This is a genomic window from Lacibacter sp. H375 (assembly GCF_037892425.1).
Lineage (GTDB): Bacteria > Bacteroidota > Bacteroidia > Chitinophagales > Chitinophagaceae > Lacibacter.
Map to the genome: position 1 here is coordinate 1,499,461 of NZ_JBBKTT010000001.1, position 115,343 is coordinate 1,614,803.

Below are 115,343 nucleotides of genomic sequence, written 5' to 3' on the forward strand. Positions count from 1 at the left end.
TAGCAGAAGATAAAAGAGAGTTGCAACAGAATGAAAGTACTGTTGTCTCATCAACCAAAAACACACCTTCACTTCAGGCGATTTTTTGTATTGATGAACGTGAAGATTCCATTCGCCGACACATTGAAGCGGTTGATAAAAAAGCAGAAACTTTTGGTGCACCCGGTTTTTTTGGCGTTGAATTTTATTTTCAACAACAGGGCAGTAAGTTTTATGATAAGCTATGTCCTGCGCCTGTCACTCCAAAATATTTAATTAAAGAATCAGATGCAAAAGCTGTAAGACAAGAAGAACTGATCTATACCAAACATACTCATGGAATTGTATCAGGATTTTTCCTGAGCATTGGTTTTGGTTTTTGGGCTTTTGTGAAGAAAATCGAAATGCTGTTTCGACCAAAAATGAGTCCGGCCATTTCAAATGCGTATGGGCACATGGACAAACAATCAACGCTCAGCATTGAGAATAAAACTCCCTCTGATAGCGAGAACGGATTACAGATCGGTTACACGATTGATGAAATGACAGCACGGGCAGAAGGTTTCTTGCGTGGCATTGGTATGATAAAAAGTTTTGCTCCCATCGTTTACATTATTGCACATGGCAGCAGCAGTGCAAACAATCCACATCATGGCGCACATGATTGTGGTGCCTGTAGCGGAAGACCCGGTGCAACAAACGCAAGAGTGCAGGCCTTTATTTTAAATCATAAAACTGTAAGAGAAATACTCGCATCGAAAGGAATTACTATCCCGGCTTCAACGCAGTTTATAGGCTGCATGCATGATACTGCTGCAGATGTAATGGCATATTATGATGAAAATATTTTGAGTGAAGAGAATGCAAAAGCACATTTCATAAACATCCAGAATTTTGAAACTGCATTAAATCTGAATGCAAAAGAAAGAAGCAGAAGATTTGCATCGATTAATACCAAACAGGAATTAGAGCAGGTGCGTAAAGCCATTCACAGCCGCTCGGTTTCTTTGTTTGAACCAAGACCTGAGTTGGGTCATGGTACGAATACGTTAGCGATCATTGGTCGCAGACAAGTAACCAAAGGATTATTTCTTGATCGCCGTGCATTTCTGAATAGTTATGATCATACAACAGATGCCGATGGTACCATTCTTTCTGCAGTAATGCGTCCTATTGGTTTGGTGTGTGGTGGTATCAATCTGGAGTATTATTTTTCAAGAGTTGATAATATCAAGATGGGAGCAGGTACAAAGCTTCCTCATAACGTAATGGGTTTGTTTGGCGTGGCAAACAGCAGCGATGGTGATCTTCGCCCAGGCTTGCCCTGGCAAATGATCGAAGTGCACGATCCAGTACGTTTAATGGTGATTGTTGAACACAAGCCGGAGATCGTTTTAAAAGCGATTCAATCTTCACCTGAAGTATTCGAATGGTATAAAAACGAATGGGTGCATATAGTTGCACTACACCCCGAAGAAAAACAGTTTTACTATTTTAAGAATGGTGCGTTTAGTAAGTATGAACCTGTTACGTCTTCCGGTGAAATTAAGACCATTCATAATATGGTAGAGTTTATTGAAGGAGCGAAAGAAATGGAAACGAATCACATTGTGCATGCTACAGAAGAAAACCTGCCGGTTTATTTGCTGGATTAGCATAACTTACTGATTACAGCAATTGTGAGTGAACGAAACCATCATTGATCACAATCGTGTAATCGACAGAATAATAAATGAACCAACTACTCGTCTTATTTATTGCGATACCATTCCTGGCGTTTCTCATAAGCCTGTTCTGGCAGAACAAGAGTGAAAAAGCTATTGGTAAACTTGTGCGGTTCACCAAAGTATTATACATTTTGGTTTCTGTGTCATTTGCTGTGTGGTGGATCGTGAATGGGGTTAAGCCGGTTAGTTATCACCTCGCCACAGTTTATCAAACCAATCATTTTGTATTTGCCTTTGAATTGTTTTATGACGAAGTAACAGCGGTGTTCAGTGTTATTGGTGCATTGTTGTTTTTCTTAGTAGCAACGTTCAGCAAGTATTACATGCACCGTGACCAGGGCTACAAACGTTTTTTTAATACCATCCTGTTATTTGCTGCCGGTTATAACTTTATTATTCTGTCGGGAAATTTTGAAACGTTGTTTATTGGTTGGGAGATAAAAGGCGTTTGCTCGTTTTTACTTATTGCTTTTTACCGTAACCGTTATTTGCCGGTGAAGAACGCATTCAAAGCTATTTCTTATTACCGCATCAGTGATGTATCGCTCATGCTTGCCATGTGGATGATGCATCATCTTACCCAACAAAACATTTTGTTTTCTGAATTAAGCAATGCAAAAAGTTTAGCTCTTCAAACAGGCAATACGGCCATGGCAGCATTTATTGTTTGTATGTTGATATTGCCTGCTGCCATTAAATCGGCGCAGTTTCCTTTCACTGCCTGGTTACCAAGAGCTATGGAAGGGCCTACATCTTCTTCTGCTATTTTCTATGGTTCATTGAGTGTGCATATTGGAGTTTTCTTATTGCTTCGTACGCATCCTTTCTGGGAAGATATGTTGTGGGCAAAAATTGCTATCATAGTTATTGGTGCTGCAACAGCTATTGTAGCAACATTAATAGCAAGAGTACAACCGACAGTTAAAACTCAGATTGCTTATTCATCTGCAGCGCAAATTGGGTTGATGTTTATTGAAATAGCATTAGGGTTTCACTGGCTGGTATTGATCCATTTTGCAGGCAATGCATTTTTACGAACCTATCAGTTACTTGTTTCTCCTTCGGTATTAAACTACCTGGTACATCATCAGTATTTTCATTACAAAGCACCACAACAGAAGCCCGTTTCGAAACTGGCGGCTACTTTATACATGCTGGGCATCAAAGAATGGCATTTAGACAGTATGATGTTTACCTATTTATGGAGCCCTTTTAAGTGGCTTGGTAAGCAGGTTCGATTTTTACAATCGAAAGTGATGCTTGCGGTTGTTGCAGTTGCAGGTGTTGCTTTCTTCATTTTCGGACAGCTCCGAAATTTAGAACTTTCGCTCTTAGCTACTTCTCTGCCTCTAATTTTGATGAGTATTGCATTGGCTGTAATTCTTTTTGCATTTGCTTATAGAGGCTCAGCAATAAAAGCGTGGATTTATTTATTTATATCACATCTGTTTCTTATAGCTGCTGTTTTATTTAATGCTGATCATATCAACACAATTGAAATTGTCTTTTATATCAGTGGAATTATACCGGCGTTTTTGCTCGGCTATTATTGCTTAAATAAAATAAGGTTAATCGACAAGGATATTTTGCTCAACCGTTTTCATGGGTATGTATATGAACAGGAAAATACAGGGCTGTTGTTTTTATTTTCTGCTATTGGCTTATTAGGTTTTCCTGTAACCGCAGCATTTATAGGACTTGACGTATTCTTTACCTATGTACACAGCGACCAGTTTGTATTGATTGTGTTGATGGCACTTTGTTTACTCTTTATTGAACTGTCGGCATTTCGCATTTTGCTGCGCATCTTCATGGGACCGCATAAAAAGTTAGACCATCCTGTAGCGTTTCGTTCATCATAGATCCACACCTTGTTAAAAGCAAAAACCTCCCGATCGGGAGGTTTTTTATTACAATGAATTTTAGCATTAGATATTCAAACCACCACAAGCGCTGATGGTTTGTCCGGTAACATAACTGCTGAGATCACTTGCTAAAAACAAAGTAACATTTGCAATGTCTTCTGAACTTGCAAAACGGCCTAACGGAATGCCAGCTTTATATTTATCAGCCGCTTCACCATCTTTTAAATAAGAGGTCATATCCGTTTCAACAAAACCCGGAGCAATGGCATTGCAACGGATGTTGCGACTGCCTAATTCTTTTGCCACACTTTTTGTAAAACCAATTACGCCTGCTTTACTTGCAGCATAACTGCTTTGTCCTGCATTGCCAATTTCACCAATAATACTGCTCATGTTAATGATAGAACCGCTTCTAGCTTTCATCATCGGTTTTATGATCTGCTTGGTCATGTAAAAAACAGAGTTGAGATTTACTTTGATCACATCATCCCACTGCTCAACACTCATGCGCAGGAGCAGATTATCTTTTGAAATACCTGCATTGTTCACACAGATATCTACGGTGCCGAATTCTTTCAGTACATCTGTAACAAATGCTTCGCATGCAGCAAAGTCGCCGGCATTGCTTTGATAAGCTTTTGCTTTTACACCCATGCCAACAAGTTTTGCTTCCAGTGCTGTTGCTTTTTCTTTGCTGCTGTCGCTCACATATGTGAATGCAATGTTTGCACCATGCTCGGCAAACTTAATGGCAATCGCTTCGCCAATACCACGGGCGGCACCGGTAACTATGGCAACTTTTCCTTCTAGTAGTTTCATAAAATTGATTTTATAATGATGCAAAGTAAAGAGTTTTACTCTTCTTCCATCAAAGATGGTCGTTCTGTTATTTCGTGGTACTTGATCACATCTTTAGCGTAGTAATGGACCACCATACTCTTTCGTGTGAGCGACGGATTTACAACGGGCATTCCGCCATGAATAAGATTGGCATGCCAGATGAGCACATCGCCTTTCTTAGGAAGAAACACTTCTTTTGGAAAATGATTCTGCGACAGGATTTCCTGCGTCATGTCTTCATAATCGCTGTACTGTTTGTTGCCCAGCTTTAGCCTCGTACTATAATTTTCAAAATCATCATTCAACAAGTAAGGAAGTTTATGACTGCCGGGATAGTAAAACAATGGTCCGCTATCAGGATGAATATCTTCTAATGCGATCCAGGCTGCAATTAAATAACCCAATGGATAGGTGGTCATGTGGATGCTATCGCTATGAGCACGCTGACCGCTTCCTTTTACAAAATTGAGCGTTTGAAACGGCAGCACTTCTTTATCCAACACAAACGAAAGTAATTTCTTCAGCCCCTCATCCTGCATCATCTGTTTAATAACGGGTGAATGCTTATAGCCATGCATCACTTTGTTATCATGTGTAATGGGCAGATGTTTTTGATTGATGAGTTCATCAACAGCTGTGTTCACATCATCAACCTGTTCACTGCTGAAATATTGTTTGAGGTGTAAAAAGCCTTTACTGCTCCAATCAATCAACTGTTGCTGCACTTCAGGTGTAAAGTGTTGAAAGCTTTTTTTGGTTGATACAACAGTTGCCGATTCATTTACATCTAACCAGGCTCTTGATGTTTTATCAGGAAAATCTTTACTGCTGATGGAATCGAATAAGGGTTTATGTACATCGTACTTCTTGTACGCATCCTTGTTGTGCTGTAGTTGTTTTGAATGTAGCAGGTTATAGATCCAGTGAAGTGGTTTGTAATCTTTCAGCTTGTCTTTCAGGTTCATAGTCACTGGTTGAAACGGATAATGTCTTCTACATATGTTCGATCGTTGCTGAGCCTTGGCACTTTGTGCTGCCCACCCATTTTTCCTTTGCTTTGCAGCCAACGATGGAAGGTTCCTTTTGGAACAGGTTGTACAAATGGTAAACGGAGAGCAATATTTTTATGTCGCTTTGCCTCGTAATCGCTGTTGAGATTTTTCAACGCCGTATCAAGCTCATAAACAAAATCATTTAAGCCAACCGGATCTTTTTCAAACTCGATCAACCATTCATGTGCACCATTATTTCCCTGGCTGAAATAAATAGGTGCAGCTGTGTATTCATTTACAATAGCACCTGTTTGCTCGCAGGCAATAGCAATGGCTTTATCAGTATTATCAACCATCAGCTCTTCACCAAAAGCATTGATGAAGTGCTTAATTCGTCCGCTTACTTTAATACGGAAGGGTTGTAATGATGTGAACTGAATCGTATCTCCAACAATATAACGCCACAAGCCACCATTGGTGCTAATGATCAACGCATAGTTTTTACCTAACTCCACTTTGCTTAACCCAATTGTGTTAGGGAACTGTTTGCCATATTCTTCAAGCGGCATGAACTCATAAAAAATTCCATGATCAGCAAATAACAACATGCCTTCTTCACCCGGATGATCCTGTGCTGCAAAGAAACCTTCACTGGCGTTGTACATTTCAAGATAATTGATCTGCTTGCCAATAAGCTGTTGAAACTGCTCACGGTAGGGAACAAAAGACACACCGCCATGCATGAACAATTCTAACTCGGGCCATACTTCTGCAATGGTTTGTTTGCCCGTTAATTCTAAAATTCTGCGGAATAACACCATGTTCCAGGTGGGCACGCCGGAAATAGAAGTGACGTTTTCTTTAATGGTTGTTTCAGCAAGTTTTTCAATTTTGCTTTCCCATTCATCCATCAACAAAACACTCAAATCAGGCGTGCGTATCCAGTTGGTCCAGAAAGGAGCATTCTGCATCAGCACAGCACTTAAGTCGCCAAACTGTATCTCTTCATTAAGTGGATAAATATTATGGCTGCCGCCAATCACCAGGCTTTTGCCGGTTAAGAGATCAGATGAAGGGAAATTATTGTAGTAAAGTGTAAGCACATCTTTGCTAGCCTTGAAATGGCCATCTTTCATACTCTCATCACTAACGGGAATAAACTTGCTCTTATCACTGGTGGTGCCGCTGCTTTTTGCAAACCAGGTAACAGGTGTTGGCCAAAGCACATTTTCTTCGCCTTTCATCATTCGTTCGATGTAAGCTTTTATATCATCGTACTCATGAACAGGAACTGTATTCTTGAATTCACGCAGGTTGAACAGTTTTGGAAAATTATACTGGTGACCAAACTGTGTGTATTGAGCGGTGGTAACCAGGTCTTGCAATACTTCACGCTGAGCTGCCACCGGATTATTCATCCAGCTTTCTATCCTCCACATACGGAGGCGTGCAAGTCTTGATATTGCAGGGCTAAGCAGTCTCATGTTTCGGCAAGATAAAAAAAGTTAATCGACTTCCGCCACCTGAAATGGTTAATCAGCTTGTGAACTGTTAGCGGCTTCTTCATGCAAATAATCTTTCCGCTTCAGTTCAAAATTGCGACCCAGGTATAAACGACGCACCTGTTCATCTTCGGCCAGCTCTTCAGCAGTACCGTGTTTAAATATTTTTCCTTCAATCAACAGGTAGGCACGGTCGCAGATCGATAAGGTTTCGGTTACGTTATGATCGGTGATAAGGATACCGATATTGCGGAATTTCAGTTTAGCAACAATAGCCTGAATGTCTTCAACAGCAATCGGGTCAACACCGGCAAACGGTTCATCCAATAAAATAAACTTGGGATCAACGGCTAAAGCACGGGCAATTTCAGTACGCCTGCGTTCGCCACCGCTCAATGAATCGCCTTTGTTCTTACGAACATGATGCAAACGAAACTCGCTCAACAGATCTTCCAGTTTTTCACGTTGTTCCTCTTTACTCAGCTTTGTCATCTCCAACACAGCCGCAATATTCTCTTCCACCGACAGCTTACGAAACACACTTGCTTCCTGTGGCAGGTAACCAATGCCCAATTGTGCCCGTTTATACATGGCCATATTGGTAATGTTTTCATCGTTGAGAAACACTTCACCTTCATCCGGCTTCACAAATCCAACCACCATGTAAAATGTGGTGGTTTTACCGGCACCATTTGGCCCCAGCAAACCAACAATTTCGCCCTGCTTTACTTCAATACTCACCTTATTGGCAACAGTGCGGGTGCGGTAACGCTTAACAAGCTCAGATGTATGTATGGTTAAACTCAAAACAAAAAAATTGTAGTTGCGAAAATACCGCATTCCCGTTAATAGCCACCCTTTCATTCCCTTTTAAAATGTGAAAGTAACAGTGAAACATTGTTTGATTAAGAACCGCCCCTGTTATATGTTTGCAGGAAGTTTTTTTGATACCGGCTTTTGTTCTTTGTTGCATCGTTCCTTGCGTCGCAATCCCTGCCCGTCCGGTCAGGCGGGCTTTAATCGTCAATGCAGACATTGAGCATAAAACAGCAGTAGCCAAAACAAACAGAACAAGCAAATGAAAGTAACCGAGCATATTGCACAGGCAAAAGATACATTAGTGTCGTTTGAAATTCTTCCGCCACTGAAAGGAAAGACCATCAATTCCATCTTCGATCATCTTGATCCGTTGATGGAGTTTAAACCATCTTGGATCAATGTTACCTATCACCGTGCTGAGCAGGTGTTTAAAAAGAAACCCGATGGTACGTTTGAAAAAGTGGAAGTACGCAAACGTCCCGGAACTGTTGGTATTTGTGCAGCATTGCAGAATCACTATAACATTGATGCGGTGCCGCATCTTATTTGCGGCGGTTTCTCCAAACGTGAAACTGAAGATGCATTGATCGATCTCAACTTTATTGGTGTACAGAATGTATTGGTGCTTCGTGGTGATGCAGCGAAGAACGAAACCTTTTTTGAACCTCATCCCGAGGGCAACCGTTTAGCAATTGATCTGTTGAAACAAGCCATTAATCTCAATCATGGTATTTATCTTGAAGAAGATATCCGTGACGGTTTCCGCACAGATTTTTGTGCAGGCGTAGCCGGCTATCCTGAAAAGCATTTTGAAACACCTAACCAGGAAATTGAAATGCAACGGCTAAAAGATAAAGTGGATGCAGGCGCCGAATATATCATGACGCAGATGTTCTTCGACAACAGCAAATTCTTTGCATTTGTAAAACAATGCCGTGAAATTGGAATTGAAGTGCCCATCATTCCCGGATTAAAACCATTAACAAGTAAAAAACAACTTTCAGTTATACCTCGCACGTTCCATGTTGATATACCAACAGAACTCAGTAATGAAATAATGCGTGCTAAAACCGATGAAGATTGTAAGAAAGTTGGAACGGAATGGCTTATTCAACAATCAAAAGAACTGAAAGAGTTTGGTGTACCGGTATTACACTATTATACACTCGGCAGCCCTAAAGTGATTTATAATGTGGTGAAGAATGTGATGTAAACAATGAATAGAAATAATAAAAAAGAGGCGGTTGATTTCAACCGCCTCTTTTTTATTGACCACTAAACTTATTTCACCATACTCTTCACCAGTGCTTCATTCACCTTCACCGGGTATTTCTTTTTGAGTTGATTGATCCATTTCTCTTCCATGTCCAATTGGTAATCGTTAATCACCAAACCCTTTGCTTCTTCATAACTACGTTGGTCTTTGCTGTCATATACTTTGAGAATATAGCAGAAAGAAGAAGAACCATCATTAGGATTTGTAACAACAGGTGTGTATTGTCCAACAGTAAATTTCGTTCCTTCTGCAACAGGTAATTGATTCAATTCAAAACGACTGCTGTCTGCTAATGCAGTTCCACCTAATGCATCCATGTGTTCTTTCCATTTCAATGGTTCTTTCTTCATCATTTCCAGTGCACGGTTGGCAACAGCGGTATCAGCACAATTGAATACAATAGCATTTACACTTGGTTGCCAGATATATTTTTGTTTGTTACGGTTGTAAAATGCAAGAAGACCAGTACTGTCGGCAGGTGCCACACTCCATATTTTACGTTCCATAATTTCAAACAACATACTTCCTTCACGAAACTCTTTAATCTGGAAACCAACTTCTTCATTTGTTGTTTCAAGACGATCCTTGTAATACTGTTCTGCAGTAGAATACACGAATTGCTTCATCAACTCTTTGTAATCGGTTTGCTTAGGTGTATAGTTAGCCGTTTGCAGACTTCTTACATACTTTAACCAATCAGTAGCCGAAGTTACCTTTGTGCCTAATTGAAACAGAGGTTTTTGCTGGTTTGCTTTATAGATTGCTGCATAGTTCTTTGCTTTCAACACGGTATCGGTAATGATCCACAACTCTTTTTCATTGTAAGGAAGAGTTTTATAGTTACTGCTTTTGAGTATTTGTTCTTTTTGTTTGGCAATGGCAACATTAATGCGGGCATCTGTATTTACTTTCTCATTAAACTCCTGCATAATCGCAGGATCATTTTTATCTGTAACCAGTGGTTTTAATTCCAAACGTTTGATGATGTGGAAACCGGAAGCGGTTTGTACTGGCATGCTGATATCACCATTGCTTTTCAAACCAAAAGCAGCATTGCTGAAGGCTACATCATACTTCGTAAATCCGAACTCGGGTAGCTCACCTCCATTTTGAAAGGTTAGTTTATCATCGCTATAAGTTTGCGCCAGTTTATCAAAAGCATCACCCTTTTTGGCTAAACCATAAACCATTTCTGCTTTCGTACGTGCAGCAGCAATTTCTTCCTGCGATGCATTGGCAGGAATAGCAATAAGAATTTGTGCAGCTTTCATTTTACCGGGCGATGGACGTTTTGCCATTACCTTAAAAATATGGTAACCACTTTTTCCTGCTACAGGTTTTGAATAACTGCCCGGAGCTGTTGCATAGATTGCATTCTCCAGATCATAAGGCAGTGAGAACACGCTTACATAACCAATATAACCATCGGTTGACTTTACGTAATCGTTAGTTGAGTATGTTTTTGAAGTGGCTGAAAAATCTGCACCTGTTTGCAATTGAGCATACGCTTTATCGATAGCAGCTTTTGCTTTTACAGTATCGTTATCATATCCAACAAACACATGTGCTACTTCAAGTTCTGAAGCACTCCGTTCAATGGCTTCATTCACCAATTCTTTATTACTGCCCTGGTTGCGCATGTATTGATCAATGATCTGTGCACGAAAAGCAGCAATATCATTCTGGATGTTTGGCAGGGTGTCAAGCTTCGCATCTTTTGCTGACTGTACTTTCAGTTTAAAACGAACAAAGAGGTCAAGATACTCACGAATAGATTTTTCATCGGTAGCGCCATTGTTGTTTTTAGAAAATGCACGCCAGAATTCTTTCTTGTCAACTTTGTTAGCGCCGTAGGTAAAAAGAGTTTGAGCCTGGCTGCCGGTAGATGCAACCATCAAAAGAAAAAATAGAATGTTACGCATAAGCTTTGGTTATGGATGTTTGGACGTTTGGTTGTTTTTTTTAAACTGCAGGAGTTCATCAACCTGCTCAGGATTTATTTTTTTAGCAACGATCCGTTTCTGTTCGTCAAGCAAATATATTGTGGGCGTTTGAAAAACATCATATGCTTGTCGAAAACCGGGCTTTTGAGCCGCTTGTTCTGATTTGCGCATTTGGGTCGACTGGTACAAATGCACCCAATCACTCAACTTTTGTGTACGTATGTATTCGGTCCAGCGTTGCTGCATTTCTTTTGCTTTTACTTCATCATCACCAGAGCCATCACTTAACACGCCAACTATTTTCACGCCTTGCTTTTTCCAACTGGCCCTGTAAAGACTATCAACTTTTGGCACCTGTTCTTTACAATGACCACAATCTGGATCCCAAAAAATAACTACCGTGTAAGGAGATTTGATGGAATACAAATTCACCTTCCGGTTAAGTGTATCTAACAAATTCAATTCAGCAGCAGGCTCGCCAACAATATTTCCGTAAAGATTATAAGCCCGGTTGAAAACAAGATCACGGTCTTTTTTATCAAGCCAATCGACCTGGTTTGTGATATAGTACTTTTCAAATAGATGAAGGAACACCACATCAAGCCCCATATACTTCGGGTTCATATACTCGTTGGTAAAACGATTAATGAAATAACGGAACATGGTTTTGTTAGTACGGCTGTATAAAATGAATTTATCAAGCTCAAGTTTTAAGCTATCCGGATCACGGATGACTGCCGTTTCCATGTAGCGGTTAAGACGTTGCTCAAACATGGGCGTACGTAGCAGGCGCTCATCAGCAAAAGAAATGTTTGGCCAGAATTGTTGTTTGTAGTGATAGAAAGCATTGATGCTGTCTTGCCTGTTTTTCCCTTTCGGTGCAGTATAAACCGGTTCTTTCAATAAGCGAAACAACAGCGCCAGGTAAGCATCTGGCTGAGCATTTACAAAACTATCCCGCCATTGCTGTGCTTTTATATTGGCTTCGTTCATGCTTTGCTGAATGGAAGCGCTGTCCTGTTTTGTTTTTGCTGTTGCAAGCTTGCTTTGCAGTTGCGGGAAATTGCTGTAATAAAAAGCGCATGCTTCTTTATACGCTTTGAGATGATTGTTTTCATGAGAACCAGTAATAGATGTAAGCGTGAAGTTTGCACTATCGATTCCAACTGTAAACTCCTGCTCTTTATCAACAATGATATCGATGAATGTTTTTTTCTGCGGGTCAACAATAATGTACAAGCCGCCTTTTAGCTTTTCAGCACCTGTAAAAACGGCTTTCCCGTTTGGTTGAAGAATGGCTGAATCCTGTACATACTTCTGGTTACCGAAATAATAACCGAGGTAGAGGTGACCATTGGCAACCGGTTTATAATCGACAGTTATGCGAAAGCCTTGAGCCTTTGCAAATCCGCAACAGATAAGAATAGTCAGAAATAAGCTCGTCTTCTTCATAGTGGAATAGGCGTAAAGTTAATTCAAAAGCTTTCTGTAGCTGTTAACGATTTGCAAAGTGGTTGATTGTTACCTTTGCGCCGTGAGAAAAAAACATAAAATAAGGATACTTGAACAGGTAAAGGTGGACGATTATGCTGCCGAGGGGAAATCAATTGCCCGTGTTGACGGCAAAGTGGTATTTATTGAAGGGGCTGTACCCGGCGATGTGGTAAACGTTCAGCTCGGGAAAAGCAAAAAAGACTGGGCGGAAGGGAAAGCAGTTCACTTTCATGAATATTCTCCCGAACGCACCACACCGTTTTGTGATCATTTCGGTTTGTGTGGTGGTTGTAAATGGCAGATGTTGCCTTATGAAAAGCAGCTGGAGTACAAGCAAAGAGAAGTAGAACAAAATCTAAAACGCATCGGCCGTATTGAGTTGCCTGAACTGTTGCCCATTGTTGGTGCAAAGCAGACAAAATACTACCGCAACAAACTCGAATATACGTTCAGCAACAAACGCTATCTCACACGTGAGGAATTATTGAAAAGAGATGAGGTAAGAGCTAAGGAAGCACAAACAAACCCAGCATCTGATGAAACCGAAGCGGCGCCGCCACCTGCAGATGTTGCTTTGGGCTTTCACGTTCCCAAAATTTTCGATAAGGTTATTGATATACATACCTGCTACCTGCAGCAGGAACCCAACAATGCCATCCGCAATTTTGTAAGAGAATTTGCAAAGAAACATGGCTTTTCGTTTTATGATATCAAAGCACATGAAGGCTGGTTGCGTACCATGATCTTTCGGATGACAACCACAGGTGAAGTGATGGTGAACATCACCTTTGGTTACGACGATGTACCTAACCGTGAGTTATTGTTCAATGCAATGCTGGCAGAGTTCCCGGAGATCACAACCCTGCTTTATACCATCAATCCTAAATGGAACGATAGTATTTACGATCTGCAGCCCGAAACCTTTTTTGGCAGCGGTTATGTAAGTGAAAAGCTGGAAGAATTTGTGTTCAAGATCGGTCCTAAATCATTCTTTCAAACAAATACCAAGCAAGGCGAAGAGTTATACAAAATAACAAGAGAGTTTGCCAAGCTAACAGGCAACGAAACCCTGTATGATCTGTATTGCGGTACCGGTAGCATTGGTATCTTTTGCAGCCAAGGTGCTAAGAAGATCATTGGTGTAGAAGCAGTTGCCGAAGCCATTGAAGATGCAAAGTTGAATGCACAGGCGAATGGCTTAACCAACACATCGTTTTATGCAGGCGATGTAATTGATATTTGTAACGATGAGTTTTTCGCAGCACATGGCCGGCCGGATGTGATCATTACCGATCCGCCACGTGTGGGTATGCACGAGAAACTCGTGAAGAAGCTTCTGGAAATTGAAGCGCCACGTATTGTATATGTAAGCTGCAATCCTGCAACACAGGCAAGAGATCTGCAATTGCTGAATGAGAAATATGTGGTAGAGCAGCTGCAGCCGGTAGATATGTTTCCGCATACGCACCATATTGAAAATGTGGCAGCATTGGTGTTGAGAAAGTAAACAGGGGTTTAACGTTTTAAAGAAAGATGTTTATCTCGGGATTGCCCCACAATCCCGAAATTTGTGCTTCATCATTCAAATTAAGTTGTAGTGAGTTATCAGCAAATACGCCCCGGTGGTTTTAATGTGTTACCACCGGTAATCAAAAATCTTATTATCATAAACGGGTTAGTACTGCTGGCGCAATATACAAGTGGCGCATGGGGCAGTGAAAAAGCGCTCACAGATTTCTTTGCTTTGCATAGTGTGCAATCCGATCTGTTTAAGCCTCACCAGCTCATCACCCACGTTTTCATGCACGGTGATTTCTTCCACTTCCTGTTTAACATGTTTGCGTTGTGGATGTTTGGTAATATGCTGGAGAATTTATGGGGCTCTAAACGTTTTCTCATTTTTTATATTCTGTGTGGCTTAGGTGCAGCGGTTATTCATCTTGGTTGGTTGTTTTATGAAATGCAGCCATTGATGCGTGATCTTGCCTCTTTTCAATCCTCACCATCGCCATCAGGCTTTATGAGTTTCTTTGATCAAAATGGCCTTACAAGAGTTTTCGACCGGCAACAATTGCAGGCGTTTGCAGATATCTGGTCTAATGATCTTACCAACCAGGCATATGTTGATCAAAGTATTGTATATGCACAGCAGGGAGCTGATGTAATGTTGAACACGCCAACTGTTGGTGCTTCAGGGGCAGTATTCGGTTGCTTAGCTGCTTTTGGTTACCTCTTCCCAAACACTCTCATTTATATTTATTTTTTCTTCCCCATAAAAGCAAAATGGTTTGTGATTTTGTATGCTGCTGCCGAACTTTGGATGGGCGTTCGTAACAGTGGCGGAAGCGTGGCGCACTTTGCACATCTTGGCGGTGCATTAATTGGCTTTCTATTAGTGTGGTACTGGAACAAAAATAATCGCCGTACGTTTTATTGATAAATGATTGAAGTATGAGTTACCTGCAGGCAGAAAAGAAGAAAAGAATGTTGTTTGGTGAAGATGGTGATGCTGTGATGCGCCTCATTGCCATTAATGTAATCATATTTGTGATCCTCAAATTTATTGAGATCGTATTCCAACTCACGCCTAATGCTGATGTGAGTTTATTTAAAACGCAAGTACTTGATTGGATAAACTTACCTGCAAATCTAAACACGTTTATCACCCGGCCATGGGTATTGCTTTCGCACATGATTGCGCAATACAGTTTGTGGCAATTGCTTGGAAATATGTTGTTTCTCTGGGCGTTTGGATTTCTGTTGCAAGACCTTGTTGGAAATAAGCATATAGTTCCGCTTTATATTTATGGCGGTCTGGCCGGTGCTGTGTTGTTTATTGCCAGTGCCAATTTGTTACCACGATTTGCTGCTGAGATCAACAGCTTTAGTTATCTCGGTGCAAGTGCATGTGTAATGGCCATTGCCATTGCCGCAACCGTTACCGCTCCCGACTATCGTGTGTTTCCCATGATAAACGGAGGTATTCCGCTGTGGGTGATCACGTTAATTTATGTCATCATAGATTTTGCAGGTCTTGCCAGTTCTGCTTTCCCACATCACCTTGCTCATCTTGGTGGCGCTGCCTTGGGTTATGTTTACATCAAACAAATACAAAATGGGAAAGATCCCGGCGAATGGATGCACCGGCTTTATAACTGGTTCACCCATTTATTCGACCCAAAAGAAAAACCGGCAAAAAAAACTATAAAGAAAGAAGTATTTTACAACACAAAAGGTCAACAACCCTTTTCAAAAAAGCCCAACGTAACACAACAACGTGTTGATGACATCCTCGATAAAATCAGCCAGCAAGGATATCAATCATTAACACAGGAAGAGAAAGATATTCTGAAAAAAGCGGCTGATAACGAAACCTAAACCCTGTTATGGCCGGATTCTTTCGCAGCTTTACAAAGAAGTTTTTCATTTTCTGCAATATTGTGTTGAGTGTTTGTATGCTGCTCTTGTATTTTCTCACTATGCTTCCGGCATCTGTTTCCTGGATCGTTAATCTGTTTGCGCTTCTTTTTCCTTTCCTTCTTATTGCGCAATTTGCATTTCTTGTTTTCTGGCTGATAGCAAAACCTAAAATTGCTTTCATCCCTGTCGTTACCTTATTACTTTCTATTGAATTGATCGGTTCTTTCTTTGGCTTTCATCCAAACTCAAACAATAAATTTTCAGATACTACAACATTTCGGGTAGCTACCTGGAATGCGCATCTCTTTAATTTTTTTGAGAACAAAGGTCATCTTGATCTTGGTATGCTACAGGAAGCAAAAAATTTTCAAGCAGATGTGTTGGCCGTGCAGGAACTTGTTTTTTCACTCGACACATTATCGCCTATTACACTCGAAAAAGTGAAGAAGAAGCTTGGTTATAAATATGTAGCTGCGGCCAATGACAGGGCTTTTGGCGTACATACCAACATCAGGCAACGAAATGAACGCTATCATCCCTTTTGTGTAGCCGTATTTTCTAACTACCCCATTTTGCGTTGGGAAAAAGTACAGGATATAAAAGAATACAATCACACATTTTTATGGGTTGATCTTTTAATTAAAAATGATACCATACGGCTGTTCAACATTCACCTGCAGAGTATGCACTTTGCCAAAAAGGATTATGAATTTGTCGAGAACATCGATCAACAGGGGATGGATGTAGATGCAGTGCAAACGGCTGGTAAAAGTATTCTCCGGAAAATGAAAACAGCGAATTTGCTGCGCTCAAGCCAGGCAAGAAATGTAAGGGAAGCAATTGATAAAAGCCCATACCCGGTAATTGTTTGTGGCGATATGAATGATGTGCCCAACTCCAATGCTTACCAGATTATCAGCGATAATTTGCACGATGCGTTTACCGAAAAAGGCTGGGGTATTGGACGAACCTTCAAATTCCTGTCGCCTACTTTACGAATCGACTATGTGCTGCACAGCCAATCATTATCAGTGGAGCGGGTGCAAGTGTTAAGATCAATGCAAAGTGACCACAGCCCTGTAATTGCCGATTTTAATTTACAGAACAAATAATTGGAAATACTATCTTTGTTTCAATGAAGAAATTCTTCTATACCTGTTGTTGTAGCTGTTGTTGCTGATTTTTTTGGCAACCCATCCCTCTTGTACAACATTCTTCATTACAACCATTTCATGTTTATGTCGCAGCTAAAAGTTTACAACTCACTTACACGTCAGAAAGAAGTATTTGAATCTATCACACCCGGTCATGTGGGCATGTATGTGTGCGGACCAACCGTTAGTGGTGAAAGTCATCTCGGTCATGCAAGACCTTACATTACGTTTGATTTATTGTATCGTTACCTCACACATCTTGGTTACAAAGTGCGTTATGTGCGCAACATTACAGACGCAGGTCATTTTGAAGAAGAAGGTCGTGAAGCAGAAGATAAAATTTCAACCAAAGCAATATTAGAAAAACTGGAGCCGATGGAACTGGTGCAGAAATACACCAACCTTTTTCATTGGGCCATGGATCAGTTCAATACAATAAAGCCTTCTATTGAACCAACTGCAACGGGGCATATTGTGGAGCAGATCGGAATGATACAGCAGATCATTGCTGCCGGTTATGCCTATGAAGTAAACGGTTCGGTTTATTTTGATGTAAAGAAATATGCAGCCAGTCATGATTACGGAAAGTTGAGCGGCCGTGTTATTGATGATCTCTTAGAAACAACACGTGAACTTGACGGACAGGAAGAAAAACGTGACCGTGCTGATTTTGCTCTTTGGAAAAATGCAGCACCTGAACATATCATGCGTTGGCAAAGTCCGTGGGGTGTTGGTTTTCCCGGCTGGCATATTGAGTGCTCGGCCATGGCAACAAAATATTTAGGTGCACAATTCGATATACATGGTGGAGGTATGGATTTGCAATTCCCACATCACGAAAGTGAAATTGCACAAAGCACTATCTGCAATCATACAGCACCGGTTCGTTACTGGATGCATAATAACATGATCACCATTAACGGTAAGAAGATGGGAAAGAGTTATAACAATGTGATCAAGTTAACGGAACTGTTCAGCGGCGACCATCCGATTTTGGAGAAAGCTTATCATCCGATGACAGTGCGTTTCTTTATTCTGCAAACGCAATACAGAAGCACACTTGATTTTGGTAATGAAGCATTGCAGGCTGCAGAAAAAGGATTGAAGCGTTTACTGGAAGCACATGAATGGTTACAGAAGTATGATGTTGGAAGTGTGAAGTACGAAGCGAAAGATGCAGCACTTGAAGCAAGCAGCCTAAAGCTCATTGCAGAGTTTGAAGAATTCATGAATGACGATTTGAACACAGCAAAAGCATTGGCGAGTATGTTTGAACTGGTGCCTGTGATCAACGGATTAAAAGACAAGCATGTTGCAGCAGATGCATTGAGCGTTGATACCATTGTGTTGATGCAAAAGCAAATGAAACTGTACATCGAAGATATTTTTGGATTGAAAAGTATCAGTGCCGAAGACAGTGGCCGTTTTGATTCGGTGATGCAGATTTTAATTGAGTTGCGGAAAGATGCAAAATCGAAAAAGGATTTTGTTACGAGTGATAAGATCCGCAATCAACTGGCTGAACTTGGTATTCAGTTGAAAGATGAGAAAGATGGTGGGATGAGTTACAGTTTGTAAAGCATCTCGTAATCAAGATAAATATTAAAAGAGGAGCATTTGCTCCTCTTTTCTTTTAAAACGTCTAACTGTGCCCGAGTAAATGATTGCCTGAAAGAATAGAATGGAATTGAAAAAAAGGAGCTGCCTTTTCTTCCATGATTTCTTCTTCCATTGGTTGATGCAACACATCAGAAAAACATTGCAGCATTATTTGCTTTGTTTGTTTACTCCACACATGAAACGTTTCACTTACATCTGTATGCTGTGGTAAATAATCCAGCAATACATCAAGGTTAAACGAATCGGCATGAGTGCCGGCACCGGCTTTTGCGCCATCTCTTGCATTGCACCATTGTTCAAAATGTCCTTTCACAGGAACCATTAACACGGGTTTGCCGAAATACATGGCTTCACACACACTTTCAAAACCAGCTGTTGTAACGAGTGCTTTTGCACTTGCCATGTATTGTAAAAACTTTTGGTCATCTAACGAATGAAAACAAAGTGATTCATCGAAATGCCATTTGCCTTTTACCGTAGCACTATCGGTAAAGCAATGCAATGCAATTTCAGGATGTTCTTTGTGCCAGCTGATAATATCCTGCATGTATCCGGAATTGAGCAGGTACACAAGTATATGATCTCCTTCAAATACTTCCTGCTGAAAGACTTCTTTGCGAAGCAATGGCGGCGAGATCAACACATTTTTATAGGATGACAGGTTTAATGGATAAAAAGAGAGTGCCAATAATTTATCGGAACCTTGGGCTATGAGTTTTGTGTATTGCCTGATCGCAAATGCATCGCTTTTGTTTCCTTCTACCGGAAATTGAAATTCCGGGTGCATATAAATAAACTGGTGAGCAATGGAAATAATTTTTGTGTCGAGTTTTTTAAATACGGATGATAAGCCGATCAGCGGCTCGTAAAAATTCAGCAACAGATCAGGTTTGTATTGTGCAATGGCTTCACGGATAAGCCGCATACTTTTCCGGTATGTTCTCCACAGCAACATGTTTTTTGCGATCGTTCTTCCAATACGGATCGATTTGTTTTCTTTATCCGTAACAAAATTCGGACTGCGGTAAGTAATGATGGGCACTTTAATACGTTCACGTACAAACGCAGGAATTTCTCTGCGACTACTGCTACCGATCAATACTGCACAAACAGTATGACCACGTGCAATGAGCATTTCGTAAGTGGCAATGGCCTGGGTTAAATGACCACGCCCTTCGCCCTGTACTGCAAATACAAAACGGTTGTTCATAGTAATTCAGGTGTTAAGCTTGGAAAATAAGGAGCAGCGTTTTGCACAGTGGTTGTATAAGTTGTTTCTGCAGGTGATTGTTGCTGCAGCCATTCGTTATAATAAACAATGCTCCATTCACCGTTTTCTGTTTCAACCAATGCACTCATGGTTTCCACCCAATCGCCACTGTTGAGGTAGTGGATATTGTTGACGGTTTTATCGGCCGCCTGGTGAATATGTCCGCATATAACACCATTGCAATGATTGGCAGCAGCTACTTCGCATAACTGTTCTTCGTAATCAGAAATAAAAGAGACTGCTGATTTTACTTTTGCTTTTACAACCTGGGATAGGGAATAATAAGACAATCCTCTTTTGGTGCGATAGTGATTGTAATGCCTGTTGAGCCAGAGTAAGAATGTATAGCCGATATCGCCCAGCTTGGCGAGCCATTTTAATTTGGTTGTAACAGTATCAAAAATATCGCCATGTACGACGTAGTATTTCTTATCTGCACTTTGCAGAATGTGGTGGCGTTTAATTATGAATTGCCCGAATGAGAAGGGTAATATCTCATCAAGAAAATCATCATGATTACCCCGCAGGTAAATCACCTTTGTATTGTATTTATGCATGTACTTCATAATGATGCGGAAAAAGGAAGTGTGTTTCTTTTTCCATTCACCTGATTTACGCAGTTGCCAGCCATCAATGATGTCACCATTCAGAATAAGTGTATCACACTTGTGGTGCGTCAGAAAGTCCACTACTTCTTTTACCCGTGAGTTACGGATGCCGAGGTGGATGTCGGAGAGGATAATTGTTTTGTAATAGGTCTTCACAAAGAAGGGTTTTACAAAGGTTGAAACCCATTGTTATCAAACTATTGATGAATGATTAAAAGAGAATGAATAAATTGTAATGAAATTGTTAAGCTGAAAGGCCGTCAACCTTACATCCGAATGATCATGCATTATATTCCACATCTCTCAAAAGATAAAAAGCTAAAGAAAGTACTTGATGCACAGGAGCCGCATACGTTAGTGAAGCGAAAGAAGATCTACCTGTATTTGTGTGCATCCATCATGAGTCAGCAATTGAGTACGAAGGTGGCTGATGTCATTTACAAACGTTTTCTTGCCTTGTATGGAAAGAAAGAACCGACTGCTCAACAAATACTCGACACGCCGTTTGAAACATTACGGGGAATCGGGTTGAGTAATGCCAAGACAAATTATGTACACAACGTTTGCCGGTTTTTTATTGAAGAAAAGATCACTGATGCCCAGTTATATAAAATGAGTGATGAAGCGGTAATTGAAAAACTGACGCAGATAAAAGGTGTGGGAAGATGGACCACCGAAATGATCCTGATGTTTGCTTTGCAGCATGAAGATGTATTACCGGTTGATGACCTTGGTATACAGCAGGCGATGATCAAACTGTATAAGATCGAGTACGAAAACAAAAAAGAACTCTACGAGAAAATGCAAAAGCATGCAACCAAATGGCAGCCTTACCGCACCTATGCTTGTGTACACTTGTGGAAATGGAAGGATAATAAGCCACCGGTTGATAAAACGAAGTAGCAATTACCTGTTGAACGTAGTGTTATGAAAAAACTACTTGCCATAGTTCTGTTGTTGTGGGCTACACAACTCAGTGCCCAGGATGGACCCACTGCTGGATCAGCCTTGCTTTCACTTTCCGGTGTGGATATGATCTCAGGTAAGATCATCAATGTAATATTCAGGGAATCGAAAGACTATACTTTGTTTCATTTCTGGAAAAGCGAAAGCGATAGCTGCATCAAAGAGTTTCCCGCACTTGTTGCACTCATTAACCAATACGACGCAAAGATCACCGTGTATGGTTTTCCTTATGAATATAAACAACAGATACCTGCTGCAAAAACTATGACAGCAAAGTATAAACTCAACTGGGCACATTTGCTGCAATACCGGCAAACAAATCCTGAAGGTGCCAATGTAATTGATGTGTTGAAGATTGATGAATTTCCAACTTACATGCTACTGGATAAAGAAGGAATGATTCTGGTACGATCACGTTCATTGGAAGATGTACAGGTGGTGTTAAAGAGGTTGGATTAATATCACTTTGTCCAGAATAATTACTCTGTTTTTGTTTCTCGGCGCTATAGCTAAATAATAACTTTATCACATTTCTTCAAATACTCATCATCAACAGTTGCCCCAATACCAACTGCCTCATCAATCTCTACAATACCATTTTCTTTAAATACCATTCCGCCAACAACAGGATCTTCTTTTAACATCAATGGTGTGTCAAGATCGTAATGAATAATCAGATCGCTGCTGTAAGCAAAATGCACTAATGTTGTAATGGCTAAACGACTTTCCATAAAACAGCCAACCTGTAGTTTTAAGTTATTTGCTTTTGCAACCTCTACGATTTTCAAAGCATGCCAAATGCCGCCACTCTTTCCCAGCTTTACATTAAAATAATCACAGGCGTTCAGTTTGGCTAAACGTTCTGCGTCGTGTTCATCAAAACAACTTTCATCACTCATGATCTTGATGGGGCTGTTCTTTCTTACTTCAGGTAAAGCCATATAATTCCAACGGGCAATCGGTTCTTCGCAGTGTTCAATGTCATACGGTGCTAGTGCTTGTAAAGTAGCAATAGCTGTTTCAACATTCCATCCCTGGTTGGCATCAATCCGCAAAGGCAATTCATTACCAATAGCATCTCGTATTGCTTTTATGCGGGCAACATCTTCTTCAGTTGTTGTGCCAAGTTTCACTTTAATAGAAGGGAAGCCTGCTGACTTATACTCAGTTGCTTCAGTCGCCATCTTTTCAGGAGAGCCGAGGCCAACAGTCATATCAGTTGAAATGATTTTATTCTTTTCTCCACCAAGAAATTTATACAAAGGCAAATCCGCATGTTGTGCAGCAATATCATACAAAGCCATATCAAACGCACTCTTGATATTTTCATTACGAGTAATAAGCCTGTCCATTGCAAACACACATTCTTCAATCCGCAACGGGTCTTTTCCTATCAGTAATCCAGCAAGGTATTGCCCAACAATAAAACAAGTGTCTATGCTTTCGCCGTTAATACTCATATATGGACTGCATTCACCATAACCGCTAATTCCTTTATTGGTGCGTATGATCACAAGCACATTATCTGCATCGTGTTGTGTGCCCAACGAAATGACAAAGGGCTGTTTAAGAGGAATACGCAGTTTGTATAACTCAACAGAAGTGATTTGTAATTGCATAAGTTGAAGGTAGTAAATGGAGAAAATCCAGATCAAACTTAATAATTAAAAATATATATCATAGTACTTGCAGTTGGTTGAAACCTTAGCTAACTTAACTATCTCTTACAACAAAACTTCACTGGCCATTAAATTCTCCGGGCGATGATGTTTAGCCGGGAATAACCAACTCTTACCCCGCTTTTACATCTCAGCTCATCCTCCTCCTGAAAGCAGTAACTGATTAATTAACCTTTAAAACAAACAAGCATGAAAAAACAAATTTTTCAATTGTTGATGTTATTGTTTTTGATCAACATCCTCTTTTCTTCCTGCAAGAAATCATTTGATGATTCTGATTCAAAACTTGATGAGAAGTTTCCTGAAAATGATGCCAGTCTTGTGGTAATGCCGGGCAACGGTTCATTTTCTTCGAATGTTATCGGCAGGAACGATGAGAAATATAATACGTTCTATGGTTCGCAGGTGCAAATTGGGAACGGGCATGTGCGTTCATGGGTTAATATTACGCACAGTGGCCGGCCTTTGGCAATCGGACTTGAAATGACGGGCGGTGCATTAACTAATCTTCCCGAAGATCCCAACGATCATGCGGCAGGAACATGGCACTTAAAACTTCATCAAAAAGCCCATGCGGTTACTCCTTTTGATCACATAATGCTCAACTGGAACGTGATGGGACATGAACCGCCGCCCATTTACGGGTTACCACATTTCGATATGCATTTTTATAAAGTAGCGATGAGTGAAGTGATGAATATGACTGATCCTGCTAAATTCAATCTTCTTCCTCCTCCGGGTTATATGCCTGCTGCCTATTTGTTTACAGGGGGCGTGCCGATGATGGGTGCGCATTGGGTTGATCTGATGTCGCCTGAATTATTACCTCCGGCAGATCCAAACTATGCAGCATTTACTCATACAATGATCTATGGTTCGTACGATGGAGAAGTAATATTCGTTGAACCAATGATCACACGTGCATTTCTGCAATCAGGTACAACCTTACAGAAATGGTACAGGCAGCCGATGCATTTCGATCCTGTAAATACTTATTATCCTCAACGTTATAATATCTGGAAAAATGAAAAGAACGGACGGCATTATGTGGCACTTGATGAAATGATCATGCGGCAATGAACATGAAACTAATAATAAAAGCCCGCTGTATTACAGCGGGCTTTTAAATACTAAAACTCTTTCCGGGTTTCTTTTCCTGCTCATGAGTATTGTAAGAAACACTAGGCTTATTAAGCGATTCGATAAAGTATTGATTGGTATGACAGTTATCACCATCGCAGCAAGGCAATGCATTGGTAAAACAAACAGGACATTGATAATGACCATGAACATGTACCAGCTCAACCGTATGACCACAAAATAAACATTGCTGCATACATGAAATTAAGCCGTGCTCATGAAAAAACAAAATGAAGAAGATTAACGATAACCAACCCAGGTTCTGTTTCTGGCATCGTATAAAAAGTAAGTATTGTTGCTGAAACTGAAGTTGAGTTTATCTTTTACAATAGCATCGGCCGGTAACTTTAGTTTTTGATACATCAGCCCATCAGTTTTGCTGTATAACTCAATTTCTTTTGTTTCCACATTCAATAAACCAAATTCAGCATTGCTGATGCCGGTGTAAACAACAGTAGTAGTATTATATTTTGTAAGCACAGCATTTGAATCAATTACAAGATCAGCAGGTGGTGGAGTTTTTTTGGAATAACCTGTTTTCAATAAAAACGTTTTCTCTTTTACTTCTGCACCGGTAGCAGCATTGTACGAAACAACAGTTGTGCCTTTCAGAAAATGTACCAGGTTTTCACGCAGGTTGTATTGTGCAACTGAATTAGGGTGAGGCTGCAACTGACCAGGTAAAAATGATTTTACATCATAGGGCACACCGGCATCGTCCATGACATAAGTTACCCAACCACCGCTGCCAAACACATTTCCCTGGAACGTTTTTAGTGCATTGTTATACCACAGGCCACGCACATCAGCTAATATAGAAAGATCAGGAGGCGACATCATTTCACCAACCTGGTTGAAATAAGCAAAGCTGTATGTTTTATTACCGGCGATGGTAGCATAGAAGTATCGGTTCTTTCCGTTTTGTGCAACTGTGCCACCATTCTCGCCACCCCTAGGCATTTTCAGTTCAATAGTTTTGCGGAGTTGGCGCACAGATTGTGCGTTTATGGTATCAACAACACAAATGCTGCAAATGAGGAGTAATAAAAAGGAGTTAACCGGTTTCATGTAAAACGGATGGATGAGGAATAAAATTAACGAAAGCTGCCGCACCTTACTTGTTAAAAAATAAAGCCGAAGAGCTCCATGAGCAATGCAATACTGATGTGCACCAGCAAGCCGCCCCAGATGCTTTTGCTGTGGTAAGAAATGCTGCCGAGAATCAATCCACCAAAAAAACTGCTTACTGCCTCCATCATAGGTTTACCGAGGTGAATGGAAAAGTAAAACAATGCCACGGGCAAAAGACATTGTTTGCCGATGAGTTTTGAAAGGGCTACAATAAGAAATCCACGAAAGAAAAATTCGATGGTAAAAAAATCGGCGGCGTAAGCCGTTTCAAATAATAAATAATGAAAAGGATTTGCGTCATCACCTAACTGCCGACCAACAATTGCTGCTTTAGGATAAACCAACGAAAAATCATGTTGCAACGATGCCCATACAAGCAACGGCAGCATAAAAGCGATCAGCAGAACATAGGTCTTCAGCGATTGCGTTTGCTTGATACCGTACAAAGTCCATTTTTTTTCTAACAACCAATGGAAGAGCATCAGCAGTGGTAATAGCACCAACAGTGCTCCGAACCAATTCATTGGCTGCTGAAACGCTTTCTGGTAATTAGTGCCAATGCTATCCGGTAACAACTTATGAAAAGGCAGCGCAACTTTTAATGCAAAGAGAATTGACCCGGCAATGAGGATGAATTGCACTTGTTTCTTTTGAAAAAGCCCCGTTCCGTTCTGAATAAGAAACCCGGCTGTAAAAAAGAAAAAGAATAATAAACTGTACCAAACAAGTGCATGGGTAAACGCTACATTACGCAGCCAAAGAGAAACAGAAGTGTAATAGTTTAGAAAGCAGGTTGCAGCTATCAGCAAAAAGCTGATAGCATATTTTTTAAACATTGCAGGTTGCAACAGGTCGGCAACAGTATTGGCGATGAGTTTTCTCAAAACAATAAGTTAGTCTTGGCGAAAGAAACTTTTTCTGCTACGCATTCAACTTCTGCCACAGCACATCTTTCAGCTCAGTAAGTCCTTTGCCGGTAACAGATGAAATAAATACATGTGGAATATTTTTCGGCAATTCCTTTTCAATCGCTTCTTTCAATTCATCATCCAGCATATCGCTTTTACTCACAGCAATGATGAATTCTTTCTGCAGCATTTCTGGATTGTATTCTTCCAGTTCCTTGTGCAGAATTTCAAATTCCTTTTTATGATCGTCACAATCGGCCGGAATTAAAAACAATAACACCGCATTGCGTTCAATATGCCTAAGGAAACGATGACCAAGACCTTTGCCTTCAGCAGCACCTTCAATAATACCCGGCAGATCGGCAATGCAAAAACTTTTTCCATCACGGTATTCAACCATACCAAGCTGTGGTACCAATGTTGTAAACGCATAATCAGCAATTTTGGGTTTAGCCGCTGTGATCGATGAAAGCAAGGTTGATTTTCCTGCATTCGGAAATCCAACCAAACCAACATCGGCCAATACTTTCAATTCCAATTGCATCCAGCCTTCCACACCTGGTTCACCGGGTTGTGCATGTTCGGGTGCCTGGTTCGTAGGTGTTGCAAAATTGGCATTACCCAGACCGCCACGTCCTCCTTTCATTAATATTACCTGCTGACCGTGTTCCAGGATCTCGGCTTTTACTTCACCTGTTACCTCGTCACGTGCAATAGTGCCAAGCGGCACTTCAATAATAATATCCTTACCATCCTTACCGGTCATATTGTTCTTGCCGCCGGGATCGCCATCATCGGCCAATACATTTTTGTAATAACGTAAATGGAGCAAGGTCCAGAGTTGTGAATTGCCTCTTAAAATAATATGCGCACCACGGCCACCATCACCACCATCGGGTCCGCCAAAGGCTGTGAGTTTATTCCGCATAAAATGTTTAATGCCTGCACCGCCATGTCCGCTGCGGCAAAATACCCGTATGTAATCAATAAAGTTCTTTTCCATGCTGGCGGCAAAGATAGTTTTTATGGGCCGAGCAGCCGTATTTCTGTTCAGCTGCATTGGCGTCGCACTCTTGTACTAAATCACACTACTGAGAAAGTTAAGTAAATTTAATTTTCAGAAAATATTGAAAATTCGGAAAATATGGTTTAAGTTTGTTCTGTCATTCAATCAAACGGATTTTATGAACACAATTGCCTACATCGTTTACTTACTGCTCACTTATCTCATTACAGTGCATGTAGGATTGAGGTTTTACAAAAACGGAAGGCTATACATTCTCAATTTGCTGAACGGAGACGAAGAGCTGACGAATTTCATCAACAGGTTATTACTTGTAGGCTATTATCTTCTCAATCTTGGTTATGCAGCAATGATGATCAGCTTTTGGGAAGCAATTACAAACTGGATTGATCTGTTCACCAGTATCTGCATCATGACCGGCCGCATTATGCTGACACTTGGAGTGATTCACTTCATGAACATGACAGTTATTTATTTTCTCAGCAAGCAAAAACAATCTCCTCTAACATCTAAAAAGAAATTATCATGAACACTTCTTTCACCTTCACAGCCTATCTCATTTATCTCCCAGTTGTTATTTTTCTTACCTGGTATGTAGCTTATGTGCTGTTTAAAAACAGCAGAACATTCATGCTCGATATTTTTCATGGGAAAGAAGAAATAGCCACATCAACCAATACATTGCTTAAGACAGGCTTTTACTTATTAAATCTTGGCGTTGCATTGGTGATTATGGAAACAGCATCAGAGATTCTTGATGGACAAACAATGCTTGAAATACTGAGTTATAAAATAGGCGGGTTCAGTATTTACTTGGGCCTTATGCTTTTCTTTAATCTCTATCTTTTCTTCAGGGGAAGAAGAGTTTCGAAAGAGAAAAGTCGTATTGCCGAAATCGTGAGAAATGCCGAACAACGTAATAATCCTCTTTAATAAAATAAAAAGCCCCCGAACAGTCGGGGGCTTTTTATTTATTCGATTTTTAATTTCTTCCAGTTCTCATATAACTTCTCCTGCGCCGGTCTGTCAGCAGGAATTTCCCGTAGCGGTTCGCAAGCTTCCCATTCATTCATCATTTCATTTGGCAACGATTGGTAGAGTTGTGTCCCCTTAGTTTTCCAACTAATCATTTCATCACTCACTTCTTTTATCTTTTTGGCGGGATTGCCAACAATTAAACTTCGTGGCTCAAACACTTCACCCTCTTTAATAAAACTTAATGCGCCAACAATACACTCATCACCCAACTGCACATTATCCATGATCACACTGTTCATTCCAACCAAACAATTTCTTCCGATAGTTGCGCCGTGTATCACTGCACCATGACCAATATGTGCTCCTTCTTTCAATAAAACTGTAACGCCGGGAAACATATGAATGGTGCAGTTCTCCTGCACATTGCAACCATCGTCTAAAATAATTCCACCCCAATCGCCACGCAAGGCGGCACCTGGTCCAATGTAGCAATGCTTACCAATGATCACATTGCCGGTTACTGTTGCTTGCGGATGAACAAATGATGTTTCATGAACAACCGGAATGAAGCCTTTGAATTTGTAAATCATAATTTCTAACTATTGATTATTTAACCGCAATCAATTCTTTCCCTGTCCTATAACAAGTTCCTTTAAACTGTGCCACCAAATGATCTTTCTGGTTAAAGATCTGAATATGGTACAATCCGGTCGATCGGCCATTGTGCAATTCTTTTGCTTCGGCCGTTAGTACATCACCAACATGCACAGGTTTAATAAAGTTGATAGATGTATCTAATGCCACCGATAAATTGTTCCGGTTGTTACATGCAAATGCAAAAGCACTATCTCCTAAAGAGAAAGCAACGCCTCCATGTACAATGCCAAAACCATTGATCATTTCAGCCCGAACGGTCATGCTGATCTTGCTGTATCCTTCTTTAATATCGATCACCTGTATGCCCAGCCATTGGCTGAACAGATCATGTTGCATCATGTGATCGACCACTTCTTTTGCTGATGGCATATATATTTTTTTAAGCTTCAATTAAATTGGTTGTTTTCTTAATAGCAGCAATAGCATTGAATAATGTATCCATATCCTGCTGTGAGTTGATGGCATGCAATGAATAACGAAGGTAAATATCCTCACCCTGCCGCATAACAGGTATCTCAATTTTGTATTCATTGAACAAATGCTTTTGCAGTTTTTCAGGTTCGGTTGTTTTTATTTTAGCGCTGAAAAGCTGTGCAATAAAATCATCTGTTACCGGCGCCAATGGTTCGGTTTGCAGCAGCCTGCAAAATTCAGCTGCATTATCCTGCGTTAATTTCCGGTAATGTGCTGCAACATTCACCCAATCATGTTTTTCCATAAATGCAATGGCATCGGGTATTGTTAAGAAAGCCGAGAAGTCACGTGTGCCTTGCATCTGGTGATAATCGAGGAACTGCGAATGTGAAGGATGAATAGCATTATATCCCCAACTCACTGTCAACGGATCGAGCCATGATTGAAACTCTTTCTTTACATATAGAAATGAACTTCCTTTTGGCGTCATCATCCATTTATGACAGGCGCCGGTGTACATATCGGCTTTCATTGCCTGCACATCAACAGCAACCTGGCCGGGTCCATGTGCCCCATCAACAAATGTGATCAATCCTTTTTCTTTTGCAATGGCACAGATCTCTTCAACAGGAAAACGAAGACCTGTAGCACTTGTAAGCTGACTAATAAAGATCATTTTTGTTTTTGCCGTTAATCCCTGGAAAAACTGTTCAATAAAATCTTCTTTGCTCGTTAAAGGCAAACGTATGGGTTGACGTTTATAAACAGCGCCTGCTTTATTGCAATAATAATTCCATGTTCTGTCGCAGGCACCGTATTCTAAGTTAGTGCTGAGTATTTCATCGCCGGGTTTCAGATCAAAACTTTTAGCGACAATATTTACTGCGTAAGAAGGGTTGGGCACAAACACCACATCATCCTGGTGGCAATTAATATAAGTGCCTAATGCCTTTCGTGAACGTTCAAGATATTGAGGACCATTTACAGTAATAAATTGTACGGCTTCCTGTTCCAGCTCCAGTTGGTATTGTTGATAGCGTTCGAATACGGGTTTGGCACAAGCGCCAAATGATCCATAATTTAAGTAAGTGATGTCTTTTCGAACCAGAAACTGAGAAGATAGATCTTGCATAACTGATAAATATTCGTTGAGATGATGATATGATCCACGCTTGCAGCTAACTCAAATGCAATTAAGCTTTACGAAGCATGCAAACGAAATTCAGCAAATTCTATGGCTTTATCAAAAGCACAATTTAAAAGGAACCAGCTGAAATTGTAAAATCAGCTAAGCTCGCAGCTGCAAGAAGCATTTGAGAAGAAATCTAAAAAACACCCAAAGCAGTCAATATTCATTATCTCAAATAAGTATAAACTGGTAATGCTTATAAGTAGTTCATTAAAACATGTAGTAGACAAACTGATTATACAACTGGTGCTTGCTCTATAAGTGAAACTGATTAGTTCGGCTACTTTTACCCCTTAATTGAACACAAAAGTTCACTTTAGTCATCAACCAATTTACGTATCCAATGAAAAATCTTTTCACTGTAATCCTATGCGCATTTGCAATAAGTGCAGGTGCTCAAATTGGCATAGGAACTACTTCTCCAACTTCTACTTTAGATGTGCGAGGATCGATATCACTAAATTACAGAGCGTTCACCAGTTCAACCACAGCTGCATCAACTGATAATACTCTTTTGTTTACAGGTACTTCAGCCGCATCGCTTACTTTGCCAGATGCAACTGGTTGTGCCGGGAGAGTATATTCAATTAAGAATGCAAGCTTAGCAAGTCCTTTACCTGTTTTAACTATTGCTACTACATCTTCGCAAACTATTGATGGGGCTTCATCATGGTTACTCAACGATTCAAAGGAAATACTTACAGTAATAAGTGACGGTGCTAACTGGAACATCACCAGTTCAGGTGTAGCCAAAACAAGAAACAACTATGTTCTTGTTCAATCAGCAGCAGATTTTCCCGCTCCTGTGTCGGGCGTTATAACATTGGCAGCAGGCACTACTTATGAAGTAAACGGAACTATTTATTTAACCAGCAAGATCAACCTGAATGGATGTTATCTCGTTGGTATGGATGCGAATAATGACAAACTGATCTATACACCCGGAAGCGGTGAATTATTTACCGGCACAAAAGGTGGATCAATTAAAACGCTTACACTCGCAGCAATTACAACAGGCTCCAAACTGTTTAATCTTGATATGGGCGCAACTGAAACTCTTTTATTCAGAGATAATATTGTAGGTAACTGTAAAGATGTTGGCTTGGTGAAGGGAGGCTATATTGTTTTCTTTAGTGTGGTTAACTATTCAGCAAACACAAATGGAATTACTTACCAGGATGTGAGCCATCTGTTACTTGATAACACTGCGTGGTTTTCTACCAACTCAAATACCTATGAAAAATTAGTGGGCAGTTTTACCATGGTCGAAAAGCTTGGAGGTTTTAGTAATGCTGTAAGTACAAATTCAGCTGTTGGTTTTGATGTAAGTGGTGTAACATCTATCAGTGATGCGGCTACGTTTAGGAATACTGCTTTGATGGGAACCGGCACAAGAGTGTATGGAAGTTTCTCTGGCAAGTGGGAAGTAGAGTGCCCGGGTATTACAACGGAAAAGGATGATGTTGCTTCGGGCAACCTTTATTTAACTTCAACAAATACAACAAGTTTTTCCGGCACCAATGTGCCAACAAAAGTATTGGGTTCAACTTCGGCTACCGGGTTGTTCAGAGTAAGTTCATCCGCAAACAACCGATTAGTATATGATGGTATTAAAACAAGACGATTTTCAGTAGTTGCTTCAGTAAGTGTAACATCGCAGTCGGCAAATAAATATTTCTCCTTCTACATTTATAAAAATGGTGTAAAGCTTCCTGAATCGGAACAGGCCATGCGTTTATCAACCGGTGTAGATAAGGGCTCACTTACTATTACCTGTACCGTACAACTTTCCACAAACGATTATATTGAAGTGTGGGCTGCAAATACATCTGACAATAGTAGCATGACAGTGGAAACCATGAACATGGCAATTAAATAACCCGGCACCATTATTCAAATGCTATGAAGAAAATAGTCTGCTCCCTTTTATTTTATTGCACGGTGCTTTTTGCAACGGCACAAGTTGATATCACAAACAACGGTATACTTTACATTACCGGTAACACAGATACTGTTTCTGTTATCGGAAATTTTACGAACGCTACTTCTGCATCACTCACCAACAATGGCAGATTTTACGCAAAACAAAACTATACCAATAACCAGGCTTCAACACCTGTTGGTACAGGTGAGTTAACGATGAACGGAACCGGTACACAATATATCAATACTACGAGTACCTCGCCTTTTTATAAACTTACGATCAATAAATTGTCAGGACTCGCAACGCTTTCTTCTGCAGTGACGATCAACAATACGTTGACATTCACCGCCGGTAAATTATCACTCGATAATTATGATATGACCATAGCAAACAGTGCAACTATCAGCGGTGCTGGTGCAACCACTTACCTCGTTTCAGTTGGTAACGGCGTATTAAAACAGCAGATTGCAGCTCTGGGGTCTAAAACGTTTCCTGTCGGCACATCTTCAGCATATACTCCAATAAGTATTTCATTGGCTTTGTTTTCAACAACCGATGTATTTAATGTACGCATGTTACCTGCTGTATATACCAACGGAACAACAGGAAACACAATGAATTCAAACGCAGTTGATGCTACGTGGATGGTTTCTGAATCAGTGAATGGAGGTTCTAATGCATCGCTTACCTGTCAATGGCCTGCTTCATTAGAGCTTACAGGTTTCAACAGGGTATTCAGCCGGCTTGCCCATTACACATCATCAGCATGGGATTATGGGATGGTGAATATTATGGCATCGGGCTCAGATCCATACACTGTAACACGTGCCGGGTTTACAAGCTTCTCACCATTTTCAGTAACCATGCTCATGGGTATTTTGCCAGCAGGCTCACTTGAACTTTCAGGCAAGAATAATGGAAACGAAAACATGATCAATTGGTCAACCACATCAGAGCAGAACACAGATCATTATGTTGTGGAAGCTTCATTAAATGGAAGTGATTTTACAGAAGCAGGCAGAGTAGTGGCTGCTGGAAACAGTACCAGTTTAAGTACTTATAATTTTGTTCATCGCCAGATAAATCATCAATCGTATTACTATCGTTTAAAGCAAGTGGATGCTGATGGGAAGATTACCTATTCAAAAATCATCCGCATAAATGTTACAGCGTTCAAAGCAGCGACACTTTATCCAAACCCGGTAAAAAATAAAACAACCATCAGTTTTTCTTTGCAACAGAGCTCATTGATTACAGCGAACATTACCAACGCTTCAGGCTTACTGATACAAACATTCAATCAACATTATACAAAAGGAGAACATAAAATGAATCTTGATTTGGGTATGTTACCGACAGGCTCATATATACTGCAATTAAAAGACGATATAGGAAATGTGCAAACTTTCCAATTCATTAAAACCAACTAAGACTACTTGCTTACCACTGATGACAGGCCTGTTGCATTTTTGTGACGGGCCTTTTTATTTTCCTTTGAAGTTTGCCTGTCTCTTTTCCAGAAATGCATTGATGCCTTCCTGGTAATCTTCTGTTAATGCAGCTTTTTGCTGAAACTGATCTTCCAATTGTAATTGCTCTTCCCAGGAATTGTTGAATGAATAATTCAATACATGCTTTGTGTAGGCTAAGCCTTTGGTTGGCATGTTGGCTAATGTATGAGCGATCTTCTTACTCTCTGCTTCAAACAGATCAGCAGGAAATACTTTGTAGATCATACCAAAACGTTCTGCATCGCTGGCTGAAACTTTATCTCCGGTCATCATCAACGCACTTGCCTTTTGCCAACCGATTAATCGTGGCAAAGTGAATGTGCCACCACTGTCGGGGATCAAACCAATTTTTGAAAATGCTTGTATGAACGATGCTGATTCTGCAGCCACAACAATATCGCAACACAAAGCAAGATTAGCACCTGCACCTGCGGCCACGCCGTTCACCGCAGCAATTACTGGCTTGGGTAAGTTGCGGATGCGTTTAACGATGGGATTATAATGCTCTGATAAAATTTGTGCTAACTCAATTTTGTCTTCACCTACCAGTTCGCCAATATCCTGACCTGCACAAAAGGCTTTTCCTGCGCCAGTGATGTAAACGCAACGTATTTCGTGGAGCGATGCACATTCATCGAGCCTGTTTTGCAACAGCAGCGCCATTTCCCGATTGAACGAATTGAATTTATCAGCACGGTTTAGTGTGATGTAGGCAATGGAGTTTTTTATTTCAAACAGAATGGATGACATATGCAATTGTTATAGCGTAAATAGAAATTAAATATCGAAACTGATGACACTTTTATGTCTCAACAGAAATTCATTCACAATATCATAATCGTGTTTTGGTGCGCCAATGCGATAAAGATAAACAGCTTCGTTATTTTCTTTGTTCATTTTCATACAGCGGAAATTAATATCATGCTTTTCAAAGAATGCTTCCATTTCCTTTTTCAATGCATCTGTAGTATCGTCTGTTTTGATCTTGTAATCTTTTACTTTATGCAAACGGTTAATAAAACGTTGCACAGGTTCCAGCACAAACAAGGCAATTACCACCATGCTGCTTACAACAATGGCCAATGGATAATTGTGATAGCCGATGGCCATGCCTAAAGCAGCAGTGATCCAGATCAATGCAGCAGTGGTTAATCCATTCACCGAAATGCCTTCTTTAAAAATGACGCCTGCACCAATAAAACCAATACCCGTTACAATGTTACTGGCAATACGATCGGGGCTAATCGTGTTACTTTCTTTTGAAAGAATGGTGTACAAACAGGAGCCAACACAAATAAAGATCATGGTGCGAAAACCTGCCGGTTTACTTCTAAACTCACGTTCAAGCCCAATGACTGCACCAATGATAAATGCAATCGAAACCTGTGCGGCTTCTTCTAAGTAGATGGTAATATCCATAAGATGTATCCTTTAAACGAAAGACAAGGTAGTGAAATGTAATAACAACGAAAAAGGCCATCAACTGATGGCCTCTGTATATGCAATTAGAAATGATTAAACATATTTTGTTACACCCGGCACAGCTACCGGATAATAACCATCATCATTTGGAAGAATAGGAGGTGCTGCATCCCAATCATATTTCTTTGGTTGAAGATTGAGGTTGGATGCTAAGATTTTATCCCACTCCAGCATTTGGCCTGAATATGTTGCCATACGACCCATGATAGCAGTCAATGTACTCTTTGCACCAATTTCTGCATCAGCAAATTTGTATTCACCTTTAGCAATGGCTGCAAACAGTTCATCATGCTCGTTTTGGTAAGGATTGTTTTCTCCTTTCTTATCGAACTGGAAAATTGGTTTTCCTTTTGCATCAAGAATGGTTGCTGCATCACCTTTAATACTTCCTTTGGTACCAATGATCAGTTCATCCACACGACTCATCGTACCAGGGATATGTCGACACTGACTGTTCAACACTGAACCATCTGCATAGGTAAACTCAACATAGTGATGATCAAAAATTTCACCATGATCTTTTCCTTTACGCACTTGTCTTCCACCCATACCTTGAGCTTTTACAGGATAAGCATCTTTGAACCAGTTCACCACATCAATATTATGAATGTGCTGTTCTACGATATGATCGCCGCAAAGCCAGTTGAAATAATACCAGTTACGCATTTGGTATTCCATTTCTGTTTGACCGTATTTGCGTTTGTTCACCCATACACCATCGTTGTTCCACCATGCTTGTGCTGATGTGATATCGCCAATAAGGTTTTTGCGTTTAAATAACTCACGGTAGGAGTTTTGATAACGGCGTTGCAAACCAACCACCACATTCAGCTTCTGCTGTTTTGCTTTTTCAGCAGCTTCCAGCACCCTGCGGATACCAACAGGATCAGTTGCTACCGGTTTTTCCATGAACACATGCTTGCCTTTGTTCACGGCTTCTTCAAAATGAATGGGACGGAAACCAGGAGGTGTGGTTAAGATCACCACATCGGCTAGTGCAATTGCTTTTGCATATGCATCAAAGCCAACAAACTTCCGTTCTTCAGGCACATCTACTCTTCCTTTTACAGAACCACCTGAGCCGTCATCTCTTGTTAATGTTTTATAACAGTTGTCGATACGATCACGGAACGCATCGGCCATTGCAACGAGTTTTACATTTTGTTTCGTTAGCAACGCCTGCATGGCAGCGCCGGTACCACGACCGCCACAACCAACCAATGCAACTTTGATCGTTTCATCGGCACCTGAAAAGAAATTGGCATTTGAAAAGAGCGGACTCATGATGAGACCACCGGCAAGCAGCGAAGAATTTTTTACAAAATCCCTGCGTGAATTGTTATCGTTGTTCATGAAGATGGTTTAGATATTTACAGTTTATATTTTCTTTTACTCATTATTCATCAATCTTCTCCCAAATACTTTTGAAAGAACACTTCTGCTTCTTCAGCAGTTGGTTGTTTCACCGGACGGATAATGCGGAAACCGATAAACGGTGCATCAGCATTCCACCATTTACTTCTTGGTATCTGTGGATCACGACGGTTCCATACAGGATCTGATTTAATCCGATTGGCACTACGTAATTCTTTTGCTTCATCCTGGTATGTTCCGCCTTTCACCGTTCTTGGATAACGTGCTGTTGGTTCGATCAATGGATTATTTGCATTCTCACCAATCGTTGTAAAATATGTTTCACTGTATTGATCTAACACCCATTCACCAACATTGCCCAGCATATCATACAAACCCCAGGCGTTTGGTTGCTTCTCTCCAACTTTATGATAACGGTTATCGCTGTTGGTTTTGAACCAGGCAAATTTTTCTAATTGTTTTACTTCTGTTCCAAAAGGATAAGCAGTAGTTGTTCCTGCACGACAGGCATATTCCCATTCAGCTTCCGTGGGCAAACGAAAAAAGATTCCTGTTTTTTTATACAACCATTTGCAATACATGAGTGCACCATATTGCTGCATACTGTTGGCAGGAAAGCCGCCTTCCTTGCCCATGCCCAATGTCATATCAATATAAGGAGAGCTTGGTCTTGTAACTGCATCAACAGCTGTATTCTGACTGATTGATTCATCGAGAAAAAATGCATTGAACTCATCATACGTAACTTCATAAGCACCCATCCAGAATGCATCTACTTTCACCTGCCGTTGCGGGGTTTCATCTGCTTCTTTCAGTTTGTCGGCATCACTGCTTCCCATCATGAAAGATCCAGCAGGGATGGCAACCATTTTACTTTGAAAACTGCTTGATGGGATGGCTTGCATGTAGGTACGGAAAGCTGTATCACCCGTCTGAGCACTGCTAAATAAAACCGTTGCAAGAAACGGCATTGTAAATAATAACTTCTTCATGATTGAAATAGGAACATGGAAATTACTGAAACTAATGGTTACACTTGTTAGCGAAATGTGAATGGTAGGCTTTTGTACCTGTGAAACCGTTTGCGCAATAGAAGAAAAGGAGTTCGTAATTCTTAAACATAGTCGTTAAATTGAGAGCCCAAACAAATAACTATGCAACGCAGACAATTTCTTCAACAATCGGTATTGGCAGGCGCAGCTGCTGTAACAGGTACAAGTGCTATGGCTGAATCAACCAAACTCCAGGCAGCAGAAAAACCTTTTCAATTAGATTATGCTTTTCATGCAGGCATGTTTAAAAATCATGGCGGTGATAGTTTTCTCGATCAGATACGCTGGGCATACGATCAGGGTTTTCGCAGCATTGAAGACAATGGCATGATGGGCCGCTCTGCAGATGAGCAAAAGAAAATTGGTGATTTGCTGGCGAAGTTGGGTATGCGTATGGGCGTGTTTGTGATCACTTCCGATAACTGGCATTGGATCACATCACTCACCAGTGGCAAACAGGAGTGGATTGATAAGATGGTGAAGGATTGTAAAACAGCAGTAGAAGTAGCTAAGCGTTGCAATGCAAAATGGTTAACGGTTGTGCCGGGGAATTATGAACGTCGTTTATCACTTGATCTGCAAACGGCCAATGTTATTACTGCTTTGCGTAAAGGTGCTGAAATATTAGAGCCACATGGTTTGATCATGGTGTTGGAAGCATTGAGCGATAATAATGATCTGTTTTTACGTGGTACCGATCAAACGTATATGATCTGTAAAGCGGTGAACAGTCCGTCGTGCAAGTTTTTGTTTGATATGTACCATATGCAGCGGAACGAAGGCAATATCATTGCATCAATTGATCGTGTGTGGGAAGAAACAGGTTATTTCCAGATCGGTGACAATCCCGGCCGTAAAGAACCAGGCACCGGTGAAATGAATTACAAGAACATTTTCAAGCATATTCACAAGAAGGGCTTCAAAGGAATTATGGGAATGGAACACGGTAATGCAGCTCCGGGAAAAGAAGGTGAACTGGCGTTGATTAAAGCCTACCGTGAAGCAGACAGCTTCTGATAGTAGATTTTAGATTTATGATTTCGGATTCTTTTCAAATCAAACATTATAAATCATATATCAGACATCCTCAATGGCATTTGAAATAATCAAACGGCTCTTTGCAATCATCGCATTGATACAATGCTTTGCAGGCCGTTGAGCCAAACTCGCTGATGCGATGTGTGTGATGTGAGTTGCAGTGCGGACATTGAATCGCTTCATTTGCCGCAAACAATTTATCGTTACAAACCTGTTGCTTCGGATTGGGCGGAGCGATTCCGTATTGCTTCAGTTTTTCTTTTCCAGCTTCCGTCATCCAATCAGTTGTCCATGCAGGAGAAAGTATAGAAGTAATTTTTACCTGTTTATATCCCTGCTCGGCTAATGCAAGACGGATGTTCATCGCAATCATATCCATGGCAGGGCAACCGGTGTAAGTGGGGGTGATGATCACTTCCACCTCGCTTCCATTTATTTCTACTTCACGAACAATTCCCAAATCAAGTACCGTTAACACAGGAACTTCCGGATCAACTACTGTTGCAAGTATTGACCAGATTTTTTGTTCTGCAGTTGATGCGTTGATATGAAGTTGTTCATTATTCATGATTTCCGACAATAACTCCCCTTCAGGGGATGGGGGCTTTACCACTTCGCTCCCGGATAAGTGCGTTGCAGGTATTGTAATTCTGTTAAGATATAACCGAGTTGTTCTGTATGAATTCCTTTCTTACCGCCGCTCTGCATAAATACATTTTCAGGAACAGGAAGTTTTGCTTCATCAAATACAGCCGTTACTTTTTCTGTCCATGTTTGTTTGATGGAAGCAAGATCAATACCAATGGCTGTTTCATAATCTGCAGCTTCAAATAGTTCACCGGTGTAACGCCATAGTTCATCAATGGCATGCAACATGCGTTTGTGACTTTCTTCTGTACCATCGCCCAAACGAATCACCCATTCACTGCTCCAACGAAGATGATAGGTTGTTTCTTTATTAGCTTTTGCTGCAATAGCTGCTAACTGTTCATCTGTACTTTGCTGCAGTTGTTGAAACAATAAATGTTGAAACTGACTGAACAGGAATTGACGTAAAATGGTTTGTCCCCAATCGCCGCTCTCCAGTTCAACAAGCAATACATTTTTAAACTCACGTTCGGTTCGTAAGTAAGCTAATGAATCTTCCGTTGAACCATCGTTCCTCAACGTTGCTGCGTATTGATAAAAATTTCTTGCTTGCCCAAGTAAGTCTAATGAAATATTGGTGATGGCAATATCCTGTTCCAGTATTGGTCCGTGTCCACACCATTCACTATTCCTTTGCGAAAGGATCAGTGTTGTATCTGCTAAGTGTAATGTATAATCTATTAGTGAAGCACTCATCAATAAAATCGTTTATTCAGTTTTCATCAGCGGTTACATATGCTTTACCTCATCGGGCAAATCATAAAAAGTAGGATGACGGTATACTTTATCATTCGCAGGATCGTATAAACTTTCTGCTTCATCAGGATTGCTGGCATGAATGTATTTGCTTTCAACTACCCAAATACTTACCCCTTCCATACGTCTTGTATAAACATCACGTGCATTTTCGATGGCCATTTGCGCATCAGCAGCTTTTAAACTACCAACATGCTTATGATCGAGACCTTGCTTGCTGCGGATGAACACTTCCCACAGAGGCCAGCCGGCCGCATCAGCTTGTGTTTGATAATTACTGGCTCCTCCTTTTTCTTCAGGGATATCGCCGTAATAAAATTTTCTTATCTGAAAATTCATAATTGCTGTTGTTGAGTTTACTTAAGCTGCTGCTAAAGCCCCTTTAGGGGTTTGGGGTTGTTGTTTTCTTTTCTCCGCATGTGCCGCTGCTGCTTCTCGCACCCATCTTCCTTCTTCGTGTGCTTTGCGGCGTGCATTCAATCGTTCTTTATTACAAGGGCCATTTCCTTTCACCACATTCCAGAATTCGTTCCAGTCAATTTCACCAAAGTCATAGTGACCACGTTCCTCGTTCCATTTCAAATGCGGATCGGGCAAGGTCATGCCTAATAATTTCACCTGCTCTACACACATATCTACAAACTGCTGACGCAACTCATCATTTGTTTTGCGTTTGATCTTCCACTTCATGCTTTGATCGCTGTTGGTGCTTTCGCTATCCTTCGGTCCAAACATCATTAAGCTTGGCCACCACCATCTGTTGATGGCATCCTGGCACATGGCTTTTTGTTCATCGGTTCCTTTCGATAACACTAGCAACGATTCAAAACCCTGGCGTTGATGAAAACTTTCTTCTTTACAAATTCGCACCATTGCTCTTGCATATGGTCCGTAACTGGTGCGGCACAACATTACCTGGTTAAGAATGGCGGCGCCATCCACTAACCAGCCAATGGCACCCATATCAGCCCATGTTAAGGTGGGATAATTAAAGATGGAAGAGTATTTGGCTTTGCCGCTGTGTAGGTCGTCGATCATTTGTTCACGGCTCATGCCTAATGTTTCAGCAGCACAATAGAGGTACAAACCATGGCCGGCTTCGTCCTGCACCTTCGCCATCAAAATAGCTTTGCGTTTGAGCGATGGAGCACGGCTGATCCAATTACCTTCTGGCAGCATCCCTACAATTTCGCTGTGTGCATGCTGACTGATCTGCCGGATATTCGTTTTCCGGTAGGCATCGGGCATCCATTCCTTGGGCTCGATCTTAATTTCCTGATCGATCTTGCTCTGAAATACCTGTTCAAAATCATGTAATGACATAACAATGCTGTTGATTAGCAAATTTAATCAAAACTAACACCTGTTTGGCGAGTTTGTTTAGCCTTTATTTGTACAGATAATTCTCATGCAGGATGTGAGTGCTTACTTCACATCGAAATCAACCGTTACGTTTTCGGTTGTGGGATGACTTTGGCAGGTTAATATAAAACCCTGTTCAATTTCTTCCTGCTCCAAACCCCAATGAACATCCATTTTTACTTCACCAACTAGCAGTTTGGCTTTGCAGGTGCAGCACACACCGCCTTTGCAGGCATAAGGAACATCAGCGCCTTGCTGCATAGCTGCATCAAGAATGGTTGTTTCACTGTTGAACGGAATAGCAAAATTAAAACTCCTTCCATCTAACTTAACTGTGATATTACTTTTTGGGCCTTCTTCGCTTGTAGCATGTGCCTTGTGCCTTGAGGCTTTATTCTGTCCCGGTGTAGTAAACAGTTCGAAATGAATTTTCTTTTCAGTTACGCCGTTGCTTTCTAAAAAGTCTTTCACTGAAAAAATCATGTCTTCCGGTCCGCAGATAAAAAACTCATCGACCGTTTTTACATTCAGCAGTTTGCTGAAGAGGTCGCTGCATTTTTCTTTCGTGATTCTGCCGAAATTCAGATCAGCATCTGTTTTTTCCCTGCTTAAAATATGAATGAGGTTAAACCGGTTGATGTATTTATTCTTCAAACCTTCCAGTTCTTCAAAGAAGATAATGGATGAACGGGTTTTATTTCCGTACACCAAGGTGAACGTACTATCAGGTTCAATTGCCAGCGTTGTTTTAATAATGGAAAGAAGCGGAGTGATGCCGCTACCGGCAGCAAAGGCCACATAATTTTTTCTATTGGATGCGTCAAGTGTTGTGTAGAAACGACCTATTGGAGTCATTACTTCTAACACATCATTTTGTTTCAAATCTTCGTTTGCAAAAATTGAGAAGGCACCAGCTTCCACTTTCTTGATGGCAACTTTCAGTTGACGTTCTAATGGACTGCTGCAAATAGAATACGTACGTCTTACCTCTTCACCATTTATAATAGCACGCATGGTAAGGCTTTGTCCTTGTGTGAAGTTGAATTCTTCCTTTAAGTTTTCAGGAACATCAAACAACACAGAAACACAATCACTTGTTTCTTTTTTTACTTCTTTAACTCGTAAAGGATGAAAATGGATAGACATGCGGCAATCTAAAAAATGTTTCCTGATATTCTGACAGAGCTTTTAAAAGCAACACGAACGATTCAGTAGCTTCATTCAAACAAAAGACTGTCCGTTTGCGCCTTTGGTTGTAAACTTAAAAGGCACAGCGCAAATAAAAAAAGGTATTTCATTGGAAAAGCAAGCTGTTTGATGTGAAGTAAATGGAGAGCAGCAATCTTATTTTCTTAACCCATCAATCATGATCAACACCATATTGTCTTCCAGCTCATTGCCACTGATCTTGGCAGTGGAACGGTGCCAGCTTTCAATACCGCTTACAGAATGAAGCAGAATTACAACTGCCGTCGGTGCATCGATCTTTTTGATCTCACCTTTTTTCATACCGTCTTCAATGATCAAAGCAAGTCGTTTCCTGTAGTTACGACGCTGCGTGTGGAAGTTAGAACGGTAAGGCTCATCCAGGTGTTTCCACTCTCTGTCGCTCACCATTACTTCTTCGTAGTTGTCGATCATCTGCTGAATATGAAAGCGAAGCAAGGTTTCGATCTTTTTGATCGGCGTAAGACTGCCACTTTCAATTTCATCTAAATGCAGGTTAAAGCGATTGGCTACATTAAAACATACCGATTCCAATATCTCATTTTTGGAACGTATGTGATTGTACAAGCTTGCGGCTTCAATACCAAGGTTCTCAGCCAGGTCTCTCATACTGGCTGCACCAAAACCTTTTTCCCTGAAGAGGGCGGCGCCGGCTTTTACAATGAGGTCTTTGCGGTTGCCATTCTTTGGCACTTTCAGTTTTCCCATGCCCAAATGTACTTTGTTTTAGGTAAAATACCGTGTTGCGGGTATTGAAATGAAATAGCCCGTATGATACTTTTGAAATGTAAAGTTTACAACTTGTGATATCTGCATAATGTTGCAAAAAAAAAGATTATCCTGCATTGTTAGTTGCATGTATTGCGGTTACCCAAAACAATTAAACATCATTCAATGAAACAGAAACTCCTTTTCCTCGCCCTTATTTGTGGAGCATTCTTAACACTGGCTCCAACAAATGCAAAAGCTCAAAGTGATTATTATTATGAGAGCATTTCAAACCCAAGTAAAACCATCAACTTCCTTATTGGTGTGTATGTAACCAAAAACGAATTTATTACACGTGATGATGGAACAGGTTACACCAAGATCCGCATGGCCGTTATTAACCAGGAAGGCGCCGAACCATTCAAATGGAGTGATTACAAGATTTACATTAAGCTCAAGAACAACGATATGTTCTATAACTATACCACCCAGGCAAAAGAGGGTGATCTGTCTTGTAACTGGACAGTTCAACCAGGCCAAAACCACATTCAATATGTATGTTTCGATAAAGCCTTCGACATTAACCAGATCGATATGATCTGGCTGGGTATGAGCGACAACAAGTTTTTTGACCTCGTACGGAGCGATAAAAAGTAAAACGGGTTTCGTTTCTGTGAAGCACTGCCGGCAACGGTGGTGCTTTTTTTATATCCTTTTTCGGCAATAGGTCTTCAGCCATTACCTTTGTCCGCATCCGTAAATGCGGTAAACAAAAAACAAACTCCCTTATGTCTTTAGTAGTTGTGGGCTCTATGGCCTTTGATGCAATTGAAACTCCCTTTGGTAAAAGCGATCGAATTATTGGTGGGGCTGCCACGTATATTGCCTGGAGCGCTTCAAATTTTACCCAACCCATTAAACAGGTGAGCGTGGTTGGCGGCGATTTTCCGAAAGAAGAACTGCAAATGCTTGAGGCCCGTGGTGTGGTAACAGAGGGGGTTGAGATCAAAGAAAATGAGAAATCATTTTTCTGGAGCGGCCGCTATCATTTAGACATGAATACACGTGACACACTTGATACGCAGTTGAACGTGCTGGCCAACTTTAACCCAGTTGTGCCCGACAGCTACCAGGATTGTGAATTCCTGATGCTGGGTAACCTGGTGCCTGCCGTACAGAATGCAGTGATCGATCAAATGAAGAACAAACCCAAACTGGTGGTGCTCGATACAATGAATTTCTGGATGGAAATTGCAATGCCTGACCTGGAAAACGTTTTGAAGAAAGTAGATGTGTTGATGGTGAATGATAGTGAAGCACGCCAGTTGAGTGGACAATATTCGCTGGTAAAAGCAGCCAAGGTGATCATGAACATGGGCCCGAAATACCTGATCATTAAAAAAGGCGAACACGGTGCATTACTCTTCCACGACGACCAGGTGTTTTTTGCTCCTGCTTTACCGCTAGAAGATGTGTTTGACCCAACCGGTGCAGGTGATACATTTGCAGGTGGCTTTATTGGTCATATTGCCAAAACAAAAGACATCAGCTTTGAAAATATGAAGACAGCCATTATTGTGGGTAGTGCAATGGCAAGCTTCTGTGTTGAAAAATTTGGAACAACCCGTTTGAAAGAAATTTCGAAAGAAGATATTGAAGCACGCATTCAGCAGTTTGTACAATTGGTGAATTTTGATATTGAGTTGGTGTGAGGAGATGTTAAATAAAACTTTTAAAGCAGCAGTAATGCTGCTTTTTTTTGTTTTTAGTAATAGTTTGTACTTGTAATGTTGAAGCTCCTTACTATACAATTTATTCTGTTCATATTATTGAACGTCTCTTGCAGTGATGTTGACAAAGTTGCAAAAGAACCATATTCGGGAGATAAAACAACAGGTAATTATATCTCTTCAGTAATTTTTTTAAACGGAGGCGATTTAGAATTTAAACAATATTCCAAGGGTTGTGTCAGCGAAGAAACTCAACGAATAGAAATTTCTCAAAAGAACAATAAGCAGATTGTCATTTCCTATTTTAGAAACGAAACAAAGGTTCTGGATAAAAAAGTATTTGATTCTTCATTTCAGATTTACATAAAGTCGTTTATTTATGAATGTGAAAGACTTTTAAAAGACACTGCATCAAGAAGGTTTGAATTTGCGACAATTGAAACCATTCAGATAAGCGATGGTTTGGATATTATTGAAGTTGGAACAGGGGTATCAAATCAAAGGAACCCATTTGATGATTTAGTCTATACTATATGTTCAAAAGCTGAAAATAGAATGATTTTGGATCGATGACAGCAAATCGTTCCTCGTTCTGATTGATTGAAGGAAATCCATCCTTACCCAATCTTCACCCCTTTCGTATGCGTCCTGATCAACACCCGTTTTAAACTCCGGTCGATAATTTCGCCCATACTTTTACAACGTGCAAAAACTGGATCATCGTAATGCAATGCAAGCTCATGACCAAGTTGCTGAATTTTTTCAGGCGTAGAAATCTTGTCTTTCACCAACACATCACGCAGGTCCCGTAAACGGTAACGTTCCTCCCGAATGCGCCTTGCGATCACAGCCCTTTCTTCCTGTTGATATTGCTGCACCACTTCAGGGTTCAGATGTTTTTGCACCAATTCAACAAAAGGGTAGTTCTCTTTAAAGAACTGTGGCAAATAAATATTCTTACTGCCTTCGTAAAACTGCTGATCGAAATCAATGGCACGGATGAAGAATTTATAATCATCAAAATCCGGCGTAATGATGAACACAAAATTGTAAGCACGCATATCGCCCAGCAAACGCAGGAAACAACGTTCATTAAACTTCACAAACTCTTTTGCAATACGCTTTAAATTGTATTCAGGTCGGCGTGGGATGAGTTTTAAAAACTGATCACCTGGGATGCCTGCGATATGTTCTTCCACCAATGTATTTCCATCACACAAATAATGCACAGGATTGGGCGATAGCAATTGCTCCAGCTCCAATCCATAAACACGTGATGCATCGGCTGTTTTTATATAGAAATAGTCGTACACATCGTTATACTTGTTTACGATCTTGATACGGTAAGGATGCGAGTTGCCAAACGTACAGTAATCGATGCGCTCAATATAGAGATGGTTCAACGCCTTGAGATCACCGGCTGCTTTTAATTTTGCATAGATCACTTTTATATGATCGTGTACTCTTGTTATTTCCGATTGCGGATAGATAACCGTTTCCCAAAGTGTGTCTTTCCCAAACTTATCAAGCAATGGAATTGATTCTGCATAATACTTCAAATCGTCGTAAGATACAGGCAACGTCAACTCCTGGTGATACAACCGCAGGTACTGGTGCAAGGGTTCGCTGACGGGATAAAATATTTTTTTGCGGCTGATCATGGTACTTCTGTTCAGGCTTCAAGTTAACCAAAGTTTTGTTGTTGATAATTGCTGCTGTATCTGATTTCGGTCATTAAAACCTTCTTGCTAATACCACCTGGTTTTTGAAACGTTTAACTTTGCCTTGCAGGTTAAATACTTCTGTAAAGATCACGTAAGGACCAAGTGGTAATTGTTGCAGTTTATCATTCAAGCCATCCCAGCGGAAATTTCCCTGCTGGCTGCAAATTGCATTTCGTTGCAATGCTTTTACAGGACGGCCACCAGCATCAAACACAGTAATATTCATCAAATAGCCTGTTTCAGGAAAACGATAACTGATGGTAAGAAAATCATCCGTGCCATCATTGTCAGGTGAAAATACTTCAGGTGTTACAGTTACATCACCCTGCACCTGCAGATCTAAACGAAACTGCGAGTTTTGATAAGTGGGTGTGCCATAGCCCACATCTTTTGCAGCACTATGCCAGTTGTCTTTGTTTTGTGTGGAAGCATTCGGGTCAATACGTTCTAAAGCCACGCCTTCACTGTTATTGATCAACGCAAAATGCCATTTGTCATCATAAGTAACTTCATCGATAATAGTTCCGCCGTTATCACTCAATACCACATTGCCTTTATCATCTGAATAAGAAGGCATCGAAGAGATGTTTAGAAACGCTGAAATATTTTTTGCAGTGAATTGTCGTTTTACAGTTGCTTCGTCGTCGCTCAGCACAAGATATTCACCGGGAAACATCGCTCTGTCTGTTGCAGTTAAAGCTCGCATATTTGCAATAACTCCTGCGCTGCTTCTGTTTGCAATCAATAATGATTTTAGATTGATGATCTTATTGCTGCGGTTGTAGATCTCCACGTAATCGGTGCCGTCACTTGAGGGGTTAAACAGAACTTCGTTGATAATAATATCATTTGCAACAGCAGCCGAACTAATGCCAACCTTTGTATTATTAAAAGCAGCAATGCTGTTGCCGCTGCAATCTTTCACATTAACAGCAGTAACGGTATAAACAGTTCCCGATTGTAATTGATTACTTACTGTAAGTTGTACGGTATTGAAAAGCGGCGCAAGACAAACTGCCGAAGCAGCTGTACCAATGCCATTACTCAACTGGTAATTGGCAGCAGCAGCGGCCGATAAGCTATCTAATGATTCATCAAAAGTTAACAGTAAAGTTGTATTGTCAACTGCAAATGCTCTAAGTAATGCAGGAGCCGTTTGGTCGCTGTTGGTTCCATCAACAGAATTTTTTATTCCGGGTGTGCCTCCTCTTGTGTCAACACTTGCACGCCAGTTGCTTGCACCACTGCACGGATTTTTAACATCAACCATTTCCAATGTCCAGCCACCATCGCCTTTAACTGCATTGTTGAACCAGCTGAGATTGTATTCTACTGCATGAACAATGGCTCCGGTGTTGCTGCGGATGAAAATCATTTCGCCACTATTATCTAAGGAAGGAAAACTTGTAACGCCAAATGTGCGGCCATACTGCTGCATTGTCGCTGCTGCTGTAGTGCCGCAAATAACAGCACTGCTATCAGGTTGTAATAAAAAATTAGGTAATGCACCACTCACACCATTTGCATCGCCCACCCGCCAGTTTTGTAAGTTGATAGCTGATGTAGTTGTATTGCGTATCTCTATCCATTCAACATTGGGTAAACTTATTTGCGGCGTGGGATCGCTCATGATTTCACTAATGACTACGCTGTATCTGTTTTGAGTGAAAGCGTTTGCTTGCAGTATCAGCAAACAAACAATTGTTATAAGGAGTTTAGGTTGCAGCATGTACTTAAAAATAACATTAATCAAACGATTGCGTAAATAGCTTCATGAAAATTCTAAAAACAATTTGGTGAAACGCTCATTCAGCTTTACTTTTGAGCCTCATGAATACAATGAAACATACAAAACGCACAAAGAAACAGTTCCGCAAGGGAAGGTAACATTGTACGTTGTGTTGTAAACATAATAACAGGCCTTCCCGAAACGGAAGGCCTTATTTTTTAACCCCCATCTGATGCCCTCGTCTGATGGATTTATAAATCAAACAAAAAATTCTGTCAGACGAGGGCGTCGGACAGAAATAAAAACAAAAAACAAAATGAAAGTTGCAGTAGTTGGCGCTACAGGTCTTGTAGGTACCAAAATGTTACAGGTATTAGCAGAAAGAAATTTCCCCGTTACCGAATTAGTTCCGGTTGCAAGTGAACGTTCCGTTGGTAAAGAAGTTGAGTTTAAGGGAAAGAAATACAAAGTGGTAAGCATGACCGATGCAATAGCTGCCAAACCTGCTGTGGCTTTATTTAGTGCCGGTGGTGGTACTTCAACAGAATGGGCACCAAAATTTGCAGAAGCCGGTATTACTGTTATCGATAACTCCAGTGCATGGCGCATGGACCCAACAAAAAAATTAGTAGTGCCCGAAGTAAATGCTGATGTGTTAACAGCAGCAGATAAAGTAATTGCCAACCCTAACTGTTCAACTATTCAAATGGTTGTGGCGTTGCAACCGCTACATAAAAAATACCAGATCAAGCGTGTGGTTGTATCAACTTACCAAAGCGTAACAGGTACAGGCGTAAAAGCAGTTGATCAATTGCTGAATGAACGTAAAGGAATTGTTGGCGAGATGGCTTATAAATATCCGATTGATCTGAATGTGATCCCGCAGATCGATGTTTTTTTGGAGAATGGTTACACCAAAGAAGAAATGAAAATGGTAAAAGAAACCTGCAAGATCATGGGTGATGATTCCATTCGTGTAACGGCAACTACTGTACGTATTCCGGTAATGGGTGGTCATAGTGAAAGTGTAAACGTTGAGTTTGCAAATGATTTTGATTTGAACGAAGTAAAAGCATTGCTCAGCTCAGCACCTGGTATTGTGGTAGTAGATGATCCTGCTACACAGCAATACCCAATGCCGATGGATGCGCATGAAAAAGATGATGTGTTTGTTGGTCGTTTACGCAGAGATGAAACGCAAGCCAATACATTAAACATGTGGATCGTTAGTGATAACCTTCGCAAAGGTGCAGCAACCAATGCAGTGCAGATCGCTGAATACCTGCAAGGCAAAGGTTTATTGTAATGGTAGGTGCGGCCAAGTTCCGTCAGACCTGGAAAAAACGTAACGAAAAAAGAGAGCGTTTCAATTGAAGCGCTCTCTTAATTAATAGAGTTATGATTTTATTCACCGGCATGTAATCCTTCATTCAAAAACAACAGCAGTGGTTGCAGTGTTTCAAAATTGGTACATACTTTTTTAACCAGGTCTTTCGATGTAAGATCGGCATCGGAAAATTTTTGCATAGCAATCCAGCTTTTTAATTTCAAATATTCAATGGCTGGATTGTCGGCTTCATAACCTTTTGGTGGTCTAGCCAATTTCATATCACCTTCTGTAGACAGATCGCCAAAGACAGCTTTGAATTTTTTATTGTTGATGATCTTCTGAAATTCTTTCCAGTTATAATCTATTTCCTGCCGCACATTTTTTAAGAATTCAGGTGGCGGCACATATAAACCGCCGCCTCCAAATGCAGCACCTGGTTCAAAATGAAAATAGTAACCGGCAGTCATTCCTTTTTTCCCGTCCTTATTCATGTATGCACCCATGTTTGTTTTGTACGGGCTTTTGTCCTTACTGAAACGTACATCACGGTTTATCCGGAAAATGCAATCTTTTGCAGCGAGGTGTGCAATGGAAGGATCTTTCTTACCATGTTTTTCAATTACGGTATCAATAAATGCAATGAAGTCGGCTTTAGCTGCATCGTAAGCTTTACGATTTGCATCGAACCAGGGTTTGTTGTTATTCTTCTTTAAATCTTTTAGAAATTTGAGCGTGGAAAGTTGCAGCATAAAAAGCGTTTTGAAAAAACAAATTGACAAAATCTTTATTGCTTTTCAAAACGCTTTGCTGTAAGAATAGTTTAAACGGCTATGCACATATTTTACCGGGCGGTACGCCATAGACTTTTTTGAATGACTTTATGAGGCAATTCGGGTCTTCATACCCGAGCTCATAAGCCACTTGTGCAACTGAACGCCGTGAGTCTTGAATAATATTCCTTGCCAGCATCATTTTTTGTTCCAGGTAATATTCATAAATCGGTTTGCCATGTACATTTTTAAAATGTCTTTTGAGTGAACTGAGACTCATATTGTATTCCCTGGCAAAAATGATAAGGTCAGGGAGGTTACTTTTCAGAAACATTGACAGGCGTGCTCCGAGATCATGCATTTCCTTGGTATAAGAGTATTTTTTGGGTGTAGCTGCATTAAATGCTGAGAAGTCGGCTGATGAGAAAAATTTTTCGATCAGTGATAATACATTAACACGCAGTCGGAGGATGTTTACGTGCTCATTTTGTTGTGTGATCTCCTTAATTGCTTTCAGGTAGTATAACATATCAATTTTCATTAAGGTTGGATTGTCTGCAATATTGAATAGAATCGGAAGCATATCAATATATGCAGCAAATGCGTCTGCAGAACAGTTGTAGTTGGATTTGATCCAGTTACTGTTGATGATAAAAACAAAAATCTCTTTTTGTGATACTGGTGTTTCTTTATGAGCAAACTCGCTATAAAAGAAACGCTTAACAGGCCCTTCATAATTAGTATTGTAATAGGCAGACAGTTGCTTACCTGTTTCATCGTTTGGGCAATAAGCAAAAAAGTAATCGTTGTCTTTAATGTTGGCGCTCAGCAGGAATCCGAAAGATTCAGCATCGGGATCATTCAGAAGCATGTGTCTTAAAATGAGGCCTTCTTCAAGTTGGTAGTCTTTTAAGCAATAGGCAGGTTGGGACAAAATAGCTTTTAATGCTGTTTTTTGTACTGAAAGGTTGGTGAAAGATTGTGGCATTTTCTTCAGGTTTGGTTAGGTAATCAATCTTCAAAGGATATTTACGAAACATAATATTAAAGAGATTTCCAATTAAAAAAAAAAGGAGAAATACTCTTTTTGAGCTTGCTAAATTCTTATATCAATGACGCATAGGTAGTTACACTTAGTTGATTTTTTATGAAAACCTGAAGGCCAAATACAGTTTTCTAAAGCTTGGACTTTTAGGTGTATTACTTGAACTTTTAGTGTATAGCAATCCTTAAAAAAGCGAGCAAACTTTGTATGGTCAGTTATTATTATTCGATTCTGCAGTTTCTCTTTTTAATCTGTATACCTATCAAATTCCGCTAATGTAAAATCGTACTCTATCCTGTGAGGCCATAATTATAACCTCTAAAAAAATAATTATGTCTCAATTTTTACATCTCGCAAAGAGAGGGCTGCTCTTTATGCTCATTTCTTTGTGGATCCTCCCTGCTTTCGCTCAAAATGGCAGTGAATGTTATAAACCAATTACCGGTTTTGGTACCCAGGTTAATCCAATCAGGAACTCACTCATCTGTCTTGATTGCGACCGCACAGGTATCAACAATGTAACAGATGCTGACAAAAACAATTTCGCAAACCTATCGCAATTTGCTTCGCTTGTTAACGGTAACGGTATTACTGTAAAGCAAACATCGGCTGATTATCCTGCAGGTTATTATGCCGGATTTGTTGTTGCATTAGGAAACGATCTCAATGTAAACGTGTTGAATGCAATCAGCATCTCAACATATAAGGATGATGTGTTACAGCAAACCGCAACAGGCGTAACATTGAAAGCAACACCCGTTTTGGGTGGCAGCACCGGACGTGCCTATCTCTATTTTGAAACAAGCCAGTCATTTGATGAAGTGCGTTTTATATTTTCTTCAACTGCCTCAGTACTTAGCGAAGTAAGAGTGTATTACGCTATGGCATTTGATCCCAATTGCGGCACACTTGAAAACAATGCAATTTGTGATGATGCCATTCAAGGCAATGGCACTACTGTTACTTACAATGGTGGTCTTGTTTGTGCATTATGTGCTTTGATCAACAGTAACAACCTTGTTGATGCAGATAAAAATAACTACGCCACATTAACCATGCCTGCTGCTGCACTCAGTACAGTATCTGTGGGTGTGTTAGATGAAAAAAATATTTATCCTGCAGGTAATAAAGCAGGTTTTGTAATTGCGCCTGACCAGGCAAATACTATTCTTGATGCTAACCTCTTAAATACGATCACTATTGAAACTTATTTATTCGGCACTTTGCAGGAGTCGCAAACCTTCAGCAGCGGAAGTGGATTGTTGAGTGTATCGGCTCTTGGCTTCAATTCAAATCAAAAAATTAAGCTTGGCTTTACTACAACAAAAAACTTCAATGAAGTTAAGCTGCGTGTGAACCAGCCTGTTGGCGTTACATTAGGTGCGCTTCGTATTTTCTACGCATTTGAAGAACCTAATGGTTGCGGCGATTGCACACAGGCTTTAACAACAGACAAGCCTTCACCTTATACAGGCGAAATCGTTGGCTCTGCCACAGGTTTCTATGGAAGTTTATTGTCTCTTGGTTCCATTTCAAATACAAGCAACATTGTAACTCCTTCTTTAACCGATTATGCAAGCTATAATCCATTGCTGAATCTGTTAGGCGGCGGCGCAAGATTTACTGTGCAGAACGATGGTCCGCTGTTTCCTGCAAACAGTTTTGCTGGGTTCGTAATCGCTAAAGAAGGAGCTCTTGTTGATGTAAGCTTACTTGGCGGTGTAAAGATCCGTGTATTTAACGGCAGTACGTTTGTTGAAGAAAAAACAGGAGCTGCATTACTCACTGCGGGCGTGTTAAGTGGTTCTGCAGGGTTAACTACATTGGGCTTTACGCCATCTGCACAATTTAACCGCATCCAGATCCAGTTTGATCAAGGGTTGCTTGGTGCAAGTCTCGGTGGTAATTACCGCATCTATTATGCTTTCGTTATTACTGATGTTGATGGCGATGGTACACCTGATTGTTTTGATGCCTGCCCAAGTGGCGACAACAGTATCGATACAGATGGTGATGGAATTCCTGATGCTTGTGATAACTGCAATGGCAACAGTTTCAAATCTCCAATAAAAGATACAGATGCTGATGGTGTTGCTGATGCTTGCGATGCAGACAGCGATAACGATGGTATTGCAGATGTGGTGGAAGATGCTAATAACGATGGCGATCCAACCAACGATGATTTTGATGGTGATGGTGTTCCGAACTACCAGGATCTTGATAGTGATAACGATGGCATTAATGATATTAACGAATCAGGTATTGATGCGGCCACCGTCGCAACTTTGGATGCAGATAATGACGGTGTAATCGATGCATCTGTGCCAAAAGGCAACAACGGTATGGCCAACGCTGTTGAAACAAATGATAACAGCAATGCATCTGTCAACTACACATTAAAGAATACAGATGGCGATGCCAAACCAGATTACCTCGATCTTGATAGTGATAATGATGGCATTAATGATATTATTGAAAGTGGTCATCCTGGATTGATCGATGCAAACAATGATGGTGTTGTTGATGGACCTGATGCTGATGGTGACGGAATCCAGGATAGTGCTGATGGAAATGATGCAGTGTTTGGCGATGCAAACAACCCTGCAGTAAAAGATACCGACGGTGATAGCGTTCCTGATTTCCGTGATCTTGATAGTGATAACGATGGCATCAATGATATTATCGAAAGCGGTCATCCCGGATTAATCGATGCAAACGATGATGGTATTGTTGATGGGCCAGATGCAGATGGCGATGGCATTCAAGATAGTGCTGATGGCAATGATGCTGTATTTGGTGATGCAAATGAAACAGCACCAAAAGATACAGATGGCGATAATGTTCCTGACTTCCGTGATCTTGATAGTGACAACGATGGTATTAACGATATTATCGAAAGCGGTCACCCAGGCTTGATCGATGCAAATAACGATGGTGTTGTTGACGGACCTGATGCGGACGGTGATGGTATTCAGGATAGTGCCGATGGAAATGATGCAGTATTTGGCGATGCCGGTGAAATTGCACCAAGAGATACAGATGGCGATAATGTTCCTGACTTCCGTGATCTTGATAGCGATAACGATGGTATTGGGGACTTAGTTGAAAGTGGTCACCCCGGATTAATTGATGCGGATAATGATGGTGTGGTCGATGGACCTGATGCGGATGGCGATGGTATTCAGGATAGCGCAGATGGTAATGATAACCTGTTTGGTGATGCTGCTACACCTGCACCAAAAGATACAGATGCTGATGGTACACCAGACTACCGAGATCTTGACAGTGACAATGATGGTACTAAAGATATTGTTGAGGGCGGTCATGGTTTCCTTGATCAGGACGGCGACGGAAGAGTTGATAATCCAACAGATCCTGATGGTGACGGTATCGCTAACAATGGCGGATTAGATACCAAGCCGAACGAATTTGGTGGTATTGCCTCTCCTGCAGTGCCGGATTTAACACCTTCTACTCGTGTTTCATCAACGGGCTTTAGCATTGCCAGTCAAACAGAACGAGTGATTGTAATAGACGTAAGTGAAATTGCAGGCAATCCAACAAATAACGCAGCCGTTCCTGTACGTGTACGTGTTTTAAAATCAGACAATTTTGTTTATACGTTTGATGATGCAGCTTCATCAGCCAATGTGCCGGGATTAATAACTGTAAATAATGCCGATTGGGATTTAACTACCAATTCAAGTACACAAATGCTTTTTACACTAAAACCTGGTAAAAACATCAGTGCATCAGGCTTAAGTTCAATTGCAGTGAAGTTGAAAGTAGTGACCGGTGCATCACGTGGTACAGATAATTTCAACGTATCGATCATAGCCGGTTCTGGTACAGAAACCAATTTCAATAATAACCTTGTTGACCGTATTCTTAATATTTTCTAATTCTAACAACCTCTAAATTCTTTTATATGAAAACGATTTTATCATATAGCATAGCACTTGTATTAAGTACAATACTTTTCATTAACTCATCCGTTGCCCAATTAACGGCAACAGATGCAGATCCTGCGGTGATTACAATAACTCAACAATCGCCAACAGACCCTTCGCCTATTGGTACAAACATCGCCGGAAACACAGTGTTTAAATTCAGAGTGGCAAATAACAGTGCCGTGCCCGGTGTAACTGGTACAATACCTGCCGGTGCATTAACTTATACTGTACAGTTCAACCCCTTTTACAACTTTATAAGCTTGGTTGCTACTTCACAGTTTTCGGTAACCTACAGTGATGCTTCGAACTATGTAATGCAGTTGACTAACAGTGTACCGCTTGAAGCTGGCGATGTGTTCGATTTTTATCTTAACGTTAAGCCAACGTCAAATACAACTACACCTGCTGGCGAAATTGTAACCCTGAATGTAGACCGTACAGTGCCTATTACTACAGCTAACGCATCAACAGGTAACGATAATGTAAGTAAAAGTTTTACTGTTGCAGCTGGGGCTTCGTTGCCGGTACGTTCAGTTCATTTAGGAAGCACAAGTAATGCCTCAACTGTGAAACTGAAATGGGTAACTGAAAGTGAATACAATACCGAAAAATTTGTGATTGAACGTAGCGTTGATGGCCGTAGCTTTTCTGCAATTGGCGAATCAAAAGCTGCTGGTAACACTTCATCATCTACATCTTACACTTCATCTGATGATATAAGAACAATTGCAACAAAGCCGGTTTTGTTTTATCGTATTAAAGTGGTTGACACAGATGGTAAATACAGTTATTCTAATACGATTGCTATCCGGCTTGTAAAACAAGCAAAAGCGCAGGTTTGGCCAAGCCCATTCAGCAGCCAGTTAAATGTTCAGGTTGAGCAAGAAGAAGGCGCTACATTGGAAGTGAAGATCTACAACATGACAGGTGTAATGGTCTATAATAAACGCCAGGTAACAACCGCAGGTACTAACACCATTCAGTTGGTTGACCAGGTAAGCAAATTATCAGGCGGTATTTATGTGATTGAACTTGTATCAAACAACAGCAAGATTTATTCAGAAACAATCATCAAACAGTAATGTATAAATGTTTAGTCCGTTTTTAGAGGTTCCAAAAAAAGGCCATACAGAAATGTGTGGCCTTATTGTTTGCTATTTGTTATTAATAAAATTAAACTGCTCCCCAGTTTTCGCCGCTTCTTATCCTGTACAAGGTCATTTCACTTACGCTGTACTTTTTTGCCAACTGCTTGTAAGTAACACTACGGTTAGGGTCCTGAATAATTTTTTTGATGGTCTTAACCTGTACCGGAGAAAGCTTCAATCCTTTTTGTGTGCTGCTGCGTTCTTTCTGTAATTTTTTATAAGCGATCTTTTGCGGGCTTTTTTGTTGATGAGCAGACATTTGCTCAAGCGTTGCCCATTTCAGATTGGCTGCACGATTATCTTTTTTGTTATGATTGAGGTGAATCACAAACTTATTTTTTGCTGATTGTTTCGCACAAAAAAGTTTTGCTACTTCACGGTGCAGATAGATCGTTCCTTTATTGTCTGCCCGGTGCAGGTTTAACGTACGGTAACCGGTTGTAATGGAACCATTGAGTAATTTTCCATCTTCTGAAACATCAGAAGTAAAACTGGCACAACGGCCGAGATTTGAAACAGCATATTTGCGTCGTAATTGTTTCCAACCGGCAAATTGCAATTGTTTCCATTTTTCTCCGGGAAGTTTCTTAATCATACAAAAAGATTGGAGATATTAAATATACAACAGCAAACCCTGTACCTGCAAGTGAAATCCTATATTAATTTTTTAACAGTGCCAGGAATTCTTCTTCTGTTATAATTTTTACTGTGCTGATCTTCTTTGCTTTTTCCAGCTTGCTGCCTGCATCTTCACCCACAACAAGATAATTTAATTTCGCACTCACACCACTCAGTATACTTCCACCATGTTCTTCTGCCATTTGCTCTGCAACACTTCTCTTCAAGGTAGGCAATGTTCCTGTAAATAAAAAAGTAACGCCTGTTAAATTGCCTTCATGTTTACTTTCTTTCTGCTCGTTCTTTAATTGCAAACCAAGTTCTTCCAGTTCTTTCAATAATTGCAGGTTCTGTTGGTTGCTGAAAAAATCATGAATACTTCCTGCAACTCTCGGACCAATATCTTCCAACTGTTGTAATTCTTCCAAAGTTTTTCCGGCAATATCTAAAAGATGTTTGGTTGAATTAGCTAATGTCTTTGCAGTTGCTTCGCCCACAAAACGAATACCCAGTGCATAGATCAAACGGAATAACGGTTGCTTCTTTGAGTTTTCAATTGCCGTTTGCAGATTATCAACACTCTTTGCGCCGTAACCCTCTAATGCTTTTATCTTATCATATGGCAAACGATATAACGATGGAATGTCTTTCAAAAAACCGAGTTCATAAAACTTCCGAACATTCGCATCGCCCATACCACGAATATCCATGGCATCTTTACTGTTGAAATGAATAATGCGTTCAACTACCTGCGCTTCACATTGATAATTATTGCAACGCCACACAGCTTCTTCTTCCGGCTTTACCAACACACTGTTACAAACAGGGCAATGTGTGGGGAAGATGATCTTTTCTTCCTTACCTGTACGCAGCTCAGCCATTGATTTAACGATGTAAGGAATTACATCACCTGCACGTTCTACCAAAACAGTATCGCCCAGCATCAGGTCTTTCTCGGCAATAAAATCCTGGTTATGTAATGAGATACTCGTTACCGTTACACCACCAATTGCAACCGGATCGATTTTGGCAACCGGGGTAACTGCACCTGTGCGACCAACCTGATATTCAACTGCACGGAGCTTACTGGTTCCCTGTCTTGCTTTGAATTTATAAGCAATTGCCCAGCGTGGGTGATGGCTCGTCATCCCCATTTGATCCTGCAACTGCAGATCATTGACTTTAATTACCATGCCATCAATTTCATACGGCAACGTATCACGTTTCTGTTCAAACTCGTTGCAGTAGTCAATTACTTCCTGTATGCCTTTGCAGATCTTTTTTTCTTTTTCAGGACTACGGAAGCCAAGCTCCCACATCATTTTCAATGCGCCACTATGCGTGTGTAATACATCGTATGTCGATTGTTTTCGGTCAACCATTGCCACATATCCAACATGATATAAAAAAGCTTCAAGATTTCTGCGGGCAACTTCTTTTGCATCTTTTATACGTAAGCTACCGCTGGCTGCATTACGTGGATTTGCAAGTGGAGGTAGATTATCTTCAGCCAGTTGATCGTTATAGGCTTTAAAATTTTTCTTACTCATCAATATCTCTCCACGTATTTCAATTTGTTTGATGGCGAACTTCGAAAAATCAGCGGATAATGGAATGGACCGTATCTGCCGTACATTGGTGGTGATCTCTTCGCCTTCAGTTCCATCGCCACGGGTGGCAGCACGAACCAATTTATCATCTTCATAAATAAGAGAAATACTGGCACCATCAAATTTGGGCTCTACACAATATTCAATATTATCGAGGCCGCTTGCTTCTTTTGCTTTACGATCCCAATCAATAAGATCATCTGCATCGTATGAGTTTTCAAGGCTGAGCATCGGGACAAGATGCTGTACTTTCTTAAAGTCATTTCCCAAGCCTTTTGCTACACGTTGAGTAGGTGAGTCGCTTGTAATGAGCGAAGGGTTGGCAGCTTCGATCTTTTCCAACGCTTTGTATAACTGGTCATATTCAAAATCGCTGATGAGCGGATCGTTCTGAATATAATAACGATATTCATGAAAGCGAAGAGCGCTTCTCAATTCTTCGAGTTGTTCTTCTTTGATAGATGAACTTTTCAGTTGATGCAGTAGGCTTGTCGTGCTTTGCTGCAATTGCTTGGTATTATCGGCTGAATACATAAGAAATAAAATCAGGCAGTAAAAATACAAGGATGATGGACAAAACAAATTAAATTAACATGCTCATTTTATTGTTTCCATTTGTCCGAAAGAAAAACCATAAAAAATATTCATTCAGGCTGGTATAAACAATCTTTGTTCTTTTGGGTTATACCATCACAACCATTTATTATGATCAGATTGTTTCTTCTTATTGCCGTAACGATTGTGTTCTCACAGTGTAATTCCAAAACTGAAGTTGATACTTTGCTTATCAACGGAACGGTTTACACTATTGATTCTGCTTTTTCCAAAACCCAAGCAGTGGCTGTAAAGGACGGAAAGATCATTGCCACAGGTACATCTGCCGATCTGCAAAAAACGTTCGATGCCAAAGAGGTCATTGATCTGCAAGAAAAATATTTATATCCTGGCTTTATTGATGCACATGCACATTTCTATCGCTATGGGTTGGGCTTACGCACAGCCGATCTTACGGGCACTACAAGTTGGAGAGACTGTTTGAACAGGTTAAAAAAGCATGCTGCTGAACACAGTTTGCAAAAAGGTGAATGGATCATTGGCAGAGGTTGGGACCAGAACGATTGGGAGGTAAAAGAATTCCCTGTGAATGATTCGTTGAATCAATTGTTTCCCGATAATCCTGTTTTATTAACGAGAGTCGATGGTCATGCTGCAGTAGTAAATGATCTTGCGTTACAGCAAGCCGGTATCAATGCTAACACAAAACTTACCGGCGGCGATGTGTTTGTGGCAAACGGAAAACCAACGGGTGTGTTGATCGATAATGCTATCGATCTTGTATCAGCGAAAATTCCGGCAGCAACAGCCGAACAAATTACAGAAGGTTTATTAGCAGCACAGAAAAATTGTTTTGCTGCAGGCTTAACTTCTGTTGTTGATTGTGGGTTGGATTATACAGATGTATTGAATATTGAAAAAGCAAACCAGAGCGGAGCATTAAAGATGCGCATGTATGTGATGTTGAGTGATGCAAAGAAAAATTATGACGCCATTTTTGAGCGTGGTAAAATAAAAACAGATCGGTTAAATGTAAGAAGCTTTAAAGTTTATGGTGATGGTGCACTTGGTTCAAGAGGAGCATGTTTGCTGGAGCCATATGCAGATAAACCCGGGCATACCGGTTTCTTGTTAAGTAATCCTGAACATTTTGATTCGGTCGCAGCATTATTGTATGCAAAAGGTTTCCAGATGTGTACACATGCAATTGGTGATAGTGGCAACAGAACTATTTTAAATATCTATGGTAAATATTTAAAAGAAACCAACGATCTGCGCTGGCGCATTGAGCATGCACAGGTGGTAAATGAAAATGATTTCAACTTGTTTGGCAAATACAGCATTGTGCCCAGTGTGCAACCAACACATGCAACAAGTGATATGTATTGGGCCGAACAACGTCTCGGCTCCAAACGAGTGAAAGGTGCTTATGCATTTAATGATCTGTTGAAACAAAATGGATGGATACCACTTGGAACAGATTTTCCCGTGGAAGATATTGATCCACTCAAAACATTTTACGCAGCCGTGTTCCGCAGAGATGCAAGGGGATGGCCTGAGCAAGGTTATCAAACAGAAAATGCATTAACAAGAGAGGCAACATTGCGTGGTATGACCATTTGGGCAGCACGTTCAAATTTTGAAGAAGCGGAAAAAGGAAGTATTGAAAAAGGAAAGTTTGCTGATTTTGTTTTGCTCGATACTGATCTAATGACTGCAACATTCGAGCAGGTGTTGAAAACAACTGTGCTCAAAACTATTTGTGGCGGCGAAACGGTTTTTTCAAAATAGATTGCTTGATCAAGGTTAAAGCCAACTGATTTTATTTAATTAACCCGTGCTTAAAGAAAGGGTTAATTAAATAATTCAAAATGAACTTTAGCCCCGGAGTAAATAATGGGGAAATTAATACACAGCTTCGTTCCTGAATTCTCTTGGCGTGCTGTGTTTCTTTCGTGAAAACACACGATTGAAATAAGTGAGCGATTCAAAACCTGCACTGCGTGCAATGGTGGAGATCTGCTTATCCGTTTCAAGTAATTGATAACAGGCATATCCCACACGCAGATCATTTACATAATCGGAAAATGTTTTACCAGTTGCACGTTTAAAAAACTTACAAAACGCACTTGGTGAAATATTGATAATGGAAGCTGCATCATTAATGGTGATGGGCTTCGCAAAATTCTGTTCAACATAAGTACATACCTTATTAATACGTGGCTCGCTGTTTTTGGCCTGGGAGATATCATACTCCGCCGATGCAAGTTTTCTTCCTTTTTGTTGTGACAATTGATTCAGGAGATCGATCAACCCTGTTATTTTTTCAACACCTGTTTTGCCGGGTAGCGACAGGATCAATTCTTTAAACGGCTTGCTGTTTTTAAAATGTAGTCCGTGACGGCAACTTTGCAACAGCCGCTTAATATTCTCGAATTCCGGTAAGCCGGTAAAGCTGTTGAACAGTGAACCGGAAAACTGGATCACCACAAAATCGCAGGATTTATCCCTTACTTTTTTGTCTGATACCCAGGTGTGTGGGAGATCAGGCCCAATCAGCACCAGGTCGCCGGGTTCAAATTCTTCATAACTATCACCAACAATGCGTTTGCCCGACACATTGATCTTAAAAGTGAGCTCGTATTCGGGATGATGATGCCAGTAAAACTCAAGATAGGGCAGGCTCATGGGGTAAGCAACCAACACGGGTTTGTCGTTACCGGGAACAATTTTTTCGAGTTCGGCCTTCATAATTGTCAATCAGGTTACAAAGTAAAAATAGGATAAGTTGGCAATATAGTGCCATAAATTGGAATTTTAGTTCAATTTGAGGCCACAACCATAGTCTAGTTTTGTACAAGTTTTGATTGCGGAACTGAAGAGGGTGTTGATTTAGCGAAAGGCTGTTATATAAAAGACTAAGAATCTTTCTTACTGATTGCAATCACAACGATAATCCAACAAATTTCATTGATCATTGGTTTTACTGGTTTGATGTAAAAGGATTGCGTTATGAGAAAAATTTTGCTTGCATTTGTTCTATTCTGCTTTGCAGTTCATGCGGGCTATGCGCAATTATTATCCACGGATGTCGCTTTTCCTGCCGATGTAAGCACCATTGTTATAACAATGGATGCCACGAAAGGCAATAAAGGGTTACAAGGTTTTACAGGGGCTGTTTATCTCCATACTGGTGTTATAACATCTGCCAGCACTTCTGCTACCGACTGGAAATACACAAAAGGTTCATGGGGTACCTCAAACGCTCCGGTTGCTACACGCCCCGATCCTGTTAACAAACCTAATACCTGGCAATTTACCATCAATAACATCCGTAGCTATTATGGAGTACAGGCCGGCGAAGCAATTCATTACATTACTATTTTATTCCGCAACGAAGCCGGAACATTGGTACAACGTAATATCGATGGCAGCGACATGTATATTAAAGTTCATCCGGCCAATGAATTTGCTGTAAAGTTTACTTCGCCTGCAATGCAGCCAACGTATGTTCCCACTGCAGAACCGCTTACTGCAGGAACGCCACCATTTACTGTTCCCGTAACAGCAGTATCATCTAAAAATGCAAATCTTACATTGCGCTTTAATGGTGTTCAAATTGCAACAGCAACTGCAGCGCAAATCATAAATGGTTCGGCTAACGTAACCACAACCTGTGAGCAGCAGATTACATTAGAGGCTAACGATAACGGCAACATCAAACGTGATACATTCAACTTTTTTGTACCACAGGCAAGTAACCCAACAGGTGCAAGACCTGCAGGTCGCAAAGACGGAATTACGTTTGAAGACAATAATACAAAAGCAGTTTTCATTTTATATGCTCCGTTAAAAACTAAAGTTTCCCTTATTGGTGATTTTAATAACTGGACACAAACATGTTCCGGACAAATGAAAAAAGACGGTGATTATTTCTGGACAGAAGTAACAGGCCTTACAGCAGGAGCACAATACCGGTTCCAATATATTGTTGATGATGCCATACGCATTGCAGATCCGTATAGCGAACTGGTGCTCGATCCGAATAATGATCAGTACATCCAATCATCTACCTATCCAAACATGCCTGCTTATCCAACAGGAAAAACAACAGGCGGCATGGTGGGTGTAATCATTCCTGGTGAAGCAACCTACAACTGGACCAGCAGCGGAAGTTATGTTCGTCCAGATAAGAAAGATCTGATGGTTTACGAATTGCTGGTTCGTGATTTCGTTTCTACACATAATTGGCAAACATTAAAAGACACACTCAACTATATAAAAAATCTTGGCTTCAATGCTGTTGAGTTGATGCCTATCAATGAGTTTGATGGAAATGAAAGCTGGGGTTACAACCCGATGTATTTCTTTGCACCTGACAAATATTATGGCAGCAAGAATGCATTGAAAGCGTTCATTGATCAGGCACATAATTTAGGTATTGCTGTGATACAGGATATAGCGTTCAATCATGCAACAGGCGCATCGCCTTTAGCTTCGATGTGGTGGAATTCATCGGCAAATCAAACAGCAGCAAACAACCCTTACTTCTACGAAACAGCACAACATCCTTTTAATGTATTTCACGATTTCAACCATAACGTTGAGCCAACGAAATATCATGTAGCACGTTTCATCCGTCATTGGTTAACCGAATATCGTATTGATGGTTTCCGTTGGGATCTGAGCAAAGGATTCACCAATAATTTTACAACTGATGTAAATGTGTGGGGTCAATACAATCAAGATCGTGTGAACATCTGGCAACGTTATTACGACAGTATGCAGGTGGTGAGTCCGGGTTCTTATTGCATTCTTGAACATTTGGGTAATGATGATGAAGAAGCAGAGCTGGCCAAACGTGGTATGATGTTATGGGGAATCATGAATTACAATTTTGCACGAAACACAAAAGGACTTTCAACCGAAACAGACATCAACAGGGCATTCTGGAAAAACAGAAGTTTTTGGAGTGATGTTTCATTTAACGATAAGCCACATCTTATTACGTATGCTGAAAGCCATGATGAACAACGCATCATGTATGAAAATATCAATTCAGGAAACATATCGAACGGCGCACACAACGTAAGAGATACCACAGTTGGTCTTTATCGCACTGAAGCAATGGCCGCAGTGTTGATGGGTTTGCCTGGTCCGAAAATGATCTGGCAGTTTGGAGAATTAGGTTATGATTATGATATCAATTTTGGTGGCCGTTTAGGCAATAAACCGCTCAGGTGGGATTACTATCAACAGGTTCGTCGCAAGCGCTTGTTTGAAACATATAGCGCAATGGCTAAACTGCGTAATCTCTACAAGAATACATTCCGCACACCAAATCTTGCTTTAGGAACAAACCTCGGAACAAATCTGGTTAAGACAATTGTTGTTGATCATGCCGATTTAAAATATGTGGTGGTTGCAAACTTTGATGTTGTTCAACAAACACCTACTGTTACATTCCCGGCAAACGGAACATTCTACGATTATACGAATGGAGGTACAATTACTGTTTCGGGCAACCAACAGGTGGTAACACTTGCACCCGGGCAATTCAAAATTTATCTCAATCAAAATGTATCAGGTGGTGTGGTGACAAACGTCAGAGATATTATCGCTACAAATACAGATTTTAGTTTAAGCATTTATCCTAACCCCGTACAGCAATCGGCAATTGTAAAATATGAATTGCCGAAGAGTGGAAAGGTAAGTGTGCAGTTGATCAATATACAAGGACAGGTGATAGTTTCAAAGAATATGGGTTTCCAGTTAAAAGGTTACCAGGTGTTTGAAATGGATCGCAACAGTTTTGCCGGCATGCCTTTAACGGCAGGCCAATACGTGTTGCAGGTGCGGGTTGATAATCTTGTGCGTTACGAAAAGGTATTGGTGCAGCAGTAAGGCTACAGGGTTTGTCTTACTATGCTGCCTTAATTTTTTGGATTAGAAAACAGGGCTGAATTTTTTTTGTTGAAAGTTGTGTTACTGATAACTGATAATCGTCAACAGAAATTATAAGGTTGCTGTGATAGATATAAATTGTAAATCTCAAAACCCCAACTATTGATTATGACCCTTCATCGTCTGCTTGCCAGAGCAGGGGCCTTGGCTCTAATGCTGATGGTTTTAGCAATGAACGTGTTTGCGCAAGGTAAAACTGTAACAGGGAAAGTGACCGACAGTAAAGACGGCACCCCGGTTGCAAACGCCTCCGTAACAATTAGAGGTACCAACATTGGTACCACCACTGATGCCGGTGGTAATTTCAGAATTGCTGTTGATAACAACAACGCTGTACTTGTAATTTCATCTGTTGGTTTTACAACTTATGAATTAACAGTGGGTGCGCAAACTGATTTTGCCATTTCACTTGCTGCGGCTCAAGGCACACTTAACGAAGTTGTTGTTGTAGGTTATGGTACACAACGTAAGCGAGATCTCTCTGGCTCTGTGGCAACTGTATCTTCAAAAGACTTTGTAAAAGGTGCAATTCAAACACCTGAACAATTGATTGCAGGTAAAGTAGCAGGTGTGCAGATCACACCAAACAGCGGTGCACCAGGTAGTGGTAGCCGTATCCGTATTCGTGGCGGCGCTTCATTAAATGCAAGTAATGATCCGTTAATTGTAATTGATGGTGTGCCTGTTGATAACGGCGGCATTTCAGGTGCAGCCAATCCGTTGAACCTGATCAACCCAAATGACATCGAAACCTTTACTATTTTAAAAGACCCATCTGCTGCTGCCATTTATGGTTCACGTGCATCAAATGGAGTTATCCTTATCACCACTAAGAAAGGTAAGAAAGGAAAAACACGTTTTAATTTCAGTGCACAGGGTTTTGTACAAACGCCTTCCGGTAAAGTAGATGTATTGAGTGCAGATGATGTGCGTTCAATTGTTACGTCAAAAGGCACTCCTTCTCAAGCAGCACTGCTAGGGAAAGAAAGTACTGATTGGCAAGATCAGGTTTTCAGAAATGCATTTGCACAGGATTTTAATTTAAGTGCAACAGGTGCTTTTGCAAATGGTAAATGGCCATTCCGTATTTCAGGAGGTTATCTTAACCAGGATGGAATTTTAAAAACCGGAAACTTCCAACGGATGACCGGTGCATTAAATCTGAATCCAAGCTTTTTCAACAACAAGCTGAAAGTTGATTTGAACCTGAAAGGTTCACGCACTACTAATTTCTTTGCAAATGAAGGTGCAATTGGAAATGCTATAACATTCGATCCAACAAAACCAATTAACTCAAACAGCAAACGTTATGGTGGTTATTGGGAATGGACAGACCCTGATGGTTTACCAACACAGCTTTCAAACCGCAATCCCTTAGGCTTATTATACAACAGGGAAAATACAAGTGAAGTTTACCGCAGCATTGGTAATATTCAGTTTGATTACCAGCTGCCTTTCGTTAAAGGACTTCGTGCAAATCTCAATCTTGGTTATGATGTATCGCAGGGCGATGGCATCAATATCGTATCAGATAGTACCGCCGACAATTATCGTCGCAAAGGCACTAATAATCGTTATTACCAACAGCGTAATAACAAACTCTTGGATTTCTATTTCAACTACGCTTCCAATATCAAAGCTATTAACAGCCGGGTAGATGTTACTGCGGGTACAGGTTACCAGGACTTTGAATTTTATGGTTATAACTTTCCCGACAAGCGTTACAACGGAGATATTGTTCCAGGATCAATTCCCAACTTTATTTCTCAAGCACCCGGATATACTTTGATCTCCTATTATGGCCGTTTAGTTTATACGTTGGCTAACAGATATACTGTTACTTTAAATGCACGTACTGATGGCACTTCGAAATTTAATAAAGACAATCGCTGGGGCTTCTTCCCTTCTGCGGCTGTGGCTTGGCAGATCAATGAAGAAAATTTCCTGAAAAATTCAAAAGTAGTTTCAAACCTTAAGTTAAGAGCTGGTTACGGTGTTACGGGTCAGCAGGATGGTATTCCGTTCTATGGATTTATTCCGGTTTATAACTTAAGTAACAACCAGGCGCAGTATCAATTAGGAAATTCCTTTGTAAACATGTTGCGTCCGTCAGCATATGATGCTGAGTTGCGTTGGGAAACAACAACCAATACGAACGCTGCCATTGACTTTGGATTTATTGACAATCGTATCAATGGTACTGTTGAAGGTTTTATACGCAAAACCGAAGATCTGTTAAGTACTGTCCCTATCCCTGCGGGGTCGAATTTCACGAACCAGTTATTTACGAACGTAGGGAATATTGAAAGCAAAGGGTTAGAATTAACGTTGAATGTGGTACCTGTGCGCCGAAAAGATATTGAATGGGAAATTGGTGCCAACTTCACCTATGTGGTTCCAAAGATCACGAACCTGTTAGTGAACCCCGATCCGAACTTTACCGGCGTTGCTGTAGGCGGCATCAGCGGAGGAACTGGTAATACGATTCAACGCCATATCGTTGGCGAACGCCCTTCATCATTTTACGTATACAAGCAGATATATGATGCAAACGATAAACCCATTGAAGGTTTATATGAAGATTTGAACCGTGATGGTATCATTAACGAAAAAGATCTTTACATTAATCAGTCGCCTGAAGCAAAATTCTTTTTAGGTATTACTTCAAATGTAACAATCGATCGCTTTACTGCCGGTTTTGTAATGCGTGGAAGTATTGGCAATTACATGTATGATAACGTTAACTCAAACATGGGTGTTTATCGCCAAATCGTTAACCCGCTTGGTTTTCTTGCCAACGGTACAAAAGATTACCTGCATACCGGTTTCGTGAACAATCAATATTTCTCTGATTATTATCTGAAGAATGCTTCATTCCTGCGTATGGATAACATCAACGTTGGTTATGATGCCGGGGAAATTGCGAAGAACGTTCGGTTACGCATTACTGCAAACATTCAGAACGTATTTGTGATCACTAAGTATGGAGGTCTTGATCCTGAAATTTCAGGCGGCATTGATAATACTATTTATCCACGCCCACGCACATACGTTCTGGGATTAAACTTTGATTTCTAAAAAATAAATATCTGCAATATGAAACGTATTTCAGTTTATATAAGTTCTCTACTGTTGGGGGTAGCTCTTTTAATAAGCTGCCACAAACAACTCGACAGAAACCCACCCAACTCATTGCCTTCGGGAAATACCTATAGTTCAGAAGCAGGTTATCTGCAGGTACTTGCCAAAGTGTATGGAAGTATGGCACTTACAGGTAACCAGGGACCGGCCGGTAATGGTGATGTAGCCGGTATCGATGAAGGTACTTCTGATTTTCTGCGCTTATTCTGGAAAGCACAGGAGTTAAGTACCGATGAAGCTGTTGTTGCATGGAACGATCCTGGTATCCAGGATTTTCATAACATGAATTGGAGCTCCAGTAACCCTATGACAAAAGGGTTGTATTACCGTTGCACATACATCATTACACTTTGTAACGAGTTTATACGTGAAAGCGATCCTTCAAAGTTGGGAGGCCGTGGAATCACGGGCGCATCGGCTGAAAACATTAAACGTATGCGTGCCGAAACAAGATTTGTGCGTGCCTTTTCTTATTGGGTACTGCTTGATTTATATGGTAAACCAGGCTTTACAACAGAAAACGATCCAATTGGTAAGTTTAATCCAGAGCAAACAGACAGGACGAAATTATTTACATATATCGAAGGCGAATTGAAAGCGATAGAGGCTGATTTATCAAATGCCCGTACCGCTGATTATGGCCGAGTAGATAAAGCTGCTGCCTGGTCTTTGCTTGCACGAATGTATCTCAATGCAAAAGTTTATATTAATACAGAAAAGTATACTGAGGCAATCACCTATTCAAAACGTGTTATTGATGCAGGATATGGTTTATTAAGTGATTACCGTTGGCTAGGTCTTGCCGACAATAATTTGAGTAATCCTGAATTTATCTGGACGCTTAACTACGATGGGATAAGATCAAAAAACTATGGTGGCACTACTTTCCTCGTGAACGCATCTGTAGGTGGCGATATGGATAAAAATGTTTCGGGCCTGGGAGCTTGGGGCGGCATTCGCACAACCCGCAATATTCCCGACCTGTTTCCTGATGTAAATGGTAATGGCGATAAACGTGCACAGTTTTCAACAGGCTCACAAAAAATCGATATCAATAACATTTCAGAGTTTAAAGATGGACTAGCCATTATTAAGTATCGCAACAAAACCCGTAGTGGAGCGTTCGGCCAGGATCCGGAGAAAACTTTTTCTGATATTGATTTTCCCATTTTCCGCTTAGCTGAAATGTATCTGATATATGCAGAAGCGGTAAAACGTGGAGGCACCGGTGGTACTGATGCGCAGGCATTGATCTATCTGAATGCTTTGCGTTCACGTGCACAGGTTACAGCAGCTCCTTTAGGGTTTTATACTCTTGACTATATCATAGATGAACGTGCAAGAGAATTGCATTGGGAAGGTTTCCGGAGAACTGACCTTATCCGGTTCAACCGTTTTGTTGAAGGTACTTACCTGTGGCCATGGAAAGGGGGCGTAAAAAGTGGTACCGGCGTTTCAGATATTAGAAAACTTTATCCCATTCCTGATTCTGAAATCGCAGCAAACCCTAACCTGACACAGAATACAGGTTATTAATCACATTAAAAGAACGAAACATGAAATCATACATCAACCGTTTTTCGCTCTTTGCAGTCATCCTGTTTTTGTTTGCCTGCGAGAAAGCTGAAAACAAGATCAATTTCAAAGACGGAACAAACCCTGTATTAACAGCAAGTACAAATGCTGTTATACTGCAGCCGGGGAGTGAAGCAAATACAGCTCTTCGTTTAAACTGGACAAATCCTAATTACAGTTTTACAACAGGTATCAGTTCACACGATGTGAAATACACATTGGAACTGGATACACTTGGTGCCAATTTCGGTAGCGCAAGAAAATTTGTAACAGTGTTTTCAAAAGAATTATCAAAAACTTACACTGTAACAGAGTTGAACGGCATTATGGGTAATGATATGCGTCTTCCCCTCGAACCACGCCGCACATTTACTTTCCAGGCAAGAATAACATCAAGCCTTGGTGTGGGTTCTGACGCAGTTCCTCGTCAATCAAACATTATCACTTTTACAGCCAGCCCCTTTATTCCACCACCCAAAGTGGAACCTCCGGGCACTGTTGCCAATAATTACAATGACGGCGAACTTTACATTGTTGGTGATGCTTCACCAAATGGATGGGCAAATCCTTTGCAGGCATTGTACAAAGCTTCGCAAACATTTACAAAAAAATCAAAAACATTATATGAACTCACCCTCGCATTACCCGGTGGTGGAGGATATAAACTGATACAAACAGACGGTGTTTGGGATACACAATATCATATGACTGTTGGTACGTGGGCAGGCGGGCAATTCGAAAAGAAAAATGCAGATCCAACATTCCCTGGTCCTCCAACTGCCGGTACCTACAAAATCACTGTCGATTTTCAGTTAGGCGAATACACGGTTGTAAAACTATAAACCACATTACAATGAAACTATTTAATCATACACGCTTTTCTCACCTGGTGTTGTTGTTTTTGCTGGCAGGGTGTGCAAAAGCTCCGGAACTGAAGTATCACAACAACGGTACCGCCGTTAACTTAACTTCTTCAGCAGCTTCCATTGCACCAACTGCAGCAGATTCAAATAAAGTGATACTTACTTTGAACTGGACAAGCCCTGCATATGCGACTGACAGCAATACCTACAAGTATATTCTTGAATTGGATTCCAGTACCAAGAATTTTACCAAGCCAAACACAATCATTCAAACAGGAGCACGTGTTAAAACATTTACCGGCAAAGAGATCAATAATATGCTCTTGAACTATGGTTTTGCTTTAGGTGTACCGGTTGATCTTGATTTTCGTATTACGTCCTCTTATAGTAATAATAACGAACAATATAAATCAAATATCCTGAAGGTTCGTGTTACGCCTTATAGCGACCCTTCAGTATTGCAAACGGAAAAAACAACGGTAACCGGTACTTTAAATACATCCGGAGATCCATCTAACAAGTTTACCTGGACACGTTCGTTTACCGGTTACAGCGGTGTAGTTACTTATACATTGCAATACGATTCTACAGGTAAAAATTTTGCATCACTTAAGGAAATTGCAGTAGGCAATGATGCTTATCTGAAACAACTGAATGTAGGTGAGATGAATGATGCCGCTTTGAATGAAGGTGTGGCTGGTGGTACAACTGGTAAAATTGATTTTCGTGTTAAGGCGGTAACGGCGCAAGGTGCAATATCTTATTCAAACACGGTTTCTGTAACAATCAATACGTACATTCCTTTGCTTCGTTTTTACTTGCCGGGAAGTTACCAGGCATCAACCGGGCAAGGAACTGACTGGAGCCCATCGAATGCCCCTGAGTTGATCCGAGACCTTCGTCCGGCAGCATTAAACAAGTTATACTATATCTACATTTGGTTACCCGCCAATACCGAGTTTAAAGTAACGCAGGGACGTAGTTGGGATGTGAATTATGGTGGAACAGGCGGCAATCTGGTACAGGGAGCAAATGATAATCTGAAAGTGACAAATGCAGGTTTTTATCGTATCTCTATCGACCGCACTTCACTGAAGTATGATATTCGTGAAGGTCGCATGGGATTTGTTGGTGATGCAAGCGGCGCAGGTTGGAGTCCGAGCGGTGCATTCCCGAACTATGCAATGGGTCTTGCTTCAACAAACCTGTTTGTAGGGGTTACAAACTTTAATACCGGTGCCTGGAAAATGATCGATCATAACGATTGGAACAGTGGTGACATTAATGTAACCAATGCACGTAGTTATGGTGCAGCTGGTGCAAGTGGCAGCACAATGGAGGTGAACGGTGGCAACTTCCCCAACATTGCGACTGCTGGTCGTTACCGTGTAATGTGGGATGGCCGTAATCGTGACAATATTAAATACGAGTTGTCGCCGGCTACCGAAATGCGGGTAGTAGGTAATGGTATTCAAGGTGTACCGGATTGGAACCCGGGAGCCAGCCCTCAAATGACATACATCGGATCTGGTAAATGGCAAATAACTGTAACACTTGTTGCCGGTAAGGACATTAAATTCCTTGCAGGTAACGATTGGGGTGCATTTGATTATGAAGACAACAGCGGCGGTGTTACTGCCACTGGTGTAGCCCGTAAGATCAAATGGGAAGGCGGTGATAATTTTAAAACGCCCGCAGCAACTGGTTCTTATACGATTACCTTAGATGAGCATGCTCAAACTGTAACTATACAATAGTTAGAATTTCTATCAGAGTAAAGCCGACAGTAACCACTGTCGGCTTTTTCTTTTATTTCCCTTTGCCAAAACCTCTGGTAGCCCTTATTTTCATTACCTTCGTGCCCTTAATTTTCAAAGGTTATGTCATCCTTGCGTGATCAATTGAACATGGAGCGGTTACCGCAGCACATTGCCATCATTATGGATGGGAATGGCCGTTGGGCCAAGGAGCAGGGGCAAGATCGTCTCTTTGGTCATTTTCATGGTGTTGAAAGTGTACGGGATATTGTGGAAGGATGTGCAGAATTGGGAGTGAAATATCTTACGCTTTATGCATTCAGTACTGAAAACTGGGATCGTCCAATTGAAGAAGTAACAGGGTTGATGGAGTTGTTGGTTGATACGATTCGTAAAGAAACGGCCACGCTTAATAAGAACAAGATCAAATTGCATGTTATTGGAGATACGAATATGTTACCCGATTATGCAAGAAAAGAATTGCAGGAAAGTGTAGATGAACTGAAAGATAACACGGGTTTGAATCTTGTTATGGCACTCAGTTACAGCAGTCGCTGGGAAATTGTAAATGCCATTAAGAATATTGCAGCCGATGTAAAGGCCGGAAAATTGGAGCCTTTTGAAATTGACCAGGATACCATCAAGGATTATTTAACTACACGTGAGTTTCCTGATCCGGAATTGATGATTCGTACCAGTGGTGAATACCGCATCAGTAACTTTCTTTTATATCAATTGGCCTACGCAGAATTGTATTTTACCAATGTACGCTGGCCCGATTTCAGAAAAGAGAATTTATATGAAGCTATTCTCGATTTCCAGGGCAGGGAGAGGCGTTTTGGGAAAACAGGTGAGCAGGTAAAAACAAGCGAACCTATAACACAATCCTAAGAAGCTGTGAAGATGGCCATTTTAACAAAGAGTTTCAGCAAAACCAACTATTTTGCCGCCCGGCCGATGACGTTATAAGTCACGGTCAGACTTGCAATGCAACGTCCGACTGTAAAGGCATGAGGGGCATTTTTATAACCGATATACAACATAACCGTAACTGAATTTTGATGCGCTTGAATAGAAAATTATTACTGCTTATTCTGATTTGCTCCTGCGTTTACCTGCCTGCAATGGCACAGCAAACCGACACCACCAAACCAGTTTCAGTTGATCCTGAACTGGAAGCGATCATGAATTCAAAAGTGCCGAAAGAATATATTATTGCCGGCATTACTGTTAGTGGCTCCAAAACATTTGATTCAGCATTACTGGTTTCTGTAACCGGTATCTCTGTTGGCGATAAAGTTTACCTGCCCGGTGGAGATCTCTTTAGTAAAGCAATTGCTGCAATCTGGCGTCAGCAATATTTTGACGATGCAACCATTTACATTACAAAAGTTGATGGGAAAGATATTTACATTGAAATAAATGTAACAGAGCGTGCAAGGTTAGGCAACTTCTTTTTCAAAGGCATCAAGAAAGGTGAAGAAGATGAGTTGAAGGAAAAAGTAGGGCTTACTCCAAACAAAGTAATTACAGAAAATCTTCGCCGAACTAGTATTGAAAAAATTGAAAAATTTTATTCAGAGAAAGGGTTCAGACAAATTGATGTAAATATCACAGAAACAAAAAATGCTGTAAACCCTAACTTTATTGATCTAACGTTTAACGTTAACAAAGGCAAGAAAGTTAAGATCGATGAGATATTTATATCAGGTAACGAGGTTGTATCTGATCTTAAGATCAAGAAGCAGTTAAAGGGAACAAAGGAGCGTATGCGTTTTACATTGTATCCTGAAAAAAATGCTTCAGCTTACGGCGGTAAAGATTCGGTTACGTTCAAAGAGTTTATGAAAGACCGGGGATTTCTATCGCTTTCTAAAGTGAGAGATTTTCTTGATCCATGGTTCCGCATTAAATTCTCAGCTGCAAAATTCAACCAGAATAAATACATCGAAGACAAAGAGAAAATTCTTGCTTACTACAATTCACTCGGCTATCGTGATGCGGTTATTGAAAAAGATACCAACTATTATAACAGTAAAGGGAACCTGATAATTGATGTAAAGGTTGATGAAGGTCGGCAGTATTACTTCGGTAACATTACATGGAGAGGAAATACAAAGTACAGCGATTCGGTACTAAACAATATTCTTGGCATCCAACGTGGCGATATTTACAATCTCGAAACACTGAATTCTAAATTAGGCAAGCAACTTTCAGCTGAAGGTGGTGATATCAGCGGCCTTTATATGGATGATGGTTACTTGTTCTTCCGTGTTGAACCAATTGAAACAAAAGTTTACAATGACACGATTGATTACGAGATTCGTTTATCTGAAGGTCCACAAGCAACCATTCGTGCAATAAATATTTACGGTAACGATAAAACCAAGGAATATGTGATCCGTCGTGAGTTACGTACGATCCCTGGTGAAAAGTTCAGTCGCAGTGATATGATCCGTTCTATCCGTGAGTTATCTGCATTGAACTATTTCAATCCTGAAAAGATCAATCCAAACCCGGTTCCAAATCCTGATGATGGTACTGTTGATATTAACTATACACTTGAAGAAAAATCAAGCGATCAGTTGGAGTTGAGCGCAGGTTGGGGTGGGTTGATCGGTTTAACAGGTACACTTGGTGTTACGTTCAACAACTTTTCTACCAAAAATATTTTCAAGAAATCTGCATGGCAGCCTTTGCCTAGTGGCGATGGTCAGCGTTTATCCATTCGTGTGCAATCAAACGGTCCGTCTTTCAGTTCACAAAACTTCTCGTTTACTGAACCATGGTTGGGCGGTAAGAAAAGAAATAATCTTACGTTGAGTTTGTTCCGTACAAAATTGGCTAATGCATTCGATCCTGTTACAGGACTGCCGTTACGTCGCAAATCGGAAGATGCTCAATACCTCCGTACGTTTGGTGCAAGCGTATCATTGGGTAAACAATTGAAATGGCCGGATGACTTTTTCAACCTCATCACTTCAGTTAACTACACACAGTATAAACTGAAAGATTACCCGATCTTCCCTGAACTTGATAGTGGTGTATCGAATAACATTAACCTTCGTTTCCAAATCATCCGTTCAAGTGTTGATCAGCCAACGTTCCCACGTTCGGGTTCAACATTCTCTTTAACGGCAACATTTACACCACCATGGAGTTTGTTCCGTGATGCAAGTAAGTATAATGATCCTGCAGAGAAATATCGTTTAGTAGAATACCACAAATGGCGTTTGAACTATGAATGGTTTATCCCGATCGGAAAACCGGCAGGTGCTGAAAAGAACCGTCAGTTTGTGTTGAAAGCAGCAGCGAAATTTGGTTTCCTTGGCCGTTACAATAAAGATTTGCCGATATCGCCATTTGAACGTTTCCAGGTGGGTGATGCCGGTTTACAAAATAACTTTGGTATCATTGGTTTCGACATCATTGCACACAGAGGTTATCCCGTGTATGATAATTCAAACCCTCGGATCAATAACGCCAACCAAACATCAGCAACGCAGTTCTTTACCATCTTCAATAAGTATAGTATGGAATTACGTTACCCATTAAGTACCAACCCAAGCAGTACTATTTTTGGTTTAGCGTTTTTTGAAGCTGCCAATGGTTGGTATGATGTGAAGGATTATAATCCATTCAAACTGCGCCGTAGTGCGGGTTTGGGTATGCGTTTCTTCCTGCCAATGTTTGGTTTGCTCGGGTTTGATTATGGTGTTGGTTTGGATAGAACATTTCCCGGCGCAAGATTCAGAGATATTTCCAAGTTTACATTTATGCTTGGCTTTGAACCGGAATAAACAACTTTTTTGTTGCATCATCCATCATGTATAAAACAAATTGTATGAAGACATTCCTGATTGCAGCTTTTAGCTTAATGCTTACAGCATTTAGTGCTAATGCACAACGTTATGCTATTATCGACACCAAGTATGTACTGGATAAAATTCCTGAGTATAAGGATGCCAATAAAAAACTGGAAGAAATGGCTGACGCATGGCAAAAAGAGATCGATCTGATGCAGGCCGACCTGGATAAAATGTACCGGCAGCTTGAAACCGAGAAGGCAATGCTTACACCTGAACTTTTGAAAAAAAGAGAAGATGAGATCTTTAATAAAGAGAAGCAGGTGCGTGATTTGCAACGCAGACGTTTTGGGTTTGAAGGTGACTACTTCCGAAAAAAGCAGGAATTGGTGAAACCCATACAGGACAAGGTTTACAACGCCGTTCAACGCCTTGCAACTGAAAGATTATACGATTTTATTTTGGACAAAAGTGAAGGAATTACCGTTATATTTGCCGACCCTAAACTGGACAAAAGCGATGATGTGTTGAAGATACTGGGTGTTAAACTTTAAAAAAAACCTGGAACCGATACAACCAAAAGGGATCGCAAGCACACTTTATTTAAAACAAAAAAGAAAAATGAAAAAGATTATTGTTCTGGTGGTTGCAGTAATTATGGGAACGGCTGCAACAGTGAATGCTCAAAAAATTGGTCACATCAACACAAACGATCTGTTGGTGGCTATGCCTGAAACTAAAAAGGCACAGGATAGATTAAAAAACTCACAGGATTCACTCAACGTTGTATACGCACAGTTGATCAAAGAATACCAGGAAAAAGACAGTGTTATCCGTATTGATTCAGCAAAATGGAGCCCTGCTATCAAACAGATCCGTTTCAAAGAATTCCAGGATTTAGCTGATGCAGTACAACAATATTCTACTTCAGCACAACAGTTTTTGCAACAGAAAGAACAAGAGTTTTTTGCTCCGGTTCAGAAGATTGCATTAGATGCAATTCAATCTGTAGCTAAAGCAAATGGTTATGCATACGTTGTTTCAAGAGATGCTTTACTAGTGGTACCAACAACAGATGATCTGTTACCATTGGTAAAGAAGTTTCTGAAGATACCTGAAACCCCCGCTAAATAATTAAGCTTAAGAAATACAATATTGATCCCGCTTTATGGCGGGATTTTTTTTGTGCTTACATTAGCAGCATGCAGAAAGGACCAATCGGCATATTTGATTCAGGTTATGGGGGTTTAACTGTTATGAAAGAAATTGTACAGCAGTTGCCACAGTATGATTATATCTATTTAGGTGATAACGCCCGTGCTCCTTATGGCACACGCAGCTTTGAAACAGTTTATCGGTATACATTAGAATGTGTGGATTGGTTTTTTAAACAAGGCTGCCCGTTAGTGATACTTGCCTGCAACACAGCATCTGCAAAAGCACTAAGGACGATTCAGCAAAACGATCTGCAACAGCTCAATCCAAAGAACAGGGTATTGGGTGTTATTCGTCCAACAGCAGAAGTCATCGGTCAGTTCAGTAAAACAAAAAATGTGGGTGTACTTGCAACAGCAGGAACGGTACAATCTGAATCATACGAGATAGAGATCACGAAATTTTATCCTGATGTAAACGTATTTCAACAAGCTTGCCCCATGTGGGTTCCGTTGATCGAGAATAATGAACACACAAATGCCGGTGCTGATTATTTTGTAAAAGAATATGTGGATGAACTGATGCAGCAATCAGCCAACATTGATACTGTGTTATTAGGCTGCACTCATTATCCTTTGTTGAGTGAAAAGATCAAACAACAATTGCCGGAGCATGTGCAGGTATTATCGCAGGGAAAAATTGTAGCCGAAAGCCTGGTCGATTACTTGCAGCGCCACCCAGAAATGGAAGAACGCCTGACAAAAGGAGGAACGAAAAAGTTCTTTACGACTGATTCGGTTGCTGATTTTGACAGGCATGCCCGGTTGTTTTATGGGGCGGATGTACGATGTGCCCACGTGGAGCTTGCAGGATGATTATCCCACTTTGTAGGGCAACAAAACTGCTGCACAGAAAACTGATTACCAAGGGTGGGTGGAAGAATAGGATTCCCGGACGTACAAGAGCTTGCGTGGCAACAGGTGATGCCACAGGCAAAAGAGCCGGTATCAGCAGAATTTTCTTGCCTCAAACACTGTGTTTTCGGGCAGTTTCCCCTACCTTTGCCGTCCTTTCACAAACAGCGGGAAGTGGTGTTCTCACTGCGTGATATGAAATTTCCGGTTTCTCCCCGGTATTTTTTAAAGAAGTAAAACAGCAAACAATGCCAGGAAAAAAACGCACATACCAGCCTTCGAAGCGTCGCAGAAAAACCACACACGGTTTTCGCAAGCGTATGCAAGATGCTAATGGCCGCAAAGTATTAAACAGCCGCCGTGCAAAGGGTCGTCATAAGCTCACTATCTCTGATGAGCGTGGCGCTAAGAAATAATATTCTTACGAACAGAAGATATTCTTAAGTCTCCCGTTTATCGGGAGACTTTTTATTTTGCCCCCATCCCCTGAAGGGGAGTTATTTTTGTTGGTATAAAATTGGAAAAACTGATACGATACACATTAGGCAAACATGAGCGGATGAAAAGCCGCAAGCAGATCGAATTGCTTTTTAAAGAGGGCAAAACATTCTCGGCTTCACCTTTGCGTGTGTACTATTCTGTTCAGCCATTTTCTGCAGGCTATGGTCCATTGCTTTTCGGCGTTGCCGTTGGCACACGAAATTTTAAAAAAGCAGTTGACCGTAATCGTATTAAACGATTGATACGTGAAGCATGGCGATTGCAAAAAAATGAACTTCAGCAAAAACTGAAACAGGAGAACAAACAGCTGCATGTGTTTTTTATTTTCACCGGTAAAGAAGTGCCCGACTATAAATTGATAGCTGAAAAGACGGGAGTAGCTTTACAAAAACTGGAACAAATTAGTGTGCAGTCAGCATTATAAAGAAGAAACATCAACATCATACAGCAGGATAAAAACGATCCTCAGTTTCCCTTTTATTTTATTGATCCGTTTTTATCAGTATGTCATTAGCCCGGCAATTGGTCCGAAATGCCGATACACACCTACATGTAGTCAATACGGAATTGAAGCATTGAAAAAACACGGACCGATCAAAGGTTTGTGGTTAACCATGAAGCGAATAAGTAAATGTCATCCCTGGGGAGGAAGTGGTTACGACCCTGTTCCTTAAAACAAATACGCCATCACGGCTTCATCAACGTACTGATCCTTACTTTTTAAATACGTGTATTTTTTCAATACACCTTCATGCTGAAAACCTGCTTTGAGATAAAGCTCAATTGCTTTTTTGTTTGATGTAGAAACAGTTAATTCGATACGTAGAAAACCCTGCTGTTTTGCATATTCTTTTATTTCTTCCATCATACGCAAGCCATAACCTTTGCCTGCCTGTTCGGGATCAATAGCTAAGCCACCGAGATAAACAATATGCGTATTACGATAATGTTGAGGTACAAGTTTGAACATACCAACCGGCACACCTGCATCTTCAAAAATATACAACACGCCTTTGTTTTGTAATTCATTAAAAACACTTCGAAAATCTTCCGGGTGCATGAATTCATACAGAAGGAATGGATTTACCTGAGGATGCATGTACAGGTAGTACAGAAAACCGAAATCATTGCTTGTTGCTTTTCGTATCATTTGTACTGTTGCGGAGTGTGAAATTAATTACTTTGCAAGAGTACAAAGCAAAAATCATGGCAAAAGAAAAAATTAGATGCAGCTGGTGTTTGAAAGACGACTTGTATAAAGCGTACCACGATGAGGAATGGGGAACTCCATTGCACGACGATGATAAATTGTTTGAGCTGCTCTGCCTTGAAGGAGCACAGGCAGGATTAAGCTGGTACACAATACTTAGCAAAAGAGAAAACTATCGCAAAGCGTTTGATGGATTTGACGCAAAGAAAATTGCGAAGTATAGCGATAAGAAAATAGAGGCATTGTTGCAGGATGCAGGGATTGTGCGCAACCGTTTAAAAGTGAATGCTTTTATACAGAATGCAAAAACATATCTCGCTATACAAAAAGAGTTCGGCAGTTTTGACAAATACATCTGGCAGTTTGTTGGCGGTAAACCCATTGTAAATAAAGTGAGAGGGATGGGCGATGTTCCGGCAAAAACCGCAATCTCTGATGCAATGAGCAAAGATTTATTGAAGCGGGGATTTAAGTTTGTTGGCTCAACTATTTGTTATGCATTTATGCAGGCAAGTGGAATGGTGAACGATCATGCAGAAGATTGTTGGAAGAAAAAGAAGAAATAATTCTTGCTACGACGAGAAGCAATAAAAAAGCCGTTTCATTTTTGAAACGGCTTTTTTATTGGTGAGACTTCTATTATTTTCCAAAACGTTCTGCTACTTTGCTCCAGTTTACTACATTCCAGAATGCAGCTAAATAATCAGCACGACGGTTCTGATACTTTAAGTAGTAAGCATGTTCCCAAACATCCACACCAAGGATTGGCGTACCTTTTACTTCAGCAACATCCATCAAAGGATTATCCTGGTTAGGAGTAGAAGTAACTTCAAGCTTACCATCTTTAAAGATCAACCAGGCCCAGCCGCTGCCGAAACGGGTCATACCAGCTGCTGCAAATTTTTCTTTAAATGCGTCGAATGAACCGAATGCTGCATTGATCGCATCAGCCAATGCACCTGTTGGTGTACCACCTGCGTTTGCCGCTAATGATTCCCAGAAAAAAGTATGATTCCAGTGACCACCACCATTATTACGAACCGCAGGAGAAATACTTCCTGCAACAGCTATTAATTGCTCAAGTGTTTTGCTTTCGTGCTCAGTGCCGGCAATTGCTTTGTTGAGGTTGTCAACATAAGCCTGGTGATGTTTGCCGTGATGTATCTGCATAGTGGTTGTGTCGATATGAGGCTCCAGTGCATCATGTGCATATGGAAGAGGTGCTAATGTAAATGCCATGTTCTGTAAGTTTTAAATTTTACGAAATTGTTTAACGGAGAACAAATGTACAAACAGATAATTTAAAATGCAGATCGATTAAACTTACAGCAATTAGCATACCAGCAGAAAAAAAGAAAGGAATGCACTGCTGCATTCCCTGTCTCCATTGGGCTTTGGGTTTTTATTGGGAACAGTACCAGTTTATTTGATCCTGTGCCTGGTAATAACTTAACCAGATATCACGGATGTTTACCGTCATAAGGTTACCACGGCTTCGGTTATAGATACTTCTTGTGCCGTAATAACTAAAGTCGCCATAAAGTACTTCGCCAACGGTTGGGCGGAACGACCAGTTTTCGGCTACAGTATAACCGTTAGCGGTTTCAATAACGATGTAATCGCAATTAAAATCAGCAAACACAACTACTCCACGTTCTTTTCGTAACCATTGTGATTCGTCGATGGGAACAGGTTGCAAATCGGTCTTTCGGCAAGCTGACAGAAAGACCAGGCTGAGTATAGCAAAACCAATGATCTTTTTCATGTATAGATATTTAGTACACAGATTAGATGTATACACCTGCACGAAGTTGTAAGTAAGAGTAAGAAGATTTTGTTAAACCATTTGACTACTTTGATGCAGCTTATTTCGTCAGACGGTTGAGCTTCGTTCCTTTCTCAACAAAGGTTTCAACCAGCCCTTTTGTTTCAAGATCAAGACGAATAGAGACGGTGTACCAGGGGATGGAACCTTTAAATCCCGGCATTTTTTTACGGATGATCTTCGCCACATCATCAGAAAGTTCAGTGAACGTTTTTCCCTTACTCCCTTTCAGGCTTTGCAGGATCGCTGCTCTTACGGGCTCGTAAATGTCAGCATCAAACTTCCGTTCAGTTCCAGTTACAGGATGTGTAACCATGATCTTTTTTGAAGTTGCTTTGGCCATAAACTATCGTTTTTCCTTGAAAAAATCCTTCATCAGCTTTGCACAATCTTCTTGCAAAACACCACTTAAAATTTCGGCTTTCTGATGAAACGGAGATTCATCTTTTGTTATTCGTTTGTGCCCATTCTTTTCATCATCAGCACCCCAAACAATACGGGTTACTTTGCTCCAGTACAATGCCCCGGCACACATCAAACAAGGTTCAACTGTTACATACAATGTTGCGTCAGGCAAATATTTTGCACCTATTTGACTGAAGGCAGATGTTAATGCAATCATCTCTGCATGTGCTGTGGGATCATTCAGCCGCTCCGTCATATTACGCCCACGGGCTATGATCTTGTTGTTTATTACCACAACAGCACCAATGGGAATTTCACCTTCTTCAAACGCAAGCTCTGCTTCCTTCAATGCCTGTTTCATGAAATGTTCGTCCGTCATAAAGCGAAGTTAGTTATTCAGCGAAATAGGTATGCCCTACCTGTTTCTTCTTTTTCAATTGCGGGAGATCATAATAGGTATGGCAAACCTAAAAGCTTTGTTACATTTGTAAAACCACATATTTCTAACCGATTGCCTCAACAGTTTAAACACGAAAGCCATTCATGAATCCATATCAAACTTTATACGAAAGCCAGGTTGCTTATTATAAGTCAGGTGTTACAAGAACACTTGCATTTCGTAAAGAGCAATTAAAGAAACTGGAATCATTGCTTCGTAACAACGAACAACTGATTGAAGAGGCTTTGTATAAAGATCTACGCAAACACAAACAGGAAGTGTACATGACAGAACTGGGCCCTGTGTATGAAGAAATACGAGTACAGTTAAGAGGCGTGCGGCAATGGATGCAACCACAAACAGTAGAAACGCCGTTGTATCTCTTGCCTTCTGTTACCAAACTCTATCCAGAACCTGTAGGCAATGTGATCGTTATCTCACCATGGAATTACCCGGTGTTATTAACCTATCGTGCAGTGGCAGGTGCAATAGCGGCCGGAAACACAGTGATCATCAAACATTCTGAGTTAAGTTATCATACATCTACATTAATGGAGCACCTCATCAACAAACATTTCTCTGATGAGTATATACATGCAGTAAGTGGAGATGGTGCAACGGTGGTGCCGCAATTGCTGGAGCATTTTCATTTCGGGCATGTGTTCTTTACTGGTGGAACGGAGATTGGGAAAAAGATCATGGGCATGGCAGCAAAACAATTATCGCCCGTATCACTTGAGCTTGGGGGTAAAAGCCCATGTATTGTAGATGCAAATGCTGATCTTAAAATGGCTTCGAAAAGAATTGTGTGGGGCAAATTGCTCAACTGCGGGCAATCATGTGTGGCGCCCGACTACCTTGTAGTTCATGAAACTGTTAAAGACAAACTCATTCAAACGATCATTAAAACAATTGAAGAGTGTTACGGAACAGACAGAGAGGCGAATGATAATTACGGATGCATCATCAATAACCGCAGGTTTCATTCGATCGTAAAGTATTTGCAGGAGGGGAACGTCCTTTATGGTGGCGACGTGAATGAAGAAAGCAGGCATATTGGTCCAACAATCATTGAAAATGTAAAACCTGATGCAGCGGTAATGCGTGAAGAAATTTTTGGCCCGGTATTGCCTGTATTTACTTTCAGGGAGAAAGAAGATGTGTTGAAGCTTGTTGATCTGAATCCTAATCCATTGGCGGTTTATATTTTCAGCAAATCAACAGCAACGCAGGATTTTTTTATTGAGAAGATCAGTTTTGGTGCAGGCTGTATAAACGAAACAATTTACCAATTAGGAAGCAGCAGTATTCCGTTTGGTGGTATTGGTACAAGCGGCCATGGTGGACATTTGGGTAAATTTTCGTTCGATACATTTACACACTACAAGGGTATTGTAAAGAAAGTGAACTGGTTTGAACCGTTTTTCCGCTATCCACCATTCAGCAAATCAAAACTTCGCCTCTGGCGTTTGGCTTTGGGAAGAAAATAAAGCAGATGCGTAAACTTAAACGACTTGCCATTGTTCTAATGCTGATTGCTGTTGTAGCAATTGGTTATTTCTTTTATGTAAATCGAAACAGTGCGAATATGACCACAAGACAAAAGATATTGAAAGCAGTTTATCCGGCATGGATTGCTTTTACAAAGATTATCGGTAAGAACAATGATGCATTGACAAACAAGCATGCGAAACCTTCTGTTCCATTTCATACATTGAAAGCAACAATGAATAATGGAGCTACCTATGACTTTTCTCAACTAGAAGGTAAGAAAGTGTTGTTGGTAAATACTGCCAGTGATTGTGGTTATACCGGCCAGTACGATGAATTGCAGAAGCTGTATGAAAAATTCCAAAACAAACTGGTTATTCTGGGGTTTCCGGCGAATGATTTTAAGGAACAGGAAAAAGGAAGTGACGAAGATATTGCAGCGTTTTGCAAAATAAACTTTGGTGTTACTTTTCCATTAATGAAAAAAAGCAGTGTTGTTAAGAATAATAACCAGAATGAAATATTTCAATGGCTAACCGATTCTGCGAAGAATGGATGGAACAGTAAAGCACCCACCTGGAATTTTTCGAAATATCTGGTGAATGAAGAAGGAGTCCTTACCAATTACTTTGATCCCTCTGTGTCTCCCATGAGCGAACAGGTTCTGAAGGAAGTAGAAAAATAGAAACATGACAGATCCGCAAACCAATATTCGTCTTGAAATTGCAAACAGCATAACCCATGGCATCGGTATCATTTTTGGCATTGCTGCATTACCTGTGCTAAGTGCATTGGCAGCTACCAGGGATCATGCTAGCGGAGTTATTGGCGCAGCTGTTTATGGTTTTTGTTTTTTATTGTTGTTTAGCTTTTCAACTCTGTACCATGCGTTTCAGCACCCGAGAGTGAAAAAGGTGTTGCATGTGTTTGATCATATCAGTATCTATTTTCTCATTGCCGGAACGTACACCCCTTTTTTATTAAACTACATGATGAATGCAACAGGCATTACCATGTTGGTTGTATTGTGGAGTCTTACGTTCCTTGGTATCTTTTTCAAGATCTTTTTTACGGGGAGATTTAATTTTATTTCAACAATCATCTATGTAGGGATGGGTTGGATACTACTTTTTAGCGGCAAGCAATTTTTTGATGCTATTCCTCTTGATGTAATGATCATGATCATCATTGGAGGTGTGCTTTATAGCATTGGCGTAATTTTTTATCTCTGGGAAAAATTTCTTTTTCATCATCTCATCTGGCACCTGTTTGTATTAGCAGCAGCTATTTGTCATTATGTAGCAGTATTATTAATGGTTTAAGAATGGCACAATTACCTACACATAATTCTTCACTTCCTTTTATTAAAGAGAACTGGACGGGCAACCTGCTGAATAGAAAGCAGCAGTACATCAATCTTGATGGACCTTCTGAACGTTCTTTTGCAGAGCTGCTGAAATGGCAAACTGAAAGGAACCCATTTAAACCATTGAAACGAAATCAGCAAACGAACATCGACGTTTCAATAAATAAACATATCACGGGCAACAGGGAAGATGGGATTGTTTGGCTGGGACATGCAAGCTTTCTGTTTACATTAGGAGGAAAGCATTTTATTGTTGACCCGGTATTATACAATGTAGGTCCTTTAAAACGATTTACTCCACTGCCTTGCGATGTGGCAGCATTGAAACAGATCGATTTTATTTTGCTGTCGCATAATCATCGTGATCATGCAGATAAAAGAAGTATGATTGAACTGTGTACGTTAAATCCATCCGCAGTTATTCTCACCGGATTAAATATTGCTCCATTGTTGCGAAGCTGGAGGATTACGAACCCGATCATTGAAGCAGGTTGGTATCAACAGTATCAAGTGGATACTGATGTGCAGGTAAGTTATTTGCCGGCAAAACATTGGAATCGCCGGGGCTTGCATGATATGAATGATATGCTGTGGGGGAGTTTTATGTTGCAATCCCCAACGCAAACTATCTATTTTGGTGCAGACAGTGGTTTAGGAATTCACTACCCGGAAATAGCACAGCTCTTTCCCAAGATTGATGTTGCGATTCTGGGCATTGGCGCCTACAAACCGGAATGGTTTATGAATACGGCGCATACAAGTCCGGCTGATGCATTGGTGGCGTTTGAACAACTGAATGCAAAACAGCTCATTCCCATGCATCATGGCACATTCGATCTCAGTGATGAGCCTGTTTTTTATCCTAAACAAGAAATGTTGCTGCTACAGGAGCAACAAGATATCAGTACAGTGCAACATCTTTCCATCGGAAACAAATTCCAGTTTTAGTATCTTACTGCAAATCGTTAAGCATGTTCAGCAAAACAGATATTGAGCAATACTTCTCTGCGGAGAAACAAGGCAGCCTTTTTTTTCTTGCTGTTGGCATTGTTGCTGTCATTGCCGCACTCATTTTATTCTTTGTTTTGAAAACGCCCTTTGTCAAAGGTGCTACAATTCCGATGATCATTGTGGGATTGATCGCAGGCGGCATTGGATTTACAATTTATAAACGCAGTGATGATGACAGGATAAGGAATGTTTATGCTTATGATCTGAATCCTGATGAACTCAAGCAAAAAGAATATCCTCGCATGCAGAAGGTGATGAGGAGTTTCCGGCTGATCATTATTGCTGAAGTATTTTTTTTAGCAGTAGCAATTTTTCTTTTCTTTTATTTCAGAACGAATACTACCGGGCAATTTTGGAGTGGAGTTGGTGCCGGACTTTTTATCATGGTTGTTGCTGCATTGTTGCTTGATGTTGCTGCGCAAAGTCGTGCAACAAAATATTCAACAGGGTTAGAAATGTTCATACGCAAGTAATCAGCTGAAAGAATAATAATTCAAATCTGAACTCTACCCTAATAAAATATCCCGGTTGAATTAACAACCGGGATATTTTATTTTTAACGAAGATCGAATAATCTGGGAGACGATCTAAATTATTTGGGGTTCTTTACTGGAGCACTTCCAGTAGCTGGAGGATTGTACACAAGTTCATTATCCGGCACATCCCAATAATCAAGGAAGTTATACTCAATAGTAGCATTGGTATTAACAGCTCCCGTTCCTGTAATTACCACAGCACCGGTTCTGCCGCCGCCTTGAGCTTTTGGATTAATAACTCCCCAACGTCTTGCATCATAAAATGATAAACCGATAAAAGGTAATGCGACTCTCCTTTCTCTTCTTAATTCTTCTTTGGCTTGTGCTAAAGTGAGACCGGTATTCGCAACCGCTGCTAGGCCTGCGCCTTGAGACGTTCTTACTGCATCTATTGAAGCTAAACCAAGATCAATACTCCCAGTATAGATCAGTGCTTCAGCTTTCATTAATTCATTTTCTTCATAACTACTTGCAAGAAAAAGTTCCTCGCCGCCTGCATCAGTATTAGTATATACTTTCACACCGGCCATGCCAGTACCTTTGTTTATTAACCTGTAACGTGTGTTAAACACCTGGCCACGATCGCCGTTTCCGATCCATGTTGCAGTTTGTGCAATATTATTTGCAAGGCGTTTGTCTCCTGTTTTAAAATCCTGTACCAAACGTTCACTTAATTTATAAGTATTACCACCAGCCAAAGCGTTTTGCACTTTAGATGCAACAGTCCCTGTTGTTGGTGAAAGAAAATCACCTGCAGTGTTAGAACGACCTGTAAACACTTTATCAGTTGCAAGTACACCGTTTTGTGTAAGTGTGAGAATTGAGTTCCACTGTGTTGCTGTCATTGCAGCAACAGGAGTATTCACCAAAATGTTTCTTGCTTTCAAAGTGTTGATATTGCGTTTCCACATATCAACAGTTAAAATACCTCCTTTGCCAACCTGGCAAAAACTTGGGATGAGTTTGCCCAGCACTTCACTATAAGCAGTAGTACTTGTAGCAGCGTTTAACGTTGTGGCTGCAAGATCAAGTTGTTTGTTAGATTCTGCAATGATTGCTTCTTTCGTTACATAATTAGGATTGGTTGTACCCGCTGTGTTGTTAATGATGCCGGCATAGTAAATAGATCCAATTCGTGCATAAGCAAAGCCTTTCCACCAATATGCCCATGCCTGGATGGTTGCTTTTTTTGTTGCTGCGTCCGACGTAAAAGTTGCATTTTCCACAAGCGCAAGAATATTGTTACTTGCATTAATCATCGAATACATATAAGCCCACTCATAATACAGTGTATTCTGTCCCTGATTGCTGTTTGTATTAATCAAACGTATCAATGCTAATTGCGTATTTGGCGAATTGGGGTTTAAAACAACAGTGCCGTTATCGAGTGTAACCTTATCAGGGCAACCGATTTGATTAATAAAAGCATTCGCTGCTTCTACCTGAATTGCATCGCCCATCATTTCATGAAAGCCAATTGCACCTGACCAGAAAAAGCCATAAACACCATCTGAATATTTAAGATCTCTAAAGCCATTTCTGTAAATGCCTCCTTGCGCAAGCGCAATAATACCTGCTTCTGTTTTAGCACTTTCGGGAGTTGGTTGATTCGGATTTTTTACTTCTAGTTGTTTGCTGCACGATATTGCGCCGCTTATAACGATCGTTGTAAAAAGTATGATTCGTAATTTTTTCATTGCTTGTTTTTTTAGTTGTTAGAAACCAACATTTAATCCTATTTGATAAGTTTTGAGGTTCGGGATTGTATTATGATCCACGCCTCTATCAAACGCAGAGTTACTTGTACCAGAACTAACTTCTGGATCCATACCGGTATATTTCGTAAATGTTACAATATTGCGGGCCAGTAAAACAAGTTGTAATCTTTGTATAAACGGACGGTTTACGAGTTTAGCAAAATCATAAGCAATCGAGATATTACGTAATCTCATAAATGAAGCGTCTTCATAAAAGTAGTTACGTGTTCCATTTGCCTGTACCTGTGCGTACACACCACGATAAAAAGCAGTGTAAGCACCAGTTTGTCCGTTTATAGTAATAGGCTTAGTGTAATCATGATGGATACCATCACGGTACATCCACTGCTTAGTTTGGTTATACAAATGGCTTCCGTAAACCCAATCCCACTGCATGGAGAAACTAAGATTATTAAGGAGTGTTAGATCATTAATAAAGGACATATTGAATTTTGGATTTGGATCACCAAAACTTACCTTACCTGGTGTCACAAACGGTTGTTTTGTTGCCTTGTCTACTACCCAGCCATTGCTTGCAACAACATAGTTTTGTTGCGACGCTTTTGGAATATAAGGAGTTCCGGTAGCAGGGTTTAACTGGTCAACAGCTGTGATTAATAAATTGCCATATAATTGTCCAATTTTTTCTCCTGCTTTTAGAACATAATTACTGCTTCCTGCATTTGACAACACAACTATTTCTGTTCCGCCTTTCACTGATGTGATCTCCGAAGTTTGCTTACTGAAGTTGGTTGTAAAGTTCCATGTAACTTTTGAACCTTTATATATGTTAGCGTTCAAAGATGCCTGGAATCCGCTTGACGATAAGCCAAACGCATTGTCTCTGACAGTACCTGTACCTGAACTTGGTGCGGCATCAACATTATAGATGGCGTTATCAGTTGTACGACTCCAATAAGTAGCAGAGAGATTAAGAGTGGGGAACCAAGCTCCTTTCAATCCTTTAAGTGTTATATCCGTTCCAATTTCAAATTCCTTTGAAACCTCAACATCTAGGTTTGGGTTTGGATTACTTGTTGGAAAAGTAAAAGCTACGTTAGTACCGAGGTTTGCAGTATTCAAAACTAAATAACGATCAAAAGGTCTTGGTTGAATACCGGCTTCACCATAAGCTGCCCTGATTTTAAATTCAGAAACAATAGAGCCAATTTTGTTATCCTGCCAGAAATTGAATGAGGAAAGTCTTAAGTACGCATCTCCACGAGGGAACGTAAATGGTTTTGAACCACCACCGAATGCAGAAGAATAATCACTTCTTACGCCTCCAGATACGCCCGCAATTTCTCCAAACTCAATTCGTTGGTTAATTAAATAACCATAGGTTACGAAAGGTTCTGTATAGTCAGATTGGATACGATATGTAACCATCTGGCTGGCCGTGTAAGGAGTATAGAATGGAGCATCTGCACCCCAGGTGATGTATTGCTTGAAAAGATTTTTTCTGTAATCGAATGCTAACAATGTAGTGGTTTTGATTGGAATATTAATATTGAAGTCCTCTTGAAAATCAGTGTTAATTGTAGCAGAAGTGATAAAGTTTTGGAAAGTTGTCCTGTATCGGAAATTGTCGATAGAGCCTGAAGTACCCACTGAAGGTGTAGGTGCATAGTTACCAGTCCACCATCTGGTACCCCAGAATTTCGCACTTGCGTTATCGTCCTGTGGTTTTACATCATATACTGCGTCTTGAGTTTGATAATTTAGTCCGTATTTCATATCAAGCTCAACAAATTTTATCGGCTTATAATTCAGGTTGAAGTTTTGTACAACGTCAATCTTATCATCAATACTGTTGGAGTATTGTGTTCTGTAATTTGGATTATATCCATTAACACCTGTTGCATCACCAAAATAATATCCGTAACTGCCATCAGGCATTTTGTAATCATAATTGGCAAATGGCCTTGAGTTATTCAGGGCAAAAAGGATACCCCTACCTGTTGCATCATTTAAGGTATTGCTGGTGTACACTAATTGAGTTGTACTTCTGAACTTTAAATTTTTTGCAAGCTCAACACCCAGGTTGGAAAGCAAATTAGAACGGGAATATTTACCATTGTTTCTGAATGTACTTGTTTGTCTGTTATCAGAAACTGCAAAACTGAAATCTACTTTTTCTCGTGCTCCAGAAATGGTAATGGAATTATTTGTAGTATAAGCATCACGAAAAAACATTTTGTAATGATCATAATAGCGAAGATTTCTATCGTAAGGTTTACTTGATGTGGTGTTTGGGTCAACCAAGTTTACCTGCACGTTTTCACGATAAACACTTATTGCAGGATCAAGGTTTATAAGATTTCCCGAAGATCCAATTACGTCACCGGCTGTATTTGTGGTAAATGGATGGCGATCTGCTTTTTCAACATTTCCTACGTTCAGCATTGTATTTACTGAAACGTTAGATGAAACATCAATTCTGATTTTCCCCATTTTCCCCTTCTTAGAAAACAGCTGAATTACACCATTTGCTCCCTGGGCGCCATAAATAGTTGCAGCAGCAGCGCCTTGTACAACTTCAATTCGTTCAATACCACTTAAGTCAAGCGAGTTGAGGTCGGTTGCTCGTACTTCAATACCATCAAGCATGATCATAGGCGTAGTACCTCTGTTCACAGTATTGATTCCTCGAAGTAAAATGTTCACAGGTCTGCCGGGAGAACCATTGGTACTGCTGATTTGAGCACCAGCAATCTTACCAACCAGCGCTTGGTCAACCGAAGCTGTTGGTGCAGAAGGCAATTTGTCTGATGTAATTGATTCAACAGAAATACCAAGCTTCTTCTTACTTGTTGCAACACCTGTACCTGTTACAACTACTTCGCTTAAGGCTTTGTTATCCGGTGCAAGGGTTATCGTAAGTGAGCTCTCGTTAGCGATTTTAATTTCTTGAGGCTCATAACCAATAGCACTAACCAGAAGAACAGAGTTTGCAGGAGCTTTAATGGTGAAGGAACCGGTAGCGTCTGCGCTTGTTCCGGTTTTACTACTTTTTACCCGAATAGAGGCATTTGGAATGGGAGACCCGTTGGCTTCTGTTATTTTACCTGTTATCGTTTTCTCCTGTGCAAAGGCTGGAAAAAAGCAAACACAGGCCGCCAGAAGCAGCAGTGCAATTTTTCTCATGTGATTGTTAGTTTTGTTAGTTGATTAAACTAATATAACAAAAATCAACTGCTAGAAAAATCATCCAAGATGAAATTAATTATCTCCAAAATTTAAAATAGATCAAATTGTAATTTAATTTCTGCTGATATTCAATGGGAAAATGATTTTTTTGGATAAACCGGACAGTTTTGTCAAACAGCTGGAAATATTTTTTGTAAGAGGAAATAGATAGTTTGTACTACAAGTGTATAACAGGTTCAAAAGGCACATGTCAGTTAAAGGAAGGCAATTTATTTTTTATATCAGGCAAATGCGTTTATACAAAGAATGCCTGTGATCCATCCATCGTGATCAAAGTAGTTTAAAAGCTATTTAGCTAATGTGCTGACACTGCTTTCAACCCAACTATCGAAGCAATAAGCGTAGTAATAAAAAACAAACGCCAGAAATCAGCAGGCTCTTTAAAGAATAAAATTCCCATGATCACTGTTCCAACAGCACCGATTCCTGTCCATACAGCATAGGCTGTTCCGATAGGAAGTGTTTGCGTGGCTTTGTACAATAACAGCATACTGATGCTGAGACAAACGAAGAAACCAATCATCCAGTAAACAGATGTATTGCCGTTTGTTGCTCTTGCTTTACCCAGACAGGTGGCAAAACCTACTTCAAACAAACCCGCAATGATGAGGATGATCCAATTCATAAATGATGTTCAATCTGTAAATAATGCCGGGCTGTCTTTATATCAATCCACAGGGCATTTCTCGTGGTAATTGATCAATTCGATTTTGGAAGGAGCAAATTCAAAACCACTGAATTTCACAACGATCTCATCCAGCACTGCATCAATTTCTTCAACAGTATTTAAGGTTACGAGTTTGCCACGATATTCTTTTATGTTGGGAAGACCTTTCAAATAGTTAGCATAGTGACGGCGCATTTCAAAAATGCCCACCTTCGGTCCTTTCCATGTAAAGGATTTATGTAGATGCTTTCTGCAAACTTCAACACGTTGCTCAATAGTAGGCGGAGCAAGATGCTCACCTGTCTTTACAAAGTGCTTGATCTCGTTAAAGATCCATGGATAACCAATGGCAGCACGACCGATCATCACACCATCAACACCATAACGGTTTTTATACTCCAATGCTTTTTCAGCACTATCAATATCACCATTACCAAAGATTGGGATCTGAATACGTGGATTGTTTTTCACTTTAGCGATCAATGTCCAGTCAGCTTCACCTTTATACATCTGGCTGCGTGTACGTCCGTGAATGCTCAGGGCTTTAATACCTACATCCTGCAAACGTTCGGCTACCTCTTCAATGTTCTTGGTATTGTCATCCCACCCCAATCTTGTTTTTACAGTAACAGGTAATGAAGTGGAGTTAACAACGGAGGCGGTTAACCGCACCATCAGGTCAACATCTTTCAACACACCGGCACCTGCACCTTTCATTGCCACTTTCTTTACCGGGCAACCGAAGTTGATATCAACCAGGTCAGGATTCACCGTTTCGCAAATACGGGCACTCATGCCTAGCGCTTCTTCATCGCCACCAAAGATCTGGATACCGAAAGGGCGTTCTTCTTCTTCAAAGTCCAGTTTCTGGCGACTTTTAATGGCATCACGTATCAAACCTTCGCTGCTTATGAACTCACTGAACATCATATCGGCACCATTATCCTTGCAAACTGCACGGAATGGCGGATCACTCACATCCTCCATGGGTGCAAGGAGGAGCGGAAACTCAGGAAGCGATATGTTACCTATCTTTACCACGTTCAAAAAGAGCTGCAAATTTAATCAGTTTTCACCAGTAGTTATGTACGAAAATCAGTATCAGCGCAAATTAGAGCCGCCGGTTGAGTTTTTGATCCTCATTGGCATTTGGGTAGGATGTTTTGTTTTAGGCAGCGTGGCAGCCATTCCAATCTGGATCGGGATGACCGGGAAATCACTTCTAGACATGCAAAAGGAGATGTTTAACCCCGCAAATGTGGATGCGGTGAAGATGATGCAGGTGGTTTCAACCATTATTATCTTTTTTGTGCCTGCTTTTATTACAGCAAGAATTGTATCAAAACAACCATTTGAACGTCTGGGTTTCAAAAAAGGATTGCATTTGAATCGGGCAGTTGTAGCCATATTGATTATGTTATGTGCGTTGCCTTTTGTTGGCTTTTTGGCTGAACTAAATAAAGCCATACCAATAACTGCATCTATGAAGAAGATGTTTGATGCAATGGAATCGCAGTATGCAGAGCAGGTAAAGCTGATGGCAACATTTAAAACTCCAACTGATTATATTGTTGCATTGTTTATCATTGCCTTAATGCCTGCCATTGTTGAAGAGGTATTTTTCAGAGGAGCAATGCAAAGTATTTTTATGCGATGGTTTAAAATACCATGGCTGGTTATTTTTATCACCGGATTTATTTTCAGTGCTATTCACTTTTCGTGGTATGGATTTATTCCTCGTGTTGCTTTGGGAATGGTACTCGGCTATATTTTCTATTACACCGGCAACCTTTGGTACAGCATTATTGCGCATTTCTTTAATAATGCATTGATGGTAACTATTCTTTACTGGCAATACACTAAGGACAAAAAAATTGATATGGAAGTGGGTGACAGTGCTCCGTGGTGGGCGGGTTTGATCAGTGCAGCGGTATTAGTGGGACTGTTTATTCTGCTGAAAAAACTGATGGTAACAAAAGTGTATCCTGATAGTATTGCGAATGTGCAAAACCAAGCATCGCAAAACCAATATCTTAAATAATACTTCTTTCATGGCATTTAACTGGCAAACATTCCGCACACGTACACTCACAGCTATTTTATTTGTGGTGGTGATGCTTGTTGGGTTGTTGTGGAATAAGTGGAGTTTTCTTTTTCTCTTCAGCATCATTCATTTTGGTTGCTGGATCGAATATCAGAAACTGGTTGGCTTGGTCGATAAAGGATATCAAACGATCAATCCGTTTCATAAATACGGTGTAATGATCGGTGGTTATGGGCTGATGTTATTTTTTACAGCTGATTGGTATATTAGTGAGAATGTTTCACTTCATTCTATTGGATGGATGTTGATGCTTGCGGGTTTTCTAATGGTGCCGATAAGTGAATTGCTTTTTTCAAAACAGTTCAACTTTAAATACATTGCCCATTCCGTTTTTGGTTTGATTTATATTTCACTAAGCTGGGCATTGCTCATGCATTTACGTAGTGGCGCTATGTGGATGCCGCACAATGGTGAGGATACGTTTACAAATATTTCTACATTGTTGGCGAGGATCAGTGGGTATGCTGTACCGCTTATCATTATTGGTTCCATCTGGATCAACGATACTATGGCTTACATTGTCGGGTCACTTATTGGGAAAACTCCACTCAGCAGTATCTCGCCTAAAAAAACATGGGAAGGAACTATTGGTGGTATTATTTTAGCAGTTGGGGTAATGTGGTTACTGGGATATTTGAGCCAATCATCTGTTGCATGGCTATGGGCTGTTATTGCTGCGGTTGCGGCAGTTGCAGGTACATGCGGTGACTTACTTGAAAGTAAACTGAAACGATTAGCCAATGTAAAAGACAGTGGTAGTTTTATGCCTGGCCATGGTGGTTTTCTTGATCGTTTCGATTCTTTATTATTGGCAACACCATTTGTGTGGTTGCTGTTAAAACTGATAAACTGATGATGCGTTGTTGTGTGTTGTTGTTTCTTTTCTTTTTGATGCTTTCCTGTAAAAACAATAAACAGGACAGCAACACAACAGCTGTTGTGCAGAAAGAAAAAGTAGTATCGGAAGTGGAAGAAGTAACAGCTGCTGTTAGCGCATTGTTGCCCTTACCCAGTTCTTATCAATTAAAACGTGCAAAGAAATGGCATGATGTATCGGGTGAAAACTGGTTGGTGTTGTACGAAACGGGGGCGTATATTGAAAAAGGACAAACTCATGCATCAGCAAAACTATCTGCAGTGCTTTATCAAAAAACTGATAGTGGATTTGTAACGAAGTGGAAGATGATGGATCAGATCAATAATTGTGAGTTAGATATTGTGTGTTCATTTTATGATGATCATTTAACCATTACCGATCTCGATAGTAATGGTCTTGCTGAAATAACGATGTTGTATGCACTTAGCTGCAAAGGCGATGTAAGTCCGAATGAAAAGAAACTCATCATGTATGAAGGCACACAGAAGTATGCAATTCGTGGTGAAGAACTGATGCTTCTGCAAAAAGATACCATTGGCGGAAGCTGGAAAGCCGATACCGCTTTCAGCAAAGCACCGAAAGCTTTCCTTTCATACGCTGTTGAGCGTTGGCAGAAGTTTGGCAAACAGGAATATCAATAGGCCGAATCTTTGTACTTTCGCTGTTCAAACTTGTTCCATGACTATTCACAGAGAAGGATTTAAAAGTATTTCTATTGCAGCCGTATTGTTTGTGATCATTAATCTGCTTGCGTTTAATTTTATCAGCCCAACGTTGCCGGTTCTTTCCTGGCTCATTTTTGCAGTAACCTTATTCTTCTTTCTTTTTATTGTTTCTTTCTTTCGTATTCCAAGACGTATTACGCCCAAAAATGAACATGCCATTTACAGTCCTTGCGATGGTAAAGTGGTGGTGATCGAAGAAATAACCGATGTTGAATATTTCAAAGACAAGCGTATTCAATTGAGTGTGTTCATGAGCCCGGCGAATGTGCATGTGAATGTAAATCCCATTGCAGGTGAAGTAAATTATTCGCAATACCATAAAGGCAAATACCTAGTTGCCTGGGACCCTAAATCATCTACTGAAAACGAACGCCATAGTGTTGTGTTGAGTAATGATCGTATTGTGATCCTTGTAAAACAAATTGCAGGTGCCGTTGCAAAGCGTATCGTCAATTATTTGCAACCCGGACAAAAAGTGGAGCAAGGTGGTGAACTTGGTTTTATCAAATTCGGTTCACGTGTTGATCTGTTATTACCTCCGGGCACAAAGATCAATGTAAAGCTGAATGAAAAAGTACAGGCAGGAGTTACGGTGCTGGCGGAATATTGATTGTGAGTTGTGAGTAGTGAATGGTCAGTGCTTTGGCTCGATCATTCCTGAAAGAAGCTTAAACATCTTAATCATAGTGTCACCTAATTTTTCCGAATCAAAGGTTTTTAGATAATTCAGGTCGTTTGAAACGTCAAGAGCGGCATCGATTTCAATGACAGATCCTCTTGCAATTTCATAATATCTTTTTCTTTCAACTTCGGATTTTCTAGAAGACCCTTCAGCAATATTTAAATGAACGGATAGTGCAGCTCTCCTGATCTGAGATGCCATAGCATACTTTTCTTCGTCCGGTAAAGATTTTGTGAGTTTGTAGCATTCGAAAGTAAATTCACGGGAAGACTTGTAAACCTCAAGTTTAGTGTGACCAAGGTGTAAAAACATAGCAAGAGTTTCTTAAATGTAATAAGTTTAATTCACTATCGGAAACCCCCTCACTACTCACAATTCACCACTCACCATCAAAAAATCCCTTCCAGTTCTTTCAAATGAGTAATTACATATGTTGGTTCAATTCCCTTTAACTCTGCGTTGATATGATTTACAAAAATTGCATGCATCCCAGCGTTCAATGCTCCTTTAATATCTGCATCTAAATTATCGCCGATCATGATGCTCTGTGTTAACTCTGCACCGGTAATACGAAGGGCGTATTCAAAAATTTCTTTGTTTGGTTTTACGCTGTTGCTTCTTTCGCTGGTGATCACTTCTTCAAAATATTGTCCCAGTTGGCTGTTATCAAGTTTGCGCCATTGTGTTTTTTCAAAACCATTGGTGATGAGGTGAAGCTTGTATTCCTTCTCTTTTAAATGACGCAGTATTTCATGGGTGTATGGGAACAGGTTTTGTTTAGTGGGTAACACCTCTAAAAAATAACCGCTCATTTTACGGGCCAGTTCCTCGCTGCCGTTTTTAAATTCAAGCAAAGTGCGCCACATCCGTTTCCATTTGAGATCATCAGCTGAAATATAACCATGATGATAGCGGTCCCATAGAATAGCGTTGTGATGCAGGTAGTGTTTACAGAACAAGTCAAAATCATTGATGCCAGCTGCCTGCAAATCAAGTTCTTTATACACATCGGCCAAGGTTTCCATGGCATTGGCATCAAAATCCCAAAGGGTATGGTCGAGATCGAAAAACAAGTGACGATATTTCATTTCAGATTTCAGAATTACGATTTTAGATTTGTAAGAACGTATCTTGTAAACAAACCAACTATTTGAATGTTGATTAAAACCTGCAATCTACACAGTAAAATCTGAATTTATGAACGTTGTCATCACTGGTGCATCAAGAGGAATTGGCAAAGCCGTTGCAGAAATTTTTGCGGCAAACGGGCATGCTTTGTATCTCAGTTCAAAAAGTGAAGTGGCGATCTATAAGACCATGGCAGAGATGCAGGACAAATATCCCCGTGTAAAAATAAAAGCCAAAGCTAGGGATCTCAGCAAAAGGGAAGAGGTAGATAGTTTTGGGAAATGGGTACTCGACAACAGTTTCAACATTGATGTATTGGTGAATAACGCCGGTAATTTTTTACCCGGTAGTGTGTATAATGAAGAAGATGGTTTCCTGGAAGAAATGATCGCTACGAATCTTTACAGTGCTTATCATTTAACCCGTAAACTGTTACCGCAGATGATGAAGCAAAGTCCGGTCAGTGGTTCACGTGGACATATTTTCAACATGTGTTCAATCGCTTCATTACACTCGTATAAAAACGGCGGTGCATACAGCATCAGCAAATATGCCATGCATGGGTTCAGCAAAAACTTACGTGAAGAGATGAAACCGCATCTGATCAAGGTAACTTCTGTTTTCCCTGGCGCAGTCATGACCGATTCATGGGGTGATTATGATAATTCCGCAAAACGAATCATGGAAGCGGAGGATATAGCCAAACTGGTATATGCCAGTTCACAACTTTCGCCACAGGCTTGCGTGGAAGATATTATCATCAGGCCACAACTGGGTGATCTCTGACCGCCGATGAAATGATGTTTTGATGATGCGAATGAGTGCGGCCACGGAGAAACGCAAATGAACACAGGCTTTGCTTATTGCCTACTACACATTCCGCAGCTTTCATCATTAATATCAGCCAATCAACTAACTCTTCGGTTGTTTTAACATCAACTTACATCAACGGCACCTGTTCAACCCCTCACTTGTTTTAATTTTGTCTACTCATGTTGAAGCGCCCACTATATGGCTTTTGGATGATCAGTTTTCTGTTATTGTCTTTCTGTACAACGGCACAAGTGAAACTGTCTGTCATCCCCAGCAAAACAGTTGTGCAGCAAAACGAAAGCTTTCAACTGCAGTTTGTAGTTGAAGGCGCAAGCCAGATCGATGATTTTACGCCACCATCCTTCCGCAATTTTGAACAGTTAAGCGGCTTTGATCAAACCAATGGATGGACATGGGTGAATGGGTCACTTTCTGAATACATTACCTACACCATCACGCTTCGACCAAAAATTAAAGGACGTTTACCTATTGCATCGGCCATTGTAAAATCAAAAGGAAAAATTGCAACATCATCACCCATTGTCATTTTTGTAAAGGAAGCAGGTGCCACAAAACAAATGGAGGAAGAGCGACCTGATTATTACCTGATGCCTAATGAAAATTTGAAAGATAAAGTTGCAAAGAACCTGTTCATTAAAGCTACGATCGATAAAAACAGTTGCTACGTTGGTGAACCTGTGCTCGCTACATTCAAATTATTTACAAGGCTCGATAGTGAATCGAAGATTGTTAAGCGACCATCGCTCAACGGTTTTTCTGTTGTAGATATGGAACAACCGGAAACAGGCATTTTTTCGAAAGAAATGTACAATGGGAAAATGTATAACTGTTATCTCATTCGTAAAGTGCAGCTGTTCCCCTTGCAATCGGGATTGCTTACGATTGAGCCGGTGGAAGTGGAGAATCTTGTTCGCATGATCAGGGCCAGAGCACGCAGCGCCAAAGAAACAAACACGTGGCTTGATGCGGTGATGGAAAAAGTAAAAGAATCGGAATACAGCAATGGTGATGTAATTCAGGAAACGATCATCTTAAAAAGTGATTCATTAAAGGTGAATGTGCTTGATCTTCCTGAAAAAAATAAACCTGAAAGCTTTGATGGTGCCGTTGGGAATTTCAGCATGGATGCATCACTCCTGAACAAAAGCATAGCAGCAAACGATTATGCAACTTTACGTGTAGTTATTAAAGGAAAGGGGAACCTGCCAATGATCACAGCACCAACTGTTCATTGGCCAAGCGGTGTTGATTCGTTTGATGCAAAGCTGAGCGAAGAGATCGATAAACATAATGCACCTATCAGCGGAGTCAAAACATTTGATATTCCGTTTGCCGTTTCAAAAACGGGATTGTTCACTATCCCCAAGATCAACTTCACGTATTTTGATGAGCAGACAAAAACTTATCATACACTTTCAAGCGACAGTCTGCAGTTGAATGTAACCGCAGCAGTGAAACGAAAAACACCTGTGTTTAATGATGAGCCAATTGTAAAAGAAGCCTTGCCTCGATGGGTATGGGTAGCAGGTGTTGGCAGTGGTTTGCTGGTATTGATCGCCGGTATCTTTTTCGTTCAACACAAACGTGAAAAGAAGGCTGAGGAAAAAAGTATTGTAACCCAACAAGTGGAAGAATATATTGAACCACAAAAAACAATGGATGCTTACTTGCAACCGGCAGCATATGTATTGCAAGGCTTGCATCCGAAACAATTTTATACATTGCTGTTGCAAGGGTTGCAGGATTTTTTCATTGAACGATTAAACCTGCAAACAAAAACGGCGAGCAATGCACAAATTGTGCGTGAACTGCAACAAAAAAATTGGCCCGATCTGGCAGCACAGTTTCAACAATTGTCTCAGGCTTGTGAACTGGCTATTTTTAGTCCAATGGAAATTACAGATGATAGGGAACAGCTCATGCTTCAATCAAAAGAACTGATGCAGGAAGTTGACAGAAGGATATAATGCAGCAGGTATTTTCTAACAGCAATCACCTCATTTTTTAAAAACAATTTTGCCTTTTCCAATTCAGGTCTGTCGGCATTTGGAGAGTTGGCTACTGTAAGCAATTGTTTGTAATAGTAGTTTGCTTTCACTACATCATTACTCAACTCACTTGCTAAGCCTGCTCCGTACAATGCATTGAAGCGGTTAGGGTGGGTTTTTAAATTTGCTTCATAGGCTGCCAACGCTTCTTTAGGTTTATTCATCAGCAATAACATATCGGCCATTGATTCTTTTGCAGGAATAATTTCACCGGGAGTGACAGGGCTTTTTCCTGTTTTATCTTCCAACTCAACAGCAGTTGTTATTTGAATTAATGCTTCGTTTGTTTTTCCTTCTTTACAAAGAATCCATGCTTCGCCTGTTTTTAATTGTATCAACACCTGATTGGCTTTGTATACATCTTTTTCAGCGATCAATAATTGACGCATACTGTCAAGATTTTTCAATTCAGTTTTTGCTGCATCAAGTTTATTGGTATGAACAGAACCCATCAACCTTGTAAAATGAATGATAGCCTTTTGCCATGGAAATTTCTGCCAGGGGAAATCAATTGGATGCATCTTCATTTCAGCGGCTTCTTTCCATAATTTATTTTCGAGATAGTAACGTGCAGGAATTGCAGCAAAGGCATACGCATCTTTAAAATTTACCGGGTACACTTCCTTGATTGTATTGAGATAATCGAATTGCTGTTTTGCCAATCTGGTTTCACCCCGCTGCAGGTAAGCATAAACGAGGTAGTCCATGCCATGCAGTTCTTCATCCCAATGACCTTTTATGCCGGCTGTTTCGGCATAGCATTTTGCAGAAGAAGTTGAAACAAGATTTGATTGAATACATTCATTCCAAAGCCCGAGCCTTGTAAAAATATGCGAAGGCATATGTTGTGCATGTGCCGATGAAGGAGCGATGGTTGCGTATTTTCTTGCTGCCGGTAATGCTAGTGATGCAAGCTCAGGATAATCGTAGGTGTGAATAATGTAATGCACAATGCCCGGATGATTTGGTTCACCGGGGAATAATGCGGTTAAGATTTCACCCGCTTTCCGTTGTTTGGTATATGTTTTATCAGCAGGGTCGGATGCCCCAACAAGAGACAATGCATAAAATGCCGCAACTTCTTTATCGGTTGGGTAAGTAGCATAAACCTTTTCCATTGCTTTTTCAAAACTGAGTGTACGTGTACGATGATCGATCGAATTCCAGTCTTTATAAAATACGGCAATGGCATTAATATAATCTGTTTCTTTTTTTGATTTATTCTTTAACCCTTGTGCAATCAGGATTGCTTTTGTTCCTTTCTCGAGCTCAGCCTGTGTTGGTGGTGAAGGCCACACCTGGTGATAGTTACTCATGGCCACTCCCCAATAAGCCATGGCGCAGTTTGGTTCTTCTTCAATCACTTTTGCAAATACTTTTTCTGCTTCATCATATTCAAACGAATGCAGCAGCGCAATTGCAAGATCAAAGTCTTCTTTTGTTTTTGGTGAACAGGAAGTGATAAATTGAACAGTTCCGAATTGTTCATCGGCAGGGCCACACAAAACTACATTACCACGTTTCAGATCGATCTCATTGATATCTTCTTTCGATGGAGCCGTACTTCTTTCGTTACATGCGGCAAGTTGCAGCAGGAATAAACCAAAAACAATTCTAGTAAGACCATAAAATAATTTATTCATAACTACCGGTGTTTAAAAGAAGTATTTGGCTTTTGTGAAGAACCTGACGCAATAGCTCAAGCTACACAAAAATTACACCCCATCTCCAGGTAATTATTTTACAAATAAGCTTGCTCTGCTTTATTCATTAAATTCTTAATTGAAAATGTGGAGGTCATGGTTAAGCCGTCACGTGTAATTCAGAATGTACAGGTATTTCATCGCCTTCCAATGCATTCGGTTTAAAGAAGAAACCCATCCACAAAACAGATGCGCCCACAAATAATAAACCGGCGATCATTTGCCAACCGATCCAATTTGCCATGCCATGTGCATTGAGAATAGCAATGAGCGTAACAAGCATATACAGTAATCGGAACAACTCTAATGCCACCGCCCATTTTTTTGCACGTAAAATGCCTCCCCAGCCGATCGTCATCATAAAAATGCCTGCTGTCATGATCAACCGTTCAGTAATGGTCAATGGCATGGTGAGATTTATGGTGATGAACATATAAACCAAGCCTGCTGCAATTTGTGCAATGATGTATGGCTTTGTGTTGCGGAATTGTTTACTGGAGAATTTCACCTGGTCATCTCTTGTGTAACCAACTCTTGGAAAAGCCTGTCCTACATTTTTTGGTCGCCATCCCAATGGCATAAACCAAATGCGGATCTTATCCCACCAGCTATCAGCAGCTACTGCATCATCCCATAATTGTTTCCAGTATTGGATGTTAATGTAAATAGGGTCCCAGGTGCGTGGCGGATGTGTAACACCATAACACACTTCTTCTTTTTCTTCTTCAAACGAGCCAAACAGTTTATCCCAGATGATGAGAAACTCCGAAAAATTCTTATCAAGATATTGTGTGTTTACACCATGATGCACACGATGGTGCGATGGTGTAACAAAAACCTTTTCGAGTATTCCCATTTTTTTGATGATGCGTGTATGATGCCAGTAAGCGAGAAACAAATGCACGGCTGCCATGGAATAGATCATCTCCGGTGAGTAACCGATAACTGCCAATATCCAATCGAAGAATAAAAACTGGAACATACGCTGGGTGAAACTGGCACGCAAACCCACAGATAAATTCATTTCTTCTGATGAATGATGCGGCATATGCGCCGCCCAGAAAATATTAATGGTATGTCCCACACGATGGAACCAATAGAAAATAAAATCCTGCAGCAACAATAGTATCAGCAGGCTATACCAGGTGGCGGGAATTTTCCACGGTGCTACGTTGTTGTAGAGCCATCCGTAAAAGTGATACACAAAAAACAGAACAGCAAGATTGATGCATTGGTTGCCGATGCCGGTTGCAAGATTCGCAACAGTATCCTGGAAACTGTAGTAACCATTTTTCTTCTTCACGCAATACACAATTTCCAGTAACAGCAACAGTATTGCCAGCGGTGATAAAAGTGCATACACATTCATAACAAAAGGTTTATCTAAAATTAGACAGCTTCTGTTTCTAATGCAATACCACGTAACGGTTGATATTTGCAGGCTTTGCCAAACATTTTATTGCTGTTAGCATAAACTGCGGTACCGGAGAAATAATTTCGTTTGTTTTGCTTATCCTGCAATTGATACGCCAATCAACTTTCCAATGCCAAATGTGATAGCTGCGGCAAGTAAACCAAACAATACCTGCCTGAAACCGGAGAACCAAACATTTCTTCCGGTGAATAATGTAATAGCAGCGCCGATGAGGAATAAACCCAATGCACTCACCGCAACACTTATGCCGATGGCGGCAGCGCCTTTGGCAAACATAAACGGTGCAACAGGTATAATGGCACCAATGGCAAATAAGATGAAGGAATAAACAGCTGCTTCAACAGCCGATCCTTTTAATTCTTCAGCATCAATACCTAATTCTTCTTTCACCAACAGGTCGTGTGCCTTTGTTTTATCTTTCATTATTTCATCTGCAAGAACGTAAGCCTGCTGTTCATCAATTCCCTTTGCCATATAGATCAACGCTATTTCTTTTTTCTCTCCTTCAGGATTTACTTCCAGCTCTTCCATTTCAAGTTGCATCTGGTTTTCATACAACTCCTGCGAACTTTTAACAGAGATCCATTCGCCCAATGCCATGGATAAAGCGCCGGCCAATAATCCTGCAAGTCCCGCCAATAAAACTCCCTCCTGACCTTGCGTGGCACCTGCAACACCCATCACCAAACTAAAATTGGAAACCAATCCATCATTACCACCCAACACTGCAGCACGAATGGCATTGCCACCAACAGAACGATGTTTCTTTTCAAACCTCGATAGTTGCTTGCCTGATACCTGTGTTTCTTTTTCTAAGATGCTGCGAAGAATTTTTACATGCGTTGTTTCGCTGCCCGTAATTTCTTCTTTATTTTTCTTTTTGGTTTGAACGATGGCATTTGAAATACTTTTCTCTGTATCCATGACTGCACCCAACACATAATCGTACCCGAATACTTTACCAATGACGTTTAAGGTTTTTGCACGCCAAGATGGTTTAGGAAGAAATGATGCATCGATCTTTTCTTTGGCAGCAAACGCAAGGGCATGACTGTTTTCAATTTCACTCATTTGCCTGAATACATTGGCAATTACAGGATCATCCTCATGTGTTGCCAGTTTCTGGTAAAGAAAAGCGGCATCTATTTCGGTTTGAATATTTTTCAGGTTCATAGCTTATGTTGAAGGATTAAGATAAGCAGAAGCGACTCACCCTGCGATGATGTTGATTGGTTGACGAGCTGATTTTGAAACAGCTTTACTCTGATAGCAGGGAAAGGCCGTAAGTGCTGAAGTGTTTTTTCCAGTTGGCAAGAGAAAAGCCAAATTCAAAATCGCCCAGTTCATCAACATTTTGATTTACATGGGCAGAACAACGTTCTCCAAACACAACCAGCGTCTTTTGTTGCAGGCTGAATTGTATGTATTCAAGCGAGTTGTATAACTGGCTTTCAAGGCAGTTGCTGTAAACCTCGATCATCTCTTCATAGTATTCTTTATCATCTTTACTTACAGCTGAACCTTTTTTATGTAACAGCTCTCTTGCTGATGTTATTTTCTGTTGCAGTAGTTCCTTTTTTTGTTTGTTCATTGCGTCAAGCAATAACTTTTTACCGGCAGGAGTGAATAAGTCTTCCAGTTTAAACTGTTTGCCTGTTTGAAGATCGAAATTGTAATAACGGGTGAAAGGTTCGCAATACGCACCGCAACCTTCCGCAGAGAGACTGATACTGAAAATACGTTTGCTGTTCTGCAATATTTCGTAAGAAATATCTGAAAGCCTGCCGTAAACATTTTCTTCATTGGCCCAACTATTTTCAAAAATGCTTTTTTTGACCTTGTTCCTGTCAACATCCAGAAAATCACTGCACAGGGTATTGTTGATGCGTGTAGATATGCTCCCGGTTTTTGTTTTGATCAGCGGAAAGATATAAACCTGTTCTTTGTCTTGTGGATGCGTTTCTTTGATCTCTTTCACAGTTACCTGGCTGTGCGACAAAAACGGGAATAGCAGGGCAAGAAGTATGAATAAATTTCTCATGTTTAAGCTGGGTGTGCTCTAAATAAACCCAAGTTAAGAAAATATGGGTTGACATTCTAGAGCTGAAAATTGTGTAAGACGCTGTGTTGATCAATCAACCATTAAAAGAAAATCATGTAACGGGTTGGACATTTGCGGGGGAGATGAGGTAGATTATTGGCTTATTGAATTGGCGGAAAAGCAGTCCAACTGTCCCCATCATCAACATATCCATCTCTGATCCAGTCATCATACTTGTAATGATTATCTCCAACGTATCTCAGGGTATTGAGATCGATATGGTTATTAAACAAGGCATGAAAAACTCTGTTGAGTTTTTCGTCTGAGTATCTCACATCCAATCCGTCGATTGTTTGGGTACATATTTCAAACGGTACAAATCGAAATCCAATGAACTGTTTTTCAATTTTCTCACAAAGCAGTTTAAAGATATCAGCATATTCAAGAAAGGGCGAAACAACTAAATAGCTTGTTCCTTTATATTGACTTTCTAAAATTTTTACAGTACTGTTATCATTACCGATGACTGTATAATATGGCCCGGTTAAGCTCACGAAGAAATGTAGTTCCTTTGTACGGGTTAGATTATCAATAGAACTTGATTGGAGTAAAACATAGGAACTGAATGACGGAGCTTGTCCGTATGTGGTGCCAATTATTTCTTTTCCGGTTTCTTTTTGAATTATTGCTGTGAAATTTTCCCAGCGTGAATTGAAATGTTCGTCAACATGAATATTATCTACAACCCGATCTTCAAGCTCTTTCAATCCCGGATATGAATAGTACATCCTACTATCATCTTTCTTTACCCCAATTGGATAAAATCTTTTGATGCTTTCATAGATCGTCCAAAAATCAAATTTTTCTGAATTGAAATGAAGCATAGGTTGATTTTTTATCAAGATAGCACAAGCGAATTTTTCTTATTAAATATAATGAGAAATCATTCTTTCACCGCCACCGCAATCTTTGAATCAGCAGTTCCATAATACAAAAACCATTTGTTCTTAAAATAAACAAGGCCTTCTACAAAGCACACTTCGTTTACTTCGCCCACACGTTCATAGTCTTTATCAGGGCGAATGAAATTTGAATCAGTTCTGCTGATGAGTTTCCATGGTTCCTCTTTATCAAACAATGCTTGTCCCGCTGCATAAGTAAACTTCGGCATACTGCTGTCGCTGAAGTTGGCGGCATTACTTCCGTTATAAATTAAAAGAATGCCATCGTTTTGTAACAATGCATACGGGCCCGGTTCCACCAACCTGCTGTCGAAATAACCCATACGTGGATGCAGTACCGTGATCATCTTTTTGCTTTCTTCATTTTCAGCAACGGTCCAGTGAATCAGATCATCAGACGATGCCATCAACAGATCTGTATCACCGAAATACATCCAGTACTTTCCATTGATCTTTGTGGCAACGATCTTTTCTCCGTTTTGTTTGGCAACAATGGCTCCCGATTTCGACCACACATCTTTATACTTGTCATCATTCAACACCAAACCATGTTTGGTCCAGCTTCGCAGATCTTTTGATGTAGCTAAACAAAGCCTGGCTGTTTTACCATCGTAGGAAGTATAGGTAAGAATATAAGTGCCGTCTTCGCTTTGCACTACACGTGGGTCTTCCACACCGCCTTTCCATTCATAGATCTTCATGCTGTCGTTATCAGGAAAGAAAACCGGCTTCGGCATTTTGCTAAAATGTAAACCATCATCACTAACTGCAAGACCAAGCCGTGAGGTCATATGCCTGTCCTGTGCACGATAAAGCAGATACACTTTCCCATCCTTAACAACGGCAGATGGATTGAGTACATTCCGTTCTTCCCAGTTGACGGTTTGTTTGCTGACGGGGCAGTTGAATTGTTGTGTCGAATCGGGCTGCAGAATAGGGTTGAGGCTATCCACTTTTACAAAGTTGAGCAAGGCCCAGCTGTTGGTTGTTGGTTGTTTTGTTTGTTCAGTACAACTGTAAAGAAAAATTGTGAAAAGGAAAATGAAAACCTTGTTCATGCCGGCAAGTTTACAGGAAGGTAGGAAAAATGCACAGAAAGAATTTACAGCATATGAACGATCACGGATACTTTTCTTTCATGTACTTAAGCGAGTTTTTGATCATCTTTTTTAAAATGCCTTTATCAACATCTACAAGTCGTTTAAAATAGATACAGGCCTTTGCTACTTTATGTTTTCCGAATTGTTGCAATAATTCTTCCCGCTGATCAAACCCGGAGGAAAGATAGAGTGAGAACTCAGCCTTGCGTGGCGAAAAACCAATTAAGGGTGCATCTCCTTCATGTCCGCTTTCATACACATACTGATAGCTGCCAAAACCGATTATGGATGGCCCCCACATTTTGGGTTCAAAACCCGATTGCTCTTGCATCAACTCAACAAGTGCCAATGCATCTTTTTGTTTTTGCTGATCAGGAACAGCAGCAATAAACTTAAAAACATCGCTTGTTGTTTCTTTTGTTTTTGCCTGGTATTTTGCCATGGGATGAGTTTGTCAGGCTTTTTTTAAGCAATAAATAATGTTATTTGAATTGTCAGGATCTGTTTTGCCCGGCATGAGTTTAAAATCAAATTTCTCTAGTAACCTTCTTGAACGAATATTTTCTTTATGGGTTAAGGCCTCTATGGTTTCTATGTTTAATTCTGTAAAAGCAAATTGTATGATTTTACGCAGAGCACTTGTCATAATACCTTTGCCTTGAAAATCCGGCAAAAGTTCATAACCAACTTCTGCGTATTTATTTTCTTTATTAATATTCCATAAACATATGGTGCCTGCAAGTTCATTAGTTGGGAGCGTTTCAATGATAAAATAAAATGGGTTTGGGTCAGCATTTCTTAGCTCTATAAACTTTTCGACATCTGAAATATTTTTGGGTAGATCTCTTTCAATAAACCTGTTTACACTGGGATGAGTGCGTAAGTAATAAAGATTTGCTGCATCTGATTTTTCAGGGGCTCTTAGTTTTACTTTGTCTGTATGTAATTCAGTTTTCACTATTTACTTTTCTTATGTTCAGTTGCTCAAAACTGATTTGAAGATAATGAAATGTATGAAGCCTACCGTCGTTGGGTGTTATCACCAACACACTACACAAAGCTGGGTTTGATTTGTTATAATTTATGCGGTTGGTCGGGAGGCACAACCTCGGCGTCAAATACCAACAGTTGCAAAAAAGACTATTCTAAATTGACTGGGGCACCAAGGGTTGTTGAAAGCCTGTCCATTCTTATTGTGTCGGACCTCTTAACATCTACATATTCAAAACAAGTCTCAGAAAGTTTCAGGATTTGATATATTCGTTTTGATTGATTGTTATCTAAGGTCAACCTATTGTTTCTTTCATTCAATCTATAAGTACCTGAAACGATAATAGATGAAGAATCAGTAGGAACCCATCCGTAACTAAATGTGCCATCTTTTTTTAGCGATAATTTTAAATATTTACTTTGTTCTCTACTATGTTCATTGCCAATTGACCTCCAGTTTCCGTATACTTTCAAAAAATCAATTCCAGGTCCACACGATAGTGGAATGTAAGGAGCTTCTAGTTTTTCATAGACTCCCACGTGTTTAAGTGCTGACACTGTTTCGGTATCGCTATTAATGAGGTTGTTTTCCACCTGTTCTCTTTTCCAAGGCAATTCACCAAGTCGGTGATAAAAATCACTGAACCGATTAAGGGTATCATTAATGTCTAGTTGGAAATAGTAACAGAATAAACCATGCTTGTCTTTAAACTCAAAATAAAATGTAGGACCAGAATAGCCCCCATCGCCAGAATAACCACTACGGTCAGGTATAATGCCAACATTTTCTCTTCTCAACGTTTTTACTGCAGAAAGTAATGTATCAACATAGCGGCTGTTATTGAATTCGCCTATTGAAGTTTCATAAATTACAGTATCGCTATCAATACGAACAGGAACTCTAAGTATGACTGAATCTTTTTTGGGATCGTAGTATAAATAACGAAATAGCCCTTCCCCCTTGTTATATAACGTTACACTATCTGCTTCTGAGAACGTAATTATCTTGATATATTCAACTTCATCTTTGTAATGGCTTGTTGAACAACTTAGATGTAATGCAATGAGTAAAATCAAACCCAAATGATTTCTCATGTAGCAATTTTTTTATTCAATTCAACTTACTCCCCCTCCACAAACCGATACCCAACCCCTCTTGCCGAGTGGAAATAAACAGGGTTGCGGCTGTCTTCTTCAAAGTACTTGCGGAAGTTGAGGATGAAATTATCGATGGTACGTGTAGTAGGATAAACATTGTAACCCCAAACCACCTGCAGAATTTTTTCACGGGTTACCACTTCGTTCTTGTTTTCAATGAGCAGGTGCAGCAACATACTTTCCTTTTTACTCAGCTGTATTTTTTCGCCTTTAAAGTTGATGGCTTCCTGTGCTTTAAAATCAATATTGTTGTTGCCAAAGCTGTAGCTTTCGCCAATGCTGTCTTTATCCTGTATTTTTTTATTTTTCTCGATCAGCTTCTCAACACGCAGCAACAACTCTTCAAGGTTAAAAGGTTTGGTGAGGTAGTCATCCGCACCTTTCTTTAAACCCAGTACACGGTCGTGTGATGTATTCTTGGCACTCAACATCAAAATGGGTACATCGTTCTTACGTATGCGGATACTTTCTGTTGCACTGATGCCATCCATCTCAGGCATCATTACATCCATGATAATAAGATCGAAGTATTCATTCTCCACTGCTTTGAGAGCAGCCACACCGTCACCGGCGGTAGTTACTTCATAGCCTTCCAGTTCAAGATTTAATTTCAAAGCATCCAGTAAATGCTCTTCATCTTCCACCAGTAAAATAGATGCTTTGTTTGTGGCCGACATGTGTGTAGTGTTTAAAACTGAATTACAAAAATACTTCCACGTGGGGTATTGTTCATCACAAATATGTCACCATTGTGATCGGTAATAATCTTGCGGGTGAGGTATAAACCAAGCCCCGTACCTTTTGCTTTGCGTGTGTTTTCGTTACCGCTACGGTAAAACTTTTCAAATATCTTCTGCTTCTCTTCGTCGGGCACACCCATGCCTTCATCACTTACTTTGATCTGCGTTGTTTCGTTATCATCCATCAGGTCGATATACACGGGGCTTTCTTTTGGAGCATATTTGAGAGCGTTATCAATCAAATTGCTCAAAGCGATCTGGATCAGCAATTCATCACCTTCTATATAAAAGTCTTTATCAGCACTTGCTTCAATGCGTCGGTTGGGATACCGGTTCTTGTAATCGCTCACTACCGTTTCCACTACATCAGCGAGATTTACTTCTTCGTGCTCTCGCTGGAAATTTTTTTCTTCCATTTGCGATGCAAGAAGAATATTATTGGTGAGAATGTTCAATCGGTTGGTTTCGCTCAAGGCACTCAATAGGAGTTTCTGTTGCTGCACCTCATCGAGCTTGCGACGTAATACTGTTTCAATGCTGAGGCGGGTAGTGGCGATGGGTGTTTTTAATTCATGTGTAATAGCCATCATAAAATTCTGTTGCAGGGCCGAAACTTCGATTTGCTTACGAATGGAACGATAGACAAACACCGCACCTGCAAGGATCAATGCTAGAAAGGTAATGCCTTCACCAATGTATTTGGCTGATTGTCTTTTCTGAAAAAGCAAGGTTTCATCACGCAACAGATCATAGTTAGGATCGTCAAGTTTTAATTGAGCAAGTTTCAAGGCTGTCATATCAGCACTTTGGCGCTCGAGTGAAACAAACCACCACACTAATGCTGCTATTACATAAATAAGGAGGATCCAGAACCAGAACGAGAAATTACGGAAACTATATACTTTATTGGTATAAGCCATTATGATTTTGCTTTTTCAATACGTATACCGGCATTCATGACATGTAACAAAGGATTGTCACGCATTGTTTGTTGCAGCCTGATAGTATAGTTACCCTGTTTGGTAAACCTGATATTATTGAACAGGGGATAACGCACTTCCCAGATGTCGCTCATGCCGGTGCCAATCCATTTTCCTTCCTGATCTTGCAGGGTCAATTCAAAGCGTTCTTTTTGAAAGGTACTATCACCGGGTTGGCGGGTTGAAAGAAAGAGCCAGATGTTTTTATACGCATAAGCATCTGTATGACGCAACGTAACAAGTACATTATAAGTTGATACGGTATCGGTGATATTGAACACTACCTCAGGTTGAAAATCATAAGTCCATTGGTGCTTAGGGATCTCAGCATTTTTTTCGAAGGCGTCAATGGAACTGCAACTGCCCAGTAAAACGGAAGAAAAAATAAGTGAACTTGCGATGAATGAATTTGCAAGAGTATGTAAGCGCTGCAATGATTTCAAGCGTAATGTTTTTACAAAGTTCAAATTCCAAATCCCAAAATCCAAATTCCAAAACCCCAATTCCGGCTACGAGGGTTCCTTTCTATTTAATTAATAGTATTAAATTAAAGAATATTCAAGACCTGTTCTTTGGCTTTTTCCAGTTCATCTTTCATGAGCACCACCAGTTTCTGGATGCCGGAGTCGTAGGCTTTGGCACCGGTGGTATTAATTTCACGACCAATTTCCTGCAACACAAAACCGAGTTTCTTTCCTTTTGATTCGTCAGCTTCTTTCAGGATATTGAGGAAATAGTCGCAATGGTTGCGCAAACGCACCTGCTCTTCGCTAATGTCGATCTTTTCAATGTAGTAGATCATCTCCTGCTCAAGTCTGTTTACATCATAATTCTCTTTTCCTACCTGCTCTTCCATCTTGCGACGGAGTTCTTCTTTCATTTTATGTTGACGAAGCGGTTCAAGTTCAGAAATTTTTTCCTGGTAGGCGAGTATATTATTAATACGTTCGATGAGATCTTTTTCTAAAGCCGCACCTTCAAGCAGGCGGTGCTTATTAATAGCATCGATCGCATTTTGCAGCGTTTGTTTGAACTGCCCGTATTGATCTTCGCTTAAAATATCGGTGTTGGGAACAACCACATCAGGCAAACGTAACATTGCTGCCAACACATATTCACTCAACCCGATATTTAAATCATCCGCCACTTCTTTCAATGGCTGAAAATAAGCTTTGGCCATTTCCTTATTAATGGTGATGGCGCCATTGCCTCCGTTTTGCTTTAATAAGATATTGCAATCGATCGTACCACGCATCAGTTGCTCCGACAATATTGTACGGATCGCAAACTCATATGGTTTTAATAAGGGAGTAATTTTTAAATTGAGTTCAAACTGTTTTCCGTTGAGAGATTTTATTTCAACCAGGAATGTTTTATCGCCGGCGGCCTCTTCGGTTCTTCCAAAACCGGTCATTGATTTAAGCATAGCTTATTTTTAAGCAATGTAAAGAATTTCGTTTGTTCGGGGTGATTTAATTAAAACAAGCTTGTGTAGTAGTATAACGACAGGAAAAATTTTTAAACAGATTGTTGCGTTATAAAAAATGAAAGTGAGTGAAAAATAAAAAGCCCGGAAGACACCGAGCTTTTATGATGGATGGGTTAGTAAGTACCAGGAAATTTCTTTCCCTGCACAATATTAAAAATAATTTCTCCGATATAAAAAATTTTTCAAAAAAATTTTATTCACATTTTAAGTTTGCGTGTGGAAAAGGGCTATGCATTTTTGAAGCAGTTAAAGATAAAAATGAATGTAATAGTAACGTTGAATTTTCATACAATCAACAAACTAAAACTACGTCATAAAAAAACAATTCTTCTGAAATGCTGTATTGGCAATAGTTTCAGCAAAGTGAAAAATCAATCGTTTTGTTTTGACAATAATTGCTGATGAATAAATTCATCTTTTGTTGAAGATAAAACAGATCGTTTTATGGTCTTTAAAAACAGCAAAAAACGCAAAAAAATTTTTTGAAAAAAGTTTTCCCGAAGGGTTGTTTTTCCGGTTTTGCAGTTCTTTTTTGGTTGTTTCATGTGTTTTTTGTTCTTGTTTTTTATTCGCCGGATAATATTCGCCAGTGAACATTTCGGTTGGTATCAACATTTGTAATGGCTCATTTCTTGGTTTGTTGCTGCAAACTGAAACATATTACCTTTGGCAAAAATCAATGTATGAAGTTTCCTTCTCCGGTTCCTGTGCAATGGATTGCTGAACTGATTGGTGCAGTTGTTACAGGGAATAAAAATGGATTAGCAACAGGTATTAATGAAATACACAAAGTGGAAGAAGGCGATCTTGTGTTTGTTGATCATCCAAAATATTATGATAAATGCATTCAATCGGCAGCAAGTTT

106 protein-coding genes (2 of these 106 only partly in view) are annotated in these 115,343 nt (G+C 40.4%); 49 read left to right on the forward strand and 57 right to left on the reverse strand.

The window, feature by feature from the left end; all coding sequences use genetic code 11:
* A protein-coding gene (locus WG954_RS06590; protein ID WP_340434792.1) for a YbcC family protein crosses the window boundary here: on the forward strand, nt 1–1,634 show its 3' portion. 970 nt of this gene lie to the left of the window's left edge; the window shows 1,634 of its 2,604 coding nt (coding positions 971–2,604); its start codon lies off the left edge, out of view; it ends in the stop codon at nt 1,632–1,634.
* Between the two features lie 77 nt (nt 1,635–1,711).
* Entirely contained in the window at nt 1,712–3,568 is a 1,857-nt protein-coding gene (locus WG954_RS06595) for a proton-conducting transporter transmembrane domain-containing protein (protein WP_340434795.1), read from the forward strand.
* Between the two features lie 66 nt (nt 3,569–3,634).
* Here the strand turns inward: WG954_RS06595 and fabG are convergent, their stop codons facing one another.
* The 4 genes from fabG to lptB are packed head-to-tail and all read right to left on the reverse strand — an operon-like array spanning nt 3,635 to nt 7,712.
* The gene (gene fabG / locus WG954_RS06600; RefSeq protein WP_340434797.1) at nt 3,635–4,390 is read right to left on the reverse strand and encodes a 3-oxoacyl-[acyl-carrier-protein] reductase; all 756 of its coding nucleotides are present in this window, start codon (nt 4,388–4,390) and stop codon (nt 3,635–3,637) included.
* A gap of 35 nt (nt 4,391–4,425) precedes the next feature.
* A complete protein-coding gene (locus WG954_RS06605) occupies nt 4,426–5,376 on the reverse strand; it encodes a phytanoyl-CoA dioxygenase family protein (protein WP_340434799.1) in 951 nt (316 codons plus the stop codon).
* 2 nt (nt 5,377–5,378) lie between these two features.
* Entirely contained in the window at nt 5,379–6,887 is a 1,509-nt protein-coding gene (locus WG954_RS06610) for a GH3 auxin-responsive promoter family protein (RefSeq protein ID WP_340434801.1), read from the reverse strand.
* 48 nt (nt 6,888–6,935) lie between these two features.
* Nucleotides 6,936–7,712, reverse strand: a complete 777-nt coding sequence (lptB, locus tag WG954_RS06615; RefSeq protein WP_340434803.1) for an LPS export ABC transporter ATP-binding protein — start codon at nt 7,710–7,712, stop codon at nt 6,936–6,938.
* Between the two features lie 271 nt (nt 7,713–7,983).
* On the opposite strand from lptB, the gene WG954_RS06620 reads away from it, so the two are divergent.
* Nucleotides 7,984–8,937: a methylenetetrahydrofolate reductase gene (locus tag WG954_RS06620; RefSeq protein WP_340434805.1), complete on the forward strand. Its 954-nt coding sequence runs from the start codon at nt 7,984–7,986 to the stop codon at nt 8,935–8,937.
* Between the two features lie 68 nt (nt 8,938–9,005).
* Here the strand turns inward: WG954_RS06620 and WG954_RS06625 are convergent, their stop codons facing one another.
* Both WG954_RS06625 and WG954_RS06630 read right to left on the reverse strand, forming a co-directional pair.
* Complete coding sequence (locus WG954_RS06625; RefSeq protein WP_340434807.1) at nt 9,006–10,922, reverse strand: peptidylprolyl isomerase; 1,917 nt, start codon at nt 10,920–10,922, stop codon at nt 9,006–9,008.
* 9 nt (nt 10,923–10,931) lie between these two features.
* A complete protein-coding gene (locus WG954_RS06630; RefSeq protein ID WP_340434809.1) occupies nt 10,932–12,395 on the reverse strand; it encodes a redoxin domain-containing protein in 1,464 nt (487 codons plus the stop codon).
* An 82-nt stretch (nt 12,396–12,477) separates the two neighbouring features.
* Here WG954_RS06630 and rlmD point away from each other — a divergent pair, with 82 nt between their 5' ends.
* From rlmD to cysS, 5 genes are all read left to right on the forward strand, one after another.
* Nucleotides 12,478–13,944 carry a 23S rRNA (uracil(1939)-C(5))-methyltransferase RlmD gene (rlmD, locus tag WG954_RS06635; protein ID WP_340434810.1) on the forward strand — a complete coding sequence of 489 codons (1,467 nt, stop codon included), beginning with the start codon at nt 12,478–12,480 and terminating at the stop codon, nt 13,942–13,944.
* 90 nt (nt 13,945–14,034) lie between these two features.
* Nucleotides 14,035–14,874: a rhomboid family intramembrane serine protease gene (locus WG954_RS06640; RefSeq protein WP_340434811.1), complete on the forward strand. Its 840-nt coding sequence runs from the start codon at nt 14,035–14,037 to the stop codon at nt 14,872–14,874.
* Nucleotides 14,875–14,888: 14 nt separating this feature from the next.
* Nucleotides 14,889–15,815, forward strand: a complete 927-nt coding sequence (locus WG954_RS06645) for a rhomboid family intramembrane serine protease (RefSeq protein ID WP_340434813.1) — start codon at nt 14,889–14,891, stop codon at nt 15,813–15,815.
* 8 nt (nt 15,816–15,823) lie between these two features.
* Complete coding sequence (locus WG954_RS06650; RefSeq protein WP_340434814.1) at nt 15,824–16,969, forward strand: endonuclease/exonuclease/phosphatase family protein; 1,146 nt, start codon at nt 15,824–15,826, stop codon at nt 16,967–16,969.
* A gap of 126 nt (nt 16,970–17,095) precedes the next feature.
* Nucleotides 17,096–18,589 (forward strand): cysteine--tRNA ligase, encoded by a 1,494-nt coding sequence (cysS, locus tag WG954_RS06655; RefSeq protein WP_340434815.1) that lies wholly within the window; start codon nt 17,096–17,098, stop codon nt 18,587–18,589.
* Nucleotides 18,590–18,653: 64 nt separating this feature from the next.
* On the opposite strand, the gene WG954_RS06660 is transcribed toward cysS, so the two are convergent.
* Both WG954_RS06660 and WG954_RS06665 read right to left on the reverse strand, forming a co-directional pair.
* Complete coding sequence (locus WG954_RS06660) at nt 18,654–19,841, reverse strand: glycosyltransferase family protein (RefSeq protein ID WP_340434818.1); 1,188 nt, start codon at nt 19,839–19,841, stop codon at nt 18,654–18,656.
* Nucleotides 19,838–20,665, reverse strand: coding sequence for a UDP-2,3-diacylglucosamine diphosphatase (locus tag WG954_RS06665; RefSeq protein ID WP_340434820.1), 828 nt, complete (start codon nt 20,663–20,665; stop codon nt 19,838–19,840). The genes WG954_RS06660 and WG954_RS06665 overlap by 4 nt, the downstream gene beginning before the upstream one ends.
* A 126-nt stretch (nt 20,666–20,791) precedes the next feature.
* On the opposite strand from WG954_RS06665, the gene WG954_RS06670 reads away from it, so the two are divergent.
* Both WG954_RS06670 and WG954_RS06675 read left to right on the forward strand, forming a co-directional pair.
* Nucleotides 20,792–21,412: a DNA-3-methyladenine glycosylase family protein gene (locus WG954_RS06670; RefSeq protein ID WP_340434822.1), complete on the forward strand. Its 621-nt coding sequence runs from the start codon at nt 20,792–20,794 to the stop codon at nt 21,410–21,412.
* Between the two features lie 24 nt (nt 21,413–21,436).
* Complete coding sequence (locus WG954_RS06675) at nt 21,437–21,934, forward strand: TlpA family protein disulfide reductase (RefSeq protein ID WP_340434823.1); 498 nt, start codon at nt 21,437–21,439, stop codon at nt 21,932–21,934.
* A 50-nt stretch (nt 21,935–21,984) separates the two neighbouring features.
* Here WG954_RS06675 and WG954_RS06680 read toward each other — a convergent pair whose 3' ends face one another.
* Nucleotides 21,985–23,094 (reverse strand): mandelate racemase/muconate lactonizing enzyme family protein, encoded by a 1,110-nt coding sequence (locus tag WG954_RS06680; RefSeq protein WP_340434824.1) that lies wholly within the window; start codon nt 23,092–23,094, stop codon nt 21,985–21,987.
* Between the two features lie 249 nt (nt 23,095–23,343).
* Between WG954_RS06680 and WG954_RS06685 the strand changes: the two genes are divergently transcribed.
* Nucleotides 23,344–24,234 carry a DUF5602 domain-containing protein gene (locus tag WG954_RS06685; protein WP_340434825.1) on the forward strand — a complete coding sequence of 297 codons (891 nt, stop codon included), beginning with the start codon at nt 23,344–23,346 and terminating at the stop codon, nt 24,232–24,234.
* A 43-nt stretch (nt 24,235–24,277) separates the two neighbouring features.
* Here WG954_RS06685 and WG954_RS06690 read toward each other — a convergent pair whose 3' ends face one another.
* Genes WG954_RS06690 through obgE form a run of 4 tightly spaced genes read right to left on the reverse strand, consistent with a single transcriptional unit; the run spans nt 24,278 to nt 27,336 of the window.
* Nucleotides 24,278–24,490, reverse strand: coding sequence for a hypothetical protein (locus WG954_RS06690; RefSeq protein WP_340434827.1), 213 nt, complete (start codon nt 24,488–24,490; stop codon nt 24,278–24,280).
* A gap of 44 nt (nt 24,491–24,534) precedes the next feature.
* The gene (locus WG954_RS06695; protein ID WP_340434828.1) at nt 24,535–25,362 is read right to left on the reverse strand and encodes a hypothetical protein; all 828 of its coding nucleotides are present in this window, start codon (nt 25,360–25,362) and stop codon (nt 24,535–24,537) included.
* A gap of 53 nt (nt 25,363–25,415) precedes the next feature.
* Nucleotides 25,416–26,309 carry a CPBP family intramembrane glutamic endopeptidase gene (locus WG954_RS06700; RefSeq protein ID WP_340434829.1) on the reverse strand — a complete coding sequence of 298 codons (894 nt, stop codon included), beginning with the start codon at nt 26,307–26,309 and terminating at the stop codon, nt 25,416–25,418.
* Between the two features lie 37 nt (nt 26,310–26,346).
* A complete protein-coding gene (gene obgE, locus WG954_RS06705; RefSeq protein ID WP_340434830.1) occupies nt 26,347–27,336 on the reverse strand; it encodes a GTPase ObgE in 990 nt (329 codons plus the stop codon).
* A gap of 181 nt (nt 27,337–27,517) precedes the next feature.
* Between obgE and WG954_RS06710 the strand changes: the two genes are divergently transcribed.
* Together WG954_RS06710 and WG954_RS06715 are read left to right on the forward strand one after the other, a co-directional pair.
* A complete protein-coding gene (locus WG954_RS06710) occupies nt 27,518–27,886 on the forward strand; it encodes a hypothetical protein (protein ID WP_340434831.1) in 369 nt (122 codons plus the stop codon).
* Nucleotides 27,883–28,290: a hypothetical protein gene (locus WG954_RS06715; RefSeq protein WP_340434833.1), complete on the forward strand. Its 408-nt coding sequence runs from the start codon at nt 27,883–27,885 to the stop codon at nt 28,288–28,290. The genes WG954_RS06710 and WG954_RS06715 overlap by 4 nt, the downstream gene beginning before the upstream one ends.
* Nucleotides 28,291–28,328: 38 nt before the next feature.
* Here WG954_RS06715 and WG954_RS06720 read toward each other — a convergent pair whose 3' ends face one another.
* The 3 genes from WG954_RS06720 to WG954_RS06730 are packed head-to-tail and all read right to left on the reverse strand — an operon-like array spanning nt 28,329 to nt 30,538.
* Nucleotides 28,329–28,925, reverse strand: coding sequence for an acyltransferase (locus tag WG954_RS06720; protein ID WP_340434835.1), 597 nt, complete (start codon nt 28,923–28,925; stop codon nt 28,329–28,331).
* A 16-nt stretch (nt 28,926–28,941) separates the two neighbouring features.
* Nucleotides 28,942–29,361 (reverse strand): hydroxyphenylacetyl-CoA thioesterase PaaI, encoded by a 420-nt coding sequence (paaI, locus tag WG954_RS06725; RefSeq protein WP_340434837.1) that lies wholly within the window; start codon nt 29,359–29,361, stop codon nt 28,942–28,944.
* Between the two features lie 10 nt (nt 29,362–29,371).
* A complete protein-coding gene (locus WG954_RS06730; protein ID WP_340434839.1) occupies nt 29,372–30,538 on the reverse strand; it encodes an aminotransferase class V-fold PLP-dependent enzyme in 1,167 nt (388 codons plus the stop codon).
* 400 nt (nt 30,539–30,938) lie between these two features.
* Between WG954_RS06730 and WG954_RS06735 the strand changes: the two genes are divergently transcribed.
* Together WG954_RS06735 and WG954_RS06740 are read left to right on the forward strand one after the other, a co-directional pair.
* Nucleotides 30,939–32,474 (forward strand): hypothetical protein, encoded by a 1,536-nt coding sequence (locus WG954_RS06735; RefSeq protein ID WP_340434840.1) that lies wholly within the window; start codon nt 30,939–30,941, stop codon nt 32,472–32,474.
* 23 nt (nt 32,475–32,497) lie between these two features.
* A complete protein-coding gene (locus tag WG954_RS06740) occupies nt 32,498–33,949 on the forward strand; it encodes a T9SS type A sorting domain-containing protein (RefSeq protein WP_340434842.1) in 1,452 nt (483 codons plus the stop codon).
* A gap of 54 nt (nt 33,950–34,003) precedes the next feature.
* Here the strand turns inward: WG954_RS06740 and WG954_RS06745 are convergent, their stop codons facing one another.
* The 4 genes from WG954_RS06745 to WG954_RS06760 form a co-directional block, all read right to left on the reverse strand.
* Entirely contained in the window at nt 34,004–34,780 is a 777-nt protein-coding gene (locus tag WG954_RS06745; RefSeq protein ID WP_340434843.1) for an enoyl-CoA hydratase-related protein, read from the reverse strand.
* A 27-nt stretch (nt 34,781–34,807) separates the two neighbouring features.
* A complete protein-coding gene (locus WG954_RS06750; RefSeq protein WP_340434845.1) occupies nt 34,808–35,449 on the reverse strand; it encodes an MgtC/SapB family protein in 642 nt (213 codons plus the stop codon).
* A 96-nt stretch (nt 35,450–35,545) separates the two neighbouring features.
* A complete protein-coding gene (locus WG954_RS06755) occupies nt 35,546–36,865 on the reverse strand; it encodes a Gfo/Idh/MocA family protein (RefSeq protein WP_340434846.1) in 1,320 nt (439 codons plus the stop codon).
* 50 nt (nt 36,866–36,915) lie between these two features.
* Nucleotides 36,916–37,878 (reverse strand): formylglycine-generating enzyme family protein, encoded by a 963-nt coding sequence (locus WG954_RS06760; RefSeq protein WP_340434849.1) that lies wholly within the window; start codon nt 37,876–37,878, stop codon nt 36,916–36,918.
* Between the two features lie 162 nt (nt 37,879–38,040).
* Between WG954_RS06760 and WG954_RS06765 the strand changes: the two genes are divergently transcribed.
* Nucleotides 38,041–38,955, forward strand: coding sequence for a hydroxypyruvate isomerase family protein (locus WG954_RS06765; protein WP_340434850.1), 915 nt, complete (start codon nt 38,041–38,043; stop codon nt 38,953–38,955).
* A 70-nt stretch (nt 38,956–39,025) separates the two neighbouring features.
* On the opposite strand, the gene paaD is transcribed toward WG954_RS06765, so the two are convergent.
* From paaD to WG954_RS06795, 6 genes are all read right to left on the reverse strand, one after another.
* Nucleotides 39,026–39,544: a 1,2-phenylacetyl-CoA epoxidase subunit PaaD gene (gene paaD / locus WG954_RS06770; protein WP_340434852.1), complete on the reverse strand. Its 519-nt coding sequence runs from the start codon at nt 39,542–39,544 to the stop codon at nt 39,026–39,028.
* Nucleotides 39,545–39,582: 38 nt separating this feature from the next.
* Nucleotides 39,583–40,320 carry a 1,2-phenylacetyl-CoA epoxidase subunit PaaC gene (gene paaC / locus WG954_RS06775; RefSeq protein ID WP_340434854.1) on the reverse strand — a complete coding sequence of 246 codons (738 nt, stop codon included), beginning with the start codon at nt 40,318–40,320 and terminating at the stop codon, nt 39,583–39,585.
* Nucleotides 40,321–40,353: 33 nt separating this feature from the next.
* The gene (gene paaB, locus WG954_RS06780) at nt 40,354–40,719 is read right to left on the reverse strand and encodes a 1,2-phenylacetyl-CoA epoxidase subunit PaaB (protein WP_445298451.1); all 366 of its coding nucleotides are present in this window, start codon (nt 40,717–40,719) and stop codon (nt 40,354–40,356) included.
* Between the two features lie 21 nt (nt 40,720–40,740).
* Nucleotides 40,741–41,703, reverse strand: coding sequence for a 1,2-phenylacetyl-CoA epoxidase subunit PaaA (gene paaA / locus WG954_RS06785; protein WP_340434856.1), 963 nt, complete (start codon nt 41,701–41,703; stop codon nt 40,741–40,743).
* Between the two features lie 102 nt (nt 41,704–41,805).
* A complete protein-coding gene (gene paaE / locus WG954_RS06790) occupies nt 41,806–42,888 on the reverse strand; it encodes a 1,2-phenylacetyl-CoA epoxidase subunit PaaE (protein ID WP_340434858.1) in 1,083 nt (360 codons plus the stop codon).
* A 198-nt stretch (nt 42,889–43,086) separates the two neighbouring features.
* The gene (locus tag WG954_RS06795; RefSeq protein ID WP_182803438.1) at nt 43,087–43,677 is read right to left on the reverse strand and encodes a TetR/AcrR family transcriptional regulator; all 591 of its coding nucleotides are present in this window, start codon (nt 43,675–43,677) and stop codon (nt 43,087–43,089) included.
* 186 nt (nt 43,678–43,863) lie between these two features.
* Here WG954_RS06795 and WG954_RS06800 point away from each other — a divergent pair, with 186 nt between their 5' ends.
* The 3 genes from WG954_RS06800 to WG954_RS06810 all read left to right on the forward strand — a co-directional run bounded on the left by WG954_RS06800 (nt 43,864) and on the right by WG954_RS06810 (nt 45,980).
* Nucleotides 43,864–44,334: a hypothetical protein gene (locus WG954_RS06800; RefSeq protein ID WP_340434861.1), complete on the forward strand. Its 471-nt coding sequence runs from the start codon at nt 43,864–43,866 to the stop codon at nt 44,332–44,334.
* A gap of 131 nt (nt 44,335–44,465) precedes the next feature.
* Nucleotides 44,466–45,389: a PfkB family carbohydrate kinase gene (locus WG954_RS06805; RefSeq protein ID WP_340434863.1), complete on the forward strand. Its 924-nt coding sequence runs from the start codon at nt 44,466–44,468 to the stop codon at nt 45,387–45,389.
* Nucleotides 45,390–45,464: 75 nt separating this feature from the next.
* Nucleotides 45,465–45,980, forward strand: coding sequence for a hypothetical protein (locus WG954_RS06810; RefSeq protein WP_340434865.1), 516 nt, complete (start codon nt 45,465–45,467; stop codon nt 45,978–45,980).
* Between the two features lie 44 nt (nt 45,981–46,024).
* Here the strand turns inward: WG954_RS06810 and WG954_RS06815 are convergent, their stop codons facing one another.
* The gene (locus tag WG954_RS06815; protein WP_340434867.1) at nt 46,025–47,068 is read right to left on the reverse strand and encodes a hypothetical protein; all 1,044 of its coding nucleotides are present in this window, start codon (nt 47,066–47,068) and stop codon (nt 46,025–46,027) included.
* Nucleotides 47,069–47,141: 73 nt separating this feature from the next.
* A complete protein-coding gene (locus tag WG954_RS06820; protein WP_340434868.1) occupies nt 47,142–48,860 on the reverse strand; it encodes a lamin tail domain-containing protein in 1,719 nt (572 codons plus the stop codon).
* A gap of 316 nt (nt 48,861–49,176) precedes the next feature.
* Here WG954_RS06820 and WG954_RS06825 point away from each other — a divergent pair, with 316 nt between their 5' ends.
* A complete protein-coding gene (locus tag WG954_RS06825) occupies nt 49,177–50,166 on the forward strand; it encodes an aspartate-semialdehyde dehydrogenase (RefSeq protein ID WP_182803450.1) in 990 nt (329 codons plus the stop codon).
* A gap of 98 nt (nt 50,167–50,264) precedes the next feature.
* Here WG954_RS06825 and WG954_RS06830 read toward each other — a convergent pair whose 3' ends face one another.
* A complete protein-coding gene (locus WG954_RS06830) occupies nt 50,265–50,939 on the reverse strand; it encodes a DUF2461 domain-containing protein (RefSeq protein ID WP_340434871.1) in 675 nt (224 codons plus the stop codon).
* A 79-nt stretch (nt 50,940–51,018) separates the two neighbouring features.
* On the reverse strand, nt 51,019–51,948 hold the full coding sequence (locus WG954_RS06835; protein WP_340434872.1) for a helix-turn-helix domain-containing protein: 930 nt from the start codon (nt 51,946–51,948) through the stop codon (nt 51,019–51,021).
* 389 nt (nt 51,949–52,337) lie between these two features.
* Here WG954_RS06835 and WG954_RS06840 point away from each other — a divergent pair, with 389 nt between their 5' ends.
* Together WG954_RS06840 and WG954_RS06845 are read left to right on the forward strand one after the other, a co-directional pair.
* Nucleotides 52,338–55,907 (forward strand): hypothetical protein, encoded by a 3,570-nt coding sequence (locus WG954_RS06840; protein WP_340434874.1) that lies wholly within the window; start codon nt 52,338–52,340, stop codon nt 55,905–55,907.
* 26 nt (nt 55,908–55,933) lie between these two features.
* Nucleotides 55,934–57,040, forward strand: coding sequence for a T9SS type A sorting domain-containing protein (locus WG954_RS06845; protein WP_340434876.1), 1,107 nt, complete (start codon nt 55,934–55,936; stop codon nt 57,038–57,040).
* A 91-nt stretch (nt 57,041–57,131) separates the two neighbouring features.
* On the opposite strand, the gene WG954_RS06850 is transcribed toward WG954_RS06845, so the two are convergent.
* Together WG954_RS06850 and ligA are read right to left on the reverse strand one after the other, a co-directional pair.
* A complete protein-coding gene (locus tag WG954_RS06850; RefSeq protein ID WP_340434878.1) occupies nt 57,132–57,701 on the reverse strand; it encodes an NUMOD4 domain-containing protein in 570 nt (189 codons plus the stop codon).
* A 64-nt stretch (nt 57,702–57,765) separates the two neighbouring features.
* Entirely contained in the window at nt 57,766–59,868 is a 2,103-nt protein-coding gene (gene ligA, locus WG954_RS06855) for an NAD-dependent DNA ligase LigA (protein WP_340434879.1), read from the reverse strand.
* Between the two features lie 171 nt (nt 59,869–60,039).
* Between ligA and WG954_RS06860 the strand changes: the two genes are divergently transcribed.
* Nucleotides 60,040–61,680, forward strand: a complete 1,641-nt coding sequence (locus WG954_RS06860; RefSeq protein WP_340434881.1) for an amidohydrolase — start codon at nt 60,040–60,042, stop codon at nt 61,678–61,680.
* A gap of 114 nt (nt 61,681–61,794) precedes the next feature.
* Here the strand turns inward: WG954_RS06860 and WG954_RS06865 are convergent, their stop codons facing one another.
* A complete protein-coding gene (locus WG954_RS06865) occupies nt 61,795–62,640 on the reverse strand; it encodes an AraC family transcriptional regulator (RefSeq protein WP_340434883.1) in 846 nt (281 codons plus the stop codon).
* Nucleotides 62,641–62,901: 261 nt separating this feature from the next.
* Between WG954_RS06865 and WG954_RS06870 the strand changes: the two genes are divergently transcribed.
* The 13 genes from WG954_RS06870 (at nt 62,902) to yidD (ending at nt 80,239) form a co-directional block, all read left to right on the forward strand.
* Entirely contained in the window at nt 62,902–65,793 is a 2,892-nt protein-coding gene (locus tag WG954_RS06870; RefSeq protein WP_340434886.1) for an alpha-amylase family glycosyl hydrolase, read from the forward strand.
* A 168-nt stretch (nt 65,794–65,961) separates the two neighbouring features.
* The gene (locus tag WG954_RS06875; RefSeq protein ID WP_340434888.1) at nt 65,962–68,931 is read left to right on the forward strand and encodes a SusC/RagA family TonB-linked outer membrane protein; all 2,970 of its coding nucleotides are present in this window, start codon (nt 65,962–65,964) and stop codon (nt 68,929–68,931) included.
* 18 nt (nt 68,932–68,949) lie between these two features.
* Nucleotides 68,950–70,530, forward strand: a complete 1,581-nt coding sequence (locus WG954_RS06880; RefSeq protein WP_340434890.1) for a RagB/SusD family nutrient uptake outer membrane protein — start codon at nt 68,950–68,952, stop codon at nt 70,528–70,530.
* Nucleotides 70,531–70,550: 20 nt separating this feature from the next.
* Nucleotides 70,551–71,411 carry a SusE domain-containing protein gene (locus WG954_RS06885; RefSeq protein WP_340434892.1) on the forward strand — a complete coding sequence of 287 codons (861 nt, stop codon included), beginning with the start codon at nt 70,551–70,553 and terminating at the stop codon, nt 71,409–71,411.
* A gap of 11 nt (nt 71,412–71,422) precedes the next feature.
* The gene (locus WG954_RS06890; RefSeq protein ID WP_340434894.1) at nt 71,423–73,189 is read left to right on the forward strand and encodes a SusE domain-containing protein; all 1,767 of its coding nucleotides are present in this window, start codon (nt 71,423–71,425) and stop codon (nt 73,187–73,189) included.
* A gap of 123 nt (nt 73,190–73,312) precedes the next feature.
* Nucleotides 73,313–74,080 carry an undecaprenyl pyrophosphate synthase gene (gene uppS / locus WG954_RS06895; RefSeq protein WP_340434896.1) on the forward strand — a complete coding sequence of 256 codons (768 nt, stop codon included), beginning with the start codon at nt 73,313–73,315 and terminating at the stop codon, nt 74,078–74,080.
* A 233-nt stretch (nt 74,081–74,313) separates the two neighbouring features.
* The gene (locus WG954_RS06900; protein ID WP_340434897.1) at nt 74,314–76,989 is read left to right on the forward strand and encodes a BamA/OMP85 family outer membrane protein; all 2,676 of its coding nucleotides are present in this window, start codon (nt 74,314–74,316) and stop codon (nt 76,987–76,989) included.
* A gap of 44 nt (nt 76,990–77,033) precedes the next feature.
* Nucleotides 77,034–77,549 carry an OmpH/Skp family outer membrane protein gene (locus WG954_RS06905; RefSeq protein ID WP_340434899.1) on the forward strand — a complete coding sequence of 172 codons (516 nt, stop codon included), beginning with the start codon at nt 77,034–77,036 and terminating at the stop codon, nt 77,547–77,549.
* Nucleotides 77,550–77,616: 67 nt separating this feature from the next.
* The gene (locus WG954_RS06910; RefSeq protein ID WP_340434901.1) at nt 77,617–78,129 is read left to right on the forward strand and encodes an OmpH/Skp family outer membrane protein; all 513 of its coding nucleotides are present in this window, start codon (nt 77,617–77,619) and stop codon (nt 78,127–78,129) included.
* Nucleotides 78,130–78,197: 68 nt separating this feature from the next.
* Complete coding sequence (gene murI, locus WG954_RS06915) at nt 78,198–79,025, forward strand: glutamate racemase (protein ID WP_340434903.1); 828 nt, start codon at nt 78,198–78,200, stop codon at nt 79,023–79,025.
* 287 nt (nt 79,026–79,312) lie between these two features.
* Nucleotides 79,313–79,480, forward strand: coding sequence for a 50S ribosomal protein L34 (gene rpmH, locus WG954_RS06920; RefSeq protein ID WP_182803479.1), 168 nt, complete (start codon nt 79,313–79,315; stop codon nt 79,478–79,480).
* A gap of 101 nt (nt 79,481–79,581) precedes the next feature.
* Nucleotides 79,582–79,989, forward strand: coding sequence for a ribonuclease P protein component (rnpA, locus tag WG954_RS06925; protein WP_340434905.1), 408 nt, complete (start codon nt 79,582–79,584; stop codon nt 79,987–79,989).
* Complete coding sequence (gene yidD, locus WG954_RS06930) at nt 79,970–80,239, forward strand: membrane protein insertion efficiency factor YidD (protein ID WP_445298452.1); 270 nt, start codon at nt 79,970–79,972, stop codon at nt 80,237–80,239. Before rnpA ends, yidD begins: the two co-directional genes overlap by 20 nt.
* On the opposite strand, the gene WG954_RS06935 is transcribed toward yidD, so the two are convergent.
* Nucleotides 80,236–80,715, reverse strand: coding sequence for a GNAT family N-acetyltransferase (locus tag WG954_RS06935; RefSeq protein ID WP_340434907.1), 480 nt, complete (start codon nt 80,713–80,715; stop codon nt 80,236–80,238). The genes yidD and WG954_RS06935 overlap by 4 nt on opposite strands.
* A gap of 56 nt (nt 80,716–80,771) precedes the next feature.
* On the opposite strand from WG954_RS06935, the gene WG954_RS06940 reads away from it, so the two are divergent.
* Nucleotides 80,772–81,341 carry a DNA-3-methyladenine glycosylase I gene (locus WG954_RS06940; protein WP_340434909.1) on the forward strand — a complete coding sequence of 190 codons (570 nt, stop codon included), beginning with the start codon at nt 80,772–80,774 and terminating at the stop codon, nt 81,339–81,341.
* A 73-nt stretch (nt 81,342–81,414) separates the two neighbouring features.
* On the opposite strand, the gene WG954_RS06945 is transcribed toward WG954_RS06940, so the two are convergent.
* The 4 genes from WG954_RS06945 to WG954_RS06960 form a co-directional block, all read right to left on the reverse strand.
* Nucleotides 81,415–82,014 carry a superoxide dismutase gene (locus tag WG954_RS06945; RefSeq protein WP_340434911.1) on the reverse strand — a complete coding sequence of 200 codons (600 nt, stop codon included), beginning with the start codon at nt 82,012–82,014 and terminating at the stop codon, nt 81,415–81,417.
* A 163-nt stretch (nt 82,015–82,177) separates the two neighbouring features.
* Entirely contained in the window at nt 82,178–82,540 is a 363-nt protein-coding gene (locus WG954_RS06950) for a hypothetical protein (RefSeq protein ID WP_340434913.1), read from the reverse strand.
* Between the two features lie 100 nt (nt 82,541–82,640).
* Nucleotides 82,641–82,943 (reverse strand): DUF6958 family protein, encoded by a 303-nt coding sequence (locus tag WG954_RS06955; protein ID WP_340434915.1) that lies wholly within the window; start codon nt 82,941–82,943, stop codon nt 82,641–82,643.
* Between the two features lie 3 nt (nt 82,944–82,946).
* On the reverse strand, nt 82,947–83,384 hold the full coding sequence (locus WG954_RS06960) for a nucleoside deaminase (protein ID WP_340434916.1): 438 nt from the start codon (nt 83,382–83,384) through the stop codon (nt 82,947–82,949).
* 164 nt (nt 83,385–83,548) lie between these two features.
* Here WG954_RS06960 and WG954_RS06965 point away from each other — a divergent pair, with 164 nt between their 5' ends.
* The 5 genes from WG954_RS06965 to WG954_RS06985 are packed head-to-tail and all read left to right on the forward strand — an operon-like array spanning nt 83,549 to nt 87,785.
* Nucleotides 83,549–84,934, forward strand: a complete 1,386-nt coding sequence (locus tag WG954_RS06965) for an aldehyde dehydrogenase family protein (RefSeq protein ID WP_340434917.1) — start codon at nt 83,549–83,551, stop codon at nt 84,932–84,934.
* Nucleotides 84,935–84,939: 5 nt separating this feature from the next.
* Nucleotides 84,940–85,620: a glutathione peroxidase gene (locus tag WG954_RS06970; protein WP_340434918.1), complete on the forward strand. Its 681-nt coding sequence runs from the start codon at nt 84,940–84,942 to the stop codon at nt 85,618–85,620.
* Nucleotides 85,621–85,624: 4 nt separating this feature from the next.
* A complete protein-coding gene (gene trhA / locus WG954_RS06975) occupies nt 85,625–86,257 on the forward strand; it encodes a PAQR family membrane homeostasis protein TrhA (protein WP_340434919.1) in 633 nt (210 codons plus the stop codon).
* Between the two features lie 2 nt (nt 86,258–86,259).
* Nucleotides 86,260–87,249 (forward strand): MBL fold metallo-hydrolase, encoded by a 990-nt coding sequence (locus tag WG954_RS06980; RefSeq protein ID WP_340434920.1) that lies wholly within the window; start codon nt 86,260–86,262, stop codon nt 87,247–87,249.
* Between the two features lie 23 nt (nt 87,250–87,272).
* Nucleotides 87,273–87,785 carry a hypothetical protein gene (locus tag WG954_RS06985; RefSeq protein ID WP_340434921.1) on the forward strand — a complete coding sequence of 171 codons (513 nt, stop codon included), beginning with the start codon at nt 87,273–87,275 and terminating at the stop codon, nt 87,783–87,785.
* Between the two features lie 119 nt (nt 87,786–87,904).
* Here WG954_RS06985 and WG954_RS06990 read toward each other — a convergent pair whose 3' ends face one another.
* From WG954_RS06990 to dusB, 4 genes are all read right to left on the reverse strand, one after another.
* A complete protein-coding gene (locus tag WG954_RS06990; RefSeq protein WP_340434922.1) occupies nt 87,905–89,545 on the reverse strand; it encodes a RagB/SusD family nutrient uptake outer membrane protein in 1,641 nt (546 codons plus the stop codon).
* An 18-nt stretch (nt 89,546–89,563) separates the two neighbouring features.
* A complete protein-coding gene (locus tag WG954_RS06995; protein WP_340434923.1) occupies nt 89,564–92,752 on the reverse strand; it encodes a SusC/RagA family TonB-linked outer membrane protein in 3,189 nt (1,062 codons plus the stop codon).
* Nucleotides 92,753–93,110: 358 nt separating this feature from the next.
* Nucleotides 93,111–93,440 carry a DMT family transporter gene (locus WG954_RS07000; protein WP_340434924.1) on the reverse strand — a complete coding sequence of 110 codons (330 nt, stop codon included), beginning with the start codon at nt 93,438–93,440 and terminating at the stop codon, nt 93,111–93,113.
* Nucleotides 93,441–93,482: 42 nt separating this feature from the next.
* Nucleotides 93,483–94,523, reverse strand: coding sequence for a tRNA dihydrouridine synthase DusB (gene dusB, locus WG954_RS07005; protein ID WP_340438908.1), 1,041 nt, complete (start codon nt 94,521–94,523; stop codon nt 93,483–93,485).
* A 43-nt stretch (nt 94,524–94,566) separates the two neighbouring features.
* Here dusB and WG954_RS07010 point away from each other — a divergent pair, with 43 nt between their 5' ends.
* The 4 genes from WG954_RS07010 to WG954_RS07025 are packed head-to-tail and all read left to right on the forward strand — an operon-like array spanning nt 94,567 to nt 97,798.
* Complete coding sequence (locus tag WG954_RS07010) at nt 94,567–95,523, forward strand: CPBP family intramembrane glutamic endopeptidase (RefSeq protein WP_340434925.1); 957 nt, start codon at nt 94,567–94,569, stop codon at nt 95,521–95,523.
* A 10-nt stretch (nt 95,524–95,533) separates the two neighbouring features.
* Entirely contained in the window at nt 95,534–96,439 is a 906-nt protein-coding gene (locus WG954_RS07015) for a phosphatidate cytidylyltransferase (protein ID WP_340434926.1), read from the forward strand.
* Nucleotides 96,439–97,104, forward strand: a complete 666-nt coding sequence (locus tag WG954_RS07020) for a M949_RS01915 family surface polysaccharide biosynthesis protein (RefSeq protein WP_340434927.1) — start codon at nt 96,439–96,441, stop codon at nt 97,102–97,104. Before WG954_RS07015 ends, WG954_RS07020 begins: the two co-directional genes overlap by 1 nt.
* 37 nt (nt 97,105–97,141) lie before the next feature.
* The gene (locus tag WG954_RS07025; RefSeq protein WP_340434928.1) at nt 97,142–97,798 is read left to right on the forward strand and encodes a phosphatidylserine decarboxylase family protein; all 657 of its coding nucleotides are present in this window, start codon (nt 97,142–97,144) and stop codon (nt 97,796–97,798) included.
* 24 nt (nt 97,799–97,822) lie between these two features.
* On the opposite strand, the gene WG954_RS07030 is transcribed toward WG954_RS07025, so the two are convergent.
* Nucleotides 97,823–98,182 (reverse strand): four helix bundle protein, encoded by a 360-nt coding sequence (locus tag WG954_RS07030; RefSeq protein WP_340434930.1) that lies wholly within the window; start codon nt 98,180–98,182, stop codon nt 97,823–97,825.
* Between the two features lie 77 nt (nt 98,183–98,259).
* Nucleotides 98,260–98,958, reverse strand: a complete 699-nt coding sequence (locus WG954_RS07035; RefSeq protein ID WP_340434932.1) for a YjjG family noncanonical pyrimidine nucleotidase — start codon at nt 98,956–98,958, stop codon at nt 98,260–98,262.
* A 109-nt stretch (nt 98,959–99,067) separates the two neighbouring features.
* On the opposite strand from WG954_RS07035, the gene WG954_RS07040 reads away from it, so the two are divergent.
* Both WG954_RS07040 and WG954_RS07045 read left to right on the forward strand, forming a co-directional pair.
* On the forward strand, nt 99,068–99,784 hold the full coding sequence (locus WG954_RS07040; protein ID WP_340434934.1) for an SDR family oxidoreductase: 717 nt from the start codon (nt 99,068–99,070) through the stop codon (nt 99,782–99,784).
* A 206-nt stretch (nt 99,785–99,990) separates the two neighbouring features.
* A complete protein-coding gene (locus tag WG954_RS07045; protein ID WP_340434936.1) occupies nt 99,991–101,799 on the forward strand; it encodes a BatD family protein in 1,809 nt (602 codons plus the stop codon).
* Here WG954_RS07045 and WG954_RS07050 read toward each other — a convergent pair.
* The 13 genes from WG954_RS07050 to WG954_RS07110 all read right to left on the reverse strand — a co-directional run bounded on the left by WG954_RS07050 (nt 101,757) and on the right by WG954_RS07110 (nt 114,415).
* Nucleotides 101,757–103,523: a tetratricopeptide repeat protein gene (locus WG954_RS07050; protein WP_340434938.1), complete on the reverse strand. Its 1,767-nt coding sequence runs from the start codon at nt 103,521–103,523 to the stop codon at nt 101,757–101,759. The two genes, WG954_RS07045 and WG954_RS07050, sit on opposite strands and share 43 nt — an antisense overlap.
* A 160-nt stretch (nt 103,524–103,683) precedes the next feature.
* Nucleotides 103,684–104,952, reverse strand: coding sequence for a sterol desaturase family protein (locus tag WG954_RS07055; RefSeq protein ID WP_340434940.1), 1,269 nt, complete (start codon nt 104,950–104,952; stop codon nt 103,684–103,686).
* A 141-nt stretch (nt 104,953–105,093) separates the two neighbouring features.
* Nucleotides 105,094–106,191, reverse strand: a complete 1,098-nt coding sequence (locus WG954_RS07060) for a VIT1/CCC1 transporter family protein (protein ID WP_340434942.1) — start codon at nt 106,189–106,191, stop codon at nt 105,094–105,096.
* Nucleotides 106,192–106,276: 85 nt separating this feature from the next.
* Nucleotides 106,277–107,059 (reverse strand): hypothetical protein, encoded by a 783-nt coding sequence (locus tag WG954_RS07065; protein WP_340434944.1) that lies wholly within the window; start codon nt 107,057–107,059, stop codon nt 106,277–106,279.
* 161 nt (nt 107,060–107,220) lie between these two features.
* Nucleotides 107,221–107,943, reverse strand: coding sequence for a hypothetical protein (locus WG954_RS07070; protein WP_340434946.1), 723 nt, complete (start codon nt 107,941–107,943; stop codon nt 107,221–107,223).
* Nucleotides 107,944–108,002: 59 nt separating this feature from the next.
* On the reverse strand, nt 108,003–109,079 hold the full coding sequence (locus WG954_RS07075) for a glycoside hydrolase family 130 protein (RefSeq protein ID WP_340434948.1): 1,077 nt from the start codon (nt 109,077–109,079) through the stop codon (nt 108,003–108,005).
* Between the two features lie 61 nt (nt 109,080–109,140).
* A complete protein-coding gene (locus tag WG954_RS07080) occupies nt 109,141–109,563 on the reverse strand; it encodes a DUF1801 domain-containing protein (protein WP_340434950.1) in 423 nt (140 codons plus the stop codon).
* A gap of 12 nt (nt 109,564–109,575) precedes the next feature.
* Nucleotides 109,576–110,079, reverse strand: a complete 504-nt coding sequence (locus WG954_RS07085) for a GNAT family N-acetyltransferase (RefSeq protein ID WP_340434952.1) — start codon at nt 110,077–110,079, stop codon at nt 109,576–109,578.
* A 182-nt stretch (nt 110,080–110,261) separates the two neighbouring features.
* On the reverse strand, nt 110,262–111,206 hold the full coding sequence (locus WG954_RS07090; protein WP_340434954.1) for a hypothetical protein: 945 nt from the start codon (nt 111,204–111,206) through the stop codon (nt 110,262–110,264).
* Nucleotides 111,207–111,232: 26 nt separating this feature from the next.
* Nucleotides 111,233–111,946 (reverse strand): response regulator transcription factor, encoded by a 714-nt coding sequence (locus WG954_RS07095; RefSeq protein ID WP_340434957.1) that lies wholly within the window; start codon nt 111,944–111,946, stop codon nt 111,233–111,235.
* An 11-nt stretch (nt 111,947–111,957) separates the two neighbouring features.
* Nucleotides 111,958–112,929 carry a sensor histidine kinase gene (locus WG954_RS07100; protein WP_340434959.1) on the reverse strand — a complete coding sequence of 324 codons (972 nt, stop codon included), beginning with the start codon at nt 112,927–112,929 and terminating at the stop codon, nt 111,958–111,960.
* Nucleotides 112,929–113,432 carry a gliding motility lipoprotein GldH gene (locus WG954_RS07105; protein ID WP_340434962.1) on the reverse strand — a complete coding sequence of 168 codons (504 nt, stop codon included), beginning with the start codon at nt 113,430–113,432 and terminating at the stop codon, nt 112,929–112,931. The genes WG954_RS07100 and WG954_RS07105 overlap by 1 nt, the downstream gene beginning before the upstream one ends.
* Before the next feature lie 104 nt (nt 113,433–113,536).
* Complete coding sequence (locus WG954_RS07110; protein ID WP_340434964.1) at nt 113,537–114,415, reverse strand: YicC/YloC family endoribonuclease; 879 nt, start codon at nt 114,413–114,415, stop codon at nt 113,537–113,539.
* Between the two features lie 746 nt (nt 114,416–115,161).
* Here WG954_RS07110 and WG954_RS07115 point away from each other — a divergent pair.
* Nucleotides 115,162–115,343, forward strand: partial view of a UDP-3-O-(3-hydroxymyristoyl)glucosamine N-acyltransferase gene (locus WG954_RS07115; RefSeq protein ID WP_340434966.1) — the start only. Its footprint extends 775 nt past the window's final position; the window shows 182 of its 957 coding nt (coding positions 1–182); its start codon is at nt 115,162–115,164; its stop codon lies beyond the right edge, outside the window.

Coding starts and splice junctions, on each gene's coding strand:
- WG954_RS07110 (WP_340434964.1), bottom strand. CDS start 114,415: ATGCTTAAATCAATGACCGGTTTTGGAAGAACCGAAGAGGCCGCCGGC.
- WG954_RS07035 (WP_340434932.1), bottom strand. CDS start 98,958: ATGAAATATCGTCACTTGTTTTTCGATCTCGACCATACCCTTTGGGAT.
- WG954_RS06800 (WP_340434861.1), top strand. CDS start 43,864: ATGAAACAGAAACTCCTTTTCCTCGCCCTTATTTGTGGAGCATTCTTA.
- WG954_RS06890 (WP_340434894.1), top strand. CDS start 71,423: ATGAAACTATTTAATCATACACGCTTTTCTCACCTGGTGTTGTTGTTT.
- rpmH (WP_182803479.1), top strand. CDS start 79,313: ATGCCAGGAAAAAAACGCACATACCAGCCTTCGAAGCGTCGCAGAAAA.
- WG954_RS07065 (WP_340434944.1), bottom strand. CDS start 107,059: ATGAGAAATTTATTCATACTTCTTGCCCTGCTATTCCCGTTTTTGTCG.
- WG954_RS06860 (WP_340434881.1), top strand. CDS start 60,040: ATGATCAGATTGTTTCTTCTTATTGCCGTAACGATTGTGTTCTCACAG.
- WG954_RS07050 (WP_340434938.1), bottom strand. CDS start 103,523: ATGAATAAATTATTTTATGGTCTTACTAGAATTGTTTTTGGTTTATTC.
- WG954_RS07030 (WP_340434930.1), bottom strand. CDS start 98,182: ATGTTTTTACACCTTGGTCACACTAAACTTGAGGTTTACAAGTCTTCC.
- WG954_RS06715 (WP_340434833.1), top strand. CDS start 27,883: ATGAACACTTCTTTCACCTTCACAGCCTATCTCATTTATCTCCCAGTT.
- trhA (WP_340434919.1), top strand. CDS start 85,625: ATGACAGATCCGCAAACCAATATTCGTCTTGAAATTGCAAACAGCATA.
- WG954_RS06990 (WP_340434922.1), bottom strand. CDS start 89,545: ATGAAAAAATTACGAATCATACTTTTTACAACGATCGTTATAAGCGGC.
- WG954_RS06875 (WP_340434888.1), top strand. CDS start 65,962: ATGACCCTTCATCGTCTGCTTGCCAGAGCAGGGGCCTTGGCTCTAATG.
- WG954_RS06840 (WP_340434874.1), top strand. CDS start 52,338: ATGTCTCAATTTTTACATCTCGCAAAGAGAGGGCTGCTCTTTATGCTC.
- WG954_RS07095 (WP_340434957.1), bottom strand. CDS start 111,946: ATGTCGGCCACAAACAAAGCATCTATTTTACTGGTGGAAGATGAAGAG.
- WG954_RS06970 (WP_340434918.1), top strand. CDS start 84,940: ATGCGTAAACTTAAACGACTTGCCATTGTTCTAATGCTGATTGCTGTT.
- fabG (WP_340434797.1), bottom strand. CDS start 4,390: ATGAAACTACTAGAAGGAAAAGTTGCCATAGTTACCGGTGCCGCCCGT.
- WG954_RS06995 (WP_340434923.1), bottom strand. CDS start 92,752: ATGAGAAAAATTGCACTGCTGCTTCTGGCGGCCTGTGTTTGCTTTTTT.
- WG954_RS06960 (WP_340434916.1), bottom strand. CDS start 83,384: ATGACGGACGAACATTTCATGAAACAGGCATTGAAGGAAGCAGAGCTT.
- WG954_RS06710 (WP_340434831.1), top strand. CDS start 27,518: ATGAACACAATTGCCTACATCGTTTACTTACTGCTCACTTATCTCATT.
- WG954_RS06765 (WP_340434850.1), top strand. CDS start 38,041: ATGCAACGCAGACAATTTCTTCAACAATCGGTATTGGCAGGCGCAGCT.
- WG954_RS06620 (WP_340434805.1), top strand. CDS start 7,984: ATGAAAGTAACCGAGCATATTGCACAGGCAAAAGATACATTAGTGTCG.
- WG954_RS06670 (WP_340434822.1), top strand. CDS start 20,792: ATGCATTATATTCCACATCTCTCAAAAGATAAAAAGCTAAAGAAAGTA.
- WG954_RS06820 (WP_340434868.1), bottom strand. CDS start 48,860: ATGCTGCAACCTAAACTCCTTATAACAATTGTTTGTTTGCTGATACTG.
- WG954_RS06945 (WP_340434911.1), bottom strand. CDS start 82,014: ATGGCATTTACATTAGCACCTCTTCCATATGCACATGATGCACTGGAG.
- WG954_RS06985 (WP_340434921.1), top strand. CDS start 87,273: ATGTTCAGCAAAACAGATATTGAGCAATACTTCTCTGCGGAGAAACAA.
- WG954_RS06735 (WP_340434840.1), top strand. CDS start 30,939: ATGAAAAATCTTTTCACTGTAATCCTATGCGCATTTGCAATAAGTGCA.
- WG954_RS06815 (WP_340434867.1), bottom strand. CDS start 47,068: ATGATCAGCCGCAAAAAAATATTTTATCCCGTCAGCGAACCCTTGCAC.
- WG954_RS06695 (WP_340434828.1), bottom strand. CDS start 25,362: ATGAAACCGGTTAACTCCTTTTTATTACTCCTCATTTGCAGCATTTGT.
- WG954_RS06980 (WP_340434920.1), top strand. CDS start 86,260: ATGGCACAATTACCTACACATAATTCTTCACTTCCTTTTATTAAAGAG.
- paaA (WP_340434856.1), bottom strand. CDS start 41,703: ATGTCATTACATGATTTTGAACAGGTATTTCAGAGCAAGATCGATCAG.
- paaB (WP_445298451.1), bottom strand. CDS start 40,719: ATGAATTTTCAGATAAGAAAATTTTATTACGGCGATATCCCTGAAGAA.
- WG954_RS07075 (WP_340434948.1), bottom strand. CDS start 109,079: ATGAACAAGGTTTTCATTTTCCTTTTCACAATTTTTCTTTACAGTTGT.
- WG954_RS07045 (WP_340434936.1), top strand. CDS start 99,991: ATGTTGAAGCGCCCACTATATGGCTTTTGGATGATCAGTTTTCTGTTA.
- WG954_RS06740 (WP_340434842.1), top strand. CDS start 32,498: ATGAAGAAAATAGTCTGCTCCCTTTTATTTTATTGCACGGTGCTTTTT.
- WG954_RS06680 (WP_340434824.1), bottom strand. CDS start 23,094: ATGCAATTACAAATCACTTCTGTTGAGTTATACAAACTGCGTATTCCT.
- WG954_RS06830 (WP_340434871.1), bottom strand. CDS start 50,939: ATGCTGCAACTTTCCACGCTCAAATTTCTAAAAGATTTAAAGAAGAAT.
- WG954_RS06685 (WP_340434825.1), top strand. CDS start 23,344: ATGAAAAAACAAATTTTTCAATTGTTGATGTTATTGTTTTTGATCAAC.
- WG954_RS06690 (WP_340434827.1), bottom strand. CDS start 24,490: ATGCAGCAATGTTTATTTTGTGGTCATACGGTTGAGCTGGTACATGTT.
- WG954_RS06835 (WP_340434872.1), bottom strand. CDS start 51,948: ATGCCACAATCTTTCACCAACCTTTCAGTACAAAAAACAGCATTAAAA.
- WG954_RS06865 (WP_340434883.1), bottom strand. CDS start 62,640: ATGAAGGCCGAACTCGAAAAAATTGTTCCCGGTAACGACAAACCCGTG.
- WG954_RS07060 (WP_340434942.1), bottom strand. CDS start 106,191: ATGAACCTGAAAAATATTCAAACCGAAATAGATGCCGCTTTTCTTTAC.
- WG954_RS06825 (WP_182803450.1), top strand. CDS start 49,177: ATGAAAGTTGCAGTAGTTGGCGCTACAGGTCTTGTAGGTACCAAAATG.
- WG954_RS06880 (WP_340434890.1), top strand. CDS start 68,950: ATGAAACGTATTTCAGTTTATATAAGTTCTCTACTGTTGGGGGTAGCT.
- ligA (WP_340434879.1), bottom strand. CDS start 59,868: ATGTATTCAGCCGATAATACCAAGCAATTGCAGCAAAGCACGACAAGC.
- WG954_RS06645 (WP_340434813.1), top strand. CDS start 14,889: ATGAGTTACCTGCAGGCAGAAAAGAAGAAAAGAATGTTGTTTGGTGAA.
- WG954_RS06755 (WP_340434846.1), bottom strand. CDS start 36,865: ATGAACAACGATAACAATTCACGCAGGGATTTTGTAAAAAATTCTTCG.
- cysS (WP_340434815.1), top strand. CDS start 17,096: ATGTCGCAGCTAAAAGTTTACAACTCACTTACACGTCAGAAAGAAGTA.
- WG954_RS07025 (WP_340434928.1), top strand. CDS start 97,142: ATGACTATTCACAGAGAAGGATTTAAAAGTATTTCTATTGCAGCCGTA.
- WG954_RS07070 (WP_340434946.1), bottom strand. CDS start 107,943: ATGCTTCATTTCAATTCAGAAAAATTTGATTTTTGGACGATCTATGAA.
- WG954_RS06675 (WP_340434823.1), top strand. CDS start 21,437: ATGAAAAAACTACTTGCCATAGTTCTGTTGTTGTGGGCTACACAACTC.
- WG954_RS06965 (WP_340434917.1), top strand. CDS start 83,549: ATGAATCCATATCAAACTTTATACGAAAGCCAGGTTGCTTATTATAAG.
- WG954_RS06650 (WP_340434814.1), top strand. CDS start 15,824: ATGGCCGGATTCTTTCGCAGCTTTACAAAGAAGTTTTTCATTTTCTGC.
- WG954_RS07000 (WP_340434924.1), bottom strand. CDS start 93,440: ATGAATTGGATCATCCTCATCATTGCGGGTTTGTTTGAAGTAGGTTTT.
- WG954_RS06870 (WP_340434886.1), top strand. CDS start 62,902: ATGAGAAAAATTTTGCTTGCATTTGTTCTATTCTGCTTTGCAGTTCAT.
- WG954_RS06605 (WP_340434799.1), bottom strand. CDS start 5,376: ATGAACCTGAAAGACAAGCTGAAAGATTACAAACCACTTCACTGGATC.
- WG954_RS06745 (WP_340434843.1), bottom strand. CDS start 34,780: ATGTCATCCATTCTGTTTGAAATAAAAAACTCCATTGCCTACATCACA.
- WG954_RS07055 (WP_340434940.1), bottom strand. CDS start 104,952: ATGAATGTGTATGCACTTTTATCACCGCTGGCAATACTGTTGCTGTTA.
- WG954_RS07100 (WP_340434959.1), bottom strand. CDS start 112,929: ATGGCTTATACCAATAAAGTATATAGTTTCCGTAATTTCTCGTTCTGG.
- WG954_RS06625 (WP_340434807.1), bottom strand. CDS start 10,922: ATGCGTAACATTCTATTTTTTCTTTTGATGGTTGCATCTACCGGCAGC.
- murI (WP_340434903.1), top strand. CDS start 78,198: ATGCAGAAAGGACCAATCGGCATATTTGATTCAGGTTATGGGGGTTTA.
- WG954_RS06730 (WP_340434839.1), bottom strand. CDS start 30,538: ATGCAAGATCTATCTTCTCAGTTTCTGGTTCGAAAAGACATCACTTAC.
- WG954_RS06905 (WP_340434899.1), top strand. CDS start 77,034: ATGAAGACATTCCTGATTGCAGCTTTTAGCTTAATGCTTACAGCATTT.
- WG954_RS07015 (WP_340434926.1), top strand. CDS start 95,534: ATGGCATTTAACTGGCAAACATTCCGCACACGTACACTCACAGCTATT.
- WG954_RS07040 (WP_340434934.1), top strand. CDS start 99,068: ATGAACGTTGTCATCACTGGTGCATCAAGAGGAATTGGCAAAGCCGTT.
- WG954_RS06660 (WP_340434818.1), bottom strand. CDS start 19,841: ATGAACAACCGTTTTGTATTTGCAGTACAGGGCGAAGGGCGTGGTCAT.
- WG954_RS06750 (WP_340434845.1), bottom strand. CDS start 35,449: ATGGATATTACCATCTACTTAGAAGAAGCCGCACAGGTTTCGATTGCA.
- WG954_RS07010 (WP_340434925.1), top strand. CDS start 94,567: ATGTACGAAAATCAGTATCAGCGCAAATTAGAGCCGCCGGTTGAGTTT.
- WG954_RS06845 (WP_340434876.1), top strand. CDS start 55,934: ATGAAAACGATTTTATCATATAGCATAGCACTTGTATTAAGTACAATA.
- uppS (WP_340434896.1), top strand. CDS start 73,313: ATGTCATCCTTGCGTGATCAATTGAACATGGAGCGGTTACCGCAGCAC.
- WG954_RS06810 (WP_340434865.1), top strand. CDS start 45,465: ATGTTGAAGCTCCTTACTATACAATTTATTCTGTTCATATTATTGAAC.
- WG954_RS06720 (WP_340434835.1), bottom strand. CDS start 28,925: ATGATTTACAAATTCAAAGGCTTCATTCCGGTTGTTCATGAAACATCA.
- WG954_RS06760 (WP_340434849.1), bottom strand. CDS start 37,878: ATGAAGAAGTTATTATTTACAATGCCGTTTCTTGCAACGGTTTTATTT.
- WG954_RS07080 (WP_340434950.1), bottom strand. CDS start 109,563: ATGGCAAAATACCAGGCAAAAACAAAAGAAACAACAAGCGATGTTTTT.
- paaD (WP_340434852.1), bottom strand. CDS start 39,544: ATGAATAATGAACAACTTCATATCAACGCATCAACTGCAGAACAAAAA.
- WG954_RS06595 (WP_340434795.1), top strand. CDS start 1,712: ATGAACCAACTACTCGTCTTATTTATTGCGATACCATTCCTGGCGTTT.
- WG954_RS06955 (WP_340434915.1), bottom strand. CDS start 82,943: ATGGCCAAAGCAACTTCAAAAAAGATCATGGTTACACATCCTGTAACT.
- WG954_RS06885 (WP_340434892.1), top strand. CDS start 70,551: ATGAAATCATACATCAACCGTTTTTCGCTCTTTGCAGTCATCCTGTTT.
- WG954_RS06900 (WP_340434897.1), top strand. CDS start 74,314: ATGGCACAGCAAACCGACACCACCAAACCAGTTTCAGTTGATCCTGAA.
- WG954_RS06850 (WP_340434878.1), bottom strand. CDS start 57,701: ATGATTAAGAAACTTCCCGGAGAAAAATGGAAACAATTGCAATTTGCC.
- WG954_RS07020 (WP_340434927.1), top strand. CDS start 96,439: ATGATGCGTTGTTGTGTGTTGTTGTTTCTTTTCTTTTTGATGCTTTCC.
- paaI (WP_340434837.1), bottom strand. CDS start 29,361: ATGCCATCAGCAAAAGAAGTGGTCGATCACATGATGCAACATGATCTG.
- paaC (WP_340434854.1), bottom strand. CDS start 40,320: ATGAGTGCTTCACTAATAGATTATACATTACACTTAGCAGATACAACA.
- WG954_RS06940 (WP_340434909.1), top strand. CDS start 80,772: ATGGCAAAAGAAAAAATTAGATGCAGCTGGTGTTTGAAAGACGACTTG.
- WG954_RS06610 (WP_340434801.1), bottom strand. CDS start 6,887: ATGAGACTGCTTAGCCCTGCAATATCAAGACTTGCACGCCTCCGTATG.
- paaE (WP_340434858.1), bottom strand. CDS start 42,888: ATGTCTATCCATTTTCATCCTTTACGAGTTAAAGAAGTAAAAAAAGAA.
- WG954_RS06630 (WP_340434809.1), bottom strand. CDS start 12,395: ATGAAGAAGACGAGCTTATTTCTGACTATTCTTATCTGTTGCGGATTT.
- WG954_RS07090 (WP_340434954.1), bottom strand. CDS start 111,206: ATGAGAAATCATTTGGGTTTGATTTTACTCATTGCATTACATCTAAGT.
- WG954_RS06935 (WP_340434907.1), bottom strand. CDS start 80,715: ATGATACGAAAAGCAACAAGCAATGATTTCGGTTTTCTGTACTACCTG.
- obgE (WP_340434830.1), bottom strand. CDS start 27,336: ATGGAAAAGAACTTTATTGATTACATACGGGTATTTTGCCGCAGCGGA.
- WG954_RS06805 (WP_340434863.1), top strand. CDS start 44,466: ATGTCTTTAGTAGTTGTGGGCTCTATGGCCTTTGATGCAATTGAAACT.
- WG954_RS06795 (WP_182803438.1), bottom strand. CDS start 43,677: ATGGGAAAACTGAAAGTGCCAAAGAATGGCAACCGCAAAGACCTCATT.
- WG954_RS06910 (WP_340434901.1), top strand. CDS start 77,617: ATGAAAAAGATTATTGTTCTGGTGGTTGCAGTAATTATGGGAACGGCT.
- WG954_RS06950 (WP_340434913.1), bottom strand. CDS start 82,540: ATGAAAAAGATCATTGGTTTTGCTATACTCAGCCTGGTCTTTCTGTCA.